Origin of the sequence: Neobacillus nitrireducens (assembly GCF_030915405.1) — a bacterium.
Lineage (GTDB): Bacteria > Bacillota > Bacilli > Bacillales > Cytobacillaceae > Neobacillus.
Genome location: NZ_CP133262.1, coordinates 1,095,755 through 1,211,097 on the forward strand (window position 1 = coordinate 1,095,755; position 115,343 = coordinate 1,211,097).

Annotated in this window: 94 protein-coding genes, 2 pseudogenes and 1 riboswitch (2 of these 97 running past the window's edge); of the genes and pseudogenes, 20 read left to right on the top strand and 76 right to left on the bottom strand. The window is 38.7% G+C overall.

Annotated features, from left to right (window positions below):
* Positions 1–667 carry the 5' portion of an efflux RND transporter periplasmic adaptor subunit gene (locus RCG22_RS05410; protein ID WP_308106055.1) on the bottom strand. The gene continues 281 nt to the left of window position 1, outside the view, so 667 of the gene's 948 nt are visible here — the first part of the coding sequence; its start codon is at positions 665–667; its stop codon lies beyond the left edge, outside the window.
* A gap of 197 nt (positions 668–864) precedes the next feature.
* Here RCG22_RS05410 and RCG22_RS05415 point away from each other — a divergent pair, with 197 nt between their 5' ends.
* The 3 genes from RCG22_RS05415 (at position 865) to RCG22_RS05425 (ending at position 6,111) form a co-directional block, all read left to right on the top strand.
* Positions 865–1,326 carry a MarR family winged helix-turn-helix transcriptional regulator gene (locus tag RCG22_RS05415; RefSeq protein ID WP_098261422.1) on the top strand — a complete coding sequence of 154 codons (462 nt, stop codon included), beginning with the start codon at positions 865–867 and terminating at the stop codon, positions 1,324–1,326.
* 4 nt (positions 1,327–1,330) lie between these two features.
* Positions 1,331–4,471: an MMPL family transporter gene (locus RCG22_RS05420; protein ID WP_308106056.1), complete on the top strand. Its 3,141-nt coding sequence runs from the start codon at positions 1,331–1,333 to the stop codon at positions 4,469–4,471.
* A gap of 182 nt (positions 4,472–4,653) precedes the next feature.
* The gene (locus RCG22_RS05425; RefSeq protein ID WP_308106058.1) at positions 4,654–6,111 is read left to right on the top strand and encodes a TerD family protein; all 1,458 of its coding nucleotides are present in this window, start codon (positions 4,654–4,656) and stop codon (positions 6,109–6,111) included.
* 45 nt (positions 6,112–6,156) lie between these two features.
* On the opposite strand, the gene selB is transcribed toward RCG22_RS05425, so the two are convergent.
* Positions 6,157–8,013 (bottom strand): selenocysteine-specific translation elongation factor, encoded by a 1,857-nt coding sequence (gene selB, locus RCG22_RS05430; protein WP_374049464.1) that lies wholly within the window; start codon positions 8,011–8,013, stop codon positions 6,157–6,159.
* Between the two features lie 212 nt (positions 8,014–8,225).
* On the opposite strand from selB, the gene RCG22_RS05435 reads away from it, so the two are divergent.
* From RCG22_RS05435 to RCG22_RS05445, 3 genes are all read left to right on the top strand, one after another.
* Complete coding sequence (locus RCG22_RS05435; RefSeq protein ID WP_308106060.1) at positions 8,226–8,645, top strand: hypothetical protein; 420 nt, start codon at positions 8,226–8,228, stop codon at positions 8,643–8,645.
* Between the two features lie 755 nt (positions 8,646–9,400).
* Positions 9,401–10,705 carry an Nramp family divalent metal transporter gene (locus tag RCG22_RS05440; RefSeq protein WP_308106061.1) on the top strand — a complete coding sequence of 435 codons (1,305 nt, stop codon included), beginning with the start codon at positions 9,401–9,403 and terminating at the stop codon, positions 10,703–10,705.
* Positions 10,706–10,937: 232 nt separating this feature from the next.
* Positions 10,938–12,590 (top strand): FAD-binding dehydrogenase, encoded by a 1,653-nt coding sequence (locus RCG22_RS05445; RefSeq protein ID WP_308106062.1) that lies wholly within the window; start codon positions 10,938–10,940, stop codon positions 12,588–12,590.
* Positions 12,591–12,807: 217 nt separating this feature from the next.
* On the opposite strand, the gene RCG22_RS05450 is transcribed toward RCG22_RS05445, so the two are convergent.
* From RCG22_RS05450 to RCG22_RS05475, 6 genes are all read right to left on the bottom strand, one after another.
* Complete coding sequence (locus RCG22_RS05450; protein ID WP_308106063.1) at positions 12,808–15,945, bottom strand: AAA family ATPase; 3,138 nt, start codon at positions 15,943–15,945, stop codon at positions 12,808–12,810.
* The gene (locus RCG22_RS05455; RefSeq protein WP_308106064.1) at positions 15,942–17,087 is read right to left on the bottom strand and encodes an exonuclease SbcCD subunit D; all 1,146 of its coding nucleotides are present in this window, start codon (positions 17,085–17,087) and stop codon (positions 15,942–15,944) included. Before RCG22_RS05455 ends, RCG22_RS05450 begins: the two co-directional genes overlap by 4 nt.
* Before the next feature lie 196 nt (positions 17,088–17,283).
* Positions 17,284–17,484 carry a cold-shock protein gene (locus tag RCG22_RS05460; protein ID WP_007083969.1) on the bottom strand — a complete coding sequence of 67 codons (201 nt, stop codon included), beginning with the start codon at positions 17,482–17,484 and terminating at the stop codon, positions 17,284–17,286.
* A 329-nt stretch (positions 17,485–17,813) separates the two neighbouring features.
* Positions 17,814–19,625, bottom strand: a complete 1,812-nt coding sequence (locus tag RCG22_RS05465) for a TIGR04190 family B12-binding domain/radical SAM domain protein (RefSeq protein ID WP_308106065.1) — start codon at positions 19,623–19,625, stop codon at positions 17,814–17,816.
* A 159-nt stretch (positions 19,626–19,784) separates the two neighbouring features.
* A complete protein-coding gene (locus RCG22_RS05470; protein ID WP_308106066.1) occupies positions 19,785–20,138 on the bottom strand; it encodes an ArsR/SmtB family transcription factor in 354 nt (117 codons plus the stop codon).
* Positions 20,139–20,159: 21 nt separating this feature from the next.
* Positions 20,160–21,908, bottom strand: coding sequence for a SulP family inorganic anion transporter (locus RCG22_RS05475; protein WP_308106067.1), 1,749 nt, complete (start codon positions 21,906–21,908; stop codon positions 20,160–20,162).
* Between the two features lie 343 nt (positions 21,909–22,251).
* Between RCG22_RS05475 and RCG22_RS05480 the strand changes: the two genes are divergently transcribed.
* A complete protein-coding gene (locus RCG22_RS05480) occupies positions 22,252–23,046 on the top strand; it encodes a TIGR00266 family protein (RefSeq protein ID WP_308106068.1) in 795 nt (264 codons plus the stop codon).
* Between the two features lie 80 nt (positions 23,047–23,126).
* Here the strand turns inward: RCG22_RS05480 and RCG22_RS05485 are convergent, their stop codons facing one another.
* From RCG22_RS05485 to RCG22_RS05505, 5 genes are all read right to left on the bottom strand, one after another.
* Positions 23,127–24,587, bottom strand: coding sequence for a DUF4153 domain-containing protein (locus RCG22_RS05485; protein WP_308106069.1), 1,461 nt, complete (start codon positions 24,585–24,587; stop codon positions 23,127–23,129).
* Positions 24,588–24,656: 69 nt separating this feature from the next.
* Positions 24,657–25,295, bottom strand: coding sequence for an HAAS signaling domain-containing protein (locus RCG22_RS05490; RefSeq protein ID WP_308106070.1), 639 nt, complete (start codon positions 25,293–25,295; stop codon positions 24,657–24,659).
* A complete protein-coding gene (locus RCG22_RS05495; protein WP_166254320.1) occupies positions 25,276–25,623 on the bottom strand; it encodes a PadR family transcriptional regulator in 348 nt (115 codons plus the stop codon). The genes RCG22_RS05490 and RCG22_RS05495 overlap by 20 nt, the downstream gene beginning before the upstream one ends.
* A 117-nt stretch (positions 25,624–25,740) precedes the next feature.
* Positions 25,741–25,920: a hypothetical protein gene (locus RCG22_RS05500; protein ID WP_308106071.1), complete on the bottom strand. Its 180-nt coding sequence runs from the start codon at positions 25,918–25,920 to the stop codon at positions 25,741–25,743.
* A gap of 268 nt (positions 25,921–26,188) precedes the next feature.
* Positions 26,189–27,631, bottom strand: coding sequence for an amino acid permease (locus tag RCG22_RS05505; RefSeq protein WP_308106072.1), 1,443 nt, complete (start codon positions 27,629–27,631; stop codon positions 26,189–26,191).
* Between the two features lie 489 nt (positions 27,632–28,120).
* Between RCG22_RS05505 and RCG22_RS05510 the strand changes: the two genes are divergently transcribed.
* Entirely contained in the window at positions 28,121–29,539 is a 1,419-nt protein-coding gene (locus RCG22_RS05510; protein WP_308106073.1) for a sigma-54 interaction domain-containing protein, read from the top strand.
* Between the two features lie 222 nt (positions 29,540–29,761).
* The gene (locus tag RCG22_RS05515; RefSeq protein ID WP_308106074.1) at positions 29,762–29,968 is read left to right on the top strand and encodes a methionine aminopeptidase; all 207 of its coding nucleotides are present in this window, start codon (positions 29,762–29,764) and stop codon (positions 29,966–29,968) included.
* Between the two features lie 107 nt (positions 29,969–30,075).
* Here the strand turns inward: RCG22_RS05515 and RCG22_RS05520 are convergent, their stop codons facing one another.
* A complete protein-coding gene (locus RCG22_RS05520) occupies positions 30,076–31,107 on the bottom strand; it encodes a VanW family protein (protein WP_308107095.1) in 1,032 nt (343 codons plus the stop codon).
* A 362-nt stretch (positions 31,108–31,469) separates the two neighbouring features.
* Between RCG22_RS05520 and RCG22_RS05525 the strand changes: the two genes are divergently transcribed.
* Positions 31,470–32,552 (top strand): polysaccharide deacetylase family protein, encoded by a 1,083-nt coding sequence (locus RCG22_RS05525; protein WP_308106075.1) that lies wholly within the window; start codon positions 31,470–31,472, stop codon positions 32,550–32,552.
* A gap of 158 nt (positions 32,553–32,710) precedes the next feature.
* Here RCG22_RS05525 and aspA read toward each other — a convergent pair whose 3' ends face one another.
* Together aspA and RCG22_RS05535 are read right to left on the bottom strand one after the other, a co-directional pair.
* Entirely contained in the window at positions 32,711–34,129 is a 1,419-nt protein-coding gene (aspA, locus tag RCG22_RS05530; RefSeq protein WP_308106076.1) for an aspartate ammonia-lyase, read from the bottom strand.
* A 90-nt stretch (positions 34,130–34,219) separates the two neighbouring features.
* Positions 34,220–34,642 (bottom strand): MarR family winged helix-turn-helix transcriptional regulator, encoded by a 423-nt coding sequence (locus RCG22_RS05535; RefSeq protein WP_308106077.1) that lies wholly within the window; start codon positions 34,640–34,642, stop codon positions 34,220–34,222.
* A 196-nt stretch (positions 34,643–34,838) separates the two neighbouring features.
* On the opposite strand from RCG22_RS05535, the gene RCG22_RS05540 reads away from it, so the two are divergent.
* The gene (locus RCG22_RS05540) at positions 34,839–36,083 is read left to right on the top strand and encodes an MFS transporter (protein ID WP_308106078.1); all 1,245 of its coding nucleotides are present in this window, start codon (positions 34,839–34,841) and stop codon (positions 36,081–36,083) included.
* Between the two features lie 48 nt (positions 36,084–36,131).
* Here RCG22_RS05540 and RCG22_RS05545 read toward each other — a convergent pair whose 3' ends face one another.
* The 9 genes from RCG22_RS05545 to RCG22_RS05585 all read right to left on the bottom strand — a co-directional run bounded on the left by RCG22_RS05545 (position 36,132) and on the right by RCG22_RS05585 (position 48,587).
* Positions 36,132–37,016 carry a YitT family protein gene (locus tag RCG22_RS05545; RefSeq protein ID WP_308106079.1) on the bottom strand — a complete coding sequence of 295 codons (885 nt, stop codon included), beginning with the start codon at positions 37,014–37,016 and terminating at the stop codon, positions 36,132–36,134.
* Between the two features lie 236 nt (positions 37,017–37,252).
* Entirely contained in the window at positions 37,253–37,999 is a 747-nt protein-coding gene (locus tag RCG22_RS05550; RefSeq protein WP_308106080.1) for a sirohydrochlorin chelatase, read from the bottom strand.
* A gap of 75 nt (positions 38,000–38,074) precedes the next feature.
* Complete coding sequence (gene cysC / locus RCG22_RS05555) at positions 38,075–38,674, bottom strand: adenylyl-sulfate kinase (RefSeq protein ID WP_308106081.1); 600 nt, start codon at positions 38,672–38,674, stop codon at positions 38,075–38,077.
* 16 nt (positions 38,675–38,690) lie between these two features.
* Entirely contained in the window at positions 38,691–39,839 is a 1,149-nt protein-coding gene (gene sat / locus RCG22_RS05560; RefSeq protein WP_308106082.1) for a sulfate adenylyltransferase, read from the bottom strand.
* Positions 39,840–39,930: 91 nt separating this feature from the next.
* Positions 39,931–40,647, bottom strand: coding sequence for a phosphoadenylyl-sulfate reductase (locus RCG22_RS05565; RefSeq protein ID WP_308106083.1), 717 nt, complete (start codon positions 40,645–40,647; stop codon positions 39,931–39,933).
* 83 nt (positions 40,648–40,730) lie between these two features.
* Positions 40,731–40,886 (bottom strand): YezD family protein, encoded by a 156-nt coding sequence (locus RCG22_RS05570; RefSeq protein WP_278251573.1) that lies wholly within the window; start codon positions 40,884–40,886, stop codon positions 40,731–40,733.
* 173 nt (positions 40,887–41,059) lie between these two features.
* Positions 41,060–43,090: a YhgE/Pip domain-containing protein gene (locus RCG22_RS05575; RefSeq protein WP_308106084.1), complete on the bottom strand. Its 2,031-nt coding sequence runs from the start codon at positions 43,088–43,090 to the stop codon at positions 41,060–41,062.
* 128 nt (positions 43,091–43,218) lie between these two features.
* The gene (ltaS, locus tag RCG22_RS05580) at positions 43,219–45,168 is read right to left on the bottom strand and encodes a lipoteichoic acid synthase (RefSeq protein ID WP_308106085.1); all 1,950 of its coding nucleotides are present in this window, start codon (positions 45,166–45,168) and stop codon (positions 43,219–43,221) included.
* Between the two features lie 254 nt (positions 45,169–45,422).
* On the bottom strand, positions 45,423–48,587 hold the full coding sequence (locus tag RCG22_RS05585) for an efflux RND transporter permease subunit (protein WP_308106086.1): 3,165 nt from the start codon (positions 48,585–48,587) through the stop codon (positions 45,423–45,425).
* Between the two features lie 155 nt (positions 48,588–48,742).
* Here RCG22_RS05585 and RCG22_RS05590 point away from each other — a divergent pair, with 155 nt between their 5' ends.
* Together RCG22_RS05590 and RCG22_RS05595 are read left to right on the top strand one after the other, a co-directional pair.
* Entirely contained in the window at positions 48,743–49,603 is an 861-nt protein-coding gene (locus RCG22_RS05590) for a TetR/AcrR family transcriptional regulator (RefSeq protein WP_308106087.1), read from the top strand.
* A gap of 112 nt (positions 49,604–49,715) precedes the next feature.
* Entirely contained in the window at positions 49,716–51,320 is a 1,605-nt protein-coding gene (locus RCG22_RS05595; RefSeq protein ID WP_308106088.1) for an MDR family MFS transporter, read from the top strand.
* 33 nt (positions 51,321–51,353) lie between these two features.
* On the opposite strand, the gene splB is transcribed toward RCG22_RS05595, so the two are convergent.
* Together splB and RCG22_RS05605 are read right to left on the bottom strand one after the other, a co-directional pair.
* A complete protein-coding gene (splB, locus tag RCG22_RS05600) occupies positions 51,354–52,382 on the bottom strand; it encodes a spore photoproduct lyase (RefSeq protein ID WP_308106089.1) in 1,029 nt (342 codons plus the stop codon).
* On the bottom strand, positions 52,375–52,644 hold the full coding sequence (locus RCG22_RS05605; RefSeq protein WP_308106090.1) for a transcriptional regulator SplA domain-containing protein: 270 nt from the start codon (positions 52,642–52,644) through the stop codon (positions 52,375–52,377). The genes splB and RCG22_RS05605 overlap by 8 nt, the downstream gene beginning before the upstream one ends.
* 169 nt (positions 52,645–52,813) lie before the next feature.
* Here RCG22_RS05605 and RCG22_RS05610 point away from each other — a divergent pair, with 169 nt between their 5' ends.
* Entirely contained in the window at positions 52,814–53,149 is a 336-nt protein-coding gene (locus RCG22_RS05610) for a hypothetical protein (protein WP_308106091.1), read from the top strand.
* A gap of 39 nt (positions 53,150–53,188) precedes the next feature.
* Here RCG22_RS05610 and brnQ read toward each other — a convergent pair whose 3' ends face one another.
* The 26 genes and pseudogenes from brnQ to thrC all read right to left on the bottom strand — a co-directional run bounded on the left by brnQ (position 53,189) and on the right by thrC (position 81,843).
* Positions 53,189–54,517: a branched-chain amino acid transport system II carrier protein gene (brnQ, locus tag RCG22_RS05615; RefSeq protein WP_308106092.1), complete on the bottom strand. Its 1,329-nt coding sequence runs from the start codon at positions 54,515–54,517 to the stop codon at positions 53,189–53,191.
* 155 nt (positions 54,518–54,672) lie between these two features.
* Positions 54,673–55,884, bottom strand: a complete 1,212-nt coding sequence (locus RCG22_RS05620) for a GNAT family N-acetyltransferase (protein WP_308106093.1) — start codon at positions 55,882–55,884, stop codon at positions 54,673–54,675.
* A 131-nt stretch (positions 55,885–56,015) separates the two neighbouring features.
* Positions 56,016–56,786 carry a L,D-transpeptidase family protein gene (locus tag RCG22_RS05625; protein WP_308106094.1) on the bottom strand — a complete coding sequence of 257 codons (771 nt, stop codon included), beginning with the start codon at positions 56,784–56,786 and terminating at the stop codon, positions 56,016–56,018.
* 108 nt (positions 56,787–56,894) lie between these two features.
* Positions 56,895–57,743, bottom strand: coding sequence for a tryptophan 2,3-dioxygenase (kynA, locus tag RCG22_RS05630; protein WP_308106095.1), 849 nt, complete (start codon positions 57,741–57,743; stop codon positions 56,895–56,897).
* A 55-nt stretch (positions 57,744–57,798) separates the two neighbouring features.
* Positions 57,799–59,070 (bottom strand): kynureninase, encoded by a 1,272-nt coding sequence (kynU, locus tag RCG22_RS05635; protein WP_308106096.1) that lies wholly within the window; start codon positions 59,068–59,070, stop codon positions 57,799–57,801.
* Positions 59,071–59,161: 91 nt separating this feature from the next.
* Entirely contained in the window at positions 59,162–59,635 is a 474-nt protein-coding gene (locus RCG22_RS05640; RefSeq protein WP_308107096.1) for a RidA family protein, read from the bottom strand.
* Between the two features lie 193 nt (positions 59,636–59,828).
* Positions 59,829–60,542: a rhamnogalacturonan acetylesterase gene (locus RCG22_RS05645; RefSeq protein ID WP_374049465.1), complete on the bottom strand. Its 714-nt coding sequence runs from the start codon at positions 60,540–60,542 to the stop codon at positions 59,829–59,831.
* Between the two features lie 282 nt (positions 60,543–60,824).
* Positions 60,825–61,619 (bottom strand): hypothetical protein, encoded by a 795-nt coding sequence (locus RCG22_RS05650; RefSeq protein ID WP_308106097.1) that lies wholly within the window; start codon positions 61,617–61,619, stop codon positions 60,825–60,827.
* A gap of 96 nt (positions 61,620–61,715) precedes the next feature.
* Entirely contained in the window at positions 61,716–64,088 is a 2,373-nt protein-coding gene (locus RCG22_RS05655) for a polyprenyl synthetase family protein (RefSeq protein ID WP_308106098.1), read from the bottom strand.
* 138 nt (positions 64,089–64,226) lie between these two features.
* Positions 64,227–65,149, bottom strand: a pseudogene (locus RCG22_RS05660) (AEC family transporter).
* An 81-nt stretch (positions 65,150–65,230) separates the two neighbouring features.
* On the bottom strand, positions 65,231–66,523 hold the full coding sequence (locus tag RCG22_RS05665; protein WP_308106099.1) for a CitMHS family transporter: 1,293 nt from the start codon (positions 66,521–66,523) through the stop codon (positions 65,231–65,233).
* 186 nt (positions 66,524–66,709) lie between these two features.
* A complete protein-coding gene (locus tag RCG22_RS05670) occupies positions 66,710–67,393 on the bottom strand; it encodes a response regulator (protein ID WP_308106100.1) in 684 nt (227 codons plus the stop codon).
* Position 67,394: 1 nt separating this feature from the next.
* Positions 67,395–68,894, bottom strand: coding sequence for an ATP-binding protein (locus tag RCG22_RS05675; RefSeq protein ID WP_308106101.1), 1,500 nt, complete (start codon positions 68,892–68,894; stop codon positions 67,395–67,397).
* 235 nt (positions 68,895–69,129) lie between these two features.
* Positions 69,130–70,089: an aldolase catalytic domain-containing protein gene (locus tag RCG22_RS05680; protein ID WP_308106102.1), complete on the bottom strand. Its 960-nt coding sequence runs from the start codon at positions 70,087–70,089 to the stop codon at positions 69,130–69,132.
* A gap of 252 nt (positions 70,090–70,341) precedes the next feature.
* Entirely contained in the window at positions 70,342–70,695 is a 354-nt protein-coding gene (locus RCG22_RS05685) for a hypothetical protein (protein ID WP_308106103.1), read from the bottom strand.
* A gap of 110 nt (positions 70,696–70,805) precedes the next feature.
* Positions 70,806–72,170: an amino acid permease gene (locus RCG22_RS05690; protein ID WP_308106104.1), complete on the bottom strand. Its 1,365-nt coding sequence runs from the start codon at positions 72,168–72,170 to the stop codon at positions 70,806–70,808.
* Positions 72,171–72,328: 158 nt separating this feature from the next.
* Positions 72,329–72,409, bottom strand: a riboswitch (glycine riboswitch).
* A gap of 261 nt (positions 72,410–72,670) precedes the next feature.
* Positions 72,671–72,946 carry a hypothetical protein gene (locus RCG22_RS05695; RefSeq protein WP_308106105.1) on the bottom strand — a complete coding sequence of 92 codons (276 nt, stop codon included), beginning with the start codon at positions 72,944–72,946 and terminating at the stop codon, positions 72,671–72,673.
* 147 nt (positions 72,947–73,093) lie between these two features.
* Positions 73,094–73,891, bottom strand: coding sequence for a DUF2935 domain-containing protein (locus RCG22_RS05700; RefSeq protein WP_308106106.1), 798 nt, complete (start codon positions 73,889–73,891; stop codon positions 73,094–73,096).
* A gap of 97 nt (positions 73,892–73,988) precedes the next feature.
* On the bottom strand, positions 73,989–75,137 hold the full coding sequence (gene ftsZ / locus RCG22_RS05705) for a cell division protein FtsZ (protein ID WP_308106107.1): 1,149 nt from the start codon (positions 75,135–75,137) through the stop codon (positions 73,989–73,991).
* 305 nt (positions 75,138–75,442) lie between these two features.
* Positions 75,443–75,613: a YuzK family famiily protein gene (locus RCG22_RS25490; RefSeq protein ID WP_488655917.1), complete on the bottom strand. Its 171-nt coding sequence runs from the start codon at positions 75,611–75,613 to the stop codon at positions 75,443–75,445.
* A 309-nt stretch (positions 75,614–75,922) separates the two neighbouring features.
* The gene (glgA, locus tag RCG22_RS05710; protein ID WP_374049429.1) at positions 75,923–77,368 is read right to left on the bottom strand and encodes a glycogen synthase GlgA; all 1,446 of its coding nucleotides are present in this window, start codon (positions 77,366–77,368) and stop codon (positions 75,923–75,925) included.
* A 7-nt stretch (positions 77,369–77,375) separates the two neighbouring features.
* A complete protein-coding gene (locus tag RCG22_RS05715; RefSeq protein WP_308106108.1) occupies positions 77,376–78,392 on the bottom strand; it encodes a GlgC family sugar phosphate nucleotidyltransferase in 1,017 nt (338 codons plus the stop codon).
* A gap of 172 nt (positions 78,393–78,564) precedes the next feature.
* Complete coding sequence (locus RCG22_RS05720) at positions 78,565–78,747, bottom strand: 4-oxalocrotonate tautomerase (RefSeq protein WP_308106109.1); 183 nt, start codon at positions 78,745–78,747, stop codon at positions 78,565–78,567.
* A 24-nt stretch (positions 78,748–78,771) separates the two neighbouring features.
* A complete protein-coding gene (locus tag RCG22_RS05725) occupies positions 78,772–79,554 on the bottom strand; it encodes a 2-keto-4-pentenoate hydratase (RefSeq protein WP_308106110.1) in 783 nt (260 codons plus the stop codon).
* A 37-nt stretch (positions 79,555–79,591) separates the two neighbouring features.
* The gene (locus tag RCG22_RS05730) at positions 79,592–80,206 is read right to left on the bottom strand and encodes a DNA-3-methyladenine glycosylase (protein ID WP_308106111.1); all 615 of its coding nucleotides are present in this window, start codon (positions 80,204–80,206) and stop codon (positions 79,592–79,594) included.
* Between the two features lie 233 nt (positions 80,207–80,439).
* Positions 80,440–81,843 carry a threonine synthase gene (gene thrC, locus RCG22_RS05735; protein ID WP_308106112.1) on the bottom strand — a complete coding sequence of 468 codons (1,404 nt, stop codon included), beginning with the start codon at positions 81,841–81,843 and terminating at the stop codon, positions 80,440–80,442.
* Positions 81,844–82,157: 314 nt separating this feature from the next.
* On the opposite strand from thrC, the gene RCG22_RS05740 reads away from it, so the two are divergent.
* Positions 82,158–82,856 (top strand): hypothetical protein, encoded by a 699-nt coding sequence (locus RCG22_RS05740; RefSeq protein WP_308106113.1) that lies wholly within the window; start codon positions 82,158–82,160, stop codon positions 82,854–82,856.
* 237 nt (positions 82,857–83,093) lie between these two features.
* Here RCG22_RS05740 and RCG22_RS05745 read toward each other — a convergent pair whose 3' ends face one another.
* A complete protein-coding gene (locus RCG22_RS05745; protein ID WP_308106114.1) occupies positions 83,094–86,177 on the bottom strand; it encodes an MMPL family transporter in 3,084 nt (1,027 codons plus the stop codon).
* 235 nt (positions 86,178–86,412) lie between these two features.
* Between RCG22_RS05745 and RCG22_RS05750 the strand changes: the two genes are divergently transcribed.
* Complete coding sequence (locus tag RCG22_RS05750; RefSeq protein WP_308106115.1) at positions 86,413–86,958, top strand: TetR/AcrR family transcriptional regulator; 546 nt, start codon at positions 86,413–86,415, stop codon at positions 86,956–86,958.
* A gap of 46 nt (positions 86,959–87,004) precedes the next feature.
* Here RCG22_RS05750 and gdhA read toward each other — a convergent pair whose 3' ends face one another.
* On the bottom strand, positions 87,005–88,387 hold the full coding sequence (gene gdhA / locus RCG22_RS05755) for an NADP-specific glutamate dehydrogenase (RefSeq protein WP_308106116.1): 1,383 nt from the start codon (positions 88,385–88,387) through the stop codon (positions 87,005–87,007).
* Positions 88,388–88,533: 146 nt separating this feature from the next.
* Here gdhA and gltC point away from each other — a divergent pair, with 146 nt between their 5' ends.
* Complete coding sequence (gene gltC, locus RCG22_RS05760; RefSeq protein ID WP_098261358.1) at positions 88,534–89,445, top strand: glutamate biosynthesis transcriptional regulator GltC; 912 nt, start codon at positions 88,534–88,536, stop codon at positions 89,443–89,445.
* 153 nt (positions 89,446–89,598) lie between these two features.
* Positions 89,599–89,937: a replicative helicase loader/inhibitor gene (locus RCG22_RS05765; RefSeq protein WP_308106117.1), complete on the top strand. Its 339-nt coding sequence runs from the start codon at positions 89,599–89,601 to the stop codon at positions 89,935–89,937.
* Positions 89,938–90,382: 445 nt separating this feature from the next.
* Here the strand turns inward: RCG22_RS05765 and RCG22_RS05770 are convergent.
* From RCG22_RS05770 to RCG22_RS05805, 8 genes and pseudogenes are all read right to left on the bottom strand, one after another.
* Positions 90,383–91,050 (bottom strand): annotated as a pseudogene (locus tag RCG22_RS05770) (transposase); the annotation flags it as partial.
* A 354-nt stretch (positions 91,051–91,404) separates the two neighbouring features.
* The gene (locus tag RCG22_RS05775) at positions 91,405–95,868 is read right to left on the bottom strand and encodes a hypothetical protein (protein WP_308106118.1); all 4,464 of its coding nucleotides are present in this window, start codon (positions 95,866–95,868) and stop codon (positions 91,405–91,407) included.
* Positions 95,846–96,592 (bottom strand): DUF6063 family protein, encoded by a 747-nt coding sequence (locus RCG22_RS05780; RefSeq protein WP_308106119.1) that lies wholly within the window; start codon positions 96,590–96,592, stop codon positions 95,846–95,848. Before RCG22_RS05780 ends, RCG22_RS05775 begins: the two co-directional genes overlap by 23 nt.
* Entirely contained in the window at positions 96,589–98,103 is a 1,515-nt protein-coding gene (locus tag RCG22_RS05785; RefSeq protein ID WP_308106120.1) for a hypothetical protein, read from the bottom strand. The genes RCG22_RS05780 and RCG22_RS05785 overlap by 4 nt, the downstream gene beginning before the upstream one ends.
* Positions 98,094–99,167 carry a Wadjet anti-phage system protein JetD domain-containing protein gene (locus RCG22_RS05790; protein ID WP_308106121.1) on the bottom strand — a complete coding sequence of 358 codons (1,074 nt, stop codon included), beginning with the start codon at positions 99,165–99,167 and terminating at the stop codon, positions 98,094–98,096. The genes RCG22_RS05785 and RCG22_RS05790 overlap by 10 nt, the downstream gene beginning before the upstream one ends.
* Before the next feature lie 184 nt (positions 99,168–99,351).
* Positions 99,352–99,534, bottom strand: a complete 183-nt coding sequence (locus RCG22_RS05795; RefSeq protein WP_308106122.1) for a hypothetical protein — start codon at positions 99,532–99,534, stop codon at positions 99,352–99,354.
* A 101-nt stretch (positions 99,535–99,635) separates the two neighbouring features.
* On the bottom strand, positions 99,636–99,809 hold the full coding sequence (gene sda, locus RCG22_RS05800) for a sporulation histidine kinase inhibitor Sda (RefSeq protein WP_098261351.1): 174 nt from the start codon (positions 99,807–99,809) through the stop codon (positions 99,636–99,638).
* Positions 99,810–99,984: 175 nt separating this feature from the next.
* Positions 99,985–100,644: a hypothetical protein gene (locus RCG22_RS05805; RefSeq protein WP_308106123.1), complete on the bottom strand. Its 660-nt coding sequence runs from the start codon at positions 100,642–100,644 to the stop codon at positions 99,985–99,987.
* Positions 100,645–101,088: 444 nt separating this feature from the next.
* Between RCG22_RS05805 and RCG22_RS05810 the strand changes: the two genes are divergently transcribed.
* Positions 101,089–101,703, top strand: coding sequence for an RraA family protein (locus tag RCG22_RS05810; RefSeq protein WP_308106124.1), 615 nt, complete (start codon positions 101,089–101,091; stop codon positions 101,701–101,703).
* Between the two features lie 296 nt (positions 101,704–101,999).
* Positions 102,000–102,278, top strand: a complete 279-nt coding sequence (locus RCG22_RS05815; protein WP_176525508.1) for a hypothetical protein — start codon at positions 102,000–102,002, stop codon at positions 102,276–102,278.
* A gap of 48 nt (positions 102,279–102,326) precedes the next feature.
* Here the strand turns inward: RCG22_RS05815 and qoxD are convergent, their stop codons facing one another.
* The 13 genes from qoxD to RCG22_RS05880 form a co-directional block, all read right to left on the bottom strand.
* Positions 102,327–102,608, bottom strand: coding sequence for a cytochrome aa3 quinol oxidase subunit IV (gene qoxD, locus RCG22_RS05820; RefSeq protein ID WP_308106125.1), 282 nt, complete (start codon positions 102,606–102,608; stop codon positions 102,327–102,329).
* Between the two features lies 1 nt (position 102,609).
* The gene (gene qoxC / locus RCG22_RS05825; RefSeq protein WP_308106126.1) at positions 102,610–103,206 is read right to left on the bottom strand and encodes a cytochrome aa3 quinol oxidase subunit III; all 597 of its coding nucleotides are present in this window, start codon (positions 103,204–103,206) and stop codon (positions 102,610–102,612) included.
* Positions 103,206–105,152 (bottom strand): cytochrome aa3 quinol oxidase subunit I, encoded by a 1,947-nt coding sequence (gene qoxB, locus RCG22_RS05830; RefSeq protein WP_308106127.1) that lies wholly within the window; start codon positions 105,150–105,152, stop codon positions 103,206–103,208. The genes qoxC and qoxB overlap by 1 nt, the downstream gene beginning before the upstream one ends.
* Positions 105,153–105,215: 63 nt before the next feature.
* Positions 105,216–106,121: a cytochrome aa3 quinol oxidase subunit II gene (gene qoxA, locus RCG22_RS05835; protein ID WP_308106128.1), complete on the bottom strand. Its 906-nt coding sequence runs from the start codon at positions 106,119–106,121 to the stop codon at positions 105,216–105,218.
* A 360-nt stretch (positions 106,122–106,481) separates the two neighbouring features.
* Positions 106,482–107,132, bottom strand: a complete 651-nt coding sequence (locus RCG22_RS05840) for a 3-oxoacid CoA-transferase subunit B (protein ID WP_308106129.1) — start codon at positions 107,130–107,132, stop codon at positions 106,482–106,484.
* Positions 107,133–107,215: 83 nt separating this feature from the next.
* Entirely contained in the window at positions 107,216–107,917 is a 702-nt protein-coding gene (locus tag RCG22_RS05845) for a CoA transferase subunit A (RefSeq protein ID WP_098261343.1), read from the bottom strand.
* Positions 107,918–107,964: 47 nt separating this feature from the next.
* Entirely contained in the window at positions 107,965–109,509 is a 1,545-nt protein-coding gene (locus tag RCG22_RS05850; RefSeq protein ID WP_308106130.1) for an acyl-CoA carboxylase subunit beta, read from the bottom strand.
* Positions 109,510–109,539: 30 nt separating this feature from the next.
* Complete coding sequence (locus RCG22_RS05855; protein WP_308106131.1) at positions 109,540–110,322, bottom strand: enoyl-CoA hydratase; 783 nt, start codon at positions 110,320–110,322, stop codon at positions 109,540–109,542.
* 13 nt (positions 110,323–110,335) lie between these two features.
* Positions 110,336–111,262 carry a hydroxymethylglutaryl-CoA lyase gene (locus tag RCG22_RS05860; protein ID WP_308106132.1) on the bottom strand — a complete coding sequence of 309 codons (927 nt, stop codon included), beginning with the start codon at positions 111,260–111,262 and terminating at the stop codon, positions 110,336–110,338.
* A 32-nt stretch (positions 111,263–111,294) separates the two neighbouring features.
* Entirely contained in the window at positions 111,295–111,507 is a 213-nt protein-coding gene (locus RCG22_RS05865; protein ID WP_098261341.1) for an acetyl-CoA carboxylase biotin carboxyl carrier protein subunit, read from the bottom strand.
* Positions 111,508–111,518: 11 nt separating this feature from the next.
* On the bottom strand, positions 111,519–112,880 hold the full coding sequence (locus tag RCG22_RS05870) for an acetyl-CoA carboxylase biotin carboxylase subunit (RefSeq protein ID WP_308106133.1): 1,362 nt from the start codon (positions 112,878–112,880) through the stop codon (positions 111,519–111,521).
* Positions 112,881–113,058: 178 nt separating this feature from the next.
* Entirely contained in the window at positions 113,059–115,026 is a 1,968-nt protein-coding gene (locus tag RCG22_RS05875) for an acetate--CoA ligase (RefSeq protein ID WP_308106134.1), read from the bottom strand.
* A gap of 44 nt (positions 115,027–115,070) precedes the next feature.
* On the bottom strand, positions 115,071–115,343 hold the 3' portion of the coding sequence (locus RCG22_RS05880; RefSeq protein WP_308106135.1) for an acyl-CoA dehydrogenase. It continues 867 nt past the right edge of the window; the window shows 273 of its 1,140 coding nt (coding positions 868–1,140); its start codon lies off the right edge, out of view — the gene reads right to left on this strand; it ends in the stop codon at positions 115,071–115,073.

A 115,343-nucleotide genomic window follows, 5' to 3' on the forward strand; every position in this document is an offset into this window, starting at 1 on the left:
CAGCATCAAGTGGAACATAAAGTGCATCTTGTTTACTTTCCGTTTGAATTCTTGCTTCCGCACTCATTCCAACTTTAAGTTGATCTGGTTTGTCTATATGAACAGTAACATCATAGGTGGAGACTCCGTTCGATGATGTTCCCTCTTCAGATATAGCTGATACTTTACCAGTAAATTCTTGATCAGGAAACGCATTAATTGTTAGATTAACAGACTGCCTCTTTTTAATTTTATAAATATCAAGCTCATCAATTTGGACTACGGTTTGTAATTCATTGTAATTTGTTACATGCGCAACTACTTGTCCGTTCGTCACTCGCCCACCAGCTGAAACCGCAATTGTGGTAATCACTCCAGTGGCTGGAGCGGTTACAGGGTCACTTCCATCCGAAAAGGTAATTAATTCATCCCCTTTGTTTACTATTTCACCCACCGCTCCAAGCACTTCATCTATTTCATTGTTTGCAAACTTTGTTTTGACATCTTCACTCGTTACGGCTTGAACAGTGCCTGAACCACTGATGTTAACGTTTAATGTACCTTTTTGAACAACTGACGTTCGAGCTTGTGCGGACACGGTTTTTGGACTTAAAGCTAACGGTTTCCATTGATAGCCGACAAACCCTAAAACAACTACGCTGCCTGCAATTAAAATCCATTTTTTCATTGTAACTTACTCCTTTTTGCGTTCCTGAATTCCCCCCAGGATGCCAAATATTCTAATCTACACCCATTATTATGTTTATTTCTTAACTTTTCCTTAATAGTTCGGAATTGACATCAATTTTTATTTTATTTATAGTTAAACAGGTGAATAGTTAAAGAGTTTAACTACTTTTTTATAAATTAAAGAGGTGAACGATAATGGATAAAAACATCATTCAGGAGTTAATTGACCGTTACGTGTCGGTTTCATTTCAAGTACAAAAAAAAGCGGAATATTTAATCAAGGGACAAATTGGCGACGACTTAACCAATGATCAGCACTACATATTAAGATATATTCATCAATCAAAGGATTGTACTTCCACGGAATTGGCCGATGCTTTCGAAGTAAATAAAAGTGCAATCACGGCAATCATTAATCGGATGGCAGACCGAGGTTTAATTCAAAGGACACGCGATGTAAATGACCGAAGGGTCGTTTACTTAACGCTAACAAAGGAAGGTAATACCCTTTACGAAAATTGCCAAGAAAAAGTTCAGGTTCTCGTTGAATCAATTATTTCGCAATTTAACGAAACCGAAATTACCACATTTATAAATACTTATGAGAAATTGGCTCAACTCTTAATCAACAAGAAACAGGAAGAACGGGAGGAATAAACAAGTGAGGGCAATTTTAAAGGGTAAATGGTTCATCTTAGCCGCATGGATTGTTGTTATTGCAGTACTTTTCATGGTCGCTCCAAATATGGAAGCACTTGTACGGGAAAAGGGACAAATTACCGTACCGGAAGGATATTCTTCAACCATAGCTGAAAAAATTCTCAAGGATGTCCAATCAAGTGAAAACAGCGGCAGTAGTCTTCAAACCGCCTTGGTTTTCCATAGTGATAAAAAGTTAACAAAAACTGATTTTGCAAATGCAGAAAAAGCTGTGAACGAGCTTGATAAAAACAAGGACCAACTTGGAATTTCCGAAATTTTAACTCATTTTAATGAGGCAAAGCTAAAAGATCAGCTTGTTTCAAAGGATAGTAAAACCATTCTTGTTTCTCTTAAGGTGGATGTGAAGGACCGCGAAGCAAAGGAAATTTCGGATGATTTATATCAAGCAATTGATGACATCAAGCTAGACCATTACTACACAGGAAACTGGGTCATCAGTGATGATCTTGTCACCAATTCTCAGGAAGGTTTAAAGAAAACAGAGGGTATTACTGTTGGATTCATCCTGATTGTACTCCTTCTTGTTTTTAGGTCAGCTATTGCACCAATCATTCCGTTAGTGACAGTTGGTTTCAGTTATCTTACGGCCCAATCGATCGTTTCTTTATTAGTGGATAAGGTTAACTTCCCGCTATCCACCTTTACGCAAATTTTCTTAGTTGCCGTCCTGTTTGGAATTGGAACCGACTATTGTATTTTGCTGCTCAGTCGTTTTAAAGAGGAAATGGGCAAAAATGATAGTATCACAGAATCAATTATAGCAACCTATCGAACGGCTGGAAAAACAGTTTTCTTTAGTGGTGTTGCCGTTATGATCGGTTTTGCCTCGATTGGCTTTTCCACCTTTAAGCTTTATCAGTCAGCAGCTGCTGTGGCTGTCGGTGTGGCAATCCTCCTGATTGCACTTGTAACCATCGTCCCTTTCTTTATGGCTGTGCTTGGTAGAAAACTATTCTGGCCATCCAAGGGTAAACTTGAACATAGTGAAAGTAATTTTTGGGGATTTGCCGGAAAATTTGCACTCGCACGTCCATTAATCGCTTTTATTATTGTTGGCATTATTTCTGTACCTTTCTTATTTTCCTATAAGGATCAATTATCATTTAATTCACTTGAGGAAATCAGCGATGATTTCCCCTCTATAAAAGGGTTTAATATTATTGCTGATTCCTTTGGACCTGGTGAAGTAATGCCCACCCAAATTGTTATTAAAAATGATGATAAATTGAATACTTCTGAGTATATTTCCATTACGGAAAAAATTAGTCAGGAGCTGGCTAAAGTAAATAATGTAGACACCGTTCGTTCTGTTACCCGTCCTACCGGTGAAACGATTGATGACTTATATCTGTCCAAACAGGTGGCAAGTCTAGGTGATGGAATTGGTCAAGGGAATGATGGGATTAAAAAAATCAGTGACGGCCTCGAAGAAGCAGGCACCCAAATGGCATCTAATCAGCCGAAAATGGAGGAAGCCACTTCTGGTATAAATGAATTAATCAATGGAACTACTAAACTTAAAAATGGGATGGGCGACATACAAGGCGGATTAACCGCCATTGAAAAAGGACTAAAATCTGGTTCCACTGGTTCTCAGCAGATTAAAGATGGGATGACCTTAGTTAAGACTAAATCCGCTGAAGTTTTAGCCGGAAGTAAACAATTGCTCGCTGGTTATCAAAAGGCAAGTACAGGATTAGCTACCCTTCAAGGGAATTATAAAAATGTAGCTGCAGGATTAGCTACATTGAACAAATCCCTCACTTCAACCAATCAATATTTTGCTAATCTTGAAAAACAATATAGTGATATTGGAAAAAACCAAAATTATCAAGCTATCAAAATGACGGTTCAAGGGTCCCAAACTGCAACAAAAGAATTAGCAGGTGGATTACAGAAATTAAATGCAGGACTAACAGACGCACAGGAAGGGATTCAGTTTGCTAACAGTAAATTTGCTGAAATAACGGATGGCCAAAAAGCCCTGATTAGTGGAATGGAAGGACTGATCAAAGGAATTTCAGACCTTGAAACAGGATTAGATAAACTGGCCGCTGGACAAGGAAAAGTCATTGATGGGCTCCCACAATTTACTGGTGGCCTTTCTGGAATAAATGACGGGCAAAAGCAGCTCCTTTCTGGCTTCCAAGACATGGGTGGGCAAATCACAGAGCTTTCTGATGGCTTAACCAAAAGTGCGGATGGATTAAATAAAGTTTCAGATGGCCTTAATTCTGCTCAAGATTATTTATCCGAAGTATCCAAGCAGAAGCAAACTGGGTTTTACATTCCGCAGGAGGTTCTTGATGGTAAAGATTTTGAGCAATCCCTGAATGCTTATATGTCAAATGACAGAAAAGTAATGACCATTGATGTGATTTTTAATAAAAATCCATACTCGAATCAAGCGATCAATCGGATCCCTGAAATTAAGCAAGCCGTCAAACATGCAATTAAAGATACCAAACTCGAAAATGCTAAAGTTGCTGTTGGCGGGGTTTCAAGTATGCATAAAGACCTTGATTCTATATCGAAAGCGGATTATTCCAGAACTGTTCTACTTATGCTCATCGGAATTAGTATAATCTTAATCATACTTCTCCGATCACTAATTATGCCGCTATATTTGATTGGGTCATTAGTTTTAACTTATTTTACTGCGATGGCCATTTCAGAAAAGATTTTCGTTAATCTATTAGGCTATACAGGAATAAGTTGGGCGGTTCCCTTCTTCGCCTTTGTTATTTTAGTCGCTTTAGGAATCGACTACAGTATTTTCTTAATGGATCGGTTTAACGAATACCGACATATGCCGGTTCAAAAAGCAATTCTCCTTTCAATGAAAAAAATGGGTACAGTTATTATTTCTGCAGCGGTTATCTTAGGAGGTACATTTGCAGCGATGATGCCATCAGGTGTTTTATCCTTGGTTGAAATTGCTACGATTCTATTAATCGGCTTAGCTTTGTACTCACTAGTTGTCCTCCCACTGTTTGTTCCTGTCATGGTAAAAACATTCGGTGAAGCCAACTGGTGGCCATTTCTAAAAGCTAAAGATCATGACAATCCTATCGACTAATTAGTTGCGCTGGCCCATCGGTCAGCGTGCTTTTTTACCTTTTTTGAAACCTTTTCACTTTATTCTCGTACATATAGAGTGTTAAGAATAATGAAGAAATATATCTATCATGAAATTTTTCCCTTTTTCAAAAATACATTTATAATGTACATATGAACAAGAATCGATGAGGAGTGAAAAAAGTGGGTGTTACACTTAGCAAGGGCCAAAAAGTTGATTTAACCAAATCTCATCCCGGTCTGCAAAATGTCGTTGTCGGGTTAGGTTGGAATATAAGTCAGCAAGGATCCAATTTTGATTTAGATGCTTCAGCATTTTTATTAGGTCAATCCGGCACGGTGAACAGTGATCAGGATTTTGTATTTTATAACAATCCGTCAGGGGGAAATGGCTCGATTATCTATAGCGGGGACAATCGTACCGGTGCAGGAGCTCAAGATGATGAGCAGATCCGGATTGATTTAAACAGGGTTCCCTCACACATTCACCGAGTTGCCTTCACGATAACTATCCATGATGCGCAAATGAAAGGGCAAAATTTCGGACAAATTACTGATTCCTATGTGCGAATATTTAATGAGAATACAAATGAAGAATTATTGAGATTTAACCTTGGACGGGATTTCACTGTGGAAACCGCAATTGTAGCAGCAGAGCTCTACCGTCACAACGGTGAATGGAAGTTTAATGCAATCGCCAGTGGATTTCAAGGGGGGTTAGCTGCATTATGTCGGAACTTTGGTATTTCCGTTGATGACCCACCCGTGAGCGTCACATCGCCACCATTCCAGCCAATGAATGGGCAACAAAGCCCGAATTCATTTCAGCAAAATCAAGCAAATCCTAATCTTTTTCAGCAAAGTAATTCATACCAACAAAATCAAACAAGCCCTGGTTCATATCAGCAGCCTATACATCTTCAACCTGAATCATCTCATCAGCAACCCGCCTATGGATATCCGACTCAGTCTTATCCAACGTCCACAAATTCACACCAATCCTATGGTGGAGATGATATCATTTGCCCGCGCTGTCATTCATCCAATGTCAGGACAGGTAAAAAGGGATTCGGATTAGGCAAAGCGGCAATTGGCGGGTTAATCCTGGGTCCTGTCGGCTTACTGGGCGGTTTTATTGGAAAAAATCAATTGAAGTTTTCCTGTAATAGCTGCGGCAATAACTGGTCCCCTTCACAAACAGATTACGCAGAGTGGGCAAATAATCAAAAGAGGAAAGCCCAAGAACTATTTAATCGTTATAAAAGTCAGGATGTACTTGATGCGGTGGTCGCAGCCTGTGCTTTAGTTGCGATGGCAGACGGATACTTGGATGCTTCTGAACGTCAGAAAATGATTGAATTCGTCAATTCAAGTGAGGAATTACGTGTTTTTGACACCAATAAAGTCATCCAAAAGTTTAACTTTTTCATTGCTAAGCTTGAAAACGACCGGATGCTAGGGCGTGCAGAAGCATTTCGTGCACTTGGAAAAATAAGAACGAAACCGGAAATTGCTCGCCTTGTCGCCCGATATTGCATTGCAATTGGCTATGCCGATGGAAATTTTGACAACAATGAAAAACAAATGGTTAGTGATATTTGTCGTGAACTTGGACTAAACCCTGCGGAGTTTTTATCATAAAAACGAAAAAAAGCCTCTCTCCTTTCGGGATCGAGGCTTTTTTAACTAATTTTTCCAAACCCGCTTATTTTCTACACGCTTTGTCAGACCCATCGAATCTAATTTTTCTAAAAACGGAATCATGTATTTACGAGATAGTTCAAGTACGTCTTTTGCATCACCGACCTCAAATTCTGAACCTGTATGACTCCGTAGTTTCGCTACAGCTTGTTTAAACACTTCCCCATGATAGGCGAATTGCTCATCCAACTGAACAAGTTGTTCATCGTCTTCAAGGAAGCGTCGTACATCCGCTTCAAGATTCTCAGGAATACCTGAATCAGCAAAATAGTCCCTTAAGTAACGAACCTTTAATCCATCCCTCTTCAATTCATTAATTAGATTTTCAGTCCGTTTCGCCCAGCTTTTTGGTACATGAGGAACAAAGCTTGCCAAAGAAACAAACTGTCCCTTCCGGTTAAAGAGATGATTTGTAATTCCATTTTCTAGCACATAATCGAGCAATGCTTTCGGAAATCTTTTCTGCATGATTTGGAAAAGCTCCGCTTTATTAATGCCTATCTTCATAGAATGGAGATGATGAAAATCTTGCAGTTTATCAAAAATATCTTCTTCAATGGAATGGATTAACAGTTGAAGCGTATATTCTTTTCCATCATACAAAACAAATTCTACCTCGGCTAAGTGCTCTGTTAAGGTTTCTCCATCTAAAGAGGTCCGTTTAATCAACTCATTCAGCGGTAAACTTTTCGCTTCCATTAAAACAGCGGATATCCGTTCCTTTGGCGAGCCGACTTTTTTCTTTTCCAGGTCCTCTATCGTTTGATTGCCAAATCGATATTTATCCCCGCGAGGATCAATCACCCAGCCTCCGCCAATCGTCTCTTGAGGGCTTGGCCGCCGCAAAATAAAGCGGTCGCCTCGTTTCGTAAGTATTTCTTCTTCAAGTCGAAGCTGACAAAGGATTTCGCCGTTCTCCTCCTTCACTTCATTACGGTCAAAAAAGACAATCCGCCCCATTACCTCTGCCGTTCCAAGATGGAGCTTTATCGGCATCCGCTGTTTGACCATATGTTCCAGGTCCTCCACTACACGAATAGCTACATCTAAGGTCTTCGATACTAGGAAATGTTCGGATGACACAAGGACATCGCCTCGTTCAACGTCTTCCTTTGAGACACCAGAAAGGTTAATGGCCGTCCTTTGGCCGGCATAGGCCTTCCCTGCCGGTTTATGATGTACTTGAATTTGGCGCGCTCTAACCTCTACCCCTTTTGGCATAATTTTTAAAGTTTGCCCTTCTTCAACCGTTCCTTCATTCACAGTGCCTCGAACGACCGTTCCTTGACCCTTTACCGTGAATACCTGGTCGATTGGCAGACGAAAAGCGCCTTTCGCATCACGCATTTCTTGTTCCTTTAATGTATGAATGATTAGTTCTTTCAATTCTTCAATCCCTTTTTTAGAGAGACTGTCAATCAAAACAAACGGTGCATCTTCAAAAACAGTATCGGTAAGTTCTTCTAAAATATCATCCCTAACAAGCTCGATAAATTCTTCATCGACTCGGTCAATTTTTGAAATTGCTACTAAACCATTTTTGACACCTAGAAATTTCAAGATGTCCAGGTGCTCCCTCGTTTGCGGCATCACCCCTTCATCTGCGGCAACTACTAGCACTACTAGGTCTATCCCCGCGACACCAGCAATCATTTGCCGGATAAATCGTTCATGCCCTGGAACATCTATGACAGAGATTTGTATTTCATTATCTTCATATAAGGGTGCAAAACCGAGTTCAATCGAAATTTGACGTTCCTTTTCTTCCTTTAAACGGTCGGTATCCACATTGGTTAACGCTTTGGTTAGCGACGTTTTCCCATGATCTATATGCCCTGCCATCCCAATCGTAAAATATCTTTTTTCCACGTTTACCACCTACTTTATCGTTCTTCCATTCTACTGTAGCCTTTATAACTTGATTGTTCAAGAGTAGATTTTAGTACAAATACTCCTTCTCTTTTCAAGATATCTCCACATTCATACCATCTATATGTTTCGTTAATATGCTATGTTGTTAGATAGAACATATAAACAACAAAGGAAGATTTTAAATGAAGAAAATAGTTTGGCCGATAATCGCAGGAATGCTCCTATTAACAGCCTGTCAGAATAGTGAACCAAAGACAGAAGAGGCTAGCACTCCAAGTAAACAGCCTCAACAGAAAGTTGAAATAAAAAAAGACAGCACGTTTCCCTACCCAAATTTGTTAGCAGATAATGACCAGACTTATTCACTCCTGACAATTGGGGAACAGGGAGAACAAACACCCATCGAGAAGGACGAGAAAATTATTAAAGATGTAACAAACATTTTGAGCTTACCAACACTTGCAATGATCGAAAAAGTTTATCCAAACCTAGCAATTGAGAATCAATCAAGCTATATTCTTTTTGATAATAGTGGAATTGTTTATCAATCAAAAAGTTTAAAAAGTCTGAAGAGCTTCCTTGCAAAAAATTCATTAAAATAACAAAAACCAGAAATTCAATAACGGGTTCCGTTTCCTATCACAAGACATCAATTGCACAGGAAAATGAAAACCATTTCCGCCTGCTCGTATCGATATATGGACATGTATGAGAATTCATAGGCGGAAAATTTCCGTCTAATGTTTATTGAGGAAGCTAAAGCAGCAGATATAAGCGGAGATATTCCGGTTAACTCCTCTAAAATAGACAATATCTATAGATTTGGATCATATAAGCGGAAAAACTCCCCTTATTTTTAAGGAAATATGGGTATTTCCCAATTTAACCGGATTTTCTCCGTTTATTTTTCAAACACATTGAAATCAATATTCAGTTATAGTAGAGCCAAATCCCTTTATATCAACAAAAAAGGACCTCCAAATTACCATACAATTTGAAGGTCTTTTTGTATTGCATTTTTAATGTTTGTGATAGTTAACAGAACCCTTGGAAATTCTTCTGGTCTTTTTATTTTACCTGTTCTTTTACTGTTAAGAAGCGATATAAGAAAGATACAATACCGGCAAAGATAACAAAATAATCATTCTAGTCTAATTTGTTTTCACCTTCCAAACCCCTTAACCTATGAAAAGTAGAATTATTTCAATAAGTTACCTTCATAAAATTTTTTTCTATAAAAGCTACACAATTTTCTCGAAATTTCGTATAATAAAAATATAGTTTTGCATTAGTGCAACTTTTATTCCTTAACGAATAAATATTTACCACAAGAAAGATAAATGAAAGGGGATATCTTATGAGTCACACAAATTCACTCGCAGTAGACCGCACTCAAGCAACTGAACATCGAACTGTTTCTGCTGCTAGAGATGCCATAAGTGGTAAAGTAAAGGGATTTCGGGCCTTATTACCTTTCTTAGGCCCCGCCTTCATTGCTTCCATTGCATATATAGATCCTGGAAATTTTGCAACTAATATCCAAAGCGGTGCTCGTTTTGGTTATAAAATGCTGTGGATAATTGTATTAGCCAACATGATGGCCATGCTTTTACAGAACATGTCTGCGAAACTTGGCATTGCCACAGGCAAAAGTCTTCCTGAAATTTGCCGAGAGAATTTGCCAAAATGGCTTACTATTATAATGTGGATTGTTTCTGAGTTAGCAGCAATGGCGACAGACCTTGCTGAATTTTTGGGAGCTACGCTGGCTTTAAATTTGTTAGCCGGTATTCCCATGTTGTTAGCGACGATCATAACTGGGGTCGTTACCTATCTAATATTAATGTTAGAGAAATATGGATTTCGTCCGCTTGAAAAATTTATTGCAGCATTTGCCCTTTTAATAGGTTTATGTTATTTAGTCGAAACAATATTTTCTAAACCAAATCTTGCGCAAATAGCTTATCATAGCGTTGTGCCATGGCTAGGTAATAGCGAGAGCTTGATTCTTGCAGTTGGCGTACTCGGTGCCACAGTTATGCCGCATGCCATTTATTTACATTCAAGCTTAACGCAAGGACGAATCATTCCTCGTAACGATAACGAGAAAATCAAAATACAAAAATTTAGCACGAAAGAAATATTTATTGCGATGACTTTAGCCGGCTTTATTAATTTATCAATGATGTACATGGCTGCGTCAGTTTTTAACACCACTGGAAACAGTCAGATTGCAGACATCCAGTCAGCGTACCACACGCTTACACCGCTGCTAGGTCCTGCAGCAGCCAGTGTATTCTTGATTTCTTTACTTGCTTCCGGACTATCAAGTTCTGTGGTCGGTACGATGGCCGGGCAAGTCATCATGCAGGGATTTGTAGGATTTACAATTCCGGTTTGGATTCGCCGTCTAGTAACTATGCTCCCAACAGTAATCATCGTTGCGATTGGGGTCGACCCTACCCGTACACTTGTGATCAGCCAAGTGGTTCTAAGCATGGTGTTACCATTCCCAATTATTGCTTTAATCTACTTTACACAAAAAAAAGAATTTATGGGCGTGTTAACTAATAAACGAATCACAACGATTGCTTCATCATTATTCGCACTAATTATTTTAGGATTAAATGTGTGGTTGGTTGTTCAAACGGTTTTGAGTTAGAGTAAGGATTAATCGTAATTTAAATGGCATTCTAAAAGACGTGTGAAATGACACACGTCTTTTTCTTTTTAATTAGTCAACGGGCAACGGATGGTTACCGTTCTTCCTCAGAATACGAAGCTTCGTGCAGACATGTATATAACACCTAAATCCTAAAGAAGTTATGTTATACTGGATTATATTAATTATTCAGAAAATTCAATAACATATAACAAATACCGGGGGGATTTATTTGAATTTTGATGCAATTGTAATCGGTGCCGGCCTCGCAGGGTTAGTTACAACGGCTGAATTGGCGGATGCAGGAAAAAAGGTGCTCCTTCTAGATCAAGAACCCGAAGCGTCGCTCGGTGGACAGGCGTGGTGGTCTTTTGGAGGTCTATTTCTCATCAATTCTCCCGAACAGAGAAGAATGGGCATTAAGGATTCCCGAGAACTAGCTTGGCAGGATTGGTTAGGGGCGGCAGGTTTTGATAGAGAAGAAGATGAGGATTATTGGGGGAAAAAGTGGGCAGAGGCATATGTTGAATTCGCTGCGGGTGAGAAACGTGAATGGCTATCTGGGATGGGCGTTCGTTTTTTCCCCGTTGTCGGTTGGGCAGAACGTGGAGGCTATACGGCTGAAGGACATGGCAATTCAGTGCCACGCTTCCACATTGTATGGGGAACAGGTCCAGGTCTCGTAAAGCCCTTTGAGGATAGAGTCAGACAAGCAATGAAGAACGGACTTGTCGATTATCGTCCCCGCCATCGCGTCAATGAATTAATAAAGGAAAATGGTGCTATTATTGGGGTCCGGGGTGACATCCTAGTTCCAAGTCCTGCGGCCCGAGGAGAAGCAAGTTCACGGGAGGTAATTAGTGAATTCGAATTTCATTCATCTGCGGTGGTGGTGACAAGCGGCGGGATTGGTGGAAACCATGATCTTATTAGGAAAAATTGGCCCGAACGGCTCGGTAAAGCGCCTAAAATGATTTCTGGGGTACCGGAACATGTGGATGGAAGAATGCTTGGTATAACAGAGAAAGTCGGCGGACGCATCGTCAATCGCGACCGAATGTGGCACTACACGGAAGGTATTAAGAACTGGGACCCTATTTGGCCCCTGCATGGTATCCGTATCCTGCCTTGTCCATCCTCCCTATGGCTCGATGCCAAAGGGAAGCGTTTTCCAGCGCCAAACTTTCCTGGTTTTGATACCTTGGGGACGCTTGATGCGATAATGAAGACAGGCTACGACTACTCATGGTTCATTTTAACTCAGAAAATTATTGAAAAAGAGTTTGCCTTATCAGGGTCTGAGCAAAATCCCGATTTGACTGGGAAAAGTATCAAAAAAGTATTAGCGCGTATCCTACCCGGCCCTACTGCACCCGTTAAGGCATTTATGGATAAGGGCGAAGATTTTATTATTGCAAATAGCCTGGTTGAGCTAGTGGATGGAATGAACAAACTTTCAGGTGATAACTTACTTAATTTTGCAGAAATCGAACGGCAGGTTTTAGCAAGAGACCGGGAGATCGAAAATAAGTTTACCAAGGATCTTCAAATTACTGCGATGCGCGGAGCTAGAAATTACCTTGGTGACAAATTGATTAGAGTAGCTTCCCCACATAGAATTCTCGATCCAAAGATGGGGCCATTAATCGCTGTTCGGTTAAACATTGTCAGTAGAAAAACGCTAGGTGGCCTGCAAACTGATCTATCAGGCAGAGTCCTCGATGCATCAGGTAATCCTGTTCCAGGTTTATACGCAGCTGGCGAAGTGTCAGGGTTTGGCGGAGGCGGGATTCACGGCTACCGCTCGTTGGAAGGAACTTTTGTTGGAGGCTGTCTGTTCACAGGGAGACAGGCTGGACGTGCACTTGCTAAAGAATTATCATAACCATGATTGACGAGACGAGGATTCCACCCCTGGCCGAAGTATCGGAACGGTCCTAATAAAAACACAAAAAGCAGTGTGATTCATTGATATAAATGAATCCACTGCTTTTTTGATAATTAAAACCCATCTATTTTACCGGCGACCGCTTTTTCCATGCTCCCCAGTCACTTAAAGTCTATATAGGGGATCGCCCCAACCGTTGATAACTATAAATCCATTAATTAGTAAACTTAAATTCTGTCCTGCTGCCTGTCTGGTCTGCCATGACTTCGAGTCTGACATCCATTCGTTCTTTTAGTTCGGGAACGTGCGAGATAATTCCAACCAATCGGCCGCTACTTTGAATGTCCATTAATGCTTCAATCGCTTGATCAAGGGATTCAGGATCGAGTGTCCCAAAGCCTTCATCGATGAACATGGTTTCAAGCGATACCCCGCCGGAATAATTTTGGACTACATCTGCCAGACCCAGTGCCAGCGATAATGAAGCTTTAAAGCTTTCCCCGCCCGATAATGTTTTAACATGTCGTTCCTGGCCTGTATACTGGTCAAACACAAGCAATTCCAAACCGCTCTGCGCATTCCCTTTGGATCGGTCTGTTTTTCTCATCAATTGAAAACGGCCGGACGTCATTTTTCGTAAGCGACCATTTGCTTCTCGTAAAATATCATCCAGGAAAGCTGCCAGCACATATCGTTCAAAGGTAACTCGGAAGTTATTTTGGCCCTTTGCTATTTCGTAAAGATGACCAATTAATATGTATCGTTCTTCCAGTACCTTCATTTGTTCATTCAAACTTTCCACCCGAAGGTAAATTTCTTCGTTATCCCGCTTTTTAACAAAGAGATTCGTAAGCTGCTGATTTAGAGCATCTATTTCGCTTGAAACTTTCGCCAACTCAAGCTTTAATCCTTCCACATCAGGTGCCTTCACATCGATTAAAAGATCGGTTAGTTCTTTCAAACGGTCTGAAACCGAGCGCAGCTCTTCACGATAGTTGCGGATTTCTGCCACAAGACTGCGAATTTCCACTTCTGTCCGTTTGGAAGTTGCATATATGCCATATTTTTCAAAGCCCTGCTCTGCTAGTTTGTTAATAAAGATTTCCCTTTCAGTCTCGAGCTCCTGCTGTTTACTAGCAAAGTGCTTCTCAGCATCTAGTAATCTAGCCTTTTCGTTTGAAAGTTTTTCGTTCACCATCTGTAATTGCTTCTGTGCTTCTTCTAGCTGTTTAATTAGTGTTTCCCGGCGGTTTCGAGAGGATGCGAGAGCTTTTTCGTATTCCGCTTCCGAGCGAAGATTTTCAGGAATGACTTGCATCATCCGTGAAAGATTGGTCTTCTTTTCGGTAAATTCTGCTGTTAATTCATTGACCTGGGCCGAAATCTGATGAATTGTGTTTTGTACCCTGATTTTTTCAGATTCTCTTTTTTCTAAATCCAATCTAATCTTATCTAATTGCTTAATCTTTGCAGCGAGTTTTTCTTGATTTTGTACAAGCTGGTTCTTAGCGATAGCAGCGTCTTGCTTGGCATGAGGTAAATCAGACTCTGTAAAATCTGGCCGAACCATACTTATTTCTTGCAAGATTTCAGTTACAGATTCCCGTTGCGTTGCCACTAAGGACTGATTTTGGTAAAATTGAGCTTCATCTGCAGACTTTTCTTTTTCCCATTTAGCCGCTTGAGCCTTGGCTGCCTTCATTTCCTCTTCAGTCGGAATGCTGTCATCATGTTGGGTGGCTGGGGATGGATGGTGTTCTGAACCGCACACCGGACATGATTCTCCTGATTGAAGCTTTGCAGCTAGTATCGCGGCTTGCCCGTGCATCCATTTTCTCTCTAAATTTTCAACCATAGCTCTTGCATCCGTAAACCGAGCGGTAGTATTTTCATAGCGATCGGTGCTAGTCTTAAGAGTTTGCTCAGCCTTTTGAAGCCGTCCTAGAAGAATTTCAAATTTTTCATAGCGGTCAAGTTCAGAATTTAGTTTTTCAATTCTGCCCTTATTTTCTAAATAAGTCAATTTTCCCTTTTCAATTTCTTCCTTCTGCTGATTTAGAAATCCGATTTGTGTTCCTAGTTGTTCTATAAGATTTTCGGACTGAGTATGCTTTTCTTTCGCTGCTTTCAGTTCAGCATCCTTGTTTTTCGTTTCTTTAAGCAAAGCGGCAAACGAATAAACATCCTCTTTCATATTGATTAAACGATTCACTTCATCAAGGGCTGACTGACGCTCTCCCTCTCGTTCAAGCTCTAGCTGCAATTGTTGCTCATGTTGTTTCAAAAGTCCAGCCCATTTTTCAATTTCCAGCAGAATCAACTTTAAATTAACCTCGTGCTGGTCAACCTCGCGTTTTAATCGGTGGCACAATTCCTCCTGCTTGGCTAAAAGCGCAGCCTTTTGGGCCCGCCCGACCAGCTGTTCTTTTTCAATAAACACTTCTTCTTGAGAAACTAGTCTGGCCTTTTGCCCCTTTAACTCCTCTTTCATTTGAAGCTGTTTTAAGATCGCCTCTGCTTCAAAAATCTGCCCCTTCAGCTTGTCTTGTTCCTGTACCTTTTCTTTCATTTGATTGTTTAGTTGCTCCAACATTTCTCCCATGCCTGTAATTTCTACTTGTAATAGCGGCATGATTATCGTGTCATTTACAGAGTCGGCAGCCAAGTAGCCACGGAGCTCTTCATTCGTTACCACTTGAATCCGGCGAATTGCTTCATTTCTTGACTGTACCTGGTCCTCAACCGTCCTTTTCAACTCTGTGGCTTCTTCCTTCAACTTATCTTCAACCATTTTATATAATTGGGTATGAAACAGCCGCTGCAAAATTAGCTCTTTATCCTTACTATCTGAGGTGAGGAGTTTTCGAAATTCTCCCTGCGGAATCATTAAAATCTGCCGGAACTGATTTGCATCAATCAGCATAATTTCCTTAATTTTTTCCTCGACATCGTTAATCTTAGAAGCGAGCAGCTTCTTCTCACCATTTTCTGCCCACATGTATAATTCAGCTTTCGCACCAATTTGCGTATAGCCATCGCCTTTTTCCTTCTTCTTCAATTGCTGCGGTGACCTGGTAATCGAATAAGCTTTATTACGTAGGGAAAAATCAAGTGAAACCTCAGTTAATAACTCGTCTTTGGCAAACTGGCTGCGAAGCTCGGGACCATTGCGATCTTCTCCACTTGCTTTTCCATAGATTGCATAACTGATGGCATCAAAAATCGTTGTTTTTCCGGAACCGGTTTTACCAGAAATAACAAACATTGTCCGATTCCCTAGGGCGGTAAAGTCAATTTCTTCATTTCCTGCATAAGGACCGAATGCTTGCATCGTCAGTTTTAACGGTTTCATTTCAATCCCTCTTCCCTTAACACTTTTTCAATTACCTCGGTCATTGCCTTTTTTTTATCAAGCGAAAATTCAGAAGTCGTCATTTCTGAGTAAAATTGTTCAAACAACTCAAGCTCCGACTTTTTTTCGCTTCGAATCGAAGTGAAGGATTGTTTTTTCTTTAAATCGGTTAAATCTATTTTTCTCTCAAGATGGAGGACGTTCGGGTAGACTTGACGTAACTTATTAATCGGGTCAATTAAGGCTCCTTCATCAAGGAGAGTGATTTTTAAATAATCATTGACCGTTTCTTTTTCATAAAAATAAGGATCCAGTAATTGTTCAAGGTGACCTTCTAGTTCACGCATATCATGTTTCGGTTTAAGCGAGCGGTACCGATGGGTAAAGTTCCCTTTATCGTCGATTTCGATAATAGAAATCGACTTTTTTTGTTTTGCTTCCGAGAAAGAATATTTTAAGAGGGAGCCAGAATATTTCACCTTATGATGATTAATGGCATCTGGACTGTGTAAGTGTCCAAGTGCGGTATAGGAAAACGGTTCGAACAATTCAGCTCCAACACAGCCGGAGCCGCCTACTGATAAGACACGTTCAGAATCGGACGTTTGCCCTCCTAATACAAAGGCATGTCCAACTAAAATATTGGGCTCGTTAGGATTAAGATTTTCCTCCATTTTGCCAATGAGAGCTTTCATCGCTTCTTGATGGGAATGGATCGAATCATCCCCAAGAAGTTGACGGACCACTCCGGGCTCTGCATAAGGAACTAGATAGAAATTTACTCCGTTTATTCGCACAGGAGTGAAACTGTTTGATAATTTTCCCGAAAGATAAAATTGACTGTGCTTATACCAGGAGCTCCCGAATGAAAGTCGCTCGGCACTATCGTGGTTTCCAGCAATCGCGACTACTGGTGTTTTTAATTCAATATTCATTTTAAAAAGCATTTCATCAAGTAATTCCACAGCATCGGTAGGAGGTACCGAGCGATCATACAAGTCCCCTGCAATGACTACTGCATCAGGCTTTTCTTCGGCGACGATGTCCACAAATTGCTCAAGGACTTCGCGCTGATTTTCTGTCATATAGACCCCATGAACTAATTTACCTAAATGCCAATCCGCTGTATGGATAAATTTCATCTGCTCACCCCAATAATTTTATTCTGCCTTTTTTCCAATACTACTATTATAGCAAAATACAAAAAGGAATGAGCTTGGAAATACTAGCAGATTACTGGAATTATGGGTATTTATACTTAGGAGGAGATTTGAAACGCTTTTAAAATGCAAAAAACAGCCCGGAACCATGTCCGGGCTGTTATAATAGATTACAATATTATTTTTTAGTTACGTTAGCAGCTTGTGGTCCACGAGCTCCTTCAACTACTTCGAAAGATACTTCTTGACCTTCTTCTAAAGTTTTGAAACCTTCTGTTTGGATTGCAGAATAATGAACGAATACGTCGTTACCATCTTCAGCTTCGATGAATCCAAAACCTTTTTCTGAGTTAAACCATTTTACTTTACCGTTTTTCATGAAAAAAAATCCTCCTATTGGCTTATACACGTAAGCCATGTGTAAATTCACCAAATTACAACGTGATAGCTTTACCTTCATTTCCTCATCCAAACATCGGTTAAAACTTTGAACAAGCTTGTAATATAAATCTAATCTCGTGCAACGGCTGATTAAATTTTAGCATTCTATTAGTCTGGATGTCAATAAAGGTCAACCCAAGAAAAACCTTCATAAATCTACAATTCTAGCTTTTTTCTGAAGTATTTTCGACTTAATTCGACACCTCTTAAAGATACCTTTCTGTCTTAAAAAACGAACCGATTTTAGTGAGGTTTTCTGTCTATTGACTATTTTTCAATCTTGCTATGTTGGGAAGTTGGGAGAACAGCCATATTACGGTCAATTTTCCCAATCCGGCACTTGATTCCTTTAACGATATCCTTTACAAGTAACTCCAAACCAATATATGTTAACGATGGGAAATCCGCAAATAGCTTTTTCACCTCCCACTTCAGTTCATTCTTCCCGCAAATACTATGTCGATTAATTTTGTCGACTTCTTCCTTTATTTTCGCCATTTCAAGTTTTTGTTTGCCGGCAGGAAGGAGTATGATTTCGTCTAAACGCTTCAGGAATTCAACGGATTTTGCAATTTTAATCGCTACTTCATCGTGAACTTCTTTAGTAATGATCCCATTTCTGTATTTGAATTCACTTAATTTTAAGGCTGAATCATAGGTAGCCCTGACAATGTCTTCTCTCGTCATTTTATTGGTTTCATAGCTTAGCATATTTTTCCATGAGGGTTGTTTCATTGCCTCACGAAAGTCCTCAAGCTTATGGCAGAACTTCTTATAACCATATTTTTCAGGATTTTCAAATGCTGGGCTGCCTGGGTCAAGAAATGGAGAAAGAGGTGCGACAAAATACGAAATTTGCTGACTTTCACCACATTGTTTGTGAATATATTCACAAAAATCAACATTGCTTATTGCACTGTCATAATCTTGATTAGGAATCCCCGTCATGAAGAATAAATCAATTTTAGCGCAGCCATGTTGTAGTGCATATTGGAGCATTTCGATTACCTTTGCATTCGTGCATGGGAGTTTCCCATTATATTTCCGAATATCTTCATCAGCCGATTCAAGCGTAAGCTCAATACTATATTTAGGCATCGCTTTGTTTAAGCGCCTGAAAAATTCCTCATCAGCATAATTGAATAACTCAAAGACTATTTCATTTTTTAAATTCATTTTTTCTAAGCCGCTCAGGAATTCATCGACGTACTCTTTGCCGCCTTGTCTAATATCGTTTAATAAGAAGATTGGGGAACGCGTGAATCTTTGAATCAATGCAATATCCTCAAGCATTTTTTTTGGTGACCGCATGACAAGTTTTTTTCGATTACAATTGAGCTCATAGGCGTCCTTGGAACCACCACAAATCAGACAATTGTATGTGCACCCTTTGGAAGTTAAAATGGCTGTGTTGGGGTACTGCAGCCAGCCCTTATAGGGTAAAGGATCTAAGAGATTAAAATACTTAAAGACAGACCGGATAATATATCGGTAACCAGGTAGATTAAATTCATCAAGACTATCTGGGACGTACGTCATTTCGTTATAATAACGATCATTTCCTTTTTTCCAAGTGAGATTGGGAATATCGAAAAAGCTGACCCCTTCTCTTTCTTCTAACTTGTTGAGTAGCATTAGAATTAATTTCTCGGTTGTATCACCGCGCATTACGAAATCAATGCAAGGGTACTCAATCAGCTCTTTATGAAAGTATGTGCTGGATAGTCCCCCAAACATAACTGGCGTATCAGGGTGATATTTCTTGATAATCTTTGCCAACTCCACACTGCCATGAGCATGCGGAAGCCAATGAAGATCAATACCAAATGCTTTTGTCTTAATTTTTCTGATTTTCTTTTCGACATCAAAATTTGGATTTAGCAGCATCCGATTGGCAATATTAATGATCTTTACCTTTAGTCCATAACGCTCAAGATAATCTCCAATACTCGTTAAACCAATTGGGTACATTTCAAAAACGGGAGAGGATGGAACAACATCACTGATTGGACCTGTAAACAACATCTCTTTACGGAAATCATAAACAGTAGGAGGATGCAACAGTACTAAATCATACATAGTAAACCACCTTCCAAAATTCCTATTGATTCATTCACTTTAATCGTAAACCTATTTTTCATGGAAATGTTGGTTTAAATATTACAAAATAAAGATAATTTCCAAAAAATAACATATTCGCTTTTTTCACTATTAATATAGAAAATATACCGAAGAAAATTAATTCTTCGGTATCGCTAGATCTTCCTCATCTTCTTTGAACTTGTCGAGAATCGTAATCGTATCAACGAGATGATTGTTAAAGATTTGCCTTGCAACGGCTAACAATTCAATAATCATCGGGTCCTTCAATGTATAAATGACTTTGTTTCCTTCTTTCGTACCGGAAACAATATTCTTCGCTCTTAGGATGGTTAACTGCTGTGAAACGGCTGAACCTTCACTGCCAACAAGGGTTTGAATTTCGTTTACATTTTTATCCCCTTCAGAAAGAAGTTCTAAAATGCGGATTCTCAAGGGATGTGCCAGTGCTTTGAAAAATTCCGCTTTAAATTGTTGCATTTCAAGATTCAAATTGTCCACTCCTATACTTTTTTAGAAAGTAGCAGTAAGTTTTGCTCTACTTCCCTCTACTGCCTCCATAGCTGATAGCTTTTTACACTCTCTAAATGCGTAATGCTTACAGCCAAGGCATTTATTTTTGTTAATATGCTCCAGGGCATATTGAAGGGCTTCTCCTGTGTGTTCAAAAAAATGTTCCTCGCCAATAATGGGATATAAACCAGTCTTTTTCAAGACATTTTCTGGCTGCTGATTTAAACCCGATATCATTACTATACCATTTTTTGAAAAATGACGAACGATACTTGATAAAGTTGCTTCTCCGGTGGTATCCATTAACGGGACCTTACTCATACGCAATAAGAGGATTTTTGGTCGATAATTGATGGTGCTCATGATTGTTTTTTCAAACGTTTCAGCGGCACCGAAAAATAACGGCCCTTCCACATTAAAAATACTAATTTGCGGGCAGTCATGTGTATCTGAAACGATACCTGTCTCTACCTTTTCATGTTTATGTTTTCGGTTTGGCAAAGCTTTAGCCGTTACCATAACATCACTCATTCTTTTTGCAAAAAGAATCGCAGACATGACTAAGCCTACCTCAACTGCCATCGTCAAATTGACAAAAACGGTTAATAGAAACGTAACGGTTAAGACAAGAGAATCGGTCGATTTTGTTTTAAAAATATGTGAAAATACTTTTCTTTCACTCATATTCCATGCCACGACCATCAAAATTGGGGCCATACTTGCTAATGGAATAAATGAAGCAAATGGTGCGAAAAACAGCAAAACGAGCAAAACTACAATCCCATGGATAATTCCGGAAAACGGCGAAATCGCTCCATTTTTAATATTCGTTGCCGTCCGAGCAATCGCACCTGTAGCTGGAATTCCCCCAAACAATGGGGTAATCATATTGGCAATTCCCTGCCCGATCAACTCTTTATTGCTGTTGTGCCTGCTATTGGTCATTCCATCAGCTACAACCGCGGATAGCAATGATTCGATACCGCCTAACATGGCAATGATGAATGCAGGTTTTATCAGCCTGACTATCATATCAAGGTTCATATTAGGAATATGAAGCTCGGGTAACGTGCTTGGGATTTGACCATAAGCTGTTCCAATCGTTGCAATTTGACTTGGGTAAAACAAGGTTGCGACAACAGAGGAAACCACTAAGCCAATCAGCGGACCTGGTACTTTTGGTGCAATTTTTGGCGTAACGATGACAGTAACTAAACAAATACCTGCTGTTAAAATACTAAAAATGTTGATGGTATCTAAATGAACAATGATTTCTTGAACATTTTTTATAAATTCCTCGTGTTTCTTTATTCCCACTAAACCTAAGAAACTAGCAACTTGACCAATAAAAATGGTCACCGCTATCCCCGTTGTGAACCCAATGGTTACTGGTCTAGGAATATATTTAATCAGTGATCCCAGTTTAAATACGCCCATTAATAACAAAATGATACCTGCCATAAATCCGGCGATGAGGAGATTCTCATAGCCGTAGGTCATTACAATCCCAAATAAAATGGGAATAAACGCACCTGTTGGGCCGCCAATTTGATACTTCGATCCACCAAATAAAGAGATAAGAATCCCTGCAACAATCGTCGTATAGATTCCATACTCCGGCTTCACTCCTGAAGCAATAGCAAAAGCCATCCCAAGTGGAATTGCGATTACCCCGACAATCAATCCTGAAAGGAGATCCTTTGGTACACTCCTTAAAGAATAATTATGGAATCTTTTGTCAATAAACATATCAACCCTTCTTATCTTCTTATTTTTGTATATCTGATTATTTGAATATATGGTAATTCAATTCAGATAGCAAGTATTTTGTTTTAAAAAAATAGAATATAAATTTCATAAAATTACTTGTTAGTTCTGTGCGACCATGTTACAATAGCAAAGCGATGAGCTGAGTTGTGTAAGTCGAGAAACATTCCTTTTTGGAGCACATGTGGAGTGTGGTTTTTCGCCTCAATACGCAAAAGACGTCTGTGTAAACAGACGTCTTTTTATTTTGTTAAAATTGGCACTTTTTACCTAAGTTTTTTATAATATATATAGATTTGCATTTTTAAAAAGTGGAGGGAAACGTATGAATAACCATGAAATTGATTACAAGATCTATGGGGATGACATGCAGTTTGTTGAAGTAGAGCTTGATCCACAAGAAACGGTTGTTGCTGAAGCCGGAAGCTTTATGATGATGGAAGATGACATACATATGGAGACTATTTTTGGTGATGGAAGCGGTGCTAGTGCTGGAAGCGGCCTGATGGGTAAGCTTTTTAGCGCCGGTAAACGGGTACTTACCGGTGAAAGCTTGTTCATGACCGCCTTCACCAATAGCGGCATGGGCAAGAAACGGGTGTCATTCGCTTCCCCTTACCCTGGCAAGATTATCCCAATGGACTTAAGTGAATATGGCGGAAAAATTATTTGTCAAAAGGATGCCTTTCTTGCGGCAGCTAAAGGGGTACAGGTTGGAATTGAATTTCAGCGAAAAATTGGTGCAGGCTTCTTCGGCGGCGAAGGGTTTATCATGCAAAAGTTGGAAGGCGACGGGCTTGCTTTTGTTCACGCGGGCGGAACGATTATTAAAAAAGACCTTATACCCGGCCAATCCTTGCGTGTGGATACCGGCTGTTTAGTGGCGATGACCAGCAGTGTTAACTATGATATCGAATTTGTAAAAGGGGTTAAAACGGCATTGTTTGGCGGGGAAGGCCTGTTCTTTGCTACACTTCGCGGTCCCGGTTCCGTTTGGATTCAATCATTGCCCTTCAGCCGTCTCGCAAGCCGTGTATTTGCTGCAGCACCATCTCGCGGCGGGGCGAAAGATGAAGGCAGTATCGCTCGAGGAATTTTTGATATGTTTAATGGTGACTGATTTAGAGGCAGAATCAATGAATCCTGCCTTTTGGCAGATAGTTGTAAAAGACGATTCGAACGATCGAATCGTCTTTTTTATTAGTTAAAATCCAACTTCTTTAGTTCAGTGTATGCCTGCTCTCGTTGAAGATTATATGATTGCCACGAGAGATCTTCAGTTAGGGCTTCCTGTTTTCGCTCTAGGAGTATTTTTTTTAGGTCAGGAATGTTCTGATTTTTTTCATAAAGATCGACTAAGCCTAATACCCCTCGATAAGACAAGTGATTTAGGTAATGAACATCAATCTTTCCGCTTAATTCATAACGATTCATATTTTCTTTTACAACGATTTTATCCAAATCAATAATCGTAATCGCCGTATAATAGATTAATGAAGTAATAAAATAAAAGTGAAATAATGATAACTTCTCCATCCAAATCTTCACCAGTGTATACGTGAAAATGACGACCAGGAAGATCATAAACGAATGCACCAGCACTCTTGTAAATGTAAATCCATAGGCGTCTTCATACATACTTAAACGCAGGAACGCGGAACATAGCAACACGGAACTCGCCAAGACAAGGATAGTCAGCAAGATTTGCAGCCCCCTCCGCAGGAAACTTGTGGCGCGATTCACGAAGGTTAAAACGATTACTGTAATCGATAAATTGATGAGTGTGACAAATAACAGTTCGAAAAAACCTTTTCTCGCATACTCAGCAAAGGTATAATCCGCTTGCAATGTTCCGCTGAAAAAATACCTAAATTGTACGACTGTAAACAAAAGATAAACGGCATTGATAATGATAAGAACCGTAATTGTAATAATTCCATCAAGCTGAAATTTTTGCCCATTTATTTGTTGTTGATTTACGTTCAAGTTTTTCTTGACAAGGATTTGCATAAAACCGAAGAAAGCAAAGGTGAGGAACAGAATAACAATAAGTCTCATCGTTCGCTCCACATTTATGACATGAAACCATTGGGGAATACCTCCAATTAATCGTTCAAACTCAGTATCTGCCGAAATGAGTAAGTTCAAAACAACAAACAGGATAGGCAGTGAGATGACAATCCCAAGGATTACTTTTTTCCAGATGATTAATTTATCCTCTTTTACTCCTTGTTTTAAGCTCTTTCCAAACATTGCGGCGAAACCTATATTAAATTTTAAGGATTGAATCAGTTTGGCAAAAATAAAAGGAGCAAAGGTCGGTTTATTCCAGCGGACATTTTCCGGGCTTGTGATTAATACCAAGTGAAAGATCACTAACCAAGGGATAACCAGTATATTTAAGCCGTAAAATAGTTGGTTATTATTTAGAAAATAACTGGCTGACAGCAGCCAAATGCAGCAAATAATCAGGTACCCTAAACGTTGATGTGAAAATTGATAGTGGCGATATCGCCACATAAATACAGAGTAAAAACCTGAAATAAATACAAAGTACGAAATTCCTATCTCACTCCGAAAAAAAGCTTCTTCTCCTAAAATCCCAAGTAATAAACAAAGAACTAAAAAAATTCCATCCGATTTTGTAATTTTCGATTCCATTTCCATCCCTCTTTTACATTGAATTTCTATATATATAGTTTTACTAGGTATATAAGCAAAAAAAACTGCTTATATCGATGCTTTCCTCCCCCATCGATAGCCAATCCAGCTAATCGGGTATAGGATGATGGTAAAAAAGATACAAGCAATAATAAATGTTTTGGTTAATAATGGGGCGAACCAAGAATGTGGGATAACCTGGAATAAAGTTAGGGCCATTAAAAGCAAGTTAGGAATCAGCGAGAGTAAAAATGTTTTTCTTAGGAGCGCTCTTCCTTTATGCCCAAACCCTTTTCCAATTTCATAACCCAGCAATGCCCAAAAAAACAGATACAGAAAAGCAATTAGGGTTGGAATTGCCGTTAGGTGATTCCAAATGGCCGTTAGCCATTCCCACTGATAGAGATTATGAGCCAATGTTAGTAAACTACCTCCACCAAAGAAAAGAATATTTAAGAGGATAAACACCCATTTCATATTGCTAGGGGTAACGGAGAACTCTTCCCTCCAAGCTTGAGCAATTTCTTCAGGACTGCCAAGCCTTGATACAATCAAGTTAAAAACTGTTTCCTCGTCTTGGCATTCAAATGATTCAATCAGAATTTCATCAATATGTGATGCATATTCGCGGAGAATCTCCCCTTTATCTAATTGGTCTCCTAGCCCTTTTTCCAGTTGTTCTAGAAACCTATTCTTCGGCCGTTCCATGCTTCGATCTCCCTATCACTTTGTTCATTACTTTAACAAAGTCCTGCCATTCACGTGTTTTTTCACCCAATAATTCTTTTCCTGCAGTTGTTATCTTGTAATACTTTCGTGCTGGACCCTTCTCCTGCTCCTGCCAATAGCACTCAATGTATTCTTGCTTTTCTAGCTTATGAAGCGCCGGATACAAGGTCCCCTCTTTCACACTCAAGTCGTTATCGCTGCGCTTTTCCAGCTCTTTCACTAACTCATAGCCATACATATCCCGCTCGTTCAATAATTGAAGCAGGATTAATGAAGTACTCCCCTTAACTAATTCACGGTTAAACATTTTATCACCTACCTAGATATATTAGGTACATAGAAATTCTATACCAAAGGATTCTGATTGTAAATAGCTATAAAAAAAATAGTGGCGATCTTTTATCACCACTACGATTAGCCTTTACTATTTGACTCTTCCGTTATTTCTTAGAACCTGAATGTTTTGGTTCCGTTCCCCGCCATCAGATAACTCCTCTGAAAACTCAAGTTTTGCTTCGTCGCCTACTAATTCACCGTGCTTGATGGTCCTACGCGGCATATTATTATTGGGTGCAGCTTGTTCATTCCATTTTCCCATCATCATCACCTCGATGAATAGTATTTGAAATAAACCCCAACTTATCCAACCAAGAATAGAAAAAACGCTTGGAATTCCAAGCGTTTTTTAATCAAATTAGAAAGTATGAAGTTTTGAACATAGATAACAGTCTAGCTCCAGCGCCCAACGGCTAGTGGACTTCGCCCTTTTCCCTACGATAAGTCAACATCGAATCACTAACGCTCTCCGTGTTTCCTTTATCTCAGTCAAAGGGCTCCAGTCCATACGCAGTTAAACGGGCGCTTCCGCTTTATTATATAACCATTTTTTTATTTTCGTTTAATTCGATTTCATGTTCATCGACCATATCATGTTCACGAAGCTTTTTAATTCTAAAGTGGTAAATCAAATAACATGCTCCTACGAAAGGTGCTCCCAGATAAAGAGCTAATCGTTGGGCAGGGTCAAATGCTAAGCTGACAAGCACGGAAACATTTAATACCAATCCAAGAATTGGTAAAAACGGGTAAAGTGGTGTTTTGAATTTAAGATCGGCAACCTTGCCGCCTTCACGGATAAATCTCCTGCGGAAAGCAATTTGTGAAGCCGTAATCGAAATCCAGCCTACTTGAGCACCTAAACCTGCTACGGAAAGAAGCCACATAAAGACCGTTTCTTCTGCAAAGAAGCCTGAGAGCAGTGATAATAAGGCAATTCCTATGGTGAATAATAATGCGTTAATTGGTACACCGCGTTTATTTACTTTGGTAAGAAAAGGACTGGTCATCTTTTCTTTGGACATCGCATACAGCATCCGCGTACCGGCATATAAGCCAGAGTTAGCAACAGAAAGCAAGGCTGTAAGGATAACAAAATTCATAATGTCTGCAGCATATGGAATGCCGATACTATCAAAGACAACAACAAATGGACTTTCAACAACACCGGCTTTTTCCATCGGAATTAACCCAGATACAACAAAGATCGCTAAAACAAAGAAGAATAGGGTACGCCAAACTGTTTGCTTAATTGATTTTGGAATCGTCTTTTCCGGGTCTTCACTTTCTCCTGCAGCGATTCCAATCAATTCAGTACCCTGGAAGGAAAAGTTAACCGCAATCATGGTAACAATCAAAGCAGAAAATCCGTGTGGTAAAAATCCATGTGCAGTAAAATTAGTAAAAAATGGTGCCGCTTCGCTGCCCTTCATGTCGATGAATCCAAACATGGCAGCTCCACCTAAGGCGATAAACAGGATAATTGCTACAATTTTAATACTGGAAAACCAAAATTCTGCTTCACCAAATGCACGTGCAGATAAAGCATTCAGTAAGAATAAAATAACCGCAAAAATGCCGCTCCAAATCCAGACTTGAACATCAGGAAACCATCTTTGCATCATTTGCCCGGCAGCTAGGAACTCTAATGCAACTGTAACGGACCAGCCTAACCAGTAAAGCCATCCAAGTGCAAATCCTGTTCCAGGACCAATAAATTTCGTTGTATACGTTTGGAACGACCCTGAAACCGGCATGGCGACTGACAATTCACCGAGACATAGCATGGTTAAAAACATAATAAATCCGCCAACGATATAAGCGAGAATTGCCCCAATTGGGCCAGCCTGACTGATCGTGTAGCCTGAGCCTAAGAAAAGTCCTGAACCAATGACCCCTCCTAGAGATATCATGAAAAGATGTCTCGTCTTCATGGTCCTCTTAAGTTCATGCGTAGAATTGTTCTCCTGCAAATTCATAAAAATCCCCCTTTTTCCCCCTAAAATTTCCCCTAAAAAAAGAATGCGCTTTCAATCACTTTAACTACCAAAATAATAGGATAATTTTTTTACTAATGACATCTATTTGCATACTAAATTATATGAAAATAGTGGTTTTAATTCAAGTGGCATTAATTTCTAAATTATCACTATATTTTAAAATATTAAAATGCAATTTTCGTGCCAACATTAATTTACCGTCCTGTGAACATTTTTCGAACAATATAGCAAAATATTATTGCATATTGATTAAATATTTTGCACCCTTCCTGCAAAAATACGTTTTCCACAAAAAAGGAAGATCAATTTTTCCATCATAATTTTCCAGACAAGGTTTTATTCTCCTGGATGCCAATATTTTTTGCTTTTGTATGTAGTTTTTTTACCTTTCTGCAAATTTATTTTGCATTATTACGTTTTTTTTGATTAAATAGGTGCATAAAGGATAAAGCAAAGGGAATGAACACATTGGAAAAAACTAATCATACAGTCCATTACCTGCAGTATGTAAATCGAATTTATAAGCGAATTTTAGATGAAGTAGATGTCGGTGTCCATGCTGTAGATGAAACCGGAAAAACGATTATTTATAATAAAAAAATGATGCAAATGGAATCGATGGACCTTCAAGACGTCATCGATAAAAATCTATTAGAAGTGTTTATGTTTAAAGACGATCAATCTAGTACTCTTGTCAAAGCGATCCAAGAAGGAAAAGAAACCAGTAATGTAAAACAAACCTATTTTAATAATAAAGGTCGCGAAATTACGACTATTAACAATACTATTCCAATATATTCAGATGAAAAACTACAGGGCGCAGTTGAAATTGCTAATGATGTAACAAAGCTGGAACGGCTAATCAAAGGCAATATGAATAAGGCGTCTACTCGATATACCTTTGAAAAAATTATTGGAAATAGTCCTGCCATTCAGGAAGTCATCGAATCAGCTAAACGTGCTACCAGGACCTCCTCCTATGTTTTGATTGTCGGAGATACAGGTACGGGGAAAGAACTTTTTGCTCAAAGTATTCACAATGGGAGTGGTCGATTAACTGCACCATTTATTTCGCAAAACTGTGCCGCTTTACCAGATAATTTAATCGAAAGTCTCTTGTTTGGAACGAAGCGAGGTGCCTTCACAGGTGCTATTGATACCCCGGGGCTATTTGAACAGGCCAATGGCGGAACACTTTTGCTTGATGAGATCAACTCCCTAAATTTAAATCTTCAGGCAAAGTTACTTCGTGTTCTTCAGGAAAAAACCATCCGGCGAATTGGTGATACAAGGGATACACCTGTTGATGTACGGGTTATTGCTAATATGAACGAAGATCCAATCGATGCGATTGCGAATAATCGGATGCGTAAAGATTTATATTACCGACTTGGTGTTGTAACTATTTTTGTCCCACCCTTAAAAGAGCGCAAAGAAGATATCCCCCTACTGGTTCAAAATTTTATTAAGAAATACAATGAGCTGTTTCAGATGAATGTAAAGGGCTTGTCTGATGAGGTTAAACAGTCTTTCTTTGAATATGACTGGATGGGCAATGTTCGTGAACTTGAGCATATTATTGAAGCCGCCATGAATATTATGATCGATGAAGAATGGATAATGTACTCCCATTTACCATATCAATACAGAAGTAAAATGCAGATGAAAGAAAGAATGATTCCTCTTTCCACCGTTGACCATTTCATTAAAGAAAATTCAGAATTAGCTATACCACTAAAACATCAAATGGAATTATTTGAGAAGTCATATATTGACCATATTTTAACTAAAAATAATTTCAATGTTTCGAAGACAGCCCAACTCCTCGGATTAAGTCGTCAAAGCTTACAGTATCGAATGAAGAAATTGAACATTAATGGGAAATGAATCCTATGAAAATGGAGAGCAATTAAGCTTTCCATTTTTTTATTTATATGGTAAAACACTCACCAAAATATGTTATTTTACATAAAATTATTATAGAAAAGTATTGATGTTTGATAAATGGAAACTTCTATTCAAACGCCTCCCCCAGATGCTATAAAATAATACAAGCATAATAATTCCATTTTTTCTCCATACTAAGAAGAAAAAGACGAGGTGAATAAAATGGGACTACTTAACTCTTTTAATCAATGGAAAGAGACCAAATACCAAAATCATGTCTCCAATATGAAAGACCAGGGCAAATGTCCTGATTGTTATGGTCGTGGCTATACGGTGTATCCCTATAATGAATTTGCATACTTTAATTCGTTTGAATGCCCAGGATGCCAGGGCAGTGGTCAATATACAGATTGGCAAGAAATGAGGTGAAAATTTGCACAAAAAATCCCTGCATCAAATCCGGTATTCGGTTCGATGCAGGGATTTTTTTGTCATGAATGTTACGTTTGGATATAGCATGCTACACTTCTTACTAGTTAGCTGCGTTTCTTTACTTGGCTTTGGTAGGCTTTAGATGTCCTTACCTCTACCGTCAGCGACCCATTACTTACAATTGCCTTTAGCATCAAGGGGACACCAGTTGTATTTTGAAATCTAAAATCTTTGCCGCCATAGGATACGGTAGCATCTCTTCCTAATGGCACGTATCCAACCTTTAATGAATGATGATTTTTTTCTATATATTGTACTGCTAGTTGGTCGATTGCATTATATAGCGTAGATGAAGTTTGGCAAATCCCCCCGCCATATCCTTCGACTAATTTTCCGTAGTTAATCTCTGGCGCCTTTTGGTATCCATGCTCCGCATCACTCGGTCCAACAGTCGTATTAAAAGAGAAGGAATCCTTGCTGCCAATGATGACATTGTTAATCGCTTGTGCCGATAGTTTGATATTTTCCGTTCTTCCGGCAACACCACTATTAAAATGAGTTGTATATGAGGCAACTACCACTTCATCTAAATGGGCCGCGTCCTCTTCTTGATATCCACTAGCGGTTACATATAAAGGCAGCTCCACATTGCCGCCTTTTTCTGATACCATGAGAATCTTTTCAATTAACTCGTCTTCTTCAAGGATTGTTTGAGGTGACCCTTTAATTACCTGACCATTTTCATCCAGTCGATCTAGCACCATTCGCTTATCAAACCCAGGGGTTGATTGAGTTCCCCGCGCTAATTCTCTTGTTAATTTTGCAAGTTCAGTTTTATAATTTCCGGGATCCGTTATATAGCCTAAATCCTTCGTATTAAAGGTTTTTACTATGTCTTTTGAATTGGGATCTATAATATTTACGTATACAGGCCTAGCTTCCTCCCGTTTCCGCTCTTCTTCACGTTTCTTTGCTTCTTCCAGTTTTTTTTCTTCTTTTACCTTTTTCGCTTGTTCGATTTTCTGTTCCTGTTCAGCTGCTTTTGCTGCTTTTTCTTTTGCGGTTTGCTCAGAGCACCCCGTTCCAATTAAACACACTGCTAATAATAATGAAATTACCCAATTTTGCTTTGCCATTTTCTCCAACTTGACTCCTTTTTAAGCCTTATGCCCTTTTATACTATTTTAGACGATTTCAAATGAACTTTGTTACATGTGACTCTTCTATTCTATTTCATTAATAAATACAATTTCCTGCAGAAATACTGGAAATGTACATTTTAAATAATAGAAAAAGAAAATGATATTCGATTCATCATAGGCTTTTTTAAGGTGCGTAGTAAATAAGCCCATGGCCTCATATGTTATAATTAAATTAGAAATCAATTATAACTCATTACACCTCCGGATACACTTCTTAAACTCCCGCTCTGGTTTTATTTTTGAAAGATTACTTTTTTTTGCTCCCGGCTATTACCTAAAATGAAGGGGGAATTGTCATGATAGAAATTTTCATTCTTCTTATTTTTCTTTTATTTTCAATTTTTCTTGTTTTAGGCGTTCTTTTCCATGTCAATCGAAATCGAAGTCGTTGGATTTACTACTTACTTTCATTTATCTGTTTATTAGGTGTCGTTTTCCTGTTGTTTTCTGGAAATTGGAACACTACAAGTTTTAGAAGTGGTGTAAAGGTCGATTTACCTATAACTGAAAAACCTGCAGTACCAAGACAAGAAAATGGAAAAAACTCTGGAAACGAAAACCCACCTGAAAATGAACAACCTCCAATTGAAGAACCTGCCGATGAAGAACCTAGTAATCCCGCACCCACACCATCTGAGAAAATTATCGTTCCTGAAAATGAAACGGTTGACTATAAGGTTGTTAAGGGTGATACCTTATTCTCAATCGCCAAACGTGCAGATGTAACGGTTGAAAAAATTAAGCAATGGAACAGCCTTCCCTCCGATGTCATCTATGTTGGTCAAATATTAAAGCTTTATGGGAAGAATGCTGAGCCGACACCGCCCGCAGAGCCACCAAAACAGGATCCCCCGCATACAACAGTCTCATCGGAGATTATTGTATGCGGCAGCCTCCAGCAGAAAAAAATCGCACTAACCTTTGATGCTGGTAGTGATACAGTAGGCATTGGAATACTGGATGTGTTGAAAAAGCACAAGGTCAAAGCCACCTTCTTCCTGACTGGAAAATGGGTAGTGAGATATCCAAGTCTCGCTAAAAGAATAGCCGATGAAGGACATGATATAGGTAACCATTCCTATTCCCATTCGGATGCAGTAAAAACAACAACTAGTGCTTTTAAAAAGGATATCATTAAGGCGGAAGAAGCCATAATGGCTGTAACAGGAAGAAATCCGCAGCCGTATTTCCGCTTTCCATTCGGCTCATACAACACGGCCGCTTTAAAATCTGCCGGAGAAGCAGGTTACCCTTACAGCATCCAGTGGTCACTAGACACGATTGATTGGCAGCAGCCCACCACTGAGGTGATTATCTCCCGCATTAAAACTGGAGCAAGTAACGGTGACATATCATCCTCATGCATATCGGCGGAATAAATACCCCTGCAGCAGTTGATAACGTAATCCCATGGCTAAAAGCCCAGGGATACCAACTAGTTCCATTGAGCGTATTATTAAAATAAAAAAATGGTGCCTGACACTTGGAGTGTCAGGCACCATTTTTTAAGAATTTATCTCAGCAATAAAATAGACTATTAATCTTTATCTAATAAAGCAGCACCAGCGATTCCAGGTTCGGTCATTTCATATATATTTAAAATGATATCTAATTCTTCTTCGCTTAAGACATCATATTTAAGACATAATTCACGAACTGACTTGCCGGTTAGTGTTGCTTCCCTTGCGATTCTAGCTGCCACCTCATAGCCAAGATGCGGATTAACCGCAGTAATAATACCCACGCTTTTCTCAACATTCTCTTTTAAGCGGGCCTCATTCGCCTCTATCCCTGCAAGACAATGATCTGTAAAGGACCGGAATCCGTTGTTCATAATACTAATTGATTGAAGTAGATTAAAAACTAATACTGGTTCCATGACATTCAATTCCAATTGACCCGCTTCTGAAGCAAGACAAATGGTATGATCATTTCCAATGACCTGGAAAGCGATTTGATTAATCAATTCTGGCATAACCGGGTTTACTTTTCCCGGCATAATCGAAGAGCCTGGTTGACGGGCAGGAAGGGAAATCTCAGCAAGCCCTGCACGTGGACCTGATGCCATCAACCGCAAATCATTTGCGATTTTTGACATGTTCATCATACACACCTTTAATGCGGCAGAAACTTCGGTATAGGCATCCGTATTTTGGGTAGCATCAACTAAATGCTCTGCATTCACCAATGGTAATCCACTGATTACTGTTAGTTGTTTAACGACATCGACTATATATTTTGGGTCCGCATTTAATCCTGTACCAACGGCTGTTGCCCCCATATTAACCTCATATAAATTCCCACGTGAAAGATGAATCCGCTTAATATCTCTTTCGACCACTCGAGAATAAGCTTCAAATTCCTGTCCAAGTCGAATGGGAACTGCATCCTGAAGATGGGTACGGCCCATTTTGATCACTTTTTCAAATTGCTTCGCTTTATCCTTAAAGACCCTATGCATATCTTTCATTGTCTCTAGCAATTTTTCAAGTAATCTAAGTGTTGCGATATGAATAGCAGTAGGAAATACATCATTCGTTGATTGCGACATATTCACATGTGTATTCGGACTTAAATGCTTATACACACCTTTTTCATATCCCAGTAATTCTAACGCCCGGTTAGCAATCACTTCGTTTGCATTCATATTCATGGATGTCCCTGCCCCGCCTTGGATGGGATCAACAATGAATTGGTCATTCCACTTTCCTTCGATAATTTCATCGGCTGCTTGGCAGATAACGTCGCCAAGTCCACTATAAAGCCTTTTCGTATTCATATTAGCAATTGCTGCTGCTTTTTTGACCATCGCAAGGGCATAGATTAAATCCTCATGAATTCGATAACCTGTAATAGGGAAATTTTCAACTGCTCTTAGAGTTTGAATACCGTAATAGGCATCTGCTGTTATCTCTTTTTTTCCTAAGAAGTCTTGTTCTATTCTTTTTGTGTCCATGATTATCTGTCTCCCACCCTTTATAAAAACTTGATCACACAAAAATAATACCAGTTTAAACTATCTTTGTCTCTGTTTTTACAGTAATGCTTAATTGAAAGACCGATTGAATTTCTCCAAAAGGACCCCAAATAGTTTGCGTTCCTCATCAGACCAGTCCTCGAGCAGTTCGGTAATTCGCTTCAATCTTTCCTGCTTATAGTCAAATAATTCCTTTGTACCTTGCTCTGTTAACTGTAGAGAATAGGCCCTACCATCCAATGGATCGGGAATTCTATACAAATAATCTTTATGCTCTAATGCTGACGCCTGTCGACTGATTGTAGATATATCTAACTTGAATTCCTCTGCTAAAACTTTTACCCCTGCTGCCCCCTTCCCTTTGATGCGGCGGAGGATTAAATAGGCAGATCGATCAAGATTCCCGAATTTTTTATTGTTTGAAATTGAAGTAATTCGACGAATCAGAATGGCTAGTTCAAGTTCGATCATTTCTAATGCATGTACATCCATGTCTTTAACCTCACTGTTAACCTTATTTCAACATATTAATAATGATAACATACGAACTTTTGAATAAGTAATCACAGTCTAAATTACATCTCAAAAACACTATTGACGTAGTGAAAATTGATTGTATAATACAATTATATACTTTCATCATACAACTAGTTCAAAAAGATGGAAACAAACTACAGGGGGAAATTAGATGTCACCAAGACCAGAATCTAAATTAGTAGCATCACGACAGCTTTCAGAGACAAACACTGAAAAGGCAGGTTTACTTACCCAGCCTAAAGCAGTTTGGGCTGTTTTTTTTGCAAGTATTATTGCGTTCATGGGGTTGGGACTTGTTGATCCTATCTTACCGGCAATTGCAGAGCAATTAAATGCTTCACATAGTGAAGTAACCTTACTGTTCACTAGCTATAATGCCGTTATGGCTGTTGCCATGCTTATTACAGGCGTAATATCAACAAGGATGGGCATCAAATGGACATTACTCTCAGGTATCGTGATTATTGCAATATTTTCTGCACTAGGCGGTTTCTCAAACGGCATTTGGACACTTGTTGGTCTTCGGGGCGGCTGGGGACTTGGAAATGCATTGTTTGTGGCAACAGCATTATCTGCTATCGTATCGTTGTCAAACAGTGGAACAGCAAAAGCAATCATCTTGTATGAAGCAGCAATCGGATTAGGAATTTCAGTTGGCCCCCTACTTGGAGGGTGGCTTGGGGCTATTTCATGGCGCGGCCCTTTTCTTGGAGTCGCTACTTTAATGATCATTGCCTTTATTGGCCTTTTCATCCTCATGCCAAAAGCAACTGCTCAAGGTGGAGTAAAAGCTCGCACTTCTTTATTAGATCCATTTCGTGCTTTAAAACATCGTTCACTACTAGTTTTTGGGATTGCAGCAGCCCTTTATAACTTTGGCTTCTTCACTTTGCTGGCATACGCACCATTCGTGATGGGCTTGGATGAACACGGATTAGGCTTCGTATTCCTTGGCTGGGGAATCTTACTGGCTATCACCTCTGTTTTTATGGCTCCCAAACTTTCTGAATGGTTTGGTACCATAAAATCGATGTGTATGATGTTAATCTTGTTTGCTCTTCTTTTGGTTGCAATGGGTATATGGACATCAACCCAGTGGGTGGTCATCGCTGCTGTTATCCTGGCAGGTGCGTTATTAGGAAATAACAATACCCTCATTACTACAGCCGTGATGAATGCAGCCCCTGTTGAAAGATCAACGGCATCTGCAGCATATAGCTTCCTTCGTTTTATTGGGGGGGCCATTGCACCATTTACAGCCGGCAAGCTAGCAGAAATATTCAATCCAAGTATTCCATTTATTGTTGGTGCAGGATTTGTCCTAATTTCGGTACTTTTTATCTGGATAAATAAAAAACATGTACAGCATGTAGATGAAGTTGGTTTAGGCCACTAATGTTAATGAAAGGATCTGGGATTATTCGCAGATCCTTTTTGTTTTTTGTTAATGGATATCTCTTTTCTTAAATCGGCCCCCGCGGACTTCCGAAATATCCCCTATCGCTAAAAATGCCGTCGGATCAATGTCCTCAACAATCGTGGTTAATTTAGATTCTTCCAACCTGGTGATAATACTGAAAATGACCTTCTTACTATCTCCCGTAAAGGCACCTTGACCCTTTATATAGGTGACCCCTCTACCAAGTCTGGCGTTGATAGCATCTCCAATTTCCTCTGCTTCTTCACTAATAATCCAAACAGATTTGGATTCTTCTAGCCCTGCGACAACGGTATCGATCGCTTTTGAAGCAATAACGTAGGCTAGCAAGGAATACATGGCCCTGTCCCAACTAAAGACAAAACCGGCTGCTCCTAAAATAAAAATATTAATAAACATGATAATCTGACCAACTGAAAATGGAACCTTTTTCGTGATGACGAGTGCCAAAATCTCGGTCCCATCTAACGCTCCACCATTTCGGATAACGATTCCGACACCCATCCCCAGAATCATCCCTCCAAAAACAGTCGCGAGGAGAATATCATCAGTAAATGCAGGAATTGGATGGAAAAATGAGACAAAAATAGATAAAATGATAATTCCATATACAGTAGAAATGGCAAAGGTTTTTCCCATCTGTTTATAACCCATATATACAAAGGGCAGGTTTAATATGAAGATGAAGATCCCTAATTTCCAGCGGGTTATATGGGCAAGCATTATCGAAATACCAGTAATGCCGCCATCAATAACATGATTGGGGACCAGGAATATTTCTAAACCGGTAGCCATTAAGATTGCTCCGATTGTAATAGCGATTGTTCGAAGAATTACTTTTTGGAGTGGTAATTTGCGGTGTTGGACTTTTTCATTCATGAGTTCTGTCATATAATCACTTCTTTTCGTTAGATTTTACCATTTTCTTATCCCCTGCTTTAGCCTCTCTTCGATTGGAATTTTTTATGTAAGAGTTATTTACATTTCTACCTTTATTATATCATATTTTAACAAAAAATTGAACTTAAGTTCATGTTTTATTATTACTTTAGTATAATTTCTAAAAAGAAAATAGCCAATAATCCTTAGGACTATCAGCTACGGTTACAACATTATTCCTAAATTGCTTATCTACTTAAAGCACGCTCTATGAAGATATCCTCTATGACACGATGATTACTAAGCGAACCTGTATGGATAATTTGCTGACCCATATTTTGCTTCATTTTTACTATTTGATCGATTTCTTTTAAAAGGAGACCGGAAAATAATAAATAAGGAATAACGATTATTTTTCCAACAGTTTGCTTTGAAACCGTCTCAAGTCCCTCCTGAAGCCTTGGTTCTGTGGCCGCTAAATAACAAACAGAAACATATTTTATACCCAGCCGTTCTCTTATCCCTTTGGTTATTTCTGAAAAAGCTGTGTGAATGCTCTTGTCACTACTGCCTCTTCCGACAACCAATACCGCATCCTGTGGTGAAATCGCATCAACTGAATTCCTAACTAACTCGGCAATACCATCGAGAATCTTCCCTTGCACGCCAAATGGATCCCGTATATTTACCTGGATATTTGGATACGTGTTACAGAGGGGGGCAAGTATTTGAGGAATATCTTCTTTAATATGACCTGCAGCCAATAAAAAAAGGGGAACCACAGAAATCTCTGTCGCCCCCCTATTTACACAGCGCAGAAAGCCCTCCTCAATACTTGGCTCGGTCAGCTCGAGAAAACTGATTTCCTGAATCTCAATACTTATTCGATCCATCACTCTATGGAGAAAAGATTGGGCTTCTTCAGCCCCCTTTTTCGAACGGGTCCCATGACCAATGTAAAGAATTGCTTTCACCATCGCTGCCCCCTTCTTCATTATCCTTATTATCCTTTACCAACCATGAAATTATCATTCTTACTCATGAGCGATGAGGAAAATGCAGTTTACTATTTAGATCATATTTTTCTCTCTTAAATAGGTTAAGACTTGTTCCACTGCTTCCTCAATGGTCACTTGATCAGAATGAAGAGTGATTTCTGGTTGTTCAGGCGCTTCATAAGGGGAATCAATTCCGGTAAAGTCCTTAATTTCGCCCCGACGTGCTTTCGCATACAACTGCTTTGGATCGCGACGTTCACATTCCTCAATTGGACAGTGGACAAACACCTCAATAAATTCACCTTGTTCAAATAAAGCCCGCACTTGATCACGATCAGAACGAAAAGGTGAAATAAAGGCGGTAGTCACTACTTTGCCGCTGTCGACAAATAACTTAGCAACTTCTCCAATTCTGCGAATATTTTCAGTACGGTCATAATCGGAAAAACCGAGATCCTTATTTAAACCGTGGCGAATATTATCACCATCAAGGACATATTCACTGATTCCCTGACGGAACAATTCGTTTGATACGGCATTTGCAATCGTTGATTTTCCAGAGCCTGAGAGTCCTGTAAACCATAATGCACAGCTCCCGTGACCATTCTTTTCACGTCGATTTTCTTTTGAAATAGATGTTTCGTGCCATGTAATATTCGTTGGTTTAGTCATTGATTTTGTTTCCTCCTTACACGGTTGCGGTTTCTTTCATGCCTTCAATTAGTACTTCAACTACCTCTTTACGGCTAAAGGTTGATGGTGGCAGTACACCCGAGCGAAGCATCTCTCTCACCTTTGTACCTGAAAGAATCACTCTGTCTTCCTTGCTATGCGGGCAAGTTTTATCGGAAGCCATTCCTTCACATTTCGTGCAATAGAAGCTATGTTCAAAGAACAAAGGCTTAATACCCAACTCTTCTTCTGTAAAATTACTAAAAATGTGCTGGGCATCATAGGTTCCGTAATAATTGCCAACTCCGGCGTGGTCACGGCCAACAATAAAATGGGTGCAGCCAAAGTTTTTACGGGCAAGTGCATGGAAAATAGCTTCCCTTGGTCCTGCATATCTCATTGCTGCCGGATAAACACCCAGTTGAACACGTTCGCTCGGATAATAGTTATCTAGTAAAACACGATAGCTTTTTAAGCGGACCTCTGCAGGGACGTCATCTGACTTTGTCTCGCCAACAAGCGGGTTGACGAACAGGCCATCGACCGTTTCAAGAGCAGCTTTTTGAATGTACTCATGTGCACGATGAATAGGATTTCTTGTTTGGAAACCTACAACAGTCTTCCATCCCTTTTCTTCAAAAATGGCCCGTGTTTCTTTCGGCTCAAACCAGACATCACCGAATACTCCTTTTTCTGATTTTTGCACGAGTACAATTTCCCCTGCAACGTATACAGGTCCTCTTTCGTAGAGACGTTTTACACCAGGATGTGCAAGTTCTTCTGTTTTATATACTTCAAGTGCTTCTTTGTCTAAATCAGGTTCATACCATTCTGTAACTCTAATAACACCATAGACTTCATTTTTATATGATAGTTTGTACTCTTCACCTACTACAAGTGTTTCAGCTACTTCAAAAGATACAGGTAGTGTAACCGGGATCGACCAGATGGTATTGTCTGCTAAACGCATAGTGGTGACAACAGATTCATAGTCTTTTTGCCCAAGAAACCCCTTCAAAGGACTGAATAATCCGATACCAATTAATTCTAGATCACTTAACGCAATTGCATCAATTTCAATTTCCTTTTCGATCGTGGATAGATCGTAATTGGGGTCAAACGCTTGAATAAGTTTTCCTCCATGAGGTTTTGGTAAGTATGACATATTAATCAACCTTTCTCTTTATGTTTTAAATTAGTCGCTACCTTTGCACCTTCTAAAGCAGCAGTCACTAAATTCTTCTACAATGATGCTTTTATTTAGAGTGCAAACCGCACTCCGTTTTACCGCTGCCCGACCAACGGCCTTCTCGGGAATCACCATCAGTTCCAACAGCCTGTGTACACGGGAAACAGCCAATACTAGGATAGTTATGGTCATGCAATTCGTTATATGGGAGGCCTTTTTCCCTGATATAGGACCAAACTTCATCCCACGTCCAGTGAATTAATGGACAGATTTTGATATTTTGAAATTTATCATCCTTGTTAACGAATTGCGTGTCCTTCCTTGTTGGAGACTGTTCTCTACGTAGACCTGAAATCCAAGCGTCCCTTGGTGTCAATGCTTCTCGTAGTGGAATGACCTTTCTTATTTGGCAGCATAGGTTTGGATCCCTTTTCCATAATGCTGAGCCATATTCGGCGGATTGTTGATCTAAACTCAAATCCGGTGTTTTTCGCTCAATTTGTAATTCTGGAAAACGAGCTTCAATTTTATCGATAACATCATACGTTTCAGGAAAATGGAGACCCGTATCTAAGAAAACAATCTGAGCATCCTTTTTTACTTGATAAATCAAATCGATTAATACTATGGCCTCAGCACCAAAACTGGATGCATAAATAATTTTCCCTTCAGGATAATTGCTATATGCCCACTCTAATACAGACCTGGCACCCTTTGTCTCATCTTGAATTGAGAAAGTTTCAGAGATTTCACTCCAATTATTATAAGTGACAACCTTCGTCATCCACTTGTACCCCCTTTATCAATAAAAAGGCAGTTTCCCTCCCTCTGAAGGGGAAGATGGACCGCCTCTAGTAGTTAGTCTAATCAGCGAATTTTATTGGATTGCAGGCGAACCTTTTCATTTTTCTCGATTTGTACTATTTTCCCATCCTGAATAACTAACGTTATAGAACCAAATTTTAATGTATCCAACATACTTTCAATATGTTCACGCACATCTTGCCATTCTGAACCTTGCAGTTGATTCGCCTCCCTTAAAAAACTTCATTTTATTATTAGAATTAATCCTACCATACGCATAGGAATTGTCAATATAATTTATTATAATATTTGAAAAAATAATGAATAATTTTAATGTAAAAAAGGCAGACAATTGTCCACCTCTTAGTTTAGAAAATCTATTTATTATCGAACTAAGGAATAATCTTTGAGGCTCTTGCTCTTTCTGCTGTTTGTTCAATCCGATTGCTTAAAGGTTTTTTTAACACCATTGCCATAAGAAAACTAATCAATACAAAGATAACCAGATAAAAGAAATCGTTAACAACCACTTCATTAATCATTCCACCAACCGTTTCCCGCAGCATACTCACGGCATACGTAAACGGCATGAAGGGGTTTAACTTTTGAAAAAAGGAAGAGGTCAAACTAACCGGGAATGTTGCACCAGAACTAGAAATTTGCAGCACGAGGAAAAGAATCGTTAAACCTTTTCCTAAATTTCCGAACACCGAGCATAGAGAATAGGTAATTATTACAAACACCATACTGATAAACATACAAAATAGTACAAACCAAAGTTTGTCGACTGCATAGGTGTGAATGATAAACAAATCACCAATGGATATAATGGCCGCTTGGAAAATTCCTATCGTCAGAAATGTTAACAGCCTCCCTAAATAGAGTTGATAGCTTTTGTATTTATTTTCAGGATTATCTGCATCTACTTTTAAGGAGGCAATCAGGAGGGTAGCTCCAACCCATAGTGCTAGCATCGTATAAAAAGGTGTCATCGCCGATCCATAATTTGGGATAGGAAATAGCCGTTTCGTTTTCAATAACACAGGACTTGATAGGAAGTTACTTTCCTTTTGAGGATCATGTTTAAGAAATTCAATTAAATCGTTTATATTTACACTGCTTTCATACCTACGGATTTTAGCAGCTGCACTCCTAATTTTAGCTTCGAATCCAGGTAAGTCATTCCTAGCTAAATCCGCTGCTTTATGGACGCCCTTTGCAAGTTCAGGAAGCCTTGTGCGTACAAGATTTCCTGCTTTTCGAATGTCATCCTCCACTTTTGGCAAATCCTTCTGCACAAAATCGGCAGCAGCATGTAATTTTTGTTCTACCCTCGGCAAATCATTTTTAATAAATAAGGCTCCTGAATTTATTCCTCTTGATACTTCATCCACCTTCTGCTGGATGCCCGGTCGAGTTTCCTGAATGCCAGAATGGATTTTTACTAACTCGTCATATAATTGAACTAACTGTTTTTGATTTGCTGTGGTATCCACCTGGTTTGTTTCCTTTACACTTTCGACCGCTTGATTGAGATTCGTTTCGATCTCCGTTAAACTCGAAACGACTTCACCGATAATTTCCGTTGATCGCTGCAAATCAGTAAGATTCCCCTGCAATGCTATCACTTTCTCCCCTGCGTCCTTTATAAGCGGCAAACTCGCTTCAACCTTTAAGATACTGCTGCCAGCCTGCTGGATTTCGGGAATTCTTTGTTCAAGCTCAATAATTTTCTGACCCTTGGCCTGTATTTCAGGGAGCCTTGCTTCGAGTTCAATCGCCGTTTTCCCCATTTTCTCAATTTCCGGCAGAGCCTTCTCTAGCTCAAAAATCTGTTCTTCCACATCACGAATAGAGGGTAATGCTTTCTCAAGTTCAATCCCACCTTTATAAAATCCCGAGAAAATAGCATCTCCGACTGTTTTAATAAAAGCTTGGCTTATTTGAGCTGTAACGCTTGATGCACCAGAACTCGCAATTTTCGGGGCCACGGCATTGATTTTTTCATTTACAGTAAATTCAATATTTGGTTTTTGTGGATTCAATTCTAAGATACTCGTAAGTTTCTTTGAAAAATCCTTTGGAATAATGAGATAGGCATAGTATTTTCCTTTCTCAACTCCACTCTCGGCATTTTTCCGATTAACAAAGGTCCATCCAAGCTGGTGATTCTTTTTTAGGTTTTTTACCGTATCGTTTCCAACATTTATTTTCTTTCCTCTAATTTCAGCCCCTGCATCTTCATTGCTAACAGCTACAAGAATCCCGGCTGTATTGCCATAAGGGTCCCACATTGACTTAATATTAATCCAGGCGTAAGCAGATGGGAGGATCATTAGCGCGATAACTAACAACACGACAGTAGGAACACTAAAGATATTTTTCCAATCATTTTTATAAATGTGCCAAACCTTTCCGATCATAATCCTCCCCTTTATCAATCTTTTAATTGTCTATAGCATTACACTATTTGAAATTAATAATTCAAGATAAAAAGGAAGGATAAATGTAAAAAAGCTGCCTGAGAATAAGATCCCAGGCAGCTTAAAATTTATTTAGAAACAACTTTCTCATCATTGGTATAGTTGTATTGTGAACGGTCAACAGGGGTAAAGTTCTCGGGTTTGTAAAAGCGTAATAAATCCCCATTCACGACTTTATCTGATAGCTTTAATTTATATTCAACGATTTTCTGGTCTTTTTTTGCTTCTTCATTTTTCGATTCATCTAATTTCAAGCCTGTTTTGGAGTCATAGAATTTCCCATCAATAGCAGTGATCGTTGAACTTACAAAGTCACCATTTCTGAAAGGCACGACATCATCATGTTGTTTAGATAATAAGTCGGTTCCAAATTGGACATATTCTTTTGTGTCCGTTCCAAGCAAGTGAAGAAGTGTTGGAAGAAGATCGATTTGACCACCATATTCGTGATTTACTCCACCTTCCATACCTGGTACCCGAATAAATAATGGGACGCGCTGTAATCCAGTATTTTCAAAAGGCGTAATTTCTTTTCCCATTACCTGCGCCATGGCATTATTATGATTTTCAGAAATACCATAATGATCCCCGTACATTACAATAATAGAGCGATCGTACAGACCTGATTTTTTCAGATAGTCAAAGAATTGCTTCAAGGCCTCATCCGCATATCGTGCCGTTTGAAAATAGCCATCAACCGATTTATCACCCGTTGTACCTGGTGCAATCGTTGCATCTTCTTCATTAATTGGATACGGATAATGATTCGATACGGTAATGAATTTTGTATAGAATGGCTCTGGTAAAGATTCCAAAAGAGGAATCGATTGTTCATAGAAAGGCTTGTCCATCAGCCCGTATTCTGCAAGATCAGCAGAATTTATTTGATAATAGTTTGAATCAAAGAACTTGTTAAAGCCTAATGATTTATAAATTTCATTACGATTCCAGAAGCTTCCTGAGTTTCCGTGGAACACTGCTGAAGTGTAGCCTTGTTGACCTAAGATTGCTGGAGCAGCCTCATAGGTGTTTAACCCTTTTGTCGTATAGGCTGAGCCTTGTGATAAGCCATATAAAGAATTTTCCAACATAAACTCAGCATCCGATGTTTTACCTTGTCCAGTTTGATGGAAGAAATTATCAAAGTAAAGTGTATTTTGGTCTTTCGTTAATGAATTTAAAAACGGTGTGACCTCTTCCCCATTCAATTTGTAATTAATAAGGAAGTTTTGCATCGATTCGAGATGTAAATAGATAACATTCATTCCTTTTCCAGCCCCAAAGTAAGCTGGATTTGGCTTTGCATAATTCGATTTTGTATAGTTAACAACTTCCGTAATATCATCACTACTTGCCATAACCCTTTGTGCTGATGCCTTTGTACTTTGAACGGCATCATAAATGGTGTAATTGTACATGCCTAAATATTTCACAATATAATTTCGGTCAAATCCTCTTGTTAATAATTGAGGACGGTCTGTTTCAGCCAAAGCCAGGTTAGCACTAGAAATGGCAAGCGCCATTGAAAATAGGGCAGCCACCTTCCCGCGATTCATATCATTAACGTCAATTTTCACAAAACGGAATACTAATAAGGCAACCAATACAATGACATCAAGGAAGAATAAAATATCATATGGTTTTAATAGAGATGTCACACTGCCGCTTACATCCCCAAAGTTTTGTGTTTGGGTTAAAGTCGGTAAGGTAATAAAATCACTAAAGAATCGGTAAAATAAGACATTTGCATATAAAAGAAACGATAAAAGAAAATCTAGTACAATTAGCCCAATATACTTTTTTCTACCCTTAAAAAAGAATGCAACGCCTAAAAAAAGTAACGCTGAACCAAGTGGGTTAATAAATAATAGAAACTTTTGGAGTGTGTTTTCTATTCCTAAGTCAAACTGTGTTAATTGAACGATATATGTTTTGATCCACAGGAAAAATACAGTCAAAAAGAAAAAGCCAACATATTTATTAAAAATACTTTGACCACGTTGTAATAAGTTATTCATAATGCACCTGCCTTGTAATCTATGATTATATAATTTAAGTCATTATTTTAAATACTGCTTCCAATAGTCTAACATCTATCTTAACAGTTAAATATGAACAATCCATGAATATTTTTAAAAAAATTAGATATGGTCAACACAAGAACATTACTATACTCTCTTTTTTTTAAATGTCAAGGCTCTAAAAAAACAAAAGCAACTGACTCTTCTGTTAACAAAAACAGTCGAATCAGCTGCTATTCATTTTCATTCACTTATAAAGCTTTGTCTACCTGCTTTTTCTCTTTTCGCTTCATTTTCATTAGCGTTTCATAAACAATCGGTACAATCACTAAAGTAAGTAGTGTTGAACTTGTTAAACCACCAATGACCGTGACACCCAACCCCTTCGAAATAAGGCCGCTTCCCTCCATGCCAAATGCTAGTGGAATGAGGGCCCCTATTGTAGCAATGGCTGTCATTAGAATGGGACGAACCCGCGTGCCAGCTGCTTCGAGAATTGCCTCTCTTGTTGATAACCCATCATTTTCTTTATGAATGACACGATCAATTAAGACAATGGCATTCGTTACAACAATCCCAATTAACATCAAGGCACCAATCATCGCTGAAACACTTAATGTTTCACCGGAAATCAATAAACCTAGAAGGCCGCCGATAATTGTGAAGGGTAAGGAGAATAAAATGGCTAACGGAGCTAAACCTCCGCCAAACGTAATAACGAGAACTAAATAAACAATCGCAATCGCAGCAAGCATTGCTAAGCCTAGCTGTGTAAAGGATTCAGCAATGTCTTTAGAAACCCCGCCGACAGAAATATCCACAGTTGATGGAGTTTTTAATTGATCTACTTTCTTTTGAACAGCAGTAGAAACTTTTGCTACATCTTTAGTAGTGATTTCTGCACTTACACTTGCATAAATTCGACCGTCACGTCTGGTAATCGTATCGGATGTATTTCCCTTTTTTAATTTAATAACATCTTTAATAGGGACTTCCATTCCAAGCGGAGATTGAATGGTTTGTTTGGTAAGATCGTTAATACTTTTGTACTTATCCATCTCAACTTCTAAATAGACATTCATTTCTTTGCCATCTTTTTCAATTGTAGTCAATACTTGACGTTGGCCATTTCCTGCTAACCTCATCCCAATTTGTGCAGCAGTAACACCTAATTGACTTAATTTTTCCTGGTCTGCGACTAATGTGTATTCTTCATACGTATCTGAGATACTCGTTTTCACATTTCGAAGTGATTCGTTTCGATTGAAGATTTCCGCTATCTTGTTAATGACGGGTTCAATATCATCCATATTGTCGCCATAAACATTAAACGTTAGAGCATTGGATGAACCCATACCAGAGAAATCCTGGCTTGCCCATTCCCCTTTAACTTTTCTTTTTTTCAAGTCATTGATCACATTTTCCGTTTCTTTTGAAAAATTTGCCGTATCTTTATCATATTCAACAAAGAACATCGCTGAAGTACTTTGACCCGGATTCATCGGATTCTCTCCGCCGACAGAAAACTGTATGGTCTTAACTCCTGCTCTTTCTTCTAAAAATTTTTCTGCATCGGTTGCAATCCGCTCGACTTCATCCAGTGTTTGACCTGGTGCTGGTTTGTATGTGGCAACTACCATTTTCTGCTCATCGGAAGGCAGGAAACTGACCCCAATGACCGGTACAAGGAACAAGCTGCCTATTAATAGTAGAATCGCTAACCCAAAAGTAAGGATTTTATGGTTCAATGACCAATTAAGGACCTTTTTATAACCTGAAGCTAATTTACCTGGTTTGCTCTCAACATGCACCTGTTTCGACGATATCCCCTTTTTAAATAAGGAATGAGCCATCATCGGAACAATCGTAATCGCAACTAACAGAGACGCCATTAAGGCGAAGACAATGGTTAATGCAAATGGTAAGAACATCTCCCCAACCGGGCCTTTTACTAATCCTAATGGCAGAAACACAGCAATAGTGACAATGGTTGAAGAAAAAATCGGCATAAACATTTCTCTAGTTGCTGCCACAATTAATTCTTTACCTGATAATGTTTCATTCTTTATAGACATTCTTCTAAAAATATTTTCGATGACCACAATCGAATCATCAATAACTCGACCAATCGCAACTGTCATCGCCCCGAGGGTCATCATATTTAGTGTGATATCCATTTGTTTAAGAAGTAATATCGCGATTAATATTGATAAAGGAATGGAGATCACTGAAATGATCGTTGTCCGGAAATTTCGTAAAAATATCAAAATGATAATCATCGCAAAAATTGCACCAAAAATTGCTTTATTCAGCATCGTTGAAACGGACTCTTCAATCGGCTTTCCTTGATCAAAAATTGTTGTTACTTTTAACCCATCAATTTTCGCTTCAAAACCGCTTAGTTTTTCTTTTACTGCATTAACCACATCCACTGTATTTGCATCTTGTGCACTAGTAACTTGAACACCAATCGATTCTTTACCATTCGTTCTGGAAATCGATTCGGCTTTCCCTACTACTTTAATGGTTGCAATATCTTTTAGTTCAATCGTTGGAATCCCATTCAAACCCTGTGATGGTTGAGTGCCTTGGCTAACTTGGCCAGTTGTCATGCCTATTTGTTGTCCTGGGCTTGGTTGACCACCCGTCATTCCTTGCTGATCGCTTGTAGAAGGAATGACAGGTATTTTAATCGCTTTTAAATCATTGATTGTTGTCACATTTCCATCGATGACCACTGATTTTTGCGTATCTTTAAATGTATATAAACCTAAAGGAAATGTTACATTGGACGCCTTGATTAAATTTTTAACTGTATCTTCTGTTAAACCATTTTCCTTCAGCTTTGTTTCGTTAAATTTCAATTGGACTTCATTGACTTGCTGTCCAGATATTTGGACGGTTTGTACCCCTTCTATCCCTTCAAGTTCCGGGACAATTTCATCTTCTGCTGTTTTTGTTAATTCAGCTAGTGACTGATCTTTATTGGTGATACTTAAAGACATAATCGGAATAGCAGAGAAACTCATACGGGAAACTTTGGGTTCCTCTACTCCATCAGGTAGTTCAAGTTTGCTTAATGCCTCTTTAACTTCGTTTTGTGCTTTCTCCATATCTTTATCAAAATCATACTCAATTTGGATGGATGAAGCGTTTTGAAACGAAGAGGAACTTACAACCGAAACCCCGTCTAAATTCTCAACTCTTTTTTCAATTGGTATAGTAACACTCTCCGCTACTTGTTCTGGTGTGGCACCCGGATAAACAGCCATGACTGTAACAAGCGGAGTACTGATATTTGGAATCGTTTCTAGCTTCATGTTCATCCCTGAATACAATCCAGCAATTGTAATAATGATAGTTAACAGCCATACAGCAAACTTATTTTTCAATGAAAATTGAATGATTTTCTTCATTTTTGTCTCCTTCTTATACCATGTTGACATTTTGTACAGATTCAAATAGGATTGACTAAGCGGTCACAACAATTTCAATAATACTGACCATTTGGTCATTCGTCAACAATTACACACATTTCAACCAAGTAATATCTATTAATGGAGGGTTTATTTTGACAGAAAAGGAGAAAGTAATTATCAAATCAGGGATGAAGCTTTTTGCTCAGAAAGGTTTTTCCTCCACGTCTATTCAAGAAATTGCTACTGAAAGTAATATTTCTAAAGGAGCTTTCTACTTACATTTTAAGTCAAAGGATGAATTATTACTCTCAATTCTGGAATATATATTTGAAACGATTGAAGCAAGCCGATTAGTTTTTGAAAATCAAGATTTATCCCCTCGTGAAAAATTCATTAAGCAAATCACTGCTTTTTTCAAAACCTTTATTGGTCATAAAGAGTTTATGATTATGCTCTCCAAAGAGCAGGCAATCCCAAGGAATGAAAATATCAAAAAACTTTTCTTTAAAAAGCGCTTTGAATCACATTTATTATACCGTAAAGGATTAGTATCAATTTATGGCCAGAAAGTTGAGCCTTTTTCAATTGATTTAGCCTTAATTCTTGAAGGTTTGTTTCAGTCGTATGTAGGATTATTGATTCTTGAACCAGCTGAGTTTGAAATTGAAAAACTATCCCACTTTTTAATGAAAAGGATGGATAGTATTGCCAAAGAAATGACCAACGAAGAACCTTTCTTAACTGAGCAAAAGCTTGGGAAAATAATAAAAAACTCGAAACTTTTTTCTGAACCAGCTGATATCCATACTTCCGTCCAAAACTTGAGGAATGAAATCAATCAGATGGAAAATAGAGAACCGTTAGAAATCTCACTTGATGTCCTTGAAGAGGAAATGAACAAACAGAACCCCCGTCTCCCAGTCATTAAAGGGATGCTATCAAATTTCAAAGGAATTTCCCCACTTGAAAAATACATGAAGGAAATAACTGCTTTTTATGGACTTGAAATATAGAGGATATGTTAAAAATATCCTTAACTATAAATTTTATTGACTGACCGGCCAGTTTTATTGTATATTTTATGACAGATTCGATTTTACAAACATCTAGATAGGAGATATAAATATGGTGATTGAAGAAAAACGCATTAATACAAAATTAATCATAACCGGCCTCATTATCGGTATGTTTTTCAGCGCATTAGAACAAACGATCGTTGGGACGGCTATGCCAACGATTATTTCAGAGTTAAACGGCTTTACCATTTTTGCTTGGGTTACAACAGCCTATATGATTACATCAACAACGGTCGTCCCGATTGTCGGGAAATTATCTGACCTATATGGCAGACGGTTCCTCTATTTACTTGGAACAATCATCTTTATTATTGGTTCCGGACTGTGTGCTACTGCAACATCAATGGAACAGCTTGTGATCTATAGAGGTCTTCAAGGGATTGGCGGCGGGATGATTATGCCCCTATCGCAAACGATTATTGGGGATATCTTTACAGCTGAGCAACGAGCGAAGTGGCAAGGAATTTTTGGTGGCCTCTTTGGATTAAGTTCAGTCATCGGTCCTTTCTTAGGTGGAATTATTGTCGATAGTATTAGCTGGCACTGGATTTTCCTAATTAACGTTCCTTTTGGATTACTTTCCGCGATCCTAATTTTTATGGGATTAAAGAACGAGTCGGTTGCAAATAAGGGCAAAGTAAATATCGACTATTTAGGGATTATTACATTAATACCTGCCATTGTATTATTGTTACTCGGATTAACATTCGGCGGGGATAAATTTGAGTGGGCCTCAGCTACATCTTTCCTAATATTCGGTGGTTCTATTTTACTACTGATTGTATTCGGATGGATCGAGCGAAAAGCAGTAGAACCGATTTTGGATCTTTCTTTATTTAAAAATCGTATTTTTGCCACAATGAATGGGTTAGGGTTTTTGCTTGGCCTTGGTATGTTTGGTGCCATAATGTTCGTACCAATGTACATGCAAGGTATTCTAGGCGTTTCACCTACTCAAGCTGGTTCTACGATGACACCAATGATGATTGCTATGATCGCTGCAAGTGTTGTTGGCGGGCAGTTATTATTAAGATTTAGCTTCCGTTCAGTTTTAACCGCGGGAATGCTGCTTGCTGCTTTAGGATTCTTTTTAATGAGTACCATGGGCATCGATTCAAACGAATTTACGGCCTATGCCTATATGGTGGTTCTTGGCTTAGGGATGGGCTTAGTAATGCCGACTTTAATGATTGCCATCCAAAATGAGTTTCCCAAGTCTCAGCTTGGAACGGTAACGTCAGCCTCCACCTTCTTCCGATCGATAGGCGGAACGATTGGGATTACCATTTTGAACTCGATCATGAATCATACACTGAAAGGTGAAATGGTGAATGCTGCGAATAATACTGAAAATCCAATTGCTCACCAAGCACTAACAGCACTTTCTGAAAAAACAGATTCATTGTTTAGTTTGCTGCTTAATCCAGGCCTTTTAAAAATGCCTGAAGACATTCAAAATAGCGTGATTCATGCTATTCAAATTGCTTGGTCTGATTCATTTTCCACTGTTTTCTTGACAGGTCTCATCTTTATTGCAGTCGGAGTCTTGGTTGCTCTTGCTGTTGGTAAGGGTCGTATAAAAAGAGATAGTGAGCTTAATGAAGGCGGCAAACAACAAGTAACATCATTTAATCAAGATGCAACTGAATCATAAAATGTGGAGGGATTCATAGGAATCCCTCTTTCTCTATGTGAAATATTCTATTTTAGCTTCAGGAAAATACGTGTTAATATAGCTGCCAAGCGTACCTTTTATATCTTCTTGCTCCTCATTTGAATAAACAAATTTTCCGATGCCGTAGCGTCCCCATTTCCATTTGCGTTTGGTCTCATCTAATTCAAGTTTTGTCATCGGGTAATTTTTTTGAATGACACGTTTCGCTGGTTTTGTAAACCGATGCTGGATCATTTCAAAGGTTAAATCCTTTTTAGCTGACTCCGGAAGTTCGGCCTCCAGCTTTTCTAACATTTCCTTATATCCTTCCTTCCATCCCTCGTGCAGGTATATCGGTGCAATAATGAATCCTAACGGAAAACCGGCTCCGGCCACCTTGCCTGCTGCCTCTATTCTTTCGGGCAGTCTAGATGTTCCCGGTTCAAAGTTCTTGATAATATAATCGTCATTGACACTAAAGCGAAAACGGGTTTTTCCATTATGTTTAGCATCAAGCAAATGGTCCACATGGGCGAATTTGGTTACAAAACGAAGCTTGCCATATTCCGATTGTCCAAAAAACTCAATCGCTTTTTTTAATGTATGGGTGAGGTGATCTACACCTACGATATCAGATGTACATGAGGCTTCAAACCTCGTCGGTTCAGGCGCACGTTCTTTCATATAGTTATCAGCAGCCTCGAATATATCTTCAAGGTTCACATAGGTACGAATATAGGGTTTACTGCCCATTGTTGTTTGTAAGTAACAATAATGACAATGCCCCATACAGCCAGTCACAAACGGGATGGCATATTCCGCAGAGGGTTTAGATGTATCAAACTTTAATGTTTTCCTTACCCCGATCACCAGGGTAGATTTTGCCGTTCGGTACTTTTGAAAATCATTATCACCAGGTAAATTTCGAATTTGATTATGCGAAGTGGTTTCCCTAATTTCAATTCCCATATTCTCAAATTTAGTGATTAACTCTTTTCCAAGTGGATATTCTAATGCCTTAGGCTCAACATAAACGAGCTGCGGAACAAAGGGCTTAACCATAATAACCCTCCATCTCTGATATACCAAATGCATCTTGATAGGCAAATTCTGCTTCCTCCGCAGATGAATAGACGGCTACTTCCTCCGTTAAGGGATAATAGGTTTCATAGATAAAAAGTGAAAGTTGCTCAGGGTTATCAGGATTTTGTACAACCGCCGCTTGTTGAACATTGGCTACATCTTGGGTATGTGGATTCCGAATAATAATGTAGACGATTTGTCCTGGTTGATATGACGACATAGATTCACCTAATCCTTTCATATCTGGATTTTTCTATTCATTGATATTATTCTCCACTAAAGATTTTTAAGCGGAATGAAATATTTCCATTTACAACGTGGGATTACAGATTTGATGATGAAGAATAAATGTATTGATTTAAGGGAAATTTACTTTTACGTTTGTAAAATGTATTTAGGGGATGCTGCGAATGGCAATTTTTGTTTACCAGACTTTTGAAATTAAACAGGATAAATTTAAAGAGGGTATTGAAAACTTAAAAGAAATTAAAACGTTCCGGAATGAAAATTATGATCACAATGTCGAAATCTTAACTCCTGTTTCCGGTGAAGACCATACATATGCTCTCCTCACCAAATATGAAGGGTTAGCTGAAATGGAATTACAAAACAAAAAAATGTTTGAAGATGAGGAATATCTAAAACTGATCGGAGACTTTTTCCTGCAAAATATTGTTCAAGGCAGTATGTATACGCAAATCTACCGGGCACTCCGTGAAAAGAAAACAGACAAAAAACACGGTTGAACATCAGCCGTGTTTTTTGTGTTCTTGGTTATCTTATAATTAATTCTTGAGGTTTTTGTTATCTGATGAAGTACCCCGTACTATGCCAAGAAGATACCCTATTATTAATCCAATTACGGCAGGAATAATCCAACCAAGTCCTTCTTTATAAAATGGAAAAATATCAAGTAACCCACTCCACTTACTGGCGAGGAAGCTTTTATTAATCGTATCTATGATACTAAATAGGGCCACGAAGCTTATGACTGAGATATAAACCTGCCGGAAATTCTTAATTAAATCATCAATGAGTCCTAAAAAGATAATCACGATTGCTATCGGATAGATCATGCCAAGAATTGGAACGGAAATCTGTAAGATTTGTGTTAAGCCTAAATTGGCAATAGCAGTACTAAGAGCCGCTAAGATAATAACCCACTTTTTATAATTTACTTTTGGAATCGCATTTGCAAAAAATTGACTGCAGGAAGTAACTAAACCGATCGAAACGCAAAAACAGGCGATTGTAAAAACCAGACCTAAAATGAAGGTTCCGCTTTGACCAAACAAGTGAGTCATAACATTGGATAATATTTGTGCACCGTTTTCTGTTTGGCCTAATGACGAACTCGCAGCCCCTAAATAACCTAAGATTAGGTAAATAACGGTTAGCAGCAATCCTGCTCCTAAACTAGCATACATCATATATAAGGATCTCTTTTTGAATTCCACTACCCCTTGTGATTTTAGTGTATTGGCGATGACAATACCAAATGCTAAAGCAGCTAAGGCATCCATTGTTTGATAACCATCTAAAAACCCTTGAAAGACTGGAATTGAACCATAGCTTTCCTTTGGTGCTGCGAATGAACCAATTGGATCCATTAAGCTTTTCACAAAAATTATTGCGATGAGCGCAAGCAAGATTGGAGTCAATAATTTCCCAAAAAGGTCAATAAGCTTAGAAGGATACATACATAACCATGTAACTAATCCAAAAAAGATGATGCTGTATATTAACAAGGAAACGGGGCTGCTTACCAAATTTTCTGGTAAAAACGGTGCCATACCCATTTCAAATGCAAGACTTCCTGCCCGAGGAATGGCTAGTCCAGGTCCAATCGCAATATAGATAAGAAATGGAAAAATCAAAGCAAAAAGAGGATGAACCCGTTGATTAAGTTCATTAAAACTTCCTGCCTTAGCCACCGCTATGACACCTAAAATCGGCAGACCCACTGCTGAAACAATAAAACCAGCAAGAGCTATCCAGAGATTCGTACCCGCTGACTGTCCCAAAAATGGTGGAAATATCAGGTTGCCAGCTCCAAAAAACATAGAAAATAACATAAAACTAATAAAGACAATCTGTTTGGCAGAAAAATTCATTAAAAATCTCCTTTTGATTAAAAAATATTATTCCATAATAATAAACCATATTTAACCCAAGATGGTATATTTATTTTAAAAATCCATTAATTGAATTATTGCTAAAAAATCCTCTTTCATTTTTTTGAAAGAGGAAGTAGTCTAAAAAACCTTTATCAAAAATAATCGGAGAAATAAGGTGTCTGTCTTTCAATTAAATTCTCTAGTATTTCTACGATTTGTTCGTTACTAGTTAGTCTTCCGATGCTAGCCAAATAGGAGGGTCTTTTATACCCAATTAACATTGTCGTCAATGTTTGGATGGTAACAGATACTAGCGGTTCCCCCACACTTTGAATTAGTTCTCCCTGACCCTTGGCTGTGACATGAAGAGTAAATATCCCTTGATTCCATTCAAGGATTGGATCATCAATCAGGATTATCAGTTGTATATCTACACCCGGTGCTCTAAACGGGTATTGATCGATAAATTGTTTAACATCTACTATTCGTGCCATGAAATAGGGTGCGATGGTTTCCTTAATATCCCCGTCCTCCAACCAAAATCCTAAGGGTTCATTGGTATAGATGGCACCGACAACTTTTGAAACCATAGAAAAATGGGCACTGATGAAATTCCAGAGTCCAATCCGCGCCTCTTCATTCATATAGACCATTTCTTTAATATGAAGCACATCATGTGAAATCCAGTACAACAGATATCCTTGAGGCTGATGGGTACTATCATAATATACAGCTGCCGTTAATTCGTCCAAATCCCATCTCCAGTACTCCTCCCAGGCCAAATTCGTTCGAATCATGGCAGCATGCCGCTTACTGGAAAAGAGCTTATAAACCGTTTTAATATCGGGATGATCAGTATTTAGCCGATCAACATAGCCTGATACTTTTTTTACTTTCGGCAATTGATAATCTTTAATTTCAAAGGTCATCTTATCGGAAATGATTTCCCAACCTTTTTTTCGGTAAAAAGGCAAAGAATATGGATATAAATAGCATATCGATTGTTTTCTTTCTTTCATATCCGCAAGGGCCTGCCAAATCAACTTATTCATTAATCCCAAATTCGCATATTCCGGATAAGTACCAACCCCTGTCAAACCACCCATCTCAAGGGTTCGTCCAAAGATATTTACTTGAAACGGATAAACAGCTATTTGGGAAATCAGTTTTTCACCATCAAACCAGCCCAGCACATCCGCCTGCTCCAAAACAGGCAGTTTTGCTAATGCGATTTCACGTTCCTCCCAACCCACTGTTTGTAAATCTTTTTTGGTTACTTGGAATACATAACGTAATAACTCATTGAATTGCCGCCAATGTTTTGGTTCCACTTTTTCCATTTTGAGCCTGTCCAGTCGACTCATACCATTACCTCCAACAAATTTACAGTCATACACTATGTTCAGGTATTTTTTATGAATTTATGTAACCTTTTGCAAAAAAAAGAAAAAGCTGCCCATTTTATTGAGCAACTAATGAATGAACGTTTACACAATTACTTGATTCCGAGCACCTTTTTCGTTGCAGGACCGACTATTCCATCTGCTGATAGTTTATGAGACTTTTGAAATTTGCGGACGGCAGTATCGGTGTTTACTCCAAACACACCATCGACACCATTCGTACTATATCCAAGTGCGGTCAACTTGTGCTGAAGTTCTTGAACAGCTGGACCGCGACTGCCTTTTTTAAGGATTTCTCCACTCGTACTAACAGGAACTGAAGGGGCACTTGAACCTCCTTTTACATTATATCCATTCGCGGCAGCAATCGCATTAAATGATTTCCCTGATGATGTGATAATGACTGGGGTACCAGTCGGTACCTGATTATATAGCCACTCTACTTCACTATCATACATGCGGATACAGCCGCTGCTTACATACCCGCCAATAGAACTTGGGTTCGCATTCCCATGAATTGCATAAGTGGTCCCCCATGTTCCGCGTGCATTTAATCCAAGCCAACGGTTACCAAGCGGATTACGTGGATCTCCACCTGGAATATGTCCCTTATAGTAAGGTCTGTTCTTAATCTTGACCACAATCTTAAACTTGCCTTCAGGTGTGTACGATTTCTTTCTCCCAGTACCTACTTTAAACTGTTTTTTAAACAGTCCGTTTTCAAAATAAGCAAGCCGATTAGTTGTCTTGTTAATAATAATTAACTTTCCACTGGAGGCTGCAGAACTTGTCGGGACACCAACAAAAAAACTAGCCAACATAAAAAAGGCAAATATAAAAAAAACTAACCACTTTCTGGGCAATTGAACCCCTCCTATACGGCATAAATACTCATCCGTGTATCCTATGTCGGAAAGGCTTGTACACATTACAATTTTATTAAAGATATTACAATGAAGGTTAGAAAGAAACTATAACTTCGTCCTTAAACTCCAAAGCTCTGGGAAGAATTGTTGGTCTAGGACTCTTTTTAAATAGGTCACACCCGACGAACCACCTGTCCCCTGCTTATGGCCGATAATCCTTTCCACGGTACTCATATGATTAAAGCGCCATAATTGCTGTTGATTGCCGATATCTACTAATTTCTCTGCCAATTCGTAAAGGTCCCAGTATTGGTCCACATTTCGATAAACAGTTAGCCAAGCTTCCTCGACACTAGTATTCGGAACATAGTTTTTGGATAAATCACGATGTCGAATCTCATGATCAACAGGTAATCCACGCGCTACAAGTGCCTGTATTGCAGCATCATAAATACTTGGTTTAAGTAGAGCCGCTTGCATTTTTTCATAAAGCTCTTTTTGATGTTGATAGACTGCCAGAGTATGAGCATTTTTGTTCCCTAAGGCAAATTCAATCATACGATTCTGGTAAGACTGAAACCCTGACGATTGACCTAATTTATCCCGGAACTCTAAGTACTCTGAAGGTGTCAATGTCGAAAGAACACTCCATGACTGAATCAATTGCTGCTGTATTCTTGAAACACGCGAGAGGATTTTGAAGGATGGCTCTAAATCATTGTTTTGAATATACTCAATTGCAGCCGTCAATTCATGGATGATTAATTTCATCCATAATTCACTTGTCTGATGGATAATGATAAATACCATTTCATCATGGTGATTGGATAACCGATGCTGACTTGATAAGATTTGATCAAGATGGAGATAATCCCCGTAGGACATCGCTTTTTGAAAATCGGTTTGGATGTTTTTCTCGAGCCCATTGTTCGTGTTTTTTTCATTCGATTTCAAGGCATTGAACCTCCCTCATGTTAAGTGTGCTACTATTCCTCCACATTCGATTAGATTATGCTACGACTTCCCGTTCATTCTTAAACTTTTCATATAACTTCTCTGTCATGATTTTCTTAAGAATCTGGACCACTTCCCAAACCTCTGTATACGAGGTATAAAGCGCAACTGGCGCAAGACGAATAATGTTTGGAGCACGGAAATCAGGAATGACACCATTTTCTTTCAACGCTTTGCAAATACGTGCGGCTTCTTTATGCTCTAAACTTACATGGCCACCACGACGGATATCGTCTTGAGGATTTCCAATCGTGAATCCGAAGTCATGCAGATCTTGATTAATTAAATCCATTAAATATTGATTGATTTGTAATGACTTGGCACGAATATTTTCGAGTCCTGCTTCTGTAACAATCTCCAATGCGCCTAGTAAAGGAGCAAGACTTAGGATATGAGGTGTCCCAATCTGATAAGCACCTGCCGTATCAGCCGCTGTTAAGGTATGTTCCATATCAAATTGTTTCTCTTTTTTCGAACCAAACCAGCCAGAAAGTCCAGGGACGGTGCCAAAATGTTTAGAATTCACATATAAACCGCCAACACTTCCCGGACCTCCATTTAAGTATTTATAATTGCACCAATACGCAAAATCAACACCCCATTCACTGAACGAATGTGGAATCGCTCCTATCGAATGACAGCCATCAAAACCGATTAATATCCCTCTTTTGTTTGCTTCCATTGTCAGGCGCTTCATGTCCAAGATTTGCCCGCTTCGATACAGAACTGTTGGCAAAATGATCAGCGCAATATCTTCGGTCATCGCTTCGATAATATCCTCTTCCTCTAAAAAGCGCCCATCTTTGCTTTTTACACGGACAAGATGGGTATCCGGATCAAATCCATGGATGCGAAGCTGACTTTGAATCGCAAATATATCTGATGGAAACGTTAGTTCATCTGCTAAAATTTTGGTCCGTTTTCCTTCCGGCTTATAAAATGTAGCAAGAAGCTGATGCAGGTTAACTGTTGTGGAGCCCGTTACAATTACTTCATTAGCTGAAGAACCTACTATTGGAGCCATCATATCCCCTAATTTTTCTGATAAGAAAAACCAGGGGTGCTTCCCCTTTGTCCAACCGTCAATTCCATGTTCCTTCCAATCATTTAAGCACTCCAAGAGAGTACGCTCTGCTCTTTTCGAAAGAAGGCCCAATGAATTCCCGTCCATATATATGGAATTTGGCTTTATATAAAATTCTTTGCGAAATCTATTAAGGCTATCTTCTTTATCTAGTAATTGTGCATTCTCTAATGACAACTGCATAACTATCCTCCAATCTCCACGCAAATCGTCGGTATCTCGTTAGACAACGCTTACATATTCTCTATTGTTAAATAACTTGGTTTTCTAGATACTACTCACCATTGTTATCATCCTCAACTTCAATGATCATCTCAACCTCGACAGTATTATTGTGTGGCAGTTGGGCCATACCAATTGCTGATCTCGCATGCCTTCCCTTTTCACCAAACACTTCCACCAATAAATCGGAGGATCCATTCATGACTTGAGGATGGTCTTTAAAATCAGTCGTGCTGTTGACCATGCCTAGGATTTTGACAATCCGCTTCACTTTACTAAGGTCGCCTAATTCATTCTTGATTACTGTTAAGAGATTAAGCATACATTGTCTTGCCGCTAGATAACCTACTTCTATCGATACATCCTCACCAAGTTTACCGCGGTATTCATCAGTCCCTTGTCCTGATGTAAAAATTAGATTCCCAGTTCGTACACAGCTAACATAATTTCCAGATGCGGGGCGGAGAGCTGGCAGCTTTATTCCAAGTTCCTCTAATCTCTCTTCTGGAGTTATCACTTTGTTTATCATCTTCTCATCCTCTTTCAAAATTAATAGATTAACTTGCTCATCTACATTTTCTCTATCCATATCGGAAATCCTCTTTTCAGGACTTCAAACTTAGCTATGGTAATGTTATTCATTTGGGTATTTAAGTAAATTAAAAGAAGCCAGAGCCAGTAATAATTAGGCTCCAGCTACTTTTTTTAAAGATTCACATTTATTTAGTAATAATGTGGTTTTCAAGCGATACTAGCTTAATCTCCTTAATGCCTTCAAGCACGAGGCTGGCTATCTGCTTAGCTCCATTCTCCTGAAAATGTGTGTTATCCTGAACGCCTTTCGGATAGTTCTTGTTCTCACTAGGTTCTAGCCAGAGGAATACATCCTTAGTTCTTTCGGGTCCAAGCTTCTGGAACAATATCTTGCTTTTAGCCGTAAGGTCAAGTACAGGCACATGTTCTTCCACTCCAAGTTTCTTCATAGCAGTTGGATACGCTCCATGTGAATTTCGTAAGTTGCCATCTTTGCTAAAACTTCTTCGTTCAACGGGTGTTACAAGTACAGGAATAGCTTGTTTGGCGCGGGCCTCGTGAATATATTGTTTTAAGTAACTCTTATAGGAAGAGTTTGGATCAGTATAACGGTTCGGGTCGTCTTTTTTTTCGTCATTATGGCCAAATTGGATAAACAGGTAATCTCCCTTCTTCATCTTTTTTAAGATGGAATCGAGTCTCCCCTCATCAATAAAACTTTTTGAACTCCTGCCAGGTGAAGCAACATTTTTCACCACAACGGTATCATCGAAATACCGATTAATCACTTGTCCCCAGCCTGCTCGCGGTGCTAGCGAACTTGAATAATCCGAAACAGTTGAATCACCAGCTAGATAAACCGTAATTCGGTTTTTGTGGGGGTATTCACTATTCCTCATTTTTGCAATGCTATTTATTGAAATCATTCCGAAAACTATTAAAAACAAAGTTACCATGACTATTTGCGCATTAACCTTTTTCCGCATACCACCACTCCTTGATGTGAACCTCTAGATTTATTATATCGGTGATTATGTGCTTTTTATGCATTTGGGGTGATTGTTATTGTATGAGAGGGAGAATGGACACATAGTCGAGAGGAAAAAGATAATTGGCGACCAAAACCATCCAATAAGAATGGTACTAGCCGCCAATAAAGTTTGATGCCATATCCTTAGAATCTATTTCCTATTTATACTATTTCTAAATTGATCATAATCCGTTTTAATAAAATGAAAAATCGTTGCATTCCCACCATGATCGGGGTGTGTTATTTTTAATAATTTTTTATACCTAGTTAGAACTTCTTTATCACTTGCCATTTTTGAAAGGCCTAATTTTTGACGATAATCATTCGTTTTAGGTTGGGAAAAAGGAACGTCATCAGTTTTATCAGAACTACTATAATTCCCTTGAAATCGTTTACCTTTCAATTTTATCAATTCGTTCGTCAAACCAATATTCTCTTTTAGTAACTTCTTCGTTTCACTTTGTAATTCACTTTTCTCTTTCCCAAGATTAACAATATCTTTCTTTAGAATGTCAATTTGCTGAATTAATCTTGCGATTGATGTCTGATGGAGATGTTCAATTCCTTTTATGTGCTCATTCTGTGCCTTTATTTTTACTTTTAATTGACGGATTGTCACTTCCTGATCGACAGGATGCTTGGAAGTCTGCTTTGTATCCTCTGCAGTTGACTTATATATGGGTTTCAAAATACCGGTGCCCACCCTTTCAATCTTTCCATCACGCACCAAACGACGAACGATTTGAACAGCAATGCTATCGGCCACCCCTGCATCCTTTAATAGATAAAAAGCTTGATCTGTATTGTCAAGTATGTATCCAGTAGCATGTCCTGATCCCTTATAGCTAATCTTTCTTTCACGAAACCATCGTCTAACGGTTTGAATACTAGTATCTTCTGTGACTCCGGCTTCAATTAACAAGGCATAAGCTTGATCTGTGTTCAAAATGTTCCCATTCCCTCTTTTTTATCATTATTCTATATGAGCAAATTCATAATGTGAATGGATAAAAAAGACTATCATTTTTCTATTTAAACAATATTAATGGTCACGATTGACTAAATAATTTAATAGATGTTTTAAAAATGAGGTATTACGCGGTACTACTTGCAATGCTTCCATGGCCAAACAATAGTGTTCCCACATTTCTTTTCTAGCACCTTCAGGCCCTAGGATGGACACAAAAGTTGAATTGTTGTTTTCAGCATCTTTGCCAATTGGTTTCCCAAGTAGGTTCGAATCTCCTTCGACATCAAGGAGATCATCCTTAATCTGGAATGCAATCCCGGCATGATGAGCAAACTTTTTCAAAGCATCAAGTTCGGATTCCTTTGCACGACCAAGTATTGCAGGCATGATCAGCGAGGCTTCAAATGCTAAACCAGTTTTATAAAAGCACATCGTATTTAATTGCTCCAGTGTCAGTTGTTTCCCTTTCGAATCCAAGTCCATCGCCTGCCCCTTACACATTACGGCTGTCATTTGAGCCGAATAATGGATCAAGCGTAATACTGTTTTTGAATCGAATGGGTCCAAAGATGCTTGTTCTGCTATCGCTTTTTGAGTAAGAAAGAGACCGGTTAATTCCGCAATGGAAACGTTAAATACTTGATGAAGGGTTGGACGACCTCTACGGATTGAGGCATTATCCTGAGATGGCAAATCGTCGAAGATTAAGGATGCCGTATGCATATATTCCAATGATTTCAGAAGCGGTACGATGGCGTTCTTATTTAGTCCATATTCGTTCACGCCCATGACCCAAGTCATGATTGGCCGAAGTCGCTTTCCGTCACCTTCCAGACTGTAATTGGCAGCATCAATTAATGGCTCAACATCCTCGATTTTAGGGATTTTTAAGAAATGATTGATCTCATTTCGAATCGTTTCAATCGTATCTTTAAACTCTTCCTGCTCCTTCCGTTCATTTTTCAAAGTAGTAATCATATGGTCACGAAGAAGTTTATCAAAAAAATCGACATCATCGGCTTTTCGCACCATCTTTTGAATCACACGATTGAATGTAGGATTCCCGGAAGCAAAAAGCGTCATCACTTCATTATATGTATCGGTTCCCATGCGTTCCTTATAGCGCTTCAAACCGTTGATTGCCCGGTCGAGAATCACCTCACAGGCCTTGGTGTCTGAGTCATACACCTTATGAATCAAATTGGAGATGACGGTCCAGTATAATTCAAATGGGTTAATAAGATCGGCACGCTGTTTATGATATTTCAAATAATAGGTATACGGTGTGACTCTGCCATCCTTCAAGTCTTCATACATATCGGCAAAATCATCCGCGAGCTGGTTATAAATACCGTAATAGAATGTGCGGTTGTCAAAATCTTCATCCTCCGGAGCGCTGATTACAGTACGGACAATCAAGCGGGAAGAAGATGATTTTAAAATGACCGGGATGTAGAGTTCTTCGTTCGTATAATTGGGATTTGATAAATCCTTTACACGGTCCACTTCCTGTGAATGAAAAAACACATAGGCCTGTTCAAAAAATTTCTGTCTAGTTTCTGGGCGCAGATGAGATTTAATGTACTCAAAGGCATCGCGGAGTTCGGAATGAATATAAACAATCAGGTCTCCATTTTCCCCGGTCCAGTTACCTAATGGAGGCACAATTCCTGTAACAAGGCTGGTGCGTATCAAATGAGAATATCGTTTTTCCTCCTCAGCGGATAAAATACCTGCATCAAGAAGGTCATCAATAAATGGATAGGTCAAACCATAGGCATAGCCTAGTCTAATCGCAGCAGCAAGTTTCTGTGTCCGTTCTACAGGGGATATCTTATCCCCCAGCTCATCAATCTCATTCATGAGTACCCCGGCGATGATTTTAATCAACTTACGCTGAGCATTTTCAGCGTCCATCCCGATTGGAATATTTGTGGTCACAGTCTTTAGTTTTTTTAACAACCAAATCATCGTGGATTCGATGCCCTCTTTTTGGGCCATACGGTATAACCCTGCCATGTTGAACATCTCAATTGTGGTATTTCGGTTTGTTGCTCTAGATTGAGTCAAGTGATCTTTCAAATTGTCAACGACATGCTTGATCCTGATTTGTGTCTTTTGCGAATCCAGGGCCTTTCCCAGATCGCGCATGAAAATATATGAGATGCTACGATTCAAGTAGTTATCTAGTTTACCAGTGTAATCAAGCCATTGAATGTAATTATGATATGCACGAGTGTCAGGTTTTCTTTTTCCACGTGAAAAGAAGGATAAGATCGAATGATGATGTATATGGTTTCGTTTCCAGGACTGGATATCTTCTGTTATGGTCGGAACATAGACCTTTTCCATGACCTGTCGATAAAGGGAATGAAAATAATGAGCAGCCTTCTGCTCAGCCATCTGATAGCTTACATTCGCGTTTTTTATTAACTCCTCATTCATACATTCATACCTACTTCTTAAGGTTGTATTATTCTTTTTAACTATCAAACTATTCTCATTATATTTAATGTTATAGGTTTTAACAATATAGTATGACAACAATGAGACCGTTTAAATAAATAAACGGTCTTTACAAGGTTAAAATAAAATTGTCGATAAAAATACTACCGTGGTTACAGTAATCATGCTAAGAATGGTTGATAACAAAACAACTTGTGCAGCGTATTCGGGATGATTTCCATATTCTAAAGCGATAAGCGCACTGTTTCTTGATGTCGGGAAAGAGCTTGCAATAAACAAGGCCTGTGCCGTAGTTCCTTCCAATTTCAATGCAAAAATAATGATGAATGCAATGGCCGGAGATAGGATTAATCGACCAAATAAACTTAAGAACAGCGGTAAAGAGATACGACTAATTTTTATATAAGCACTTTGTGCCCCTAACGTAACTAGCGCCACTGCCAAGAAAGCATTGGAAGTATTATTGATCGGAGTCCATAAAAAAGTTGGGAGTTTAATATGATACAAGTGGAGAATCAATCCTAATAAAAATGCATAAATGACTGGATTTCTTAAAAATTCCTTCATTGCCTTTACTCCACGTTGATCAACGGAAACAGAATTTAGCAAACCGTAGGTGTAGGTAAGCAAATTTTGAAAAATCATTACCACAATCTGTATGGATGTACCCAATGGGTTATGTTGAAATACAAGTTGACTGACAGGTAACCCAAAGTTCCCGGAATTATTTAGGACCACGCTATTCTTAAATGTGGAAGATAGACTGTTATCAAATTTTGCTGCTTTTGATAGGAAAGAACTTATAATCATTAAGCACGAACATTGAATCACTAAGAAGCCAAGAATATGTAAAAGTGTTTTTCCCCGACATTATTTTGATAAATATTTACAAAGCTGACACAAGGCATAAGAAAATAGGTATTTAACTTTGATAAGGTGTTCATATCAAACTTAAATTTCCGGTGAAGAAATACACCTGCCCCTATTAAAGTAAATACGGGTAAAATGACATTCAATAAGATAAGAAAAAATACATCCATAAAACTCTCCTTTTTTAACTCCTTTAAATCAAATTTAGTCCAAAAACTCTTCTTACGAGTTTTTGGACTATGATCTAGCTGTTAGATTGGAATAATAGACAACATAACTGCTACTAAAATCATAACTGCTGTCGATCCGCATGCCCATTTTAGAAATGAACGCTGCAAATCTCCGAAATCTTCACCGACCATACCAACTAATAAATAGGTGGATGGTACTAGAGGGCTTAATAAATGGACTGGTAATCCCATTAGTGATGCTCTTCCAATCATAGCGGGATCTATTCCATAAACACTTGCCGCTTTAGCAAGCAAAGGTAGAACTCCATAGTAAAATGCATCATTGGACATGAAAAACGTAAATGGAGCACTAATGACGGCTGTAATAAGAGCAAAATGCGAGCCCAGGCCATCTGGAATATGAGTAATCATCGTATGTGCCATGGCATCAACCATTTTGGTCCCTGCGAGAATACCTGTAAAAATACCTGCAGCAAACACCATGGAAACAACCGATAACGCATTATCTGCATAGTGCATGATTCGTTCTTTTTGTTCACTTAGATTTGGATAATTGATCGTGATGGCAATCGCGAATCCAATCATAAACAATACAGCGGTAGGCAGTACTTCTTGAATTAAGGCAACTAAAAGTAGAATGGTTAATAGATAGTTTACAAGAATTAATTTGGGACGTTTCAGGAAAGCATCCTCTGATGTAGCTGCCATCAAGGACATGGTGCTATAATCAATTTCCATAACCCCTATCCGTTTACGCTCTTTTCTGCCAAGGCAGTAGGCCATGAACAATACAAACAACACCCCGCCTACCATACTAGGAATTACCGGAGTAAAAATATCTCCCATCTCAAGATGCAAGGCTGTCATTGCTCGTGCAGTAGGACCACCCCATGGAAGAAGGTTCATCACACCTGAAGAAGATACAGCAATTCCTGCAAGGACCAATGGCTTCATGCCAATCCGTTTATATAATGGAAGCATCGCTGAAATGGTAATCATATATGTAGTGGTTCCATCCCCATCTAACGAGATTAATAACGCAAGTACTGCAGTTCCAATCGCTATTTTTACAGGATCCCCTTTAACGACTTTCAAAATCTTAGAAATGATCGGATCAAATACCCCTGCATCGATCATGATGCCGAAAAAGAGAATCGCAAAAAGAATCATAATGCCTGTTGGTGCGACACTCTTAATTCCTTCCAGCGCCATCGGTCCCATTTCTTTTCCGAATCCACCTATTAATGCAAATATAATAGGAACAACCATTAAAGCAATCATTGCTGAGAGACGTTTTGTCATAATTAAAATCATAAAAATAAAGATCATTAAAAATCCTAAAATGGAAAGCATTCTCTTCACCCCTTTTGTTAGTAAATTAATAATAATCTAAATATTCAGGAGTGAAAACGTTTCCAAAATAATGTTATTATCGTACATTATTCTATATTTTGTTCATATTGTTCACGTCTAGTTTCAACTTGAACTAGCTTATGAATATACTCATGAAAGAAAGGATGCCTTTGGCAGGCACCCTCACTAAACAGGATAATATTTTCTTTCCGGCCTCCCAACAATCCCATACACTACTTCCGCTTTTGCTTCCTTAATGGAAGATAGATATTCCAAGTATCGGCGGGCTGTAATCCGGGATGCTCCTATTTCATTCCCCACTTCTTCTGCAGAAAGGCCTTGATTTTTCACCCGCAGAGCATTTTTCACCTTCCCTAGTGTGATTTCATCAATTCCTTTAGGCAAACCTAGACCCTTTCCCGCCTTTTCCATTTTATTATTTCCAAAAAGAAGATCAACATAATTCTGATCAACCTCATGTCTGGTATTTAAGAGGGAGTGCTTTTTTATATATTCTAAAATAACTTCATCAAATCTTTCCCTATTTACGGGTTTAATCAAATAATGCTCGACTCCATAACCTAATGCTTTTTCAATGAATGCTCTATCCGTTGCAGCAGTTATCATTATAATACCTACCTTAGGGAAACGCTCGCGGATGATTGGCAGCAAATCGGATCCTAGCATGTCAGGCATATATACATCCAGAATCAATAGATCGGGAGTTTCCTCAGACAAAATTTGAAGTGTCTGCTCACCGTTCAATGATTTTCCAACCACTTCGATTTCCTTAAATTTTTTTAAAAATTTTTCATGTATATCGGCAACTCGGAAATCATCTTCTGCAATGGCTGCTTTTATCCTATTCAAGTTATTCACTCCTCTCGCATTCCTTGGGAAGATACACGGTAAAGACCGTACCACTTTCCGGGGTACTTTGCACCTCAATCATCCCATTCATTTCTATGACTGCATCTTCCGCATTAGATAAGCCAAAACCTCTAGGCTCGACCCCATTTTTAGATGTAAAACCTCTAGCAAATAGAAGTGGAATTTCTTTATCTCTTATTCCCTTCCCATTATCCGAAATCTCTAAAATTATGTCACTTCCAATATCAGTTGCAAAGAATCTTACCGTAGGGGCATCAAGACCATAGACCGCTTCAAAGGCATTGTCAATTAAGTTTCCAAGAATCACGATTAAGTTAGACAGCTTAAAATGGGATGGCAATTTCTTTAAAAAGCTATCAGATACGATCTCAAACTTAATTTTCTTTTCTGAGGCTTTTCCTAATTTCCCCAAGAGGATGGCTTGGACTTTCGTGTCTTCAATATGGTTAAAAACAATAGAATTCTGAAATTGCAAACCTCGAGTTTCTGATTGGATCATATCGATTGCTTGCTCAGTTTCTCCAAGTTGCAGAAGACCTAATAACACATATAATTTATTGGTGTATTCATGTGTTTGTGCACGGAGATCTTCCGAATATCTATTCACTTCTGAAAGCGTGTTTAACATATGCCCTATTTCTGTTTTATCACGAAAAGAAGCAACCACTCCACTAATCCCGGATTCTTCAAAGAGTGGAGTACAGTTAACAATTACGGTTTTATCTTTCCAAGTCATTTCTTTGTCAACTTGTGGATTTCCCGATTTTAAGACTTCATATAAATAGTCAGAAGGAAACAGCCCATCTACTTTTATATGGCGCACTGATCCTTTAATTTGTAATAATCGTTTGGCGGGCTGATTCATCATCGTAATGTAGCCTTCTTTATCTACTGCTAGAATTCCCTCTTTCACTCCATGGAGCACAGCGTTCTTTTCTTTATAAAGTGCCGCAATTTCAAATGGTTCGAGACCCATTGTATCTTTCCGGATATTCCGTCCCAGCAGGATACTTCCGAAAAGGGAAATCAAAAACGCGACAAGGGAAACCAGAATTACCCTGGTGGTATTATTTATGATTTGCTGATGGACATCTTCAAGAAGAAATCCTACCGAAACAATTCCAATCACTTCACCTTTTTGATCAAAAATAGGAGATTTCCCTCTGATCGAAGGCCCGAGTGAACCCATTGCCTTGGATATATAATATTCACCTTTCTTAATCGCCCGCTCATTATCGCCGCCCTTCATTTTCTTTCCAATCATCGATGGTAAAGGATGCGAAAATCTTGTTCCTTCTTTGTTTCCTATAACAACAAACTCAGCACCGGTTTCTATTCGGATCTTTTCTGCTAGCGGCTGTATCGTTTTAGATGGGTCACTTGTTTGAAACGCAGCAATAATAGAGGGGATGAATGATACCGTTTTCGAGATTTCCAGCGCCAATCTACCTCTGTTTTCCTCTATTTGTTTACTTTCCATATAGCTGAAAAATGCTGACAGCAGAACAATCAACAATAATCCCAGTAATAGGACGAGCCCAAATATTTTTATCTGCAGTGATATTTTTTTGTTTTTCAGGCAGCATACCTCCTGGTTAAACTTGATAGAATCGCACAAAATCCATTATATCCTTTTATGGCTCAGATTTCGTTGTAGATGCATAGTAGGAATTAAAAAAGTACCCCATCGAAAGAGGTACTCCTGAGCAATTTAACTATTTTAATGTTGTAGCCACTGTACTTTCTGGTGATGTTACCTTGTCATAAAAGTCTACAAATTGATTACGGTCAGCACTATCACGGTATGCCATCGCTACACGTGGATGTTCATTCAATACACCTGAAATCATATAAGGAATGATGTAGCCCCACTCCCACTTTTCACGCATTTCGAGCATGTGCTTCTCGATCACTCCAAGAACTGGCTTAATTTCATAACTTGGTTTTTGGATGTAGCTAACAAGTAGTTCTGTGTTACAGTTGCCTGCTGCACGACCCATGCCATATACAGATGAATCAAGAAATGTAACTCCATTTCTGAGTGCCGCTAAGGTATTGGCAAAAGCTAATTGCATATTGTTATGAGTATGGATTCCAAGCTGTTTGTTAGGTATCATCTCTTTGAACTTTTTCACTTGGTGCTCAATATCAACAGGGTCTAAGCTTCCAAAGGAGTCAACGATATAGACAACATCGACTGGGCTTTCCTTCACCAATTCAAACGCTTTAATCAGCTGTTGTTCAGGTACACTTGATAATGCCATAATGTTTAGTGATGTCTCGTATCCCAAATCATGGAACATTTGGACAAGCTCTAAGCCTTTATCTACTTCACGGATATAGCACGCTACACGAATCATGTCTAAAACACTTTGTTCACGAGGAAGGATATCATTAGGGTCCACACGACCAATATCTACTAAAGCCGATAGCTTCGTAAACTTTTTGACAGGGATTATTTCTTTCAGGAAATTATCGTCAAGAAATCGCCATGGATTGGGCTCAGTCGCTTTAAGAAGCTTTGGAGAGTTTTTGTAGCCAATCTCCATGTATTCAACACCAGCTTCACTAAGGCCGTTATACAGATCTTGAACAAATTCGACACTGAAATCCCAATTGTTAACTAATCCTCCATCACGAATGGTACAGTCTAAAATTTTATTACGAGTTTCCATGATAGTCATTTCCCCCTGTTTATTCCACTTTTATCAATATTCATTCTTTCACACTTTTAAGTACTAAAATTTTCTTATTGTGTTTATATCATGTTTTGTCCAAAAGTGTCAACCTATTTTCCGAAAATTCTTATATTAAAAAAATTATTTTGAAAATATAGTGTCTTTTCTATTTATTTGAAATTCATATATATATTTTATCATGAAGAAATAAAAACTCCACCATTTTACATATATGGTGGAGTTTACAAACTATTCTTTCCTATTAAACGATTGACTGAGACCCTTTAAGATGTAGAGTCTAGCCGTAAAAAGAAATAACTCATTATAGTTATTTTTTACAAATTCATCAATAATGGCCATTCCCTCATTTAACCGATCAACTAAATAATGAGTGTATTTTCCGTCCCAATCATACCTATTTATTCTAAGTAATTCATCCGCAAGTATTTGAAACTTAAACTCTTCAATAATAAGTTTGATTTGATACACTTTATCTGGATTAAATCGTAAGAGGTTTTTATTTTCATGACTTTTTTGAACATATTTGATAAAACCATTTATATTTTCAGCTAACATATTCGCCTTTTGCATCTCGAAGTTCATTTCAAACACTCCTCATGAATGAATGTCATACATCATCTATGAAGAGTGTATGTTTTGAAGTTGAATGATGACACCCATAATACAAAAAGGAACAACCTTAAGATTTATGATTAAGCTGATAATCTTATATTTTTTTCCTTTTTCCTTCTATATGAATACGTTGCGAATAACAGAATGAACCATAGTGGTGTCAGTAATAAAGCGACACGCGTGGCTTCAGCAAAAAGCATAATGATAAGAATAAATACAAATAACGTTAAAACAGCATAATTTATAAATGGTGTAAATGGTGCTTTAAAAATCGACTTTTCATGTAAATCCGGGCGTGATTTCTTATATCGTAGATGACAAATTAAAATAATACTCCAAACCCAAATAAAACAAATCGCACTGATCGTTGTCACAATCCCAAAGGCTTGTCCTGGAATCAGCTTACTTAAAAGAGCCCCCACCGACAGAACAAGAGTTGAAATAAATAATGCATTACTTGGTACATGATTTTTATTTAATTTTGCAAATTTCGCTGGTCCCTGTTCATGATTACTTAAATTAAATAAGATTCGGCTTGTTGAGAACATTCCACTGTTACAAGCAGACGCCGCTGATGTTAAGACAACAAAATTAATAATTCCTGCTGCTATCGGAATACCGACTAAGTTAAACGTCTTTACAAATGGACTATTTGCAGCATTCAGTTGCGTCCAAGGGTTGATACATAAAAGGATGATAAGGGCGCCCACATAGAAGAATAGAATTCGTAATGGAATTTTATTAATCGCAGATGGAATATTTTTTCGTGGATTGGATGTTTCCGCAGCAGAGACACCAACTAATTCTACACCTACAAATGCGAATACAACCATTTGAAAAGAAAGTAAGAAACCTGATATTCCATTTGGAAAAAGACCACCATGTCCCCAAAGATTTTTTATGGTAACCGTTCCAGATTCTGTTTTAAAGCCCATAACCAATAAGACTACACCGATAATGATTAACGAAAGAATGGTAATCACTTTGATTAGTGCGAACCAAAACTCTAACTCTCCAAAAAGCTTTACCGTTAATAAATTTAGTCCCAACAATAGAATTAAACAGGCTAATGCTGGGATCCATTGTGGGATATCGAACCAATATTGCACATAGACACCAACTGCAATAATATCAGCCATGGCGGTCATAATCCAACAAAACCAGTACGTCCATCCTGTTACATACGCTGCCCACGGTCCAATATAATCCTCGGCAAAATCCGTAAATGATTGATAACCTGCATTTGATAAAAGAAGCTCTCCTAATGCTCTCATTACAAAAAAACATGCAATCCCGACAATTAAATAGGCAAATATGATAGATGGTCCTGCTAACTGTATCGCTTTTCCTGATCCAAGGAATAAACCTGTACCAATCGTACCACCGATTGCAATCAGTTGTACGTGCCGATTTTTTAAATCTCTTTTTAATTCTTGTTTTGCCACGTTAATTTCCTCCTTAGTTTTTATAACGTCCCTGTTGTGAAGATATGAACATATGGTTTAACACAATAAAAAAAGAGATTGGAGTAACTCCAATCTCAAATGGTCATAAGAATAACAAATAATATTTATTTCTCCTTTGATAGAATAATAAATAATACTCGTACTCTTCTGTCCTTTTGCCTGAGATTGTGAACCCTTCGGCGCCGCAGATTTCCTGCGGTCTCTCCAGAAGCTGCTCCTGCTATAGTTTGACCCATAGCAATCATAGCTTGCTTAGTATTTAATTGGGCTTTTTATGGAGGAACGAACAGTTCATTCTCCATCAAAAAAAGCTATTTACTTCTGCATTCTAATCTCAAAAACTTATTATTGTTAAATAATTTCTAATTTTAATAGTATTCAATCACCTTGTCAATACATAAATCAATTTTCATGGCAAAAAAAATGAACCCTCGCATTGAATTGGGTTCATTTTCATTGTATTCATAAATTCAAAATCCCTAATTACCCAGCACCAAAAAATATTGAATATGATTGGCTGAAATGGGAGTAATCGCCATAATGCGATAACCGATACTTAATAATTGAGACAAGGTTTCTGCGCAATTTTGACGTGGTGGTTCAATCGGAGCATGGAAACTTTTATAAAGATTAATGAATTGATTATTGTTTGTACAGTGAAGCAAGATCACATGTCTTCCGGTCCAAGCTTGACCAATCATCGGTTGTGGTTGAGTTCGTCTTTCTCTATTAATTCCCATAATGAACACCCTCATGTATTGATACAATAGAATATGAAAAAAACCTTGTCTTATGTTCGTGAAATATAAGAAAGATTATTATGCAATAAAAAGAGGGATAGTTTCAGTTAAACTATCCTTCTTCACCTATGCAGTAGCATCTGTTCCAAATTTGTTATCTCACTAGGTAAGTCGAGGTTTAGTCGGATCACAATTGGGTGAATCAAGATTTGCTGATTCTGCCAGCTTCATAAGATAGTAGCATTCTTCTCGGTACATATGATCGGCCATAAGGGGGGCGAACGTCCCTAATGCTTGCTTACTTAGTCTAAGTTCTTCAATTTCCTGAAGGAAATTTTGGAATAACTTTATTTCTAATTGGCTTTCTACATTCATTCTTTCCAAAGCAGGGAACGAAGTTAAATTTGTTCTTAAATACCCTGCTAGCTCGACTGCTTTCAGGTAAAAGTCCTCAAAATTCTTCTTATATAAATGACTTTTCTCCCTGAGCTTCATTTCGACTCCATCTAAATTAGTTGAAATCGCCTCTGAATGCCCCGCCGCATCTAATATCCATAAAAGATGATGGTGGAGTTCATGGTATACAGGAGGAACTTGCCCAGCCTTTAAGTGTTGTAGAATTCTTAAGTATTCCTCTAATTCATTTACCATATGGTTGAAAAAGGTGGGGGAAAGGTGAATTTTGATATTTCCAATCAAATGTTTCCTTAATAGTTCTAATTTAAATTCCCGTAATTTTATAACCTCGGATTCAACTTCAATGGTAAATGGTATTAAATCTAAGGGGGAATTTGCACGCTCTAGAAGGATGTCAAATACTTGAATAAAAGAGGATGCCTTTTCAATTTCCTCAGTTTGAACTGGTGCAAGAGCTTCATTAATAAACCTCGAATGATCACCTAATATTTGGAGCCAAAATCGATGTTCGAATCTTGCTGTTCTTTCAAGGAGATTATCCATGTTTATTCCTCCCACTTTAGAAGTTCACACTATTTTGATTTTATTCTTCTTATTTACCTCTTATGAACAAAGTAGAAAAATTGATTTACTCCCGTTATCAAAATCGTCTTTTTCGATTGCGCAAAAACGACGGAATATCCAAAGATTCTTCTTGATGTTCCGAGTTTTTGTCATAGTCTTGAACTGGGTCACTTCGATGTATTGAATCCCGTTGCCTACGTGGTTCCCTTTGAAATGGATTAGACATTTCTTCCATTGGAGGGTGGGAAGCCGGTTGGAATGATTTTTCCTCTTTCTCAATGAACCCGGTGGCAATGACAGTTATAATAATTTCATCTACTAAACTTTCATTAATGACCGAACCAAAAATCATATTCAATTCCTCATGAGATGCAGAAGCAACTATATCGGCTGCCTCCTGGACTTCAAAAAGACTTAAATTATTCCCGCCAGTTATGTTCATAATCACACCATGAGCTCCATTGATGGACGTTTCAAGTAACGGACTGTTTAAGGCTTTCTCTGCAGCCTCTACTGCACGATCTTTACCTTTAGCAATACCAATTCCCATTAATGCAGTTCCTTTATGGGACATGACCGTTTTTACGTCTGCAAAATCAAGGTTGATTAACCCTGGCACAGCAATTAAATCGGAGATTCCTTGCACTCCCTGGCGTAGTACATTATCCGCTTCACGAAACGCTTCGATCATGGGTGTTTTTTTATCAACAATCTCCAATAAGCGATCGTTAGGAATAATAATTAAGGTGTCCACCGCTTCCCTCATTTCGTTAATTCCACTTTCTGCATTAGAAGCGCGCTTCTTGCCTTCAAATTTAAACGGACGTGTCACAACCCCAATGGTCAGGGCACCAAGATTGCGGGCTATTTCAGCTATGGCTGGCGCTGCACCTGTGCCTGTTCCACCGCCCATACCGGCTGTAACGAAAACCATGTCTGCGCCTGATAATACTTCTTTTATTTGCTGTTTGCTTTCTTCTACAGCCCTTCTACCTATTTCCGGATTTGCCCCTGCTCCCAAACCTCTTGTCAATGCTGTACCAATCTGCATCGTGACAGATGCTTTTGATTGATTAAGCGCTTGTACATCTGTATTAACCGTAATAAATTCTACTCCCTCAACGCCTTCATCGATCATACGATTCACGGCGTTGTTTCCCCCGCCGCCAACACCAATAACTTTGATCCTGGCGAGTTGGTCCATATTTGTATTAAATTCTAACATGTTGATTCCTCCTCTATAATAGATTAGGTGGCAGTATATTTTTTCTTTTACTTTCTATGTATCTCAAACTAAACCTTTTATCTTGTTAAGAAAATAAAAGCGGATATTACGCATTAGTTGTAGTCTACTTAACCAAAATTTTGTTGTCCAGTTAAGATTAACCTATTTACAAGTTAAAAAAGTAGTAAAAAAAAACACATCCTCTTTGAACGAGAATGTACTTTCTTTATACGTAAATACTCTTTGCTTTTAGTTGACAGAAAAAAGGGAAACCAGTGTTCATTCACATTGGTTTCCCTTTTTATTCATATTTTTAAACGGTTATTATAATGAACAAGTCGGTCTAAATCTGCTACCAATCTCCTACACTTAATATAATCCATTTTACGCTGTTTTTCGACTCTCATTCTCACTGTATGGTTTCTACTATAGACTTCATAACCTATACCATGAGCACTATGCAAAGCTTTTTCCATTTCGCTCGTATAACTTAATTGTAAATGATTAATAACAAATCATTCCTTTCAGTTTTGTTTCACATGGCGAATTGTTAGTTAACTTAGTTTTCATGTTAACATTGAATTGCACGCAGCACAAAGTCGAAAAAACGGTGTATTTTCACATATATAGGGATGACATTCCAATTCAAGAATATATCACTGACATCCTAACAATTCTAGCCAGATCCTTCCATATAGTTACCGATTCGATGTATTTAGAGAAATTCATGATTTTTCCAATCCTTTTGATACCCACTAAACCAGTATAAATAAAATCAGTTTCCTTCACTCCAATGCTGAGTGAACCACGAGCTTCTCATAAATTTCATTGTATTTCTTAGCAGATTGTAACCAACTATAATCTTGACTCATCACGTTTTGAATTAAATGATTCCAAGTTTCCTTTTGATGATAAAAATGAAGGGCTCTTCTAATGGTATGGAGCATATCATGAGCGTTGAAATTCTTAAAAGTGAACCCGCTCCCATAGCCAGTAGATTCATTGTAGGATTGAACAGTATCATTCAATCCGCCTGTTTCTCTAACAATCGGTATGGTTCCGTATTGCAAGGCAATAAGCTGCCCTAATCCACAGGGCTCAAACTGAGAAGGCATTAAAAACAAATCGGCTCCGGCATATATTTGATGAGCTAATGCCTCATTAAAACCTACGTATACCCTTACCTTATTTGGATATTCCTGTTCCATTTGATTAAAGAAATTTTCATATTTAGGATCTCCAGACCCAAGAACAATGAATTGGATATCCTCCTGAATCATATTTTGAAATACATGGAGAAGTAAGTCTAAGCCCTTTTGCGCTGTTAAACGTGTCACCATAGCAATGATTGGCGTGCTTTCTTTTTCTGGCAGGCCAAAATATTGCTGCAAAACTTGTTTATTTTCAATTTTCCCCTCTAACGAATCGATATCATATGAAAAGGCGATTTCACGGTCTGTTTTAGGATTATATGAAGTCTCGTCAATGGAATTGACAATGCCGACTAGCTTATGGCTATGCTTTCGTAAGAACCCATCAAGTCTTTCACCAAAAAAGGGATTTTGTATTTCCTCTTTATATGTTGGGCTGACCGTGGTAACTATCTCAGATGCAACAATTCCACCCTTCATAAAGTTTACATTTCCGTAAAATTCCAGCTGTTCCACGTTATAATATTGATGATCTAATCCCAACAGTTCGTTCATGACAGCATAGGGGAAAATACCTTGAAATTGTAAATTATGAATGGTAAAAACAGTTCTAATTTCCTGATAAATTGGATGATCACGATAATGAGCGTCTAATAAAAAATTCACCATGCCCGTATGCCAGTCATGACAATGAATCACATCAGGGATGAAATCCAAATGAGGCAGACACTCTAGTATGGCTTTGGAGAAAAAGGAAAAACGTTCTCCATCATCATTATGACCGTATAATGAATCACGAAAAAAGTAATATTCGTTATCAATGAGATAATAGGTAATCCCCTCATGCTCTGCTGTAAGGATACCGCAATATTGACTCCGAAATCCTACCTGCACCTTGATCGCTTTTAGAAATTGAAACGATGATTTAAGTTTTTCAGGAATTAAACTATAATTGGGCAGGATCACTCGGATTTCTGTACCCAACTTTTTTAACGCTTTAGGAAGCGCTCCCGCTACGTCTGCAAGTCCTCCTGTTTTAACAAACGGGACACACTCGGATACTGCAAATAACACTTTCACCTTTTCATCAACGCCCCTTTTGTACAGTACCTTTTTCTACAATATAAGGTGTTTGTGCTGTTCCGGTCAATTGAATACCCTTTTCAAATTTGACATCCTTATCGACAATGACTCCATCGAGTACACAGTTTTCTCCAATTTGACACTTCTGCATAATAATAGAGTTACGGATGACGGCGCCTTTTCCGACTTTGACCGAACGAAAAAGGATGCTATTCTCCACTTCCCCTTCAATGGTACATCCATTCGCGATCATCGAATTTGCAACCTTAGCATCCTTTTTATATTGGGTCGGCGGCTCATCCTTTACCTTCGTAAGGATAGGCTCATTCTTTGTAAAGACCTGATGCCATATTGCTGGTTGAAGTAGTTCCAAGCTAGTTTGATAGTAACTTTGGAGAGAGTCGATTATGGCAATATAGCCTTTCCATTCATACCAATTAATTTTAAATTGATGGCGTTTATCGTGCACTACATCTAAAATACTGTAAAATCCTTGATTCTTATACTGTTCAAAAAGCGAGAGCAATAATTTTTTTTCTAGTATGTATGTTTTTAGTGATTGTCCATCATGAAAAACCTCGGTAATATCCGCTTCTGTTTCAATATGTTGATCTAAAACTTTACAGAAATCAATGAGTCCAATTGTATTGCAATTTGTAATTACTACGTATTTTTGCTTACTTCGTAAGAAATAAGTTTTATTTTTTGCAAAATGGGCAAAGGAACCAAACCGCTCGGTTCTTGATGTGCCCTCAGGGGAAAATACAAACAACCCATCACGCTTTCTGTCTAAATCCAATTGCTTGCCCGACCCCAAATGATCCATAAGCGACCTAATTTCTTGACCCGTGAAGATTGCCACATTCGTAATTCCCGAATTCACCATATTTGATAACATAAAATCAATTAATCGATATCGTCCGGCAAACGGCAGCGATGCCAAAGAACGATGAGCTGTTAAATTTTTAAATGTGTCAAACTCATTCGATGCATTAATAATTCCTAGAATGGAACACGGCATAGATCTCCCTTCCTTTTCTGTGTATTTTTAACTAGTCTGGACTTGCAAACAGAATAACACCTCTTTCTTAGGACGACGATAAGTAATGAATCCATCCTTTATTTGTATTCATTATACCAAAACGGATTACTTCTTTGGATCCACTTAGAACCCAAAATGCTCAGTCATTTTCTTATTTTCCAACCGGCTCCCCTGCTTTTCCCCAATGTGTTTTAGGAATCTCGGTTACAAGGACTCTTATATTCTCCGTCGGTGATTCCAATGTTTCGGATACGGTGTTTGTGACATTGCGAATTAATTCAGCCACTTTTTCTTTAGGTCTACCTTCCATCATTTGCACATGAATAATTGGCATTAAAATCCCTGCTCTCTTTACAATTTAATCCGTTACGGTAAAAGATACTTCTCCAAACCCATCTAATTTTCCGCTTACAACATCGCCGAGGTTCAATTTGACAGCAGCTGTTATACCGCCAGTTAAAATCACGTCACCTTTGCGAACCTTCTCACCTTTTCTTGCCAGCATATTGGCCAGCATTGCCACAGAGTGGGCTGGGTGGGCAAGGACAACCGCCCCTGCACCTAATTCCTTGATTTCGCCATTAATAGTAAGCGTTGCTCCGACAAGATCAAGTTCAAATTGATCCGGTTTTGTTAAAGAGGTTCCTAACACAACACGTGATGTCGAGGCATTATCAGCAATCACATCCGGTAAAGTAAATTGGAAGTTTTCAAAACGACTATCGATAATTTCCAACGCCGGAAGGACATACTCCGTTTTGGCGAGAACCTGAGCACCTGTTATACCTGGGCCTTCAATATCTTCTCCTATCACAAAGGCAATCTCTGCCTCCACTTTGGGATGGATCAAATCACTTAGACGGATTTTGCCTCCATTTTCTATCAACATATAATCAAACACATATCCATAGATTGGCTCTTCAATACCCATTTGTTTCATTTTCGCAAAGCTCGTTAACCCCATCTTTGGACCAACGATCCTTCTTCCTTCACTTAATTTGCGGTTTACAATTTCTTGTTGAACAAGATACGCTTCCTCCACCGATAAATCGGGCTTTATGTTCACTGTTACCTTGGGAACTTCACGCCGCTCCTCCTCCGCTGAAACAAGGTAATTGGCAATATCCTGATATTGACTCATTATAAATTTCTCCTCTTCTCCGTTTAAAAATATTGATTTATTCAGACTTTTGATGCCTTGAAACATACTTATTATTAGTAACCCAGAAACGCCATGGATAATCCCGTGCTTCACCAGAATTCTCAATTCCAATCCTTTTTCCTACTGATTTACTTTCCGGACTAAAGCCATTAGCAATATATAGAGGTGGGTGCGAAAGTAGTCTGCCGTAGTCCTCCATCGTAATGCCTAATGATTTTGTCAATTTGCCAGGACCATTTGTTAGCCCGATGTTTTTTTCCATGCCCCTTCTGATTTTCATTACCTCAATCCCGTACTGTGGTTCCAAGGCCCGGATCAAAACAGCTTCGGGCCTTCCTTCCCCACCGCTAACCACATTAAAAAGGCAATGTGTATGCATTTGGTATGTATAGGCAAGCCCTGAACGGTGGAACATCACCTCTGTTCTTGCTGTCCTCCTGTTATTAAAGCTGTGAGCAGCTTTGTCATTAGGACCGAGATAAGCCTCTGTTTCGACAATATAACCCGCAGTGATCCCCTCATTTGTTTCTTTGACAAGAAGGCAACCGAGCAAAGCATTTGCCAGTTCAAGCGTAGGCTGATCATAAAAATCCTGGGGTAATGGGACAATATTTTTTGGGAATGCTTGCATGATCCATGCCCTCCATAGAAATAAATTTCTTATCATCTTTAGTATATCAGTCTTCCCTTTAATCATGGCTTATAGGCATCCTAATGAGAAATTCAAGTACCTTTACACTCCCCATTTTGACAATTGTTCCACGTATTTACTGGTCCTTTTCAACGACAAATGAGCCTCTTTTACTTATTGGGTTACCAATATAGCAAAAGAGGCTCTACCTATCATGAATCTAATTTTCTGTTTTATTTCGAGGAAAAACTAAACAGCTTTTCTAAGTTACGTACAATTTCATCTTTATCTGCCTCAACCACTTCTAGATGCTGTGGTTTATTAAACAATTGACTTATTTGCTCAGGGAATGTCTGCTCGATATTACACCGTTCGATGGATTCATTAAATTTTGCCGGGTGAGCAGTCGCAAGTGTGACACAAACCTCATTGGGTTGATTACACTTATCGTAGGCAGCAACTCCACAAGCCGTGTGTGGGTCTAACAAATAACTCGTTTCAGCATAGTACGTACTGATGGTTTGTAAGCATTCTCCCCCGTCCACTCCATGTGCCGCAAAATCCTCTTTTACCTGGAAGAGCTGCTCAGCATTCACGACAATTTTTCCTTCTGCCTTGAATTTCTCCATTAACAAGGATACTTCATTTGAATCTTCTCCAAGCAAGAAATAAAGATAGCGCTCAAAATTGCTAGCTACTTGGATATCCATCGAAGGGCTAAAGGTGCTCTGGAACTCACCAGGCTCGTATACACCATCACGGATAAAACCTTCTAAAATATTGTTTTCGTTTGTTGCTACAATGAGCTTACCTACCGGCAGACCCATTTTTTTGGCTAGGTAACCCGCGAAAATATCTCCAAAATTTCCAGTAGGCACACTAAAGTTAACATTCTTTAAATCCATCTCTTTTTTCAATTGGAAATACGCATAAAAATAATAAACCGTTTGCGCCATGATCCGAACAAAGTTAATGGAATTAATCGCACGTAAATGGTATTTATTTTTGAACTCTACATCTGCGAACAATTCTTTGATGATTCTTTGACCATCATCAAACGTTCCTTTTATTGCTAAATTTAATACACTTTTGTCATCAACCGTGGTCATTTGTAATTCTTGCACCTTACTTACTTTGCCATGGGGGTGCAAAATACAAATGCGAATGCCTTCTTTTCCTTTGACGCCCTCAATCGCTGAGGCACCCGTATCCCCTGAAGTAGCGCCGAGAATATGAACCGATTCACCTGTCTTTTTGGATACATAAGAATATAAATTTCCTAAGAATTGCAGGGCAATATCTTTAAAAGCAAATGTCGGGCCATGGAAAAGTTCAAGCACATACATGTTATCCTTCAGTTTTTGAATAGGTGTGACCTCTGGGTGGCGAAACGTTGCATAGCTTTTCTCAATTAATGCCTTTAACTCATCTTCTGGAATTTCACCATCAACATAATAGGAAAAGATTTCGTAAGCTAATTCCTGATAAGTTAACTTGGACATTGCAGCCAACTTTTCTGCAGGAATTTGCGGGATTTTCTCAGGTACTAAAAGTCCCCCATCATTGGCGAGTCCCATCAAGACCGTATCAATAAAACCAATTTTACTTACATTACCGCGTGTACTAATAAAGTTCATAGCTTCCTCCAGATAAAAATTAGTTGTATGTTCATCAATTTTGGAGCGGGATAATTTTTGTGTGGCTTTAATATATAAAATTTATTTTACCACAATTGAGCGAATAGTCCATAAATTGTCGTTTGTGAAAGCGTTTTATCACCTTTTACATGTTTCGATAGTAGATTTACTCATAATTTAGCAGGAACCATCGCATTTCATAAGAAAGTGACGATGAAAACTCTTCATAATTATACAGGAATGTGGAGAAAGATATTGAATTATACCCCTACAGGGAAAATAACCTTGTAACAAATCGGAAAGGTTGTGAGTTAATGAGACTTTCGGATCTGCAGCCTAAGAAAAACTACCACTACATCTTCGTTCAATTTCCGGGAATGAAAATGAATGTCCCTATTCGCTCGAGCTACGAGGAACAGGCGGTGAAAGAAGATGTTGCTTTATGTGTCCAATTAAACAGCAAAGAAAAAGTGAATGATGTCTACCTTGTACACACACAAAGTATCAAACCATTTGACTTCACAGAAGAAGGTATCGGGGCAAAAGCATCTTATCGCGTCATTAAGCAAAAAGAAAACTCTCCAGACTCACACACAAAAGAACCCGAAGAATCCGTCACGTTTATCACAAATGAAGTAAGTATTATGCAACAGAAAACGGAAAAAGGTTATCACTTTATCTTGGTGGTAAATAATCGTGAAATGGGAATGGTTGCTTCAATCGAAGAAGAAGTACTCAGAACCGTGAAAGGATCATTGCAGCTTAAAGAGAAAGTGAAAGAGCATGTAAATGTTAACACAGATAGAAAGATAGATATGGCTGTCTTCGTAGACAAGAATAAAAAGAGGATCATCCGGGGAGGCAATATCTTTCAGGATCATAAAGTTTATGCACCAATCCGAATAGCTTTCGAGGGCAGTAAAAGAAAATTTATAGTATTTTCTCCTGCCGCATTAGATTTCATCGGTCCGGGTGATCAGAACCAATCCAATTTAAGGATGAGGAGGTGTTGATTAGGATTGTCCTTTTTGAAAAAACTTCATACTAGTAAAATCGAAACAAAAGGATTAAATGGATAATCCTTTTCGATAATTAATCTTTAGGAAAGGAATAAATAATTGGCTGTAAGCCTAATTGACTAAGGAAAACGATTGAATTCATATAAAATAAGGACTTAACCAGGGAGTTAAGTCCTTTTTACTGTCCAAATAATTACATATGCAGACATTTAATGATGTGAAACATAGTACTTATATTACATTTTCCTCGAAATCTAAGTCATCTGCCTTTTTCCTTGAAAATAAATTGGCAAGTGCATCTGGGAGAGCGATCATTGCCGGCAAAAAGACAGGAAGCAGGACAAAGCAAAGCACTACAAGGCCTGTAATAACAGCTATTGCCAATTCAAAAAGAAGCAAAATTCCGGAAGGCATCAGAGTAGCAAAAGTACCGCCAAGTATGATGACCGCGGATATGATTACCCCGCCTGTCTGCCGCGAAGCCAGTACGATTGCCTCTTTTGGCGATAACAGTGGATACTCCTTAAAGCGCATCATCAGGAATATACTGTAGTCCACTCCCAGGGCCACAATGATAATGAATGAGAAAAATGGAACGAACGAAGAGATACCTTCATATCCCATTAAATCTATGAAAATATAATTGATCATATACATGGCTGAATAGTATGCTCCTAGGAGAGACCCCGTGATGAAAATCGGAATCCAGAAAGATCTAATTACAAAGAACAGCACAAGTAATACTCCGATAATCACGATAGCTGTTGTTTTATTTAGATCACGGCTCAATATATTATTCATATCATTTGTTGTGGCACTTGGTCCTGAAACCCCAGACTTTGCCTGTGAAAGGCCTGTGCCTTTAAGTCCAGTTGAAACGGTTGAATTTATTTTATTGATTGTAGTTAAAGCTTCTTTTGAATAAGGGTCAGCTTTTAATACAATAATCATTTTCGTGATTTTTCGATCTTTGGACATAAACGCGTCTAATGATTTTTTGAAGTTTTTGTCCGTCAACGCTTCCTTTGGAATAAAGAAAGTTTTATTTGTTTTAAATTGCGTTAAGAAACCGTTCGTTTGTCCTAATCCGTCAGAAATTTGCTCCAATCCGCCATTAACATCGAACAGCTTTTCGCCAAAGGTGCTGAATCCATTGAGGCCGTCTACAAGTTGTTGCTGACCTGATTTCATCTGACCCAGCCCATTGGTTACATTATTCATATTTGTAACGATTGTGCCTATTCCTGAAGATGCTTTCCCAAGACCGCTTTCGAGTTTTTTCAAACCATCAGCCATTTGGGATAGACCGCCGCTTATTCTTTCCAGGTTTTTATTGGCTGTACCAAAACCAGAAGTTACGGCATTATAATTTTCATTTAATGTTTGTATTCCTTCCGGTGTCATTTGATTTAAAGATGAAGATAACTGATCGATGGTTTGCTTTAATGCCTGGTAATTAGCGTCACTCTTAGAATCTGAATAACTATTTCCTAGAGCATCCACCATTAATTGCATTTGAGATAGTGCACCTTTTACGCCAAGAAGAGCGTTCGCTGCATCTTGGTAGTGAGTTCCCATCTCTTTGTACCCAGCCTGCATTTTTCCATAATTATCAGCTAATACTGCAATCCCATTACTCATCTTGGAGAGATTCGTTTCTATTGCAGCTATACCATTGCTGATTGTTTGGGAATTACTTGCCCCATCATCGATACCAGCTTGGATTTGCTTTAATCCATTGGTTAAGGCAGCCACACCATCTTGTAGCTTTGCCGTGCCATCCACCATTTGACTTACCTTTGAAAAGTCCGCTGATCCCAGTTTGTCTTGAGCCAGCTTTAATCCATCATTTATTTGGTCCACACCATTTTGAGTTTTTGAAATCCCATCCGTAACGGCCCCCATTTGACTATCGACGTAGAAATCCTCAATTTGCTTTCCTTGAGGTTGTGTTACGGAAGAAACTTGTTTCACACCTTTAATTCGCTTCAGTCTTTCGGTTAAGTTATCAATTACGGCAAGCGATTCATTTGTATCCAGGGCTTCACTATGTTCAATTGCTACAGTAGCAGGCATGGCCTGGCCTTTACCAAAATGCTCCGCAATTAAATTAAAACCTTTAGTCGAAGGATATTTATTTCCAAGTTCACCAATGGTATCAAAGTTAAGCTTTTCCTCATGTAAATACACCATCGGCCCGATGATCAAAAGAATTACGAGCACTGGCAGGAGAGGATGCTTTGTTGCATAGGAGGATGTTTTACCCCAGAATTTGTTTTCCTTATGACCCAATACATTTTTGGAAGGCCAGAAAAGTTTTTGGCCTAACACTTTCATGATGAGAGGGGTTAGGGTCAAGATTTCCAGTAAAAGGATTGTTACACCAATTACCACGACAACCCCGGATTTATAAATGGGTGATTCAGCAAAAACAAGTGCAAGGAAAGCAATAAAAACAGTGAGAATACTATAAGCAATTGTTTTTCCTGCCGTTTTATAGGTGTTTACGATTGATTCATCGATCGAGTGGCCTTGAGATAACTCTTCTCTAAATCGATTAAATAGTAGGATGTTGTAATCTGTACCTATCCCAAAGAGAATCAGTATTAGAAGCATTTGCGTCAGACTTGTAATCGGAAATCCTGCTTTATCAATTAATTGAGCGGCAATTCCCATCGAACAAAGATAGGAAAAGGCTACAGCCACTAAAGAGATCAAAGGAGTAACTACTGACCTAAAGGCAATGACCAGTACGACTAAAATAAAGATAACTGTCAATGCAGCACTTTTCTCGACACCACCTTGAGATGCCTTCAGATAATCATTATTGATAAAGTCTTCACCGCTTAGATAGTATTTCACAGGAACTTGACTGAGTTCTTTATCCAGTTCTTTTTTTATATCATCTATTTCTCTTGATTTCTTATCAAGCTTAAAGCTGACCATTAGAGTGGTGCCATCTTTAGAAACTAATGAGCTTTTGGCATCCGGCATACTGAAAGGATCAATCATATCTGTAATCCCTAGCAATGTGCTGCTATCGCTAATATCCTTGACAGCGTCACCGATTTTGTCCATTTCATTATCTGAAATTTTATCCTTATCATAAAAAACAATCAGATCGTTAGTACCTTTTGCAGTATCAATCTTCTTTAGAATATGATCGGCGACCACGGAGGGGCTGTTGTTATTTGCACCCTGCTGCCCTTTTTGTCTTAATATTGCATTGATGTCTGGCTGAATGACTGTAAGCACGATCGTCGCGATTAGCCATATAGAGAAAATGGCCCAACGGCCTTTTATAATCTTTCTCATCTTATATATCCTCCCAGCTAATTTCGTAATAAATTTTTTCATACAACACGTTCAAACAACGAGTTATTATTTAAACACATTGTTGATTTAATGGCATGAAAAAAGTATATTAAATCTAATGGGAGGTAACAATAAGCAATTTGAATACATGTGTTATTAAACGTACAAATATTTATTACATTGTTTAATAAAAGCCATTGAGAAGTTTTGGTTCTTTTTAGAGGAGGAGCAGAATATGGTTGGAATTAAAGGAAACCGGCGAACATTGTATAGCAAAAAAGTAATGATTGATGCTTTTTTAATGCTGCTTCAAGAAAAACCCCTTAATAAAATTACAGTTACCGATATTTGCAAGGAAGCAGATATTAATCGTGGAACTTTTTATTCCTATTACAATGATCCGTTTGATTTAATGAGAAGTATTGAGGAAGAAATGATAGAGAAAATGATGAGTACCATAAATATTTCTGGGGACGAATCTCTCCAAAATATGTTAAATGAAATATTCAATTTGATCCTCGAAAATAAAGAGTTTTGTAAAATACTTTTTAATGAAAAAAATAGCTCTTATGTCCTAAGCACCCTATTGAATTCTGCTTATGAAAAAAAAATAGAAGATATAAAAAAACAATTCCCTATGGCGAACGAGACTCAATTAGAATATTATTTCACCTATGTAACGGGAGGAACAATTGAAATCATACGAAAATGGATAAATGATGATATGAAAATTCCTGCTAGAGAAGTGATACGTATCTTAGAAAGTTTGTACGAGACTTGATCACAACAAAAAGGCCACGATTAGTGACCTTTCATCGTTGTAAGATTTATATAATACCCTGTGCAATCATTGCATCAGCCACTTTTACGAATCCAGCGATATTAGCCCCTACAACAAGATTGCCTGGAGCATCATAGTCTTCTGATGCTTTCATACTCTTATAATAAATATCTTTCATGATGTCTTGTAATTTCAAATCAACTTCTTCTTGTGTCCAAGATAATCTTGCACTATTTTGTGCCATTTCTAACGCGGAGACTGCAACTCCGCCTGCATTTGCGGCTTTCGCTGGAGCAAATAAAACGTGGTGATCAATAAACATATCGATGGCTGCAAGTGTAGAAGGCATATTTGCACCTTCGCCCACTGCTTTTACCCCATTCGAAACTAATATATCTGCCGCTTCCTTATTTATTTCATTTTGCGTTGCACATGGTAAAGCAATATCGCATGGGATCGTCCATATACCTGAACACCCTTCTTGGTAGATTGCATTTGGATGTTCTTTCACATATTCATAAATTCTTTTATTCTCGATTTCTTTTAATCGTTTAACTGTATCTAGGTTTATGCCGTTTGGATCATAAACATAGCCGCTTGAATCACTGCATGCTACCACTTTTGCACCATACTGTATGGCTTTTTCGATTGCATAAATAGAAACATTTCCTGAACCAGATACTACCACTGTACTCCCTTCAAAGCTCAAACCCTTATCCTTGAGCATTTCCTCGACAAAATATACTAACCCATATCCGGTCGCTTCTTTCCGTCCTAAGCTTCCCCCATACCCAATGCCTTTTCCAGTTAAAACCCCTGCTTCAAATGCGCCTTTTAATTTTTTATATTGTCCGAACAAATAACCTATCTCTCTCGACCCTACTCCAATATCCCCGGCGGGCACGTCGACATCCGGTCCAATGTATCTACTAAGCTCTGTCATAAAGCTCTGACAGAAACGCATAATTTCTAAATCTGATTTCCCTTTAGGGTCAAAGTCTGAACCGCCTTTTCCACCACCAATAGGCTGACCGGTTAATGAGTTTTTGAAGATTTGCTCAAACCCGAGGAATTTTATGATGCTTGCATTAACGGAAGGGTGAAATCGTAGTCCACCCTTATAAGGTCCAATCGCACTATTAAATTGAACACGAAATCCGCGATTCACTTGTACCTTCCCTTGGTCATCCACCCATGGAACTCGAAAGGTTATCAATCGCTCTGGTTCGATTATTCTTTCTATAACTGCTTGTTTGATATAATTCGGATTTTTCACAAGGACAGGGACTAAAGATTCAAGAACTTCTTTAACAGCCTGCTGGAATTCCTCTTCATTTGGATTACGTAATTGAACAGTTTTATATAATCGATTTACATAATTTTTAACGATTTGTATTTGATTCTCTTCTATTCTGTCCAGCATTTTCATCGCATTCAGCCCCTAATAAATTTTAAAGTTGAGAAGATTCCCTTTTTTTATATTTGTTTTTATTTTATAATTTTATAATTAATAGTTTCAATCTCGATTTTCGATGATATTCATGCGTTTAACGCATTAAGCTGGAGTGAAAAAAAATGGAGACGAGGCAAATTCAATATTTCCTAGAAGTGGCAAAAAGAGAGCATGTTACAGAAGCAGCAAACGCCTTACACGTTGCCCAATCTTCGGTTAGCAGACAAATCTTCAATTTAGAAGACGAATTAGGTGTGAAACTTTTTATCCGTGAGGGAAGAAGCGTTAAATTAACCCCTCTTGGCAGAATTTTTTATGAACGAATGAAGCAAGTGTGGAATTTAATGGAGGATGCAAAGAGAGAAGTAGAAGAAAATTTAAATCCTGAAAAAGGAACCGTTCGAATTGCATTCCCAATTAGCATGGCGGCCCATACATTGCCATCCATAATATACGCTTTTCGCACTCGCTACCCAGAAGCGAAATTTCAAATGAGCAATGCCCTTTATTATGATTTAATTGATGGTGTTATAAATGGTGAATATAATTTGGCCATGATTGCCCCTATGCCCAATCAGGAAAAAGAGACAAAAATTAAAGGCGCGACTCTTTTTACAGAAAATATCGTCGCCCTCCTCCCTCTTCATCATCCATTATCTGACCGAGAATCAATTCGTCTGAGGGATTTAAGAAGTGACCCATTTTGTGTCCTTCCTGAAGGGTTGGTATTCCGCGAACAGGTTGTGAAAGCATGTTATGCTGCAGGTTTTCCACCTCAAATTGCTTTTGAAGGAAAGGATATTGATGCATTAAAAGGGTTAGTCTCTGCAGGTTTGGGGGTAGCATTGATGCCAGAGATGACCTTGGTAGATAACACACCGCGGTCCACTGTTGTGATTCCTATTTCAGATGTGAACCTCACACGAACAGTCGGTGTCATCTACCCGACCCATCGTAAACTGCTTCCTACCGAAGCATTATTTTATGATTTCCTGCTTGAAACCTATAAAAGATTAAATGAGTTTCGAAACTAAAAAATTGCACCTGTATTGCTAATTGGCATCTAGCCAATACTAGAAGCTATGGAAAATAGGAAACAAATGAAAAAACTCAAAGAATGAATCCATGTCTGACCGGGTGGATCGGCTAATTAATAAGGGGATAATTGTATTAGAGGAGGAATCGCAATGACCAAGGAAGAGGCAGTCAAGCTTTTAATACTTATTGAATCGGTTTATCCCAACTGCGTATTTAAGGACGAGACGGTCCAGCAATGGTTCCAATTTTGTTCTGAAATGGATTATGAAAAGGTAATGACGAAGGTGAAAATCCACATTCGAAAAAGTCCTTTTCCACCTGCGATTGCCGATATTGCTGTATTCCCGTTTGAAGAAAATGATTTTCCGGAAACATTACAAAAATGGATGAAGAAATGCCGGGAGAGAATGGATCGCGAACGCAAACCTAACCAACAAAATACATTACCAGAATGGCTTGCCGAATATTCAGCTCGAAAATCTGTTTGAAGCAGAGGGCATTTTTTCCCCTTATACATAAAAAAAGTCCCACTTTCGATATGAAAGTGGGACTCAGATTGTCGAGAAAGGGTGCTTTTCTCGGCAATTTTTCTTTTCACCGAAACCAATTATTGATTTTTGTCCCTGCTAATTGTCCTGTTGATTTGCGCTCCAGGCACTTCGCTTTCCGCGGGCGTGCCGGGGAGCCTCCTCGGCGCTGAAGCGCCTGCGGGGTCTCCCCTGCCCCGTACTCCCGCAGGAGTCTTCGTGCCTTCCGCGCAAATCAACTGGGAGAAATCAACCTGAAGAATCGCCACACAATTTTTCCAACTTGGCTAAGTGGGTGGCAATCTTTTTCATATTTTGGCAGGCTGCCGTAAGGAGAGCCTATTCACTTGCTTTCTTTAATCCCCGTAACCAGCAATAGCGAAGCCCCTGAATCATGAACATTTCATGGAGTAACATATACATCGGTAATAATGTTAAATTTCATATCAGTAGTCCGGTGATCAAGATAACAAAACATTTCCTGCTTATTTTCGCGAGACATAAAACCACATTCAGGATTAGTGGTACTTGTTTGAGTTTCTTTTGTTTCCTTCTTTTCATTTAACGGCTTTTTGCCGTGCGCTATTCTATCCACTTCAACGGCTTTATTTAATTCATTAAAATATTCAAATGGGTAGAATCCGAAAATATGACACGACCACCTACCATCTTGTGGTTCATTGCATGAAGGACGATTTCATCAAATAATTCCTGAAAAATATCGGTACAATTAAATAGGTGCTGGCGATTCCAACTGGTCGTAGAGTGGTGTGGAACAGGATCTTTGAACTTCAAACCTCAAAACCAGCGGTAAGCAACATTCATTTCAATTTCTCTTTGTAATTGTCTTTCTAAACGGATACCGTAAATATAACCAATAAACATCATTTTAAATAGAATAAGTGGGTCGGAAGAGCGTCCATTGTCATTACTATAAAACGGACGAACTTTTTCAAGAAGGAAAGAAAAATCAATAAATTTATCAATCAAACGAATAAGGTGATAATCAGGAACTAATTCATCAATTGAAACAAATTCATATTCATTTTGGCTAGATTCTTTTGGCTTAAACATTGATTTCACCACTTTTTATTAGATATTGGTAGATCATTAAGACTTTATTAATAACACTCTGTTGATTGGTACGGAAGACACGAAGACTCCTGCGGGAGTACGGGGCAGGGGAGACCCCGCAGGCGCTTCAGCGCCGAGGAGGCTCCCCGGCACGCCCGCGGAAAGCGAAGTGTCTGGAGTACCAATCAACAGACAAGTCCCAAAGCTTGTACTAATAATATTATGGCGAATTAACGCAGTGAATTATTAAAGTATTTTATGAAGTAAAAGGCTGTCGAGAGTTTCTCGACAGCCTGTGTCCCACTTTCGATTTGAAAGTGGGACTTCCCGTTCATCCTCAACTAATGTATTACCTTATCTGACTGCTCCTTCTCCCTGGTAAATCCGATATGCGGGAACAATCGTATCGGAAACAATTTCTTTTCCTTTTTCACGAATGAAATCCAATTTATAATAAGCAGCGAATCTTTGGCTGATTTCCGTTTTCACAAGTTCCGGCGGAGTGACGACGATGAATTGGAACTTCAGTTTCTCGGCCACGGCAAATATGGGGTCAAGGACATGGGCCGATGCTGCTTGTCCGAACGGATTATCACAGACTAATGGAACCCAGCTTTGATCAGTTTCGCTTTTAACCGATAATAGCATCATCATCATCACCATTCGAGCGGAAAGCTTTTGTCCGCCGCTGCCGTCGGATTTCGTCCTTGAACCTTGATTAATGGTCTGCCACGTTGAGTAATGCTCTTTTTGCGGTTTCCCGTACATAAAGGCATTATCTGTTCGCATATTATAGACAAGCAGCTCAGGATATCGATTTCGAAGGGATACAAATAAAATTTGCTCATCACTTATGAGTTGTTTTATTTCATCGTCTAATGCGCGATTATGATCATCAATCATATCAAATTGTTTTGTGATTTTGTTTATAGCAGTTACAAAGTGCTGCTTCAGTAATGGCTCAATATCTTCCGACTTTTTAGGTAGGATGTCTTCTTTAAGTTGTACAAGCGGAAACGATCCTCGTTCATTTTTCAGCTTCATTTTCGCAATCATGGAACGAATTGCCTCAGCAATACTCATCACTTTCATGCTGGCACGGCTGGCCCAAAAGTTTTGCGCCTTTTCAGCTCTTTCTTTGTCACGTTCTAATTGTTCCAATCCACTTTGTGAGAAACGTTTCATATTCTTAACGATCGTCTGAATATGCGTAAAATGCCTTGTATCCAAATGATCTAAAGTCGTTACTACTTCATTTTTAAACCGAATCTCCCAATCTTTTCCTTCAATCGTGAGCTTTAAATTCCTTAAGGATTGGTCGATTTTCGCATGCTTCTCTTGCCCTTCGTCCTGGATCGCTTGGTGTTCTTCACACCAGGACAAGATACATGCTTTACCTAGACTGTTTATTTTTTCTAGATCCTCATTCGTAAATGCTGCCGCTTCCTCTTTGAGTATAACGGATAAGGTTAATAAATCTCCTTCGTACCCGGCAATATTGGTTTCCGTTTCTTTTTGGCGTTTCTCTGCCCGCTTTACTTCCTCTTTCGTTAATTTCGTTTGGTCTTTAATTTCTACTGCTTTTACTTCTAAATCAAGGTTTGCCCATTGTTCAGGCTGTTTTTCATACTTTTCGACTTTCTTTCCAGACTTATCACGCTGTTCAGTCGCGTGCTTTAAGGACGTTTCCGCTACGGTAACAGCCGTTCCTTGTTCCCGTTCATCTTTTCCCGCAGACTTCGCTTCCTTCTGTGCCGTTTGCAACATATTTTCTAATATACTAAGAGGTTCATCAGGTTCTTTTGCTTGATTCCAATCTTGATCATGGGCATTGAGTTTTTTCTCTAATTTGTTTTGCTGCTTTTGTTCGGTTTCTTTTTTTGCTTGAAGAACGAGTAATTCTCTAGCCTGTTCTTCTTTCGATTTTTGAAGCTGTTTTAGCTCTCCGATACTTCCGTTAATCTCTTGTAATAAATATGGAGATAGTTGAGGGACCTCATCAGATAGGTCTGCTTTTTCACCAGCAGGAAAAACAGCTTCTTCTATATAGAACCTAATCTCCTTTATCGTTTGTTCGGTTGTAAGCTTCCATTCTACATAGGTCTGATTCCACTGGTTTTGAAGTTCAACTGTCTGTTGGTGCTCTTTTCCTATTTCTTGCTGCTGTAGACCTAAGGCTTCTTTTTGTTTCTCTTTTTCTAGTTTAACCCGTTTATTTTCTTGATGAAGAGTTTTTTCTTGATTAAACTCCTCTAACGTTTCTACATTTCTTGTAAGCTTTTCTATCTTACTATTTGTCTTTTCCAGCTGTTCTTTTAGCCCAAGCTGTAATTCTTTCTCTTTTTGTTCTTGTGTTTTGATTTCTTGTAATTTCGTTTTCTTAGAAAGAAGAGCGTTTTGTTCCTGCTTGAAATCTTTTTCGATATCACTAGAAAGCTCACTTGATATAAACCGATCGACTTCTTTTAAAATTCGACGTAAGGAGGTTTCTGTCTTTTCTAATTCAACGAGCGTATTTTTCTTTTCTTCAATTTGCTTCGCAATCGTTATTTTCCAGCTGGTGAATTGATTCTTATCGCTTAATAGCCCATTCTCGGTTCCATTAATGATCACAAAAGATTGTTGGTGCTTTTCTCCGTTCATATCTTCGCGCAAGAAAATTGGAACAGGACTTTTGAACATTCTTCCTGTAAGAACCTGTTGATTAATTTTTTGCCATTGCTGTCCGTTTACGACCAACCCGTATGGAAGGAGCGGATTCGTCATCAGTGAATGAGCCATATCCTCTGGACTTAATGATTGGAGAAATTGGGCTCCATAAAACACATCAATTCCAGTCTTTTCATCAATCCATTCCTTTAATTCTTTCACGTCTTTATTTGCGATCCAGAAGGGTTCATCGTTTAAGGAATGGTCGAGTTGTGTTTCCCAAAGTTCCTTTTTCATTTGTTCAGCTTGATGTCGGTTAGTGCCAAGTATTTCTTCTATTTGTATCGCGTATTTCGATAAGAGTGAGTGAGTAAACGGCACTGTGACGTCATCAATTAACCCATGAAGTTTTTCTAATAGTTTTGCTTCCTTTTGCTTTTGTCCTTCATTAGCTGTCTTTAATTCTTCACATTTTTCCTCTGAAAACTGTATGGATTGGAAGAGCGTACCATGTGATGTCGCCAGTTGATTTTGCTTTTCATTAGAATCCTTATCTTTTGCTTGCAACTCTACTAATCTAGCCTGTTTGTCTTCAATTTGTTTAGAAAGACTCAGGGTTAAGCCCTTTAAGTCATAGGTTAAGCGATCGCCAAATTCTTGGATGAGTACTGCTTCCTTCGTCTCAAAGGTATGCATTTGTGTATATAGAAAGTCTATTTCCGTACTAAGCTGAGCAATGTCTTTTGTCTTTTGTTTATCCTGCTGCAACAGCCCCGTAGCTTTTTTATTCAAGAACTTTTTATATCCTAAATACTGTTTAACACCTTCTTGAATCGATAGATAGGATTGATTCCATTGCTTTCTAGCTTCTTGTTTAATTTCATCCATTCTTTGATTCACTTGCTCTAAGCCGCTATTTTGTTCCAATGTCGCGATTTGCTGTGAAAGAGCGCGAATACTTTGTTCGTTTTCATTCCACTCTTTTAATAACAGCTGAAAGTCTAGTTGTGCTTTTCGATCCTGTTTCACTTTAACGATTGCTTGTAAGGAAGTATGTTTCTCTCTTTCCTCCACTAATTTCTTATCCCAATCCATGACATCTCTGTGTGCTTTTGCAAACTCTAGATTTTCTTTTTGAAAGCGTAAATCTGCCTGCCTGATGATTAATTTCTCCAGTTCATTCTCTAAAGTAAGCAGCGTTTCTTCTTCTGATTGCTTTAAATGCTGCAAGGCACCCAGCAGTTGTCTTCCCGCCTGTATGCTGGAATGAACAATTTCTTTATGTTCAACACCTATAGCCAAGTGCTCTTCAAATGGAATAATGTCTTCTAAAAACTCTTTATGGGCCTGCTCTCTTTTTAAAAGAACAGGCAAGTCCTTCGCGATACTGGCCTGGCTCTTAAATATCTCCACAAGATCATTACTTTGATGTTCGGTTCGATGTAAGACTTGACTAATAGTAGGTATGATTCGCTTTTGGAACAGGGAATGATCATCCTCAGCACCCTCGAAGAATTTCCCAACGCCGCCTTCATCCTTATTAATTTCCTTCATAATGTCCCAATCTTTTCGGTTAATTCCGTAAGTATCAAGGATGCGATAGTGTTTTTTCGTATCTCGATACACGTCATATCCATTCCATTTTAAGTAGTCTTTCAAGCTTTCCGTGTCAGCAACCTCACCTTGCTCATAGAGTGGAATATGCTCAAGCGCTGCCTCTTCTTTCCGTTCAAATTCTCTTGTATAAAATGTAATATTAGGAACAATCCTTGCCTCCTGTTCCAATGTTTTACTTTCCATTCCACTTTCTTCATTCATGGAAATCCGCTGCTCAGCTGAGAACATTCCTCCAGTTACCAGAGACGCGTGGTCTGCACCGTCCAATTCCCATTGAATAAGTACATGAAAGGTATAGGGAATAAATTGCTCTTTATTATTAAAGAAGAATTGTTGATAATATCGATTGTTTTGTTTTCCCCATGAAGTTCCAGGCTTAAGTATTTGGAAAATGGTCTGAAGGAAGACACCTTTCCCACCCCCATTCATCATCGCAATGAGGCCATTTGTGGATGTCTCATCATTATGAAAATTAAAAGTGGTATCTTTGTATTGCTTTTGCATGCCATCATATTTCAGGCCAACAATTCTAATTCGATGGATTTTCGGCATGCATATCCTCCTCTGTAGTCATTAATTTTTTTAATAATTCATAACGGTCATAATCGTGATATAGGTATTCAATTCGCTCAAATAGTTCCGTTTTAGGAATCACCTTAGCTATATCGTCCCGATCCAGAATGACGATCAGCCCCTCCGTCTCTAACAAGCGCATGGCTATGGCTATTAAACCGATTCTGGTACGTCGATTGCCTTTTTTGATCCCATAATCATCCGTGTCCACCTCCATGTATTTCCAGGTGGTGACAACTTCCTTCATATCGATTCTTTCTTCTTCTCCGAAGCTGGGGTTCGTTTTAAGAATGCTATCCCAATTCATTATGAGGTCATTAACAGACCGCTCTAATGCGTAGTAGCTAATCCCTTCCCGCTTCGTGCGAATTTTTGCCGCCTGATTGCGGTCGATGGCCGCTAGAAAAGTCATAATGACAACGCTAATTAGATGAAAGTGCTTTTTCGTTTCGATTTGCTTATGCTTTTCTTTCATATGGGTAAAATTCGTAGCAAAAACAGAACCCGTCGGCTGGACAACTAATTGGATGCGCTTAGGCGATTCAATGATATATGTACCTGATTCGTCTGCTAATAAGAGAACTGTCTGTCTCACTTCCGGATCGAAATAAGTCTGAAAGTGTTCACTATTTTCGTCGATTACTTTATCTTTTAATAAAGTAAAAAAGACAGCGGATGCTCTTTTAATACTTTCTGCACTCACGCTAGCACCTCCTGAACACATATTTTAAATGGGGACATTTTCATTCGATACCATTGGAAAGGCTCCGCTCGATGATCGAACTCAGTATAGATTTTTAAGCCTTCAAAAATTTGAAATTGCGGATATTCCTTCATTAATTTATGTAGGAGAATTTCCCTCTCATCGCTTAATGTCTCTTCCTTCCGATGAAGCACTTGAACCTTCAGCGGCTTTTTATCGAACATCATCCACAAATCAATCGTTTCTGATTCTTCAAACCATAAATCCTGTACTTCAAGCGGAAGATCCGCTAAATCAGCGATCGAAAACTCTCCGTTTGTTTGTAAAAATTGAAAAACATAACTCCATGCCTTGATAACAGAATCCCAGTTGGTCACTCTCAGACGAGTAATGCTTTCTTCTGCCTCTTCTTCAATAACAACATCGATTAGTTGTTTTTCATCGAATTCCTGTTCACCCCAAATCCAATCGAGCGGCAAAATAAATTCATTCTTCGGTGAAAATAATGGAGAAAGGACTCTTTCTATCGCTTCGAAACTTTTGACCCCTTCCTTCATGAACCAATTTTCATAATAATGCTCTCGAAAGGAAACCAGGCTAGTTTCCCAAAACAATGAAGGGTTTTCTGCCTTTAATTTCATCTCATAGGAAATATTTTGAATAACCAGCTTCGCAAAACGATCATGCAATTGCCTTGTATGACCAATTTTTTCTTGGAGCAGAATCAATTCTTTTTGAATAGAATCTACCTCTTCATTCCTTCGTTTCGTTTTATCGATCATACTAGTAATGGTACGGAAATGATTTTTTTCTTCTTCAAATTGCTTTTCTATTTCAACCCGATTGTCGGCTCTTTGCCATTCCTCTTCAATCAATAAAATTTTGGGATTGTTGATCATTTCTTTTTGGAAGGTAAATTCCTTTGCCATTAAGCGGTTTACGCGTGAAATGAGGTGATCGAGGTTTCGAGTAGCTTTTCTAAAATTACCGTTTTTAATCAGCTGCATACTGTAGAGTTGTTCAATCGTGATCGAGAACTCCTCCGCCATTTCCCTGCTCATAAAAATCATTTCCTGCGCAACATCTGTTAGTTTATAAACAATCGACCCGCCCATTTCTAAATTCGTATATAATTCATCCATTGTCACATAGCGAAAGGTTTGTGTCTCCCAGGATTGTCTTATTTCATCATAATATAGGGCTTCAAAGGGTTTACTATATTCTTCTTTCCCCTGATATAAAAGCCCGCTTGTAATCCGTTCCATTTGTTTATCGTCTGCCAAAAGCTTCATTTGCTTAATTGATTCTTCGACCATATATTTGATATCTGATTTGCGCCTTTGATCATCATCATTTAATTCTCGATAAAATATGGTGAGGAGCACTTGCATGAGAATAGTTTGGATATGAGGTTTCAGCTCCCCAACTTCCATTCCCCTCCCAAGCTCAAACAGTGGATTTAATCGTTGCATTCGCTTGCCGAAGCCTTCCCATGATTCGTTCACGTCCATCTCCTCCATGTTTCTATGTTTAAGACTTCTTGTGGAATCCGCTTATTTTCCTGCCATAATTGCTGTAATAGTACTTGCTCCTCTTCCGTAAACCATTGAAAGAATGAATCACGGTATTTGATATTTTGTGTTTGTCCTTGTTTTTGATCATTTCTTTGTTCAAGACGCTCAAGCATTTTACGATATATTTTTAAGGCGGGCTGTATACAGCAATCCGGGTATTTTTCAATAAGCCGAATCATGATCCCGTAACCCGCGGCATCAAGGTCTCCTGCGTAATAGAAAAGATAGGATTTAGCTGGAAACATTCGAAAGAAAAAGGAAAAGCTCCGCTCAATTTTAGTTCCTTCACCATAAATAATCAGTTCTGGTTCATAATCGAGTTGATTGACTTCCAATAACTTAATGGAAGTATGGAAGAACGATAGATTCTCAACAATCAGTACCCGCTGAATATCTTTTATTTCTTTCCCTTGTTTCATCCAAAATACAAAAGGTTCCCCGTAATTCACCATTTTAAGCTGCGCTTCTGATATGCCAATTCTGGCTAAGAAGCCTTTTCCATCAGGAAAACTATCATTGTCGAGTAAGAATTTTTCATGGCCAAAGAGTTCCAGACTTCTTTCTTCGACTGACACAATTTCCCGTTCCAAACTGGGCTTTAGAAAAGAATATACCTTCTGGATTCGATTCCATTCATTTTTCGTCTGCCATTCGGGATGCCGTTCATAAAAGGAAAAATCAAACAGATCACCTAATTTCATCATCTCGAGACGATCCCATTTGTTTTCCTGAACTTTTATATTGACCCAGTAATATAAGGCAAGCGCCGGGTTTCTTCCATTATATTGATTATTTTGGATGGGAATCAGTTGTCCTTCCCTTTGCAATGTTTCAACTGCACGGTAAAACAACGAATAACCATCCATCTCAAAATAATTATCCAAAAGCCTGCGTAACTGAAGTTCTAAATCGTTACTATTTATTTTCTTCTTTTGGTTAGGGTGTTGAATATCAGCTATAAATCCTCTCACCCGTGTTTCAATGATGTCGATTGTACTCACCCACTTAAATCTTCATAGAGTTATAGAAATAGACTCTTATTATCCAATTTGAACATCCTTATATTATAAACTAGTTGCGTTATCGTTGGTAAATGAAATTTTTTTAATATAATGACCTGTTGTAACAAGACAAATAAAAAAAGCCCTAAATCAATGGATGGGGCTTTTAGAATCTACTATTGATTTATTTCAATTCTTGATCTGCCAATCTGTCATCTTTTGTTTTTGATTCTATAACATGAACAAGTTCTTCTATTATATCGTTTAAACTCATAATGCTTGTATCTTTTCTTAAAATGCTAGAAGTTTTGTATAGTAAAGTTCTTTCTTGTTCACTCATAAATATAGTTTTTTCTTGTTCATCCATAAAAATCCCTCCATTTTTAATAAAATGCTGAATATTAATTCTGAGCGGTAAAACCCAATTTATTTCTTGGAAGATCATTGAATAAAGAATAAATCCAAATTCTAATCTGATTTAATATACTGATTTAAAATCTTTCTATAATCATTTATGGGTGATTCATTAGTTAGTCGTCCATCTAACTCAATAGCCAATAACCGAATAAAGTCTTTGCGAAGATTTAACTTAATTGCAGAATTAAATGCTTCTAGCAATAGTTCAGTACTAAGGTTATGCATACTTATCTCACTCCACTTGCAGTCAAGTGTGTATATATTAGAAACAGTTCTAATCAAGAATTAAAAAAAGCAGCTTGCCGAGTTAGGTAAAGCTGCTTTTTTTGTGCGAAATAGATTATTTATTAACAAAGAAGACTCAACCTATAAAGGAAGTATTTCCTAATAGGTATGTACACTATTTACTTGGAGTAACTAGTACACGCACGCTATCTTCCAATTGATGAGCAATACTTTGATGAGTCTTTCTTGCTTGTTTTACATAGTTGTCAAAGACAGCTTCCCAAGCATTACGCGCTTCATTTGTATAGTCAATGAATGCCCCGCTATTTTGTTCAAAAAGCTCCTCAGTTTTTTTAATTAAATCAAAGGCTGAGTTAATTGGAGTCAAATAAAGCTCCTCTAATTTACTAGCTGCTTCACTTACTTGACTATTTAAAGATTCAGTCACTTCTAGAGCAGACTCATTTGTTTTAAAAATGTTGTTTTGGAATAACCCATTACGGAAATCACCATTTAATTTTGTTGCTTGCTCAAAAAGCCCCATAAATGTTTTACGGTATACTCCATTAAACTTTGTTGTTTCTTTTATAGCATTTAGGTATAGTTCTTTACTTTGTTCTCTAAGTTCTCTTGTACGAGATACTGCACCTTCAAATTGATCCCAAAGTGTATCAATAAATGGATCCGAAACATAGTTTGTTTCTTTTTGCTGTTCTACTTTTTGAATCTCAACTTTAGCAACCTCTACTTTTGGAACCTCAACCTTTGGAACCTCTAATTTTTTAACTTCCTTGTTTAGAACTTCTTCTTTTTGTTGGATCATCTTTTGAACCATTTTCGTTCCTCCTCATTGTTTTTATAAATTTCTCTATATTATCCTCCCTTTGAAACGGAAGTATGTAGAGTTTAAGATAACTAGAATACATTGTAAAAAAATGATTGAGCTTGGATTAATAATGTTGTGTTGTTTAACATAACCCTTTACATACACATTACCAACATTAGGTTCAACTCGATAAAATTTCTATATATGTATTTTACATATATAAGCTACATTTAGTCAATTGTAAATAAACAATAAAATGTATACAATTCATAAATGTGTATATTATTTGACTATTATGAAAATTGGTGTATGAATTCTCTTTCCCTGGCTCTCAATAAAATAGGTGATATTTTTGTTATATTCATCCATTCCTTTTTAATATTATAGAAAGTCCAAACTTTTTTGTAACATGGAATTAGATTCTATTCTATTTAAATCTTAAGGAGGTCAACAATGAGTGAGATTGTTTCAGCATTTCAGGATATTCCAACCACGTGCATTTCTGACACGATGCAAGGGCTAAATAATATGGACCCATCCATTAAACCATTAAAAGAGGAATACAGAATTGCGGGGCGCGCCTATACTGTTAAAATGCCTGTTGGTGATAATCAATGCGTATTACGTGCAATTCGTGAAGCCCAGCCAGGGGATATTATTGTTGTAGATGCAAAAGGAGATACCTATCGAACCATCGCAGGGGATTTCATCCTTGGACTGGCGCAAACATTAGGGATTAAAGGGATCGTCACCGATGGGGTTATTCGTGACATCCTTGGGGTAAAAAAACTTAATTTCCCAGTATTTTGCAAAGGTACAACTGTTGCATCAAGTGCTAAAGGTGGCTGGGGAGAGGTACACGTGCCGATTTCTTGCGGTGGAACCTCAATAAGCCCAGGAGACATCATTGTAGCGGATGCAGATGGGGTTGTTGTGGTCCCGAAAGAGATTGAGGAAGAAGTATTAAGGATAGCAAAAGAAAAACTTGTTAAAGATCATGAACGGGATGAGAAAGTTTCAGGAAAACCCGATGAAGTTATCCGTTATTTAGATAGAATGCTGAAATAAATAGATTATCAAAATGAAGGGAAAACAGGTTTTTTTAGATTCCCTTCTTTGTTATTTTGTAATAAAAGAGAAATACATAGGAACTTTTTCGTTCGGACTTCATTCAATGGATTAAATTATTTTTGACAAATTTGTGAACAAAGTTTTGACAATTTTGTGAACAAAGTGAATAATAGTATTGTAGAGGAAATGACTGAACTAGTATTTCCGCTTAAGATGCACAAAAATTTTTTGCAACGAATTAACAGATTAATTAAAATTTTCAGACGCAATATCGTATAAAGGAGGTCATTATTATGAATTCACGTTTAAAAATATTACATGCAACAAAATGGACTGGCGGAATTACATTAATAACGGGTATGATGATCTTTTTATATGGAATGTTCGGAGATGTTACCCCGATTATTGGAATTGGAATCGGTACCATTGTTGGTGCTGTGCTTTTCTTCCTAATTGGCATGTTTTTTATAACTACCGAGGAGATGGTCGAAAACACTCATAAAGGAATTGAAATTTCGCCAATGAAATCAAGAAATGGATTGTATTTAGTAAAAAATAATAATAAATGTTAGAAAAAATATGTAATTGAAAAGGGAGCGTTAAAAACGCTCCCTTTCCTCCTACATATCCCAAAGAAAAATGAGTAATGTACCTAAAATGGTGACTAATGCCACTGTAATCATAAAAAATACTTTTCCATAAATAATCCATTTTTCATTTGTCTCACCAGCATGCATGAATACAACGAGCTGGAGGAGTGCCTGTGCAAATGCTGTAACAACAAGTACAAACATCCCCATTGCAAAAGACAAATGTAAAAAGTAAACGGCAAGAGCGACTGCCGTTAATGAAAGAGAAAAGACAAAGCCCATTATTTGTTTTCGTGGGAATAATTCGCTCATATTACATCATTCCTTTCAAATAAATGAAGCTGAAAATAAAGATCCAAACAACATCCAAGAAATGCCAATACAACGAAAAAATAAATGATTTATTTGTTGTTTCGGGAGTTAAACCACGTTTTTTTACCTGCATAAGAATGCCGGCTCCCCAGAATAATCCGTAGGTAACGTGCGCGCCGTGTGTTCCCAATGTCATCATTAGAATAGCTGTAAACGCACTTGTCTGCAGTGTTGCCCCTTCATGGATATACGTAAGAAATTCATCAATTTCAAAGCCTAGAAAGCCTAAACCGAGAACAAGTGTGATTGCAAAAAATGTTAACATCGCTTTTTGTTTCCCGATACGCATCGCGTGAATGCCAAGCCCAATTGTAAAACTACTTGTCAATAAAACTAGTGTTTCAAATAAAACTGGGGTAATTTCAAAAATTTCGGATCCACTTGGTCCATTACCTACTCTATGCTCTAGCGTAAAATAGGACGTAAAAAGTGTCGCAAACAGCATAATTTCAGCCGCAAGGAAAACCCAAAAGCCAAAAATATTTTGGTCATTTTGTTTTGTACTATATTCTAATGGCAGCGAGTGATCGATTTTCATTAGTTAACACCTCGCAATTTGATTTCAGTTTTTTCAATTTCTTTAACAGAAATATAACGGCCATGATCCACTTCAAATGAGCGAAGTACCAAGCATGCTAGTATTGCAATCGTTGAAATAATAGCTGGAATCCACAATGAGAATATGAATGAAAATCCCCACACGAAGAAAATTGCACCCATTATAAATGGAATTCCGCTGTTATTAGGCATATGAATTTTTTCCAATTCACCTGAAAACAGCTGATGACCCTTTTTCTTGGTATCCCAGAATGCCTGACTTGAAGCAACATTTGGTGTAATTGCAAAGTTATATTCCGGGACAGGAGTATGTGTAGCCCATTCCAATGAACGAGCATCCCAAGGATCTGCGCTAATATTTCGTGGTGAATAACGAACACTGTAATATACGTTGTATACGATTATAGCAAAGCTGATTGCCATAATACCCGCACCAATAAATGAAACCATATTTAGAGTGCCATAGCCAGTCGCCTCAGAATATGTGTACATACGGCGTGCTTGACCGTCCAAACCAGTAATATACATTGGGAAGAATGCTAAGCAAAATCCGATGGATAAAAGCCAAAATGCCCATTTCCCAATTCTTTCATTTAACATAAAGCCAAACATTTTTGGCCAATAGTACGTAAGACCAGCAAGCATCGCAAATACAACACCAGGGATGATGACATTATGGAAGTGTGCTACTAAAAACATTGTATTATGGTATTGGTAATCAGCAGCCGACATCGCCAACATAACCCCTGTCATTCCGCCAATCACAAAAAGCGGAATAAAACCGATGGAATACAACATTGGTACGGTGAAACGAATCTTCCCTTTCCATAATGTGAATAACCAGTTGAACATCTTAACTCCAGTCGGAACTGAAATGGCCATCGTTGTTATCGAAAAGAAACTATTTGCCGTAGGGCCTTGACCCATTGTAAAGAAATGGTGAGCCCAAACCAAACATGAAAGGGCTGAGATAATAACCATTGAAGCAACCATTGATTTATAGCCATAAAGGTTTCGACCGGCAAAGGTTGAAATAATTTCACTATATAATCCAAACGCAGGCAAAACGAGAATATATACTTCAGGATGTCCCCAAACCCAGAAAAGGTTTGCCCAGAGCATATCCATCCCGCCATTTGTGGTTGAGAAGAAATGGGTACCAAAGAGTCTGTCCATTGATCCCATCGCAAGTGCCACTGTTAATACAGGGAAAACTGTTACAATGATTAGGTTTGCAACCAATGTAGACCAGGTAAACATCGGCATTTTCATTAATGTCATACTTGGTGCTCTCATTTTAATAATCGTTGTAATCATGTTAATACCTGTCATTAGTGAACCGAGACCGGATATTTGAATGGCGAACATATAATAGTTCGTTCCGACCGATGGACTAAGCTCATTTCCAGCAAGAGGAAAATAGGAAGTCCATCCTGCATCAGGTGAGCCTCCGACAACAAAAGAGATATTCAGCAGCATCGCACCGAAGAAGAATAGCCAAAAGCTTAATGCGTTTAATCTTGGGAAAGCTACATCACGAGCCCCAATTTGTAATGGAACAAGATAGTTCATAAAAGCAAAGATGAATGGCATTGCCATAAATAAAAGCATAATAACTCCGTGTGTTGAGAAAACCTCATTATAATGCTGGGCATCCATCAGCTTATTATCAGGTACAGCAAGCTGTGCACGCATCATAATTGCGTCTACTCCACCCCGAAATAACATAATTAAGGCAGAGATTAAATACATAATTCCAATTCGTTTATGGTCAACCGTTGTTAACCATTCACGCCATAAATACCCCCACTTTTTAAAATAGGTTAAGCCCGCGAAAATAGCGACTATGGTAAGGCCAATCGCAACCATTGATGCATATATCGCAATACTTGGATTTGGTACGGCAAAACGGTGCAAAAAATCCATCCTGTACTGACTCCTTTCGAAAAATGTATTTTAACAATTGTTCATTCATAAAACATTTAATATTTACTGATGACTTTTGTGGTCTGACATGTCCATTTGAGAATGTTCCTCATGACCTTCCACTGATTTAGTGGATTCACTATTATGATGGTCAGGTGGGGGACTAAAGTTTAAATGAGTACCAGTGAAGGTCATTTGTCCGAGATGACCCGGTTTTAATAACTTATTAAATTGTCCCTCTGTTAGAGGCTTTGCAGTTTTTTTAACGTCTTTTACCCATTTATCAAAATCCTTTTCAGACATTGCCGTGACATTGAACATATTTTCAGCAGATCCTTTACCACTGAAGTTCGCATTGCGCCCCATCATTTCTCCTGGTTCATCAGCAGCTAAATTCAAGGTGGTAGTCATATTAGACATCGCATATTTTTGTCCGCCAAGCTGCGGAATCCAGAAGCTTGTAATAGGCCCATAGGAATAGAGCTTAAATTCAATCGGACGGTCTGTTGGAATATACAAATAGTTAACCGTTTCGATATTTTCCTCCGGGTAACTAAAATGCCATTTCCAATCAGAGGATGAAGCATAAATAACTAAAGGTTCCTTATCCTGGTATCCTTGTGGTTTTGCTTCCACAATATAATTACTTTGAACAGATACAAATGAAAAATAAGTTACTATTATGACAGGAATTCCGACACAGATGATCTCGACCCATTTATTTCCTTCAATGTGAGGAGGTTCATAGTTCGGGCTTTGCTTTGAGGCACGGTACTTTATTAACACATATATCAAAATAGCAAAAACAATAATCACAATAAATGACATGATGCCTATGGACAGCAAAATGTCATGGGCTTGCCTTTTGGCTTGTGGCCCCTTAGGATCAAGAACCATGAGTGGTTCACATCCCGTAAGCACCGTGACAATAGTGAATACCAACAATACTAAAACCGATTTTATTTTCATTTTAGCAACCCTTTCTTTAATCTAAGATATTTCTAAATTAAATGTTTCATATATTGTGATATAAATCACATCTAAAAAAAGTTTATTACAAAGTCGCTTAAAATACATCTTCTAGATAGAAAATGTCATTAAATATTCATAAAGGCAAATTGACATATAAAAGTGGAGGCTATTCATTGGCAATTTATTCGAGAAGTGATTATAATGAAAAATTTATTCTAAAATAGGATTGTATCATTTTTCCTAAGCTGCAAAAAAAAACCTATTGTCATGTGACAATAGGGTTTTGGATTATTAGGTAAAAAATAGAAGCGGCTGATTCGGCAATCTACTATTTCACCATCCATGGGGTCCAGCCTCTTACTTAACTGATGAGATGATACCAATTTTAAATGAAGCCTCCGTTTTTTCAACCACTTCTTCAACAGATACTCCGTCCTGGGTTTCTACGAGAACCATTCCTTCTGGAGTGAAATCAAATACAGCCAAATCAGTGATTAAACGGTGCACCACTTCTTTTCCGGTAAGAGGAAGCGTACATTCTGTTTTGACCTTTGATTCACCGTGCTTATTTACATGTTCCATAATAACCACCACACGTTTTGCGCCGTTTACTAAATCCATGGCGCCGCCCATTCCTTTGACCATCTTCCCGGGAATCATCCAGTTAGCCAAATCTCCTGTTTGTGAAACTTCCATTCCCCCTAAGATGGCAAGGTCGATATGACCGCCGCGAATCATAGCAAATGATTCTGCACTGTCGAAATAGGAAGCACCCGGTACGTCTGTTACTGTTTCTTTTCCCGCATTTATTAGATCAGGGTCTTCTGTACCTTCAACCGGATAAGGGCCAATGCCCAATAAGCCATTTTCTGATTGTAACATGACATTGTATTCGCTTGGAATTTCATTGGCAATAAGGGTTGGGATCCCAATTCCTAAATTCACGTTCATTCCATCCTGAATTTCTTGAACCGCACGTTTTACAATGGTTAATCGCGCATCCTTCAATCCACTCACTCCTTGTCTCTTAAACTTAGCTGTTGATTTTCGCTCCAGGCGCTTTGCTCCCATCAACATTCTTAAAAAAACTATTAAGCTTGTACTACTGTGCGTCTTTCTATCCGTTTTTCATAGTTTGTTCCGAGCAGGACACGTTGAACATAAATTCCAGGGGTATGGATTTCATCTGGATTTAACTCTCCTACTTCAACGATTTCCTCAACTTCTGCAATCGTAATTTTTCCCGCCATGGCTGCCAATGGATTAAAGTTTCGGGATGTTTTTCGGAAAACAAGGTTTCCTAGCGGGTCGGCCTTCCAGGCTTTTACTAGGGCAAATTCACCGACAATTCCCTCTTCTAATAAATAAGTTCTTCCGTTAAACTCTTTGTGTTCTTTTCCTTCTGCAATTGGTGTTCCCACCCCAGTAGCCGTATAAAAACCAGGTATTCCTGCGCCGCCAGCACGAATTCGTTCTGCAAGCGTTCCTTGAGGAACTAGCTCAACCTCAAGCTCACCACTTAAAAACTGCTTTTCAAAAATTTTGTTTTCACCGACATAAGATGAAACCATTTTCTTAATTTGCTTATTGGCAAGCAGCAGACCAAGTCCCCAATCATCCACGCCACAGTTATTACTAACGATGGTTAAATCCTTTGTTCCCTGATCTCTTAAGGCAAGAATTGCCTTTTCGGGAATTCCACATAGTCCGAAACCTCCGACGATGATGGTAGCGCCATCTGAAATATCTTTTATTGCTTCGGTGAAGGAATTCACAACTTTCCCATTCTTCACTGGATCCGCCTCCTTAGATTTAAACTTTTACAATTGACTTTAATAAATCAGACTGGATATACAGCGTGTTTCCGTTCTGAAAAAATGAGATATTTTGATGAGTATGCCTCAAAACGGTTCACCAGCTCTTTTCGCAATGAGTTTGCTGGTATAATCCCGTCGATCACCATTTCGGAAGCTAAATGGTAAATATCAATATCTTCTTTATATTCCTCTCGTTTTTGTTCGATGAATGCGGCACGTTCTTCTTCAGGCAGCGAAGCAATTTTATTAGCATATACGGCATTTACTGCTGCTTCTGGTCCCATTACCGCAATTTGTGCTGAAGGCAAAGCAAGACAAGCATCCGGTTCAAAGGCAGGGCCAGCCATTGCATAAAGACCAGCACCATAGGCTTTACGGACGATAACAGAGATTTTTGGAACACTTGCTTCAGCCATAGCTGAAATCATTTTCGCCCCATGGCGAATGATTCCTGCCCGTTCTACTTTTGTCCCTATCATAAATCCGGGTACATCTACTAGAAACAAAAGGGGAATATGGTAGGCATCACAAAGATTAATAAATTTTGCGGCCTTATCTGCTGAATCGTGGAATAAAACTCCGCCTTTAACACGTGGCTGATTGGCGATAATTCCGACTGATTTCCCCTCCATACGAGCAAGTCCTGTAATAAGTTCGCCAGCAAAAAGTTTTTTGATTTCAAAGAAGGAACCTTCATCAATAATCCCGTTTATGAGATCATGCATATTAAATGCTGCATTCTGATTAGACGGAATCAGCTCTTCTAATGGCTTTTTCAATAGTTTAGGAGCAACAGCCTCATGAACTGGCGGTTTCTCTGAAAAATTAGCAGGGAAATATGAAAGATAGTTTCTCGCCATTGAAATGGCTTCTTCTTCATTTTTCGCCAGAACATCACCACATCCTGAAACAGAACAGTGCATGCGGGCACCGCCCATTTCCTCTAAGGTTACTTTTTCACCAATAACCATTTCGGCCATTCTCGGTGAACCCAGGTACATCGATGCATTTTTATCAACCATAATGACAATGTCACAAAAAGCCGGAATATAAGCTCCGCCGGCCGCAGATGGTCCAAACAGAATACAGATTTGAGGGATTTTACCTGAAAGTTTCACTTGATTGTAAAAGATTCTCCCTGCCCCACGACGTCCCGGGAACATTTCCACCTGATCCGTTATCCGCGCCCCAGCTGAATCTACCAAGTATACTAATGGCACGCGAAGTTTTTCAGCCGTTTCCTGAATTCGAATGATTTTCTCAACCGTTCGAGCTCCCCAAGAACCCGCTTTGATTGTTGAATCATTGGCCATCACACATACAACCTGACCATTAATCTTGCCCATTCCTGTCACGACACCATCTGCAGGAAGATCCCCCGCCATACAGTTTGCAAATAAAGCATCCTCTAATTCAAAGCCAGGATCGAATAAAAGTGATAAACGATCACGAACGAATAGTTTTCCCTGCTCTTGGTTCTTTTCATGATATTTAGGAGCTCCGCCCTTTTTTATTTGCTCGACTCGATCTTGCAGTGTTTGTTGTAGAGGTTTCATATCCACAGTCATTATTTCTCCTCCTTTATTTATCTAGTTTTCTTATTCTCCCCTGTAAATTGGGGCGCGTTTCTCCTTAAAAGCCTGTAATCCTTCTAAACGATCCTTTGTTGGCATCGTCACTTCATAGGCATTTTGTTCAATCGCAAGACCTGTATTTATATCGACATCATAGCCTTTATCGATAGCGAACTTTGCTTGCGTAACGGCAATCGGGCCATTCCGAACAATTTGTCCCGCGATTTCTAATGCTTTATCCATTAAGCTTGCAACAGGGACCGTATACTCTACTAAACCAATCTCAAGGGCTTCGTTTGCCTCAATACGTCTGGCAGTGAAAATCAGCTCTTTGGCACGTCCCTTTCCTACTAATCTTGCTAAACGCTGTGTTCCGCCTGCACCTGGTATAATTCCCAATGAAGTTTCCGTTAGTCCGAGTTTCGCAGTTTCAGAGGCAATACGGATATCACAAGCGAGCGCTAGTTCAGTTCCTCCGCCAAATGCAACGCCGTTCACCGCCGCTATGACCGGTTGGGGTAATAATTCGAAAGAATTGATCGTATCACGGATTAAGGTAACTGTTTTCCTCACCTGAACCGGATCCATTCCAGCTCGTTCCTTTAAATCAGCGCCCGCACAAAAAGCCTTCTCCCCTGTCCCGGTAATGACGATACAGCGGACGGATCGATCATATTTACAGGTAAGGATGGCGTCCTTGAGCCCCTCTAACATCTGTATAGATAAAGCATTAGCTGCTTCCGGCCTATTTAAAGTAATCAGAACGATTCCGTTTTCTAACTTGTTAACTACTATAGTATTAGTCATGATCTCACCTTTCTCACACGGTATTTCCAAGCTTTCCACCCAGCAAGGAGCTGACGGCTTGAAAACTTTTACTAGGTAAAGGCCTGCCAAGCTTCTCCTGAATGAATTGGGATGCAGAAGTCAGCTTTTGCTGATCAGCTCCCGTGTGAATTCCCATCCCGTGAAGCATATAAAGTAAATCGTCTGTTGCAACGTTACCAGATGCACCGGGGGCATAAGGACATCCTCCTAAGCCGCCAAGCGAAGAGTCAAAAATGGTAATTCCCATCTCTAACGATACTAAGATGTTAGCCAAAGCCGTTCCTCTTGTATCATGAAAATGCATGGCTAATCTATCAGCCGGAAATCTCTTTAGTAACACTTCTAACACTTCTTGAACTTGCTTTGGATTTGCCACACCGATCGTATCCCCGAGAGACAGTTCTGCAATCCCCATGTCAAATAATGTTTCGGATACTCTTATGACCGCATCGATATCAACATTCCCCTCATAAGGACAGCCAAAAACAGTCGAAACATAGCCTCTGCTTAATTTTCCGGCTGATATGGTTTCTCTGACCAAGTCTTTTAACACAGGGAAAGTCGCTCCAATTGTTTTATTAATATTTTTTAAGTTATGTGTTTCACTTGCCGACATAAACACGGCCACTTCATCAATGTTCGCTTTAAATGCCTGTTCCAAACCTTGAAGGTTTGGAACGAGTGCTGTATAGGTGACACCGGGCACTTTAGTAATGCCAGCAGCCACGGCAACGGCATCTGAAAGTGCAGGAATCCATTTGGGATTAACAAAAGAAGTAATCTCCAGGTGTTTTAGCCCACATTCTGATAATTGATTAATCCAAGTAATTTTGTCTTCTGTTGAAATGAAAGCTTTTTCATTTTGCAATCCATCACGAGGACCAACCTCTTTAATCGTTACACTCTTCGGCCACTTCATTGTTCCATCTCCTTTACACCCTTATTCAGGCTCTATTCAACTACTACAATGACGTCGCCTTCATTAACAAAGTCGCCTTCATTCACTTTCACTTCTTTCACCGTTCCATCGAGTTCAGCTGCAATTGGAATTTCCATTTTCATTGATTCTAAAATCACTACATCTTGACCCTCTTCTACCTGGTCCCCAGCTTTAACTAATATCTTCCATACATTACCTGCCATGCTTGCCAATACTTCACTCATGATTATTCCTCCTATTTAACGTTATTTGCTTTTTTAGATTTTAAATACTTGTTAACAAAGTCTGTTGTGATATCACCTGAATGGAATGCCGGATGGGCAATCACCTCTTGCAGCATTGGGATATTTGTTTTAATACCTTCAATATGATAATCCACTAATGCTTCTTGCAGACGAATGATTGCCTCTTCCCGATTGCTGCCCTTGACAATAAGTTTAGCAATCATTGGATCATAAAAAGGTGTGACTACGGATTGACCGTGAATCGCTAATTCATGGCGAACTCCAGGTCCGTTCGGCAACTCTAATTTTGTTATTTTTCCGGGTGAAGGGAAAAATGTTTTCGGGTCTTCCGCATAAATTCTAACCTCAATGGCATGACCGTCGCGTTTAACTTCTGCTTGAGAAAATTCCAGAGCTTCACCTGCAGCAATTTGCAATTGTTTTTCAACCAAGTCCAACCCTGTAATTTCTTCCGTAACCGGATGTTCCACTTGTAAACGGGTATTCATTTCAAGAAAATAGAAATTTTGCTCTTCATCCACTAAGAACTCGATGGTGCCCGCATTTTTATACCCAATGGATTTGGCCGCTTTTACGGCAGCCTCCCCCATCTTGGTACGAGTTTTTTCAGTAATAAATGAGGATGGGGCTTCCTCTACGACTTTTTGATGTCGGCGCTGGATTGAACATTCACGTTCCCAAAGATACACGGTATTTCCAAAACAATCTGCCAAGATTTGAATCTCAATATGCCTTGGATTTTCAACAAACTTTTCAATATACATCGCTCCATCGCCGAAGAAATCAGTTGCCCGCTTTTGATTCCCCGCGAAAGCTTTTCGGATTTCATCTCCGTTATGGACCACCTGCATTCCAATTCCTCCACCCCCAGCGGAAGCTTTTAGCATAACGGGATAACCAATGCGATCCGCCGCTTCTACTGCTTCCTCTTCATCTGCCAGTGGGTAGGTAATCCCCGGAACGACAGGAACACCAGCTTCCTCCATTGCTTTGCGAGATTCAATCTTACTTCCCATTTTGGAAATAACCTCTGGGGAAGGTCCAATGAAGATAAGGCCAGCTTCCTCACACCGGCGGGCAAAGTCCGTATTTTCGGACAACAAGCCATATCCCGGATGGATTGCCTCCGCTCCCGAAATTTGAGCGACCTCGAGAATTTTATTGATATTTAAATAGCTTTCAGCTACACGGGGACCGCCAATTAAATAGGCCTCATCTGCCATTTTCACATGGGGAGCATCCGCATCTGCTTCTGAGTAAACTCCAATGGTTGTAATCCCCAAGGCCTTGCATGTACGGATTACACGGACAGCAATTTCGCCGCGATTAGCTATTAATACTTTTTTAAACATGACTTTCCACCCTTTCTATCCTTTATTTAAGAAGGTTAAAACTCATCAGCATCAGCTAAACTTTGATAATAAAGGAGATATGTAAATATTTAAGTCTATCTTTAACTCCTAATCTACTAATATGGAACCAGTCATTTGTCGATTACCTTCCTGACAAATGACTGTCTCTAATTAATAACTATTTAACAGTTGATTTTTCCGCAACTATTTTTTGTATTTGTGCAACGGTTGTCGGGTCTTCTAGTCCTGTAATATCACCGGTAACCTTACCTGATACAACAATTTCCTTTAATAAGCGGCGCATAATTTTTCCACTGACTGTTTTCGGGAGCATATCTGTAAAAATAATTGATTTTGGAGTGGCAATCTTACCAATTTGTTGAATGATCCGATTATTTATTTGTTGTTTTAATTCTGCTGTTCCGTTATAGCCATCAGCCAGACGGACAAATACGAGCGGAACCTCTCCTTTAATTTCATCAGGGATTCCAATAATTGCAGTCTCAGAAACTCCTTCACATTCAAGTGCAGCACTTTCCATTTCCATTGTACTCAAGCGGTGCCCGGCTACATTAAACGCGTCATCTGAACGGCCAACTACCCATAAATATCCATCATCATCTATTAATGCCAGGTCGCTGGCATAATAGCAGCCATCCACTTGGCTATAATAGGATGCGTAATACCTTTCCGGTTCTTTCCAGAGTGTTCGGCATAACATTGGAAATGGTTTTCTAATCACCAGGTTTCCTAAGGTGCCGGGTCTAACCGAATTGCCTTCTGCGTCAACGATATCCATAACTGCACCTAAAAAGGCCGTTCCTGAGGATCCCGGTTTCATCGGTGTCAGCCAAGCTGCCCCAGCTAGAGGCGAACCCGCTGTTTCGGTTTGCCCCCAAGTATTATTGATATATACCTTTTTCTTTCCTAAAACTTCATAGGTCCAATGCCACGTCTCTGGATCGAAGGGTTCTCCAACAAGGGAAATAACATCGAGGCAAGATAAATCAAATTTCTCTAATGTTTTTTCTCCCATACTTTTTAACATTCTTAAAGCTGTTGGGGCTGTAAACAGTTTATTCACCCTGTATTTTTCAATGATTTGATAAAAACGGTCTTTTGTTGGATAATCAACAGCTCCTTCAAAGACAACGGTTGTTACACCATTCGCTAAGGCACCTGTAATTCCCCATATATGCATGGTTAACCAGCCGATATCCGCGGTACACCAGAAAACATCGTCCTGATGGTGATCCATATGATACTTGGCATATGTGTAATTCTGTGTGACAAAAGCCATGCCGGAATGCACGACACCTTTTGGTTTACCTGTCGTCCCACTTGTATAAAAGACAATACCGCTCTCATTCGCTTCAATTCGATCAGGTTCACAAACGATACTTGCCGCTTTAGTCTGCTCATGCCACCAGTAATCCCGGCCCTCTTTCATTTGAACCTCTGAACCTAAGCGGTCGACAACAATGACGGCTTCGATAGATGGGATAGATGGAACAACCTGATCCACTTTTTCTTTTAAAGGGATGAATTTACCCCGGCGTTCCGTTGCATCCGCAGTGATCAATACCTTTGGCTCAAAATTGATGAGTCGGTCTGTCAATGATTTTTCTGAATAACCGGAGAAAATGGTATTGTAAATCGCACCAATTCGGAAACAAGCTAAAACAGAAATAAAGGCTTCGGCCAGATTCGGAAGAAAAATGGCAACACAATCACCTTTTTTTACACCAAAGGATTTAAGAACATTCGCAAACCGATTAACTTCAGCAAGAAGCATATTATATGTGTAAAATTTGGTGTCCCCGTTTTCACCCTCCCAAATGAGCGCGGTCCGGTTTCCTGCCCCATTTTCTATATGGCGATCAAGTAAATTTACACTTGGGTTACTAATGCCGCCGGAAAAAAAGCGAAAATCGGGGAGCTGTCCACTAATGGTTTCATCCCATGGTTCATACCAAACAAGTTCACGGGCTGCACTGTCCCAAAATTTAGCCGGTTCTTCTTGTGATTGTTTAAGAAGTTCTTGAAATGCTTCGCTGCTTCCAATAGAGGTTGAACGTACTTTTTCTTCGTTTGGATAAATAAGTTTACTATTTGAAACGACTTGTAAAATTCCACTAATATCCATGTAATGGCTCCTTTAACAATTTTTTTAATTACTATTAAAATTCATTAACATCCAATTTGTTTGGCTATGACCATTCGTTGAACTTCAGATGTTCCTTCACCAATTTCCAAGAGTTTTGCATCACGGAAGAATCGTTCCACTTGATATTCCTTCATATATCCATAACCGCCATGAATTTGAACGGCTTGATCACATGCTCGCATGCACATCTCCGAAGCAAATAATTTTGCATATGCCGCTTCCTTTTTAAAGGATCTTCCTTGATCCTTTAACCAAGCTGCTTTAAAAACCATATTTCGTGCTAATTCAATATTCAT

Excerpts from the sequence above, each read along its gene's own strand:
- RCG22_RS05415 (WP_098261422.1), top strand. The coding sequence starts at position 865 with ATGGATAAAAACATCATTCAGGAGTTAATTGACCGTTACGTGTCGGTT.
- selB (WP_374049464.1), bottom strand. The coding sequence starts at position 8,013 with ATGGCAGGGCATATAGATCATGGGAAAACGTCGCTAACCAAAGCGTTA.
- RCG22_RS05435 (WP_308106060.1), top strand. The coding sequence starts at position 8,226 with ATGAAGAAAATAGTTTGGCCGATAATCGCAGGAATGCTCCTATTAACA.
- RCG22_RS05440 (WP_308106061.1), top strand. The coding sequence starts at position 9,401 with ATGAGTCACACAAATTCACTCGCAGTAGACCGCACTCAAGCAACTGAA.
- RCG22_RS05450 (WP_308106063.1), bottom strand. The coding sequence starts at position 15,945 with ATGAAACCGTTAAAACTGACGATGCAAGCATTCGGTCCTTATGCAGGA.
- RCG22_RS05455 (WP_308106064.1), bottom strand. The coding sequence starts at position 17,087 with ATGAAATTTATCCATACAGCGGATTGGCATTTAGGTAAATTAGTTCAT.
- RCG22_RS05460 (WP_007083969.1), bottom strand. The coding sequence starts at position 17,484 with ATGAAAAACGGTAAAGTAAAATGGTTTAACTCAGAAAAAGGTTTTGGA.
- RCG22_RS05465 (WP_308106065.1), bottom strand. The coding sequence starts at position 19,625 with ATGTATGATTTAGTACTGTTGCATCCTCCTACTGTTTATGATTTCCGT.
- RCG22_RS05475 (WP_308106067.1), bottom strand. The coding sequence starts at position 21,908 with ATGTTTATTGACAAAAGATTCCATAATTATTCTTTAAGGAGTGTACCA.
- RCG22_RS05480 (WP_308106068.1), top strand. The coding sequence starts at position 22,252 with ATGAATAACCATGAAATTGATTACAAGATCTATGGGGATGACATGCAG.
- RCG22_RS05485 (WP_308106069.1), bottom strand. The coding sequence starts at position 24,587 with ATGGAATCGAAAATTACAAAATCGGATGGAATTTTTTTAGTTCTTTGT.
- RCG22_RS05490 (WP_308106070.1), bottom strand. The coding sequence starts at position 25,295 with ATGGAACGGCCGAAGAATAGGTTTCTAGAACAACTGGAAAAAGGGCTA.
- RCG22_RS05495 (WP_166254320.1), bottom strand. The coding sequence starts at position 25,623 with ATGTTTAACCGTGAATTAGTTAAGGGGAGTACTTCATTAATCCTGCTT.
- RCG22_RS05500 (WP_308106071.1), bottom strand. The coding sequence starts at position 25,920 with ATGATGATGGGAAAATGGAATGAACAAGCTGCACCCAATAATAATATG.
- RCG22_RS05505 (WP_308106072.1), bottom strand. The coding sequence starts at position 27,631 with ATGAATTTGCAGGAGAACAATTCTACGCATGAACTTAAGAGGACCATG.
- RCG22_RS05515 (WP_308106074.1), top strand. The coding sequence starts at position 29,762 with ATGGGACTACTTAACTCTTTTAATCAATGGAAAGAGACCAAATACCAA.
- RCG22_RS05520 (WP_308107095.1), bottom strand. The coding sequence starts at position 31,107 with ATGGCAAAGCAAAATTGGGTAATTTCATTATTATTAGCAGTGTGTTTA.
- RCG22_RS05525 (WP_308106075.1), top strand. The coding sequence starts at position 31,470 with ATGATAGAAATTTTCATTCTTCTTATTTTTCTTTTATTTTCAATTTTT.
- aspA (WP_308106076.1), bottom strand. The coding sequence starts at position 34,129 with ATGGACACAAAAAGAATAGAACAAGACTTCTTAGGAAAAAAAGAGATA.
- RCG22_RS05535 (WP_308106077.1), bottom strand. The coding sequence starts at position 34,642 with ATGGATGTACATGCATTAGAAATGATCGAACTTGAACTAGCCATTCTG.
- RCG22_RS05540 (WP_308106078.1), top strand. The coding sequence starts at position 34,839 with ATGTCACCAAGACCAGAATCTAAATTAGTAGCATCACGACAGCTTTCA.
- RCG22_RS05545 (WP_308106079.1), bottom strand. The coding sequence starts at position 37,016 with ATGACAGAACTCATGAATGAAAAAGTCCAACACCGCAAATTACCACTC.
- RCG22_RS05550 (WP_308106080.1), bottom strand. The coding sequence starts at position 37,999 with ATGAAGAAGGGGGCAGCGATGGTGAAAGCAATTCTTTACATTGGTCAT.
- cysC (WP_308106081.1), bottom strand. The coding sequence starts at position 38,674 with ATGACTAAACCAACGAATATTACATGGCACGAAACATCTATTTCAAAA.
- sat (WP_308106082.1), bottom strand. The coding sequence starts at position 39,839 with ATGTCATACTTACCAAAACCTCATGGAGGAAAACTTATTCAAGCGTTT.
- RCG22_RS05565 (WP_308106083.1), bottom strand. The coding sequence starts at position 40,647 with ATGACGAAGGTTGTCACTTATAATAATTGGAGTGAAATCTCTGAAACT.
- RCG22_RS05575 (WP_308106084.1), bottom strand. The coding sequence starts at position 43,090 with ATGATCGGAAAGGTTTGGCACATTTATAAAAATGATTGGAAAAATATC.
- ltaS (WP_308106085.1), bottom strand. The coding sequence starts at position 45,168 with ATGAATAACTTATTACAACGTGGTCAAAGTATTTTTAATAAATATGTT.
- RCG22_RS05585 (WP_308106086.1), bottom strand. The coding sequence starts at position 48,587 with ATGAAGAAAATCATTCAATTTTCATTGAAAAATAAGTTTGCTGTATGG.
- RCG22_RS05595 (WP_308106088.1), top strand. The coding sequence starts at position 49,716 with ATGGTGATTGAAGAAAAACGCATTAATACAAAATTAATCATAACCGGC.
- splB (WP_308106089.1), bottom strand. The coding sequence starts at position 52,382 with ATGGTTAAGCCCTTTGTTCCGCAGCTCGTTTATGTTGAGCCTAAGGCA.
- RCG22_RS05605 (WP_308106090.1), bottom strand. The coding sequence starts at position 52,644 with ATGAAAGGATTAGGTGAATCTATGTCGTCATATCAACCAGGACAAATC.
- RCG22_RS05610 (WP_308106091.1), top strand. The coding sequence starts at position 52,814 with ATGGCAATTTTTGTTTACCAGACTTTTGAAATTAAACAGGATAAATTT.
- brnQ (WP_308106092.1), bottom strand. The coding sequence starts at position 54,517 with ATGAATTTTTCTGCCAAACAGATTGTCTTTATTAGTTTTATGTTATTT.
- RCG22_RS05620 (WP_308106093.1), bottom strand. The coding sequence starts at position 55,884 with ATGAGTCGACTGGACAGGCTCAAAATGGAAAAAGTGGAACCAAAACAT.
- kynU (WP_308106096.1), bottom strand. The coding sequence starts at position 59,070 with ATGCAGTTGTCATTAGAGAATGCACAATTACTAGATAAAGAAGATAGC.
- RCG22_RS05645 (WP_374049465.1), bottom strand. The coding sequence starts at position 60,542 with ATGAGGAATAGTGAATACCCCCACAAAAACCGAATTACGGTTTATCTA.
- RCG22_RS05655 (WP_308106098.1), bottom strand. The coding sequence starts at position 64,088 with ATGAATGAGGAGTTAATAAAAAACGCGAATGTAAGCTATCAGATGGCT.
- RCG22_RS05665 (WP_308106099.1), bottom strand. The coding sequence starts at position 66,523 with ATGCTTTCCATTTTAGGATTTTTAATGATCTTTATTTTTATGATTTTA.
- RCG22_RS05675 (WP_308106101.1), bottom strand. The coding sequence starts at position 68,894 with ATGGAAAGTAAACAAATAGAGGAAAACAGAGGTAGATTGGCGCTGGAA.
- RCG22_RS05680 (WP_308106102.1), bottom strand. The coding sequence starts at position 70,089 with ATGGAAACTCGTAATAAAATTTTAGACTGTACCATTCGTGATGGAGGA.
- RCG22_RS05685 (WP_308106103.1), bottom strand. The coding sequence starts at position 70,695 with ATGAACTTCGAGATGCAAAAGGCGAATATGTTAGCTGAAAATATAAAT.
- RCG22_RS05695 (WP_308106105.1), bottom strand. The coding sequence starts at position 72,946 with ATGAGGGTGTTCATTATGGGAATTAATAGAGAAAGACGAACTCAACCA.
- RCG22_RS05700 (WP_308106106.1), bottom strand. The coding sequence starts at position 73,891 with ATGGATAATCTCCTTGAAAGAACAGCAAGATTCGAACATCGATTTTGG.
- ftsZ (WP_308106107.1), bottom strand. The coding sequence starts at position 75,137 with ATGTTAGAATTTAATACAAATATGGACCAACTCGCCAGGATCAAAGTT.
- RCG22_RS25490 (WP_488655917.1), bottom strand. The coding sequence starts at position 75,613 with ATGGAAAAAGCTTTGCATAGTGCTCATGGTATAGGTTATGAAGTCTAT.
- RCG22_RS05715 (WP_308106108.1), bottom strand. The coding sequence starts at position 78,392 with ATGCCGTGTTCCATTCTAGGAATTATTAATGCATCGAATGAGTTTGAC.
- RCG22_RS05720 (WP_308106109.1), bottom strand. The coding sequence starts at position 78,747 with ATGCCAATTATTCATGTGCAAATGATGGAAGGTAGACCTAAAGAAAAA.
- RCG22_RS05725 (WP_308106110.1), bottom strand. The coding sequence starts at position 79,554 with ATGAGTCAATATCAGGATATTGCCAATTACCTTGTTTCAGCGGAGGAG.
- RCG22_RS05730 (WP_308106111.1), bottom strand. The coding sequence starts at position 80,206 with ATGCAAGCATTCCCAAAAAATATTGTCCCATTACCCCAGGATTTTTAT.
- thrC (WP_308106112.1), bottom strand. The coding sequence starts at position 81,843 with ATGAACTTTATTAGTACACGCGGTAATGTAAGTAAAATTGGTTTTATT.
- RCG22_RS05740 (WP_308106113.1), top strand. The coding sequence starts at position 82,158 with ATGAGACTTTCGGATCTGCAGCCTAAGAAAAACTACCACTACATCTTC.
- RCG22_RS05745 (WP_308106114.1), bottom strand. The coding sequence starts at position 86,177 with ATGAGAAAGATTATAAAAGGCCGTTGGGCCATTTTCTCTATATGGCTA.
- RCG22_RS05750 (WP_308106115.1), top strand. The coding sequence starts at position 86,413 with ATGGTTGGAATTAAAGGAAACCGGCGAACATTGTATAGCAAAAAAGTA.
- gdhA (WP_308106116.1), bottom strand. The coding sequence starts at position 88,387 with ATGAAAATGCTGGACAGAATAGAAGAGAATCAAATACAAATCGTTAAA.
- gltC (WP_098261358.1), top strand. The coding sequence starts at position 88,534 with ATGGAGACGAGGCAAATTCAATATTTCCTAGAAGTGGCAAAAAGAGAG.
- RCG22_RS05765 (WP_308106117.1), top strand. The coding sequence starts at position 89,599 with ATGACCAAGGAAGAGGCAGTCAAGCTTTTAATACTTATTGAATCGGTT.
- RCG22_RS05775 (WP_308106118.1), bottom strand. The coding sequence starts at position 95,868 with ATGCCGAAAATCCATCGAATTAGAATTGTTGGCCTGAAATATGATGGC.
- RCG22_RS05785 (WP_308106120.1), bottom strand. The coding sequence starts at position 98,103 with ATGGACGTGAACGAATCATGGGAAGGCTTCGGCAAGCGAATGCAACGA.
- RCG22_RS05795 (WP_308106122.1), bottom strand. The coding sequence starts at position 99,534 with ATGGATGAACAAGAAAAAACTATATTTATGAGTGAACAAGAAAGAACT.
- sda (WP_098261351.1), bottom strand. The coding sequence starts at position 99,809 with ATGCATAACCTTAGTACTGAACTATTGCTAGAAGCATTTAATTCTGCA.
- RCG22_RS05805 (WP_308106123.1), bottom strand. The coding sequence starts at position 100,644 with ATGGTTCAAAAGATGATCCAACAAAAAGAAGAAGTTCTAAACAAGGAA.
- RCG22_RS05810 (WP_308106124.1), top strand. The coding sequence starts at position 101,089 with ATGAGTGAGATTGTTTCAGCATTTCAGGATATTCCAACCACGTGCATT.
- RCG22_RS05815 (WP_176525508.1), top strand. The coding sequence starts at position 102,000 with ATGAATTCACGTTTAAAAATATTACATGCAACAAAATGGACTGGCGGA.
- qoxD (WP_308106125.1), bottom strand. The coding sequence starts at position 102,608 with ATGAGCGAATTATTCCCACGAAAACAAATAATGGGCTTTGTCTTTTCT.
- qoxC (WP_308106126.1), bottom strand. The coding sequence starts at position 103,206 with ATGAAAATCGATCACTCGCTGCCATTAGAATATAGTACAAAACAAAAT.
- qoxB (WP_308106127.1), bottom strand. The coding sequence starts at position 105,152 with ATGGATTTTTTGCACCGTTTTGCCGTACCAAATCCAAGTATTGCGATA.
- qoxA (WP_308106128.1), bottom strand. The coding sequence starts at position 106,121 with ATGAAAATAAAATCGGTTTTAGTATTGTTGGTATTCACTATTGTCACG.
- RCG22_RS05850 (WP_308106130.1), bottom strand. The coding sequence starts at position 109,509 with ATGACTGTGGATATGAAACCTCTACAACAAACACTGCAAGATCGAGTC.
- RCG22_RS05855 (WP_308106131.1), bottom strand. The coding sequence starts at position 110,322 with ATGACTAATACTATAGTAGTTAACAAGTTAGAAAACGGAATCGTTCTG.
- RCG22_RS05860 (WP_308106132.1), bottom strand. The coding sequence starts at position 111,262 with ATGAAGTGGCCGAAGAGTGTAACGATTAAAGAGGTTGGTCCTCGTGAT.
- RCG22_RS05865 (WP_098261341.1), bottom strand. The coding sequence starts at position 111,507 with ATGAGTGAAGTATTGGCAAGCATGGCAGGTAATGTATGGAAGATATTA.
- RCG22_RS05870 (WP_308106133.1), bottom strand. The coding sequence starts at position 112,880 with ATGTTTAAAAAAGTATTAATAGCTAATCGCGGCGAAATTGCTGTCCGT.
- RCG22_RS05875 (WP_308106134.1), bottom strand. The coding sequence starts at position 115,026 with ATGGATATTAGTGGAATTTTACAAGTCGTTTCAAATAGTAAACTTATT.